Source organism: Williamsia muralis (assembly GCF_002735905.1).
Taxonomy (GTDB): domain Bacteria; phylum Actinomycetota; class Actinomycetes; order Mycobacteriales; family Mycobacteriaceae; genus Williamsia; species Williamsia muralis_A.
The window spans coordinates 230,347-345,689 of record NZ_PEBD01000005.1 but is presented as its reverse complement, the minus strand read 5'-3'; the positions used below and the strand labels follow the sequence as shown (position 1 = coordinate 345,689).

Genomic DNA, 115,343 nt, shown 5'->3' with positions numbered 1-115,343 from the left:
ATCGAGCACGTCGTCGGGGGAGCATCGACCCGACTGCCAGGCTGCACCCCACGCACCCAGAGCGCTGCTCACGCCCTGCGTGTCAGTCGGGTAGTCGAAATCCGCGTCAGTCATCGTGCTTCCTGGTTGCTGTTGTGCGAGCCACGCTCAGCCCGTTCACCCGGCCACTTTAGCGCCGAAAACGAGTACGCGGCGTGCCTGGCGGAATGCGCCCGGAACGGGCCCTAACGTGGTGGCGGTGAACAGCACTGGACCACATCGCCGAGTCCCGGATCGTTACGGTCGCGATGTACTCTCCGAGCCCCGGCGGCCCACTCGCCCGGCGGTTCCCGAGGTGACGGCCGAACGGGACCTGGTCGTCGAGGACGCCGCCAGCGGATTCTGCGGCGCGGTGGTCGGTTTCGAACGCAGTTACGACGGGGAGTTCGTGCGGTTGGAAGACCGGCGAGGATCGACCCGGATCTTTGCCTTGCGCCCCGCGGCATTCCTCATCGATGGGTCACCGGTGACCCTGGTCAAACCCGTTCGAAAAGCGCCTGGGGCGCCGGCCCGCACGGCCTCGGGTTCCGTTGCCCCGGTCAGCAGGAGAGCCCGGGTGGCCCGCGCCAGCAGATTGTTCGTCGAAGGTGTGCACGACGCTGCGTTGATGGAACGCATCTGGGGCGACGACCTGCGGGTGGAAGGTGTGGTGGTCGCCAGCCTCGACGGCCTCGACAATCTGGATGAAGCCCTCGCCGAGTTCGAGCCTGGACCGACCCGACGGGCGGGCGTCCTGGTCGACCACCTCGTCGCCGGGTCGAAGGAATCGCGGCTCACCGAACGTGTCGGTCCGCATGTGCTGGTCTGCGGGCATCCCTACATCGATGTGTGGGAGGCGGTGAAACCGGCAGCGGTCGGCATCAGTGCGTGGCCGAAGATCCCGCGCGGCATCGACTGGAAGACAGGGGTGTGCAACGAACTGGGCTGGGGTTCGCCACGTGACGGCTGGCGGAAGGTGAACAGCTCGGTGTCGAGCTTTCGGGACGTCGAGGTGCCGCTCATCCGCGCGGTGGAAGAGCTGATCGACTTCGTCACCGCCATCGAATCCTAGAGCCGCACCGACCGGTCGTGAGCATGGCAGACTGGAGAAATGGGCGCACTCCTGTGGTTGGTCGCCGGATTGATCCTGATCGGCGCCGAGACCCTCAGCGGTGATCTGATCCTGCTCATGCTCGCCGGTGGTGCGCTCTCGGCGGCGGGTGTCAGCGCGGTGCTCGACCCCCCGCTGTGGGTGGACGGGGTGGTGTTCGCAGTGGTGTCGTTGCTCCTGCTCTTCGCCGTACGCCCGGTCGCACGCAGGCACATGTTCACCCGCCCCCGCCTTGCCACCAACACCGAAGCACTCGTGGGCCGACAAGCCCTGGTGATCACACCGGTGGACGAACGTAGTGGACAGGTCAAGTTCGGCGGCGAGGTCTGGTCGGCCCGCTCAGCCACTCCCGGTGACCACTTCGCCGAGGGCGAATCGGTGACGGTACTCGAGATCGACGGTCCGACCGCCGTCGTGTGGAAAGGATGAACGCCGTGATAATCGGACTCATCATCATCGCCGTCCTCGTGCTGGTGGTCGGGGTGATCCTCGTCAAGTCCATCGCACTCATCCCTCAGGCCGAGGCGGCGGTGATCGAACGCCTTGGCCGCTACACCAAAACGGTGTCCGGTCAGCTGACATTGCTGGTGCCGTTCGTCGACCGCATCCGTGCCCGGATCGACCTGCGAGAACGCGTGGTGTCGTTTGCCCCGCAACCCGTCATCACCGAGGACAACCTGACCGTTCTGATCGACACCGTCGTGTATTTCCAGGTCACCGTGCCGCAGGCGGCGGTGTACGAGATCAACGACTACATCGTCGGCGTCGAACAGTTGGCCACCACGACGCTGCGCAACGTCGTCGGTGGGATGACGCTCGAAGAGACCCTGACCTCACGGGACTCCATCAACGCTCAGCTGCGTGGAGTGCTCGACGAGGCCACCAGTCGATGGGGCCTGCGCGTCGCCCGGGTCGAACTCAAGAGCATCCTCCCGCCGCCGTCCATCCAGGAGTCGATGGAAAAACAGATGAAGGCAGATCGTGAGAAGCGGGCAACGATCCTGACCGCGGAAGGTCAGCGGGAATCGGCGATCAAGACCGCCGAGGGCAACAAGCAGAGTCAGATCCTCTACGCCGAAGGCGCCAAGGCGGCGGCGATCCTGACCGCCGAGGGCGAACGGCAGTCACGGATCCTGCAGGCGCAAGGCGATCGCGCCGCCACGTACCTCCGTGCCGAAGGTGAAGCCAAGTCGATCCAGAAGGTCTTTGCCGCGATCAAAGCCGCAAAACCGACACCGGAACTGCTGGCCTACCAGTACCTCCAGCAACTACCGGAGATGGCCAAGGGCGAAGCCAGCAAGGTGTGGGTGGTCCCGAGTGACTTCGGCTCGGCGCTACAGGGATTCGCGAGATCATTCGGTGTCCAGTCCGATGACGGGGTGTTCCGGTACGAGCCGGCCGCCGACGACGGCAGCGCCCAGCCGGACGACACCGACATGTCCAGCTGGTTCGAAACCGCAGCCGATCCCAAGGTGGCCCAGGCCGTGGCCGAGGCTGAGGCAGTGGCCCGCAAGCCGGTCGATGACGATCCGCTGCTGGCCCGTCCGCGCACGGATCCGGGCATCGATCAGGCCGGGGCCCCGGACCAACCCGGCTGGCAGACGCCGGCAATCGACCCCGGCAGGGTTGAGCAGTAGTTCAAGATCTCAGTGCAACAGTAGATATCCGGTGCCGGCCACCGCAGCAGCCCACAGCACCGATGCCAACGTCCCGATGATGAACTGTTCGGCGGCGCCCGGTTCGCGGAGTTCCGGGTAGCGACCGAGTCCCTTGACCGCCAGCACTATTGCTATCGCCTCGGGCCATCGCAGACCCAGTGCCGCCACCACCGCGATTCGCTCCAGGTATCCGATGACGCGGCCTCCTCGCAGTGGCGTCGGCGCTGGTGGTTCCGGTGCACCTCCGGAGCCGGCCGGCTCCGGTTCCGGTGGCCGGGTGTCCAGTTGCCACGGTTCTATACCCCCGAGCAGCAAGGCGCCGCGAACCAGCAAGGTGCCGCCGGTGACCGCGGCCAGAACGGTGAGGCAGTGGGTGATCACCGCGGCCGCGCCCGAGGCCCGGTCCGCGAGCAGGGCGAGCACCGCCACCCCGCCGAGAGCCAGGGGCGTGGCCACCGCGGCGATGAGGTTCGGACCGGTCCGATGTCCGATCGGCGCTGCAGCAAGGATCAGTGGCAGCACAGCGGTGACCCCGAGCAGGACAAGCGCAGCGATGATCATGAATGTGCCGACTGCAGTAGATGTATGGCCAGCAAACGCGTCTCCTCCTCGATGTACCAGTCCGCGGCACGCAATCGCTGCGACAGCGCCTGCGGGGTGATCCCGAGTGTGGCAGCAGCCACCGACTGAGTCTGTCCCGAACGCATCTGGCGAGCCGCGGCGTGTCCGGCATCCGACCGTCCGGCGACCGTGCGGACCAGCAACCGAAGCCCGGTCTGGGCGTAGGTGCAGGGCGTCGGGTCCGGCCCCACGAGGGCGACGCTGTAAGGATTGGTCTTCGCGGCGTTGACCGCGTCCCGTGCGCGTTCGAACGCGGGCCCCCGCCCGGCGCGAGTGATGGATGGCAACGGGAGTTCCACGGTGCCGATCCCGACCCCGATACTCCACCCACCCTCTTCGGCGAGGGTGAGCACTGTGTCGATGACTGCGGCGGGGTCGTCGAGTACCGCCTGGAACTCATCTCCCGCGGTTCGATCGAATGGGCGGATGACCGGGATGTGGGTCAGCGACTGCAGCGCGTGGGGTACCCGGTCGGCTTCTCGTCGGCTGTGCCGTTGGTCGATGGTGACGACGTACATCGGGCATCCCGTCCGTTATCAAGTACATAACCTTGATCGGAGGGTATCAAGCCAGCAGCCTTTACTTCAAGGAATTCCGCTCTCAGACTTGTCGGTCGGCGGCCCTCGGTGGACTCACCCGTGACGCCGGGGCAACCTTCGCTCGACCAGCACGGTTCGAGAGTTCATCTGCAGGCTTGTCGGTGTTCTCCGCATCGCCATCGGCGGGTTCCCTCACCGACAGCCTCGTGTCGAGGATCAGACCGAAGACGCCGAGGCTGAACAGGCCCGCCGACAATGCCAGCATGACCGGATCGCCGTCTCCCGCGAGAGCATTGCCGAGGATCACCACGGCTGCTGTACCCGGTGCGACACCGATCACCGTGGCGAGCGCATAAGGCACGAACTTGATGGCAGACAGAGCTGCGACATAGTTGGTGACAGAGAACGGAAACGCGGCGATCAGTCGGAGCGATCCGACCGCAAGCCATCCCCGGCGTTCCATGCGCAGCTCCACCGACCGCGCGACCGGGTGGCGTAGGTAGGGCCGGATACGTTCTCTTCCCAAGCGCCTGACCAGTACAAAAGCCATCAAAGCCGCGAATGTGGTGGCCAGCATCGCACCGACGAAACCCACCAGCGGACCGAACAGCAAACCGGATGCTGCCGTGAACGCCGAGCGCGGTACGGGTCCGATCGCGATGACGGCATAGCCCACGAAAAAGATCCAGACGAAGTTCGGCCCAAAGGAGTCGGCCCAGTCCCGCAGCCTGCCCACCGAGGGCAAGGGGATCAGGTAGGCGCCGAGCAGGACGGCGAGCACCACCACCAGTCCGCCGAGCGCCCGGATCACCGCGGTTCGCCCGGTGAGCCGGCCACTGAATTTCACGGTCTCAAGGATACGGGCGAAAAAAGTCGCAAAGATGTGCGCGACGCCACTGTTCGGGCAACGACTCCCCGTACCGGGCCGAGCGTTCGATCGGATACTGTCGATTCACCTCAAGATGCGATAGAGATCACGACGTCACAAGCAGATCGAAGGGCTCACGCCGAATGCCGGATACCCGACCAGACCTCCACGACCTGGAGTCCAGTTACCAGCAATGGTCCGACTCCGCCGCACAGGTGCTCGCGAAGTCCAAGCGCGTCGACGTCGCCGATCTGCGCGACACCCCAGAGACGCTCTTGTCGACCACCACCCCGGATGCGTTGACCATCAAGCCGCTCTACACGCGGCGCGACGAACTCGACGAGCCCGGGTTGCCCGGGTCCTACCCCTTCGTCCGAGGAAGCGACCGAGTCCGGGACGTCAACATGGGGTGGCGTGTCACCGAGCGCTTCGGCGACCCGGTCGGCGAGCCCCAGGATCCGGCGGCCCTGAACCAGGCAATTCTGGAGGCGCTGAACAACGGGGCCAGCGGGCTGTGGCTGACGGTCGGTGACTCTGCCATCGCCCCGAAGGATCTCGCCGCCGTTCTCGACGGTGTCTACCTCGATCTGGTTCCGGTCACACTCGACGCCGGTGCCGCGGGCATCGAAGCCGCGCAGGTCCTCCAGCCACTCCTCCCGGGCTCCGCGACGGTCGGCACGGTCAGCTCCTACGGCCTGGCACCGCTGACTGCCGCGTTCTCCGGGCGTCCGGCGGTTGCACTCGCCGATGCGATCGGGGTGGCGGCATCGGCCGGCGCGGCCGTGCGGTCCATCCGCGTGGACGGCACCGACTTCGCCCTCGGCGGCGCCACCGACGTGCAGGAACTCGCCTTGGTCACCGCTGCCGGCGTCGAGTACCTGAGGGCCCTCACCGCGGCCGGACTGGCTGTCGACAAGGCCCTGAACCAACTGACGTTCGCCCTGTCGGCCACCGACGACCAGTTCGGAACGGTGGCCAAGTTCCGCGCGATCCGCCGCCTCTGGGGACGGGTCGCCGAGGTCAGCGGAGCACCTGAGGCCGGGGGAGCGGTGACCCACGGGGTGACCGCGCTGAGCATGATGAGTCAGCGTGATCCCTGGGTCAACATGCTCCGGGTGACCACGGCCACCTTCGGCGCGGGAGTCGGCGGTGCCGATCAGATCACGGTGCTGCCCTTCGACGTGGCGCTGCCACCGGCAGACCGAACCACCAGCCCGAGCTTCTCCCGCCGGATGGCACGCAACACCCAGCTGCTCCTCATCGAGGAGTCGAACGTGGCCAAGGTGCTCGACCCCGCGGGTGGTGCATGGTTCGTCGAGTCACTCACCGACGACCTCGCTGCATCGGCATGGGCACTGTTCCAGGAGATCGAGGCCAAGGGCGGGTACCAGAAGGCCCTCGACGACGGGTGGATCGGCGAGCAGGTCTCCATCTCCCTGGCCGCCCGAGACGAGGCCGTCGCCCACCGGACCACCTCGCTCACCGGCATCAACGAGTTCCCCAACCTGGCCGAGAAGCCGCTCACCACACCAGGTTCGGCCGACTTCGTCGACCTGCCCACCGCAGCGCCGAATCTGGCCCGCACCGCCCGGCCGTTCGAGCGACTGCGTGATCGTTCCGATGCGTTTCTCGCATCCCACGGAAAACGACCGATCGCCATGTTGCTCCCACTCGGGTCGGTCGCCGAACACAACGCCCGTACGACGTTCATCGCGAACCTGCTGGCGGCCGGCGGCATCGAGTCGGTCAATCCGGGACCGCTGACCGCCGACGCCATCGCTGCCGCCAGAGCGACGTCCGGAGATCCGGTTGTCGCGGTCCTGTGCGCGGCCAACCCGCGCTACGAGAGCGACGGCGCAGGCGCCCTCGCGGCCGCTCGCGAGGCCGGATTCCACACCGTCCTGCTCGCCGGGCCGGCCAAGGCGTGGACTGATGAGCAGAACGCGCCGGACGGGTACCTGCAGATCGGGATCGACGCGATCTCGACACTGACAGAACTGCTGGACACGATCGAGGCGGAGAGCTGACATGACCAGTACTCAGAACAAGGCGACCACCGCTCCGTCCGGGCAGTCGGTACCGGACAGTTTCGCCGACGTCCCCCTGACGGGAGAGGCCGCGGTCGCCGCGCCGGGCGACAGCGATCGACTCGTGGCCGATCTCGCTCAGGCACACGGCTATTCGACCGAGCAGGTCACGTGGACCACCCCAGAGCAGATCGACGTCCGCCCGTTGTACACCCGGTCGGACCGTGATGCCATCACCACCGACGGCGAGCATCCCTATCCGCTGGACACCGTGCCCGGTGCGGTTCCGTATCTTCGCGGGCCGTACCCGACGATGTATGTGAACCAGCCGTGGACCATCCGGCAGTACGCGGGATTCTCGACCGCCGCAGAGTCCAATGCCTTTTACCGCCGCAACCTCGCTGCCGGCCAGAAGGGCCTGTCGGTCGCCTTCGACCTGGCCACCCACCGCGGTTACGACTCCGACCATCCACGTGTGGCCGGTGATGTCGGGATGGCGGGCGTGGCGATCGACTCCATCCTCGACATGCGTCAGTTGTTCGACGGTATCGATCTGGGGTCGGTGTCGGTGTCGATGACCATGAACGGCGCCGTACTCCCGATCCTGGCGCTGTACGTGGTGGCCGCGGAGGAACAGGGTGTGCCCCCGGAGAAGCTGGCCGGGACCATCCAGAACGACATCCTCAAAGAGTTCATGGTGCGCAACACCTACATCTATCCGCCGAAACCGTCGATGCGCATCATCTCGAACATCTTCGAGTACACCAGCACCAAGATGCCGCGCTTCAACTCGATCTCCATTTCCGGCTACCACATCCAGGAGGCCGGGGCCACAGCCGATCTCGAGCTGGCATACACCCTCGCCGACGGTGTCGAGTACATCCGGGCGGGCATGGAAGCCGGCCTCGACGTGGACAAGTTCGCACCGCGCCTCTCCTTCTTCTGGGGCATCGGGATGAACTTCTTCATGGAGGTCGCCAAACTTCGGGCCGCCCGGCTGATCTGGAGTGAGCTGGTCGCGAAGTTCGATCCGAAGAACGCCAAATCGCTGTCGCTGCGCACACATTCGCAAACGTCGGGCTGGTCGTTGACGGCGCAGGACGCATTCAACAACGTGGCCAGGACGTGCATCGAGGCGATGGCCGCCACGCAGGGCCACACCCAGTCGCTACACACCAACGCCCTCGACGAGGCCCTTGCGCTGCCCACGGACTTCTCGGCCCGGATCGCGCGCAACACTCAGCTCCTGCTGCAGCAGGAGTCGGGTACCACCCGACCGATCGACCCATGGGCGGGCTCGAATTACGTGGAATGGCTCACGCATGAGTTGGCCAACAAGGCCCGCGCGCACATCGCCGAGGTCGAAGAGGCAGGCGGGATGGCCCAGGCCATCAACGAGGGCATCCCGAAGCTCCGGATCGAGGAGGCGGCCGCCCGCACCCAGGCACGGATCGATTCGGGTCAGCAGCCCGTCATCGGCATCAACAAATACCAGGTAGACGAGGACCAGGAGGTCGAGGTCCTCAAGGTCGAGAACTCCAAGGTGCGCGGAGAACAGCTCGAGAAGCTCAAGACGCTTCGCGCGAACCGGGATTCCGACGCGGTAGAGGCTGCGCTGGCAAACCTCACCCGCGCCGCCGCCGACGACCAGGGCGGCATGGACAACAACTTGATGGCGCTGGCGATCGAGGCGGCGCGGCATCAGGCGACCGTGGGTGAGATCTCCGAAGCGCTCGAGAAGGTCTACGGTCGCCATCAGGCAGAGATCCGCACGATCAGTGGGGTGTACCGACATGAGGCCGGACAGGTGAGCAACATCGACGCGGCGATCGACATCGTCGAGAAGTTCGCCGAGGCCGAGGGGCGTCGTCCCCGCGTGCTGGTCGCGAAGATGGGGCAGGACGGCCATGACCGCGGCCAGAAGGTCATCGCCACCGCGTTCGCCGACCTCGGATTCGACGTCGACGTGGGCCCCCTGTTCCAGACCCCCGACGAGGTCGCTCAGCAGGCGGCCGACAACGACGTTCACGTCGTGGGGGTCTCGTCGCTGGCCGCGGGCCACCTGACCCTGGTGCCGGCGCTGCGCGACGCGCTGGCCAAGGTCGGTCGAGACGACATCATGATCGTGGTCGGTGGGGTGATCCCGCCGGGGGATTTCCAGGAGCTCTATGACGCAGGCGCCGCTGCCATCTTCCCGCCGGGAACGGTCATCGCCGACTCGGCGGTCGAGCTGATCACGAAGCTGGCCGCCGAACTGGGGCACGAGCTGCCGTCTTGAGGCACTCATAGGTATGGCCAGACCACCGCTGGATCTGGCGCAGTTGGCCGACGCCATCCGCGCAGACAAACGGCCCGATCTTGCTCGAGCCATCACTCTGGTCGAGTCGACGAGGGCCGATCACCGGGCGCAGGCGCAAGAGTTGCTCCTGGCGCTGGGCCCCGACTCCGGCGATTCGTATCGTGTCGGCATCACCGGTGTGCCGGGAGTCGGCAAGTCCACCACGATCGAAGCGCTGGGCATGCACCTCATCGAGCAGGGCCACAAGGTCGCGGTGCTGGCGGTCGACCCGTCGTCGACACGCACAGGCGGGTCGATTCTCGGCGACAAGACCAGGATGGGTCGGCTGTCGGTGAACCCGAACGCCTACATCCGGCCGTCACCGACATCGGGGACGCTCGGCGGTGTCGCCAAGGCCACTCGCGAGACCATCGTGCTGCTCGAGGCCGCGGGCTTCGACGTCGTCCTGGTGGAGACCGTCGGTGTCGGCCAGTCGGAGGTGACCGTGGCGAACATGGTCGACGTCTTCTGCTTCCTCACCCTCGCCCGCACGGGAGATTCGTTGCAGGGCATCAAGAAAGGCGTGCTCGAACTCGCCGACATCGTGGTGGTGAACAAGGCCGACGGCAAGCACCAACGCGAGGCGCGCAGTGCCGCAAAAGAACTCCAGGGTGCGCTCCGACTGCTGTCGCCACATGACGCCCTCTGGCGGCCTCCGGTGCTCACCATGAGTGCGATGGAGAATGTCGGGGTCCGGGAGTTCTGGGAGACGGTCCTCAAGCACAAGGACGTGCTCGAGCAAGCGGGGGAGTTCCAGGCTCGGCGCAACAAACAGCAGGTCAACTGGATGTGGTCGATGGTCACCGACCAGTTGCTCCGCCGACTGGACTCGAGCGAGGCAGTACGGGGGATCCGCGGCCGTGTCGAGGAAGACGTACGGGCAGGCACCCTGACGCCTGCGCTGGCCGCGACCAGGATCGTCGAGGCGTTCGACGGCTAGTCGTGCAACTGCTGCACCGTCACCGCAAACGCCGCCACGCGTTCGATGAGCGCGTCGAAGAACAGTTCGGGATCGGTTGCGTCCGCGATGTCCGCGTTGTTCTCCCGACCCCAGAACTGCCGTTCGTCGGCAATGGTCGTCCCACGTGTGAGAGCACCCTCGGTCTCCACGTCCACGCACGCCGGCCGGGTACGTGCGACAGCAGGATCAAGCGCAACAGCGGCCGCGAACGGGTCGTGCATGTGGCAGATGTATCCCTCGGCGTGGGCCTCGTGGAACTCGAAGTAGAACCGGACGGCGTCGACCAGATGCCGGATGACGACATTGCTCGCAACCGACCGGACCCCCTGTTCGTCATCGGGTCCTGGCTGTTCGACGGGACTGGACTCGGCAAGCGCGGCCAAGCGGCCCAGGTGGTCCGGCGTCATCCGGATCGTCTCGGTGAGATCGAGTGGGCAGATGATCGGCCGTGGGGCACCATCGATACCGAACGCCGCGAAGACCTCCTTGGCTGCCTCCGGATCCACGGCGATGTTCCATTCGGACGTGGGCGTCGTGTTGCCGGGGTGATGGAACGTCCCGCCCATGATGACCAGCCGCCGAAGTCGGGTCGGCAGCGCCGGGTCGCGTCGGATGGCCAGCGCAAGATTGGTCAGGGGGCCGGTGACGAGTCCGACGAGCTCACCCGAATGTTCTTCGCTGAGTTCGATCCAGGCGTCGGCCGCATCGCGGTGGGAGGGGGACGACGTGGGCGCCGGCAAATGCGCGTAACCGACCCCGAGCGGTCCGTGGGTGTCCTCGGTGGTCATCAGAGAGCCGGTGAGTGGACCTGACGCGCCGAGACACACCTCGATGTCGTCCCGGCCGCACAGTTCGAGCCACGCCAGGTTGTTCCCACACACCACATCCGTCGGCACATTGCCCCCGGTCGACAGGACAGCCCGCAGGTCTGCGGCCGGATGGGCGAGCAGGTAGAGCAGGGCCAGCGAGTCGTCGATACCCGTGTCGCAATCGAAGATCAAGGGGACTGTAACCACCTGATGACCCTAGTGGATGGCCGGAATGGTCCAGAGAAAGTGCTCCGGAACTGTCACGTGTTCTCGTTTTGGTGCTAATCTGATCACGATCGTTTCCCGATGGAAGGTTTCCGATGACGATTGCCGAGTCCGTTTCGACCAACACTGCCGCGCCGGCACGTCCCCGAATCGCTGCGCCCGGCGAGGGCGAAGATTCCCTGATCAACAACATCGACGGCGACATCGAGCTGATCCCGCCGGACTCGATCACTGCAGAGTTGACCGGACACTTCACATTCCTGCCGGTCAACGGTGCGGCTTTCGTGATGCAGGTGATGCTTCCGGTGATCGGCGATGTGGTGGACAAGTATTCGGTGTTCCGCACCGACCCGGCCGGGCGTGCGATCCGGTCGGTGGATTCTGTTCTCCGCTGGATCTACGGCGGACAGGAGGCGATCGAAGAAGGCAAGAGACTGCGCCGGATGCACCAGCCGCTGCAGATGAAGAACTCGCAGGGCAAACACATCAGCGCACTCAATCCCGAGGCGTATCAATGGGTCATCGCCACCGCGTATCCCACGACGATCAAGGCCGGACCACTTCTGATCGGCCGGGAGTTCAACGCCGAGGAGAAGCAGGAGATCTTCCGCGACAATCGTCGGATAGCCAAGATCGTGCAGGTGCCGATGAAGGGCTACCCGACCACGATCGAGGAGTTCGGCGAGTACTACGAAGACTTCGTCAACAACAAGCTGGTCGCGCACAAGGTCGCGCTGGAGCTGATCGGTCAGATGCGCGAAGCGCCCCCGATTCCCGACTCCGTTCCGGCCGCGCTGCGACCGGCGGCGAAGAAGGCCGCCAAGTTCGCCATGTCACCGGTTCAGAACCTGAACTACCTGACCACGGTCGGGGTGATGGATCCACGCGTTCGCGAAATTCTCGGCCTCACGTGGAGTGACCGCGAGCAGCGTGACCTCGAGCGGATGCACACCGTGATCCGTGGTTCGTACAGGGTGCTGCCCGAGCGTCTGACCTACTTCCCGCTGGCGTACCACGCCCGCCGCCACCACGCCGCCATCCAGGCGATGAAGAAACGCGAAACCGGCGGTGCCGCATACAAAGTGGGCAAGAGTCACGCCTGACGAAGGACGTCGCGTGTGAGTTCGAGCTGGCCGAGGTGCTGGGCCAGCTCGCGCACCACGTGCGTCAACACCCACTCCGGGGTGGCGGTTGCGGCCTCCGGACGAGTGGAACCGACGACGGTCCGCTCGCGAATCCCTTCGCGTAGTGCGACATCCACCCACTCGGGCAGACGCGCACGAACATCATCGACCCGTGTGATCAGCTCATCGACCCGCCCGGTGGCAGTGAACTCGGCGGCGCGGTCCCGCGGGATCTTCAGGCCGGCGATCACCGAGCCCGCCCAGTGCTCGATCACGCCGACACAGTGGAACACGATGGCGTAGGGACTGTTGGCGCCCGGCAGATCCGGCCTGGTGTTGGACAGCTCGTCTCCCAGGCCCGTGAGGATCTCCGTCATCGATGACAGACTCTCGCCGGTGATCGCCAGAGTGGCTTCAGCCAAACGACTTTCGGCGTCGTCTTGCCGCGACGTCACCACGGGTACGGCTCGAAGTCTTTGAGAAAACAGCCGTACAGGTCGATACCGGCTTCGCCCTGCACCACCGGGTCGTACACCCGGGCCGCTCCGTCGACGAGGTCGAGGGGAGCACGGAAGCCCTCCTCCGCCAGTCGGATCTTGCTGGTGTGCGGCCGTTCGTCGGTGATCCACCCGGTGTCGACGGCGGTCACCAGGATCCCGTCCTCGTATAGGTCGCCGGCACTCGTGCGCGTCAACATGTTCAGTGCCGCCTTCGCCATGTTGGTGTGAGGATGACCGGGCCCCTTGTAGCCACGCGAGAAGATGCCTTCCATCGCCGACACGTTCACCACATACTTGCGTCGTGCCGTCGATGCACGAAGGGCCGGGGTGAGTCGTGACAGCAGGATGAATGGGGCCACGCTGTTGCACAGCTGGACTTCCAGCAACTCCAGCGGGTCCACCTGGTCGACGGTCTCCACCCAGCTGTTGCTGTCGACCAGGTCGGGCAGCAATCCGCCCGCGTCGATGGCGGTCCCGTCGGCGATGCGTGCGGGCGCTGCAGATCCCGCAGTCATGGCCAGGGAGGCGAGCGCCTTGGCCGCCGAGTCCGAATCGCCACCTGAGGCGAGCGACTGTGGATGCAGCTCACTGCTGTCGCCCATTGTCAGCACCGGTACCGCTGCCGCGGGGCCGGTGAGCGGTGCTCGTTCGGCGTCGGCGAGCGAACTGTACGCGCCGGCGGTGCGCCGGACAGTCTGTGCGGCGTTGTTGATGAGGATGTCGAGAGGCCCTTGTGCCGCAACCGAATCCGCCAACGCTGTCACCTGTGCGGGATCGCGGAGGTCGATACCGACGATGCTCAGGCGGTGCAGCCACTCGTCGGCGTCCGGCTGCCGGGCGAATCGCCGGGCGGCGTCCTTGGGGAACCGGGTGGTGATGGTGAGGTCGGCACCGTCGCGGAGCAGCATCAGCGCGATGTACATGCCGATCTTTGCCCTGCCACCGGTGAGAAGCGCGCGGCGGCCGCTCAGGTCGGCGTGCTGGTTGCGTTTGTCGCGGTTGGCGGCCGCGCATCGTGGGCAGAGTTGATGGTGGAACGCGTCGACCCGGGTGTAGTCCTGCTTGCAGATGTAGCACGGCTGGGGGCGGATGAGCGTTCCGGCGGTGCTACCGGGCGCGCCCGTCAGCGGTAGACCCGCGGTCTCGTCGTCGATGCGGTCCGGCGAACCGGTCGCGGTGGCCGCCAGCACCTTCCGGTCGGCGTCGAGTCGGGTCTGATGAGCCTGCTTCTTGCGGCGCCGTTTGGCCCGCTTGAACATCAAGGCCACGGCCCGCTGCACCGTGATCGAATCAGGATGATCTGCGTCGAGTTCGGTCACCTGGTCCAGGACACGGTGGAAGACCGCCAGGTCGGCAGGATCGATGGGGTCGGCGTGCACCCGAGTATTGTAGTGCGCCCGGTCGACCACCCTAACCGCCACGATCCGCGCTCACCATCGCGGCCTAGCGTGGCAGTCAGCGTCCGGTTGGCGCAGCTGCAGGTGAAGTGCTGCCGGTGGGGCTCGCCTCTCCAATTCGTTCGTCGGCCGCTGACACGCGCGGTGGCGTCATCGAGACGAACCAGGCCTCCTGGACACCGAGGACCACGATGATCGACAGCAGCAGTCCTTCGACCTCGATGGGGGACAGGCTCAGGTTCATCGCACCGACGACGTCGGGGAACAGTGCGACGACAAACACCAAGACATACAGCGGCACACCCGCACCCCCGAGTACCCACGGCATCACCTTCGCGTCGGTGTGGGTGCGGAACTGGACCGCAAGCATCGCGATCCCGATTGCACCGATGAGTCCGGCGATCGAGAATCCGGTGCGCCACACAGCAGTGATCTCCGGGGCCACCTGGGCAAACAACGACACCGCGGCCGCGACCACGAACTGCAGCGAGACGAGATACGCCATGTTGCTACCGCGTCCGTCTCGGCCGGTGAGATCGTCCCGGTCTTTGACCGCCACCCACCAGAGGCCCAGCAGGGTGAAATTGGTGGCCGCCACGACGCCATAAAAAGCGGATTGATCCATGCCCAGCACAGTAGGCCGTGCGCGAGTGCGCCGACAGGTGCTTTTCGATCGACAACCAGGTGCAGCATCACGCTGTACCGGCAAAGTGTGTCCGAGGGGGGACTTGAACCCCCACGCCCGTTAATAGGGCACTAGCACCTCAAGCTAGCGCGTCTGCCATTCCGCCACTCGGACCAGTCACGCCGGCAGTCAACCTGCCAGCGCCGGATAACATTAGCCGACTGCCGGCCTGCAACCCAAATCCCCAGGACACGACCATCTCGAGACGATTCTCCTCTACCGATGCGGGCAAGGTGCTAACAATCTGTCTCATGGACCTGGACACGGTGATCTGCCGTACCTGCGCCGTGGAGCACGGCAGTAGGCGACCACAGACATGCCGGATATGTGCCGACGAGCGCCAATACGTACCGCCAGGCGGACAACAGTGGGCCACTCTCGCCGAGTTGACGGCGGAAGGTCATCACGTCGAGATCAATGAACTCGAACCCGGGCTCCACGAGCTGCGCGCCGTGCCGGGAGTCGGGATCGGTCAGCGGAGCAAGTTGCTGCGCACCCAGGCCGGAAGCCTGTTGTGGGACCCCCTCGGTTTCATCGATGAGCAGTCGGTTGCCGCGGTACGCGACCGGGGAGATGTGGTGGCCATCGTGGCCAGTCATCCGCACATGTTCGGTGTCCAGGTGGAGTGGAGCCATGCACTGGGGCGGGTACCGGTACTGGTGGCCGACGCCGATCTGGAGTGGTTGGCCCGGACAGATCCGGTCATCGAATCCTGGAGCGGTGACCTCGAAATCCTGCCGGGTGTCACACTCGCGCAATCGGGCGGGCACTTTCCGGGCAGCGCCGTGGCGCATTGGGACGCCGGAGCGCAGGGTCGCGGCGTGCTCCTTTCCGGCGACACCGTTCTGCCCAATCCCGACCGGGCCACGGTGTCCTACATGCGGAGCTATCCGAACCGCATCCCGCTGTCGGCGGCGGTGGTGGACCGGTTGGCCCGAGACCTCGGGCGGTTCCGATTCGATCGCCTGTACGGAAACTTCGCCGAGTTCATCGCCGCCGACGCCGCAGCTGCCGTCCAGCACTCGGCTCAACGCCACATCGGTTGGGTGCGGGGTGATTTCGACCATCTGACCTGACGCTGGAGTCGTCGACTCCGCTGAGCGCCCGGTCCGAACGTCGTCGGGATGATAGGAATGAGCAGGTGAGCCCCGACACCGACACTCCCACCGCAACCGATGAGGTTGTCGGCCTGGTCAGCAGGCTGATCCGCTTCGACACCAGCAACACCGGTGAGCTCGAGACCACCAAGGGCGAGGAAGAATGTGCCCGCTGGGTGCAGCAACAACTCGAGGACGTGGGCTACCGGACCGAGTATGTCGAATCCGGCCAGCCCGGCCGGGGCAACGTCTTCGCCACCCTGCCGGGCAGCGACTCCACCCGAGGCAAGTTGTTGCTGCACACCCATCTTGATGTCGTACCGGCCGAGCCTGCCGATTGGAGCGTCCATCCGTTCTCCGGGTCTGTCGAGGACGGCTATATCTGGGGCAGGGGCGCGGTCGACATGAAGGACATGGTGGGAATGGCGTTGGCCCTTGCCCGGCAGTTCAAACGCGACGGCACCGTTCCTCCTCGCGACATCGTGTTCGCCTTTCTCGCCGACGAAGAGGCCGGCGGCAAGTGGGGTTCGCACTGGCTGGTGGAGCACCGGCCCGATCTCTTCGAAGGGGTCACCGAAGCCGTCGGTGAGGTCGGCGGCTTCTCTCTCACCGTCGACCGGCCCGACGGCGGACAAAAGCGCCTGTATCTCGTCGAGACTGCAGAAAAAGGAATCGCCTGGATGCGGCTGACGGCAACCGCAACAGCCGGCCACGGATCGTTTCTGCACGACGACAACGCCGTCACGATCTTGTCCGAAGCTGTTGCGAGGTTGGGCAGGCACACGTTCCCGTTGGTGATGACCGAATCGGTGTCGCAGTTCTTGGCCGCGGTGTCGGAGGAGTCCGGGCTCGAACTGCACCCGGACACACCGGATCTGGAAACCGCCCTGTTCAAGATCGGCTCGATCGCCCGGATCATCGGAGCCACCCTGCGGGACACGGCCAACCCCACGATGCTCGAAGCCGGGTACAAGGCAAACGTCATTCCGCAGAAAGCCACCGCCGTGGTGGACTGCCGGGTCTTACCTGGCCGCCAGGCTGCCTTCGAAGCTGAGGTGGACGCCCTCATCGGGCCACAGGTCACCAGGGAATGGGTCACGAAACTCGACTCGTACGAGACCACGTTCGACGGCGACCTCGTCGATGCGATGAATGACGCGATCTTGGCACACGATCCCGAAGGCCGCACCGTGCCGTACATGCTGTCCGGCGGCACCGACGCCAAAGCCTTTGCACGCCTTGGTATCCGGTGTTTCGGCTTCGCCCCGCTGAAACTGCCGACCGACCTCGATTTCGCCGCGCTGTTTCATGGGATCGACGAGCGGGTACCGGTGGAGTCGGTTCTGTTCGGTACCGATGTCCTCGAGCACTTCTTGCTCCACAGCTGATGGCCGCACGCTCCAAGGATTGACCCCTACGGAAAGGACGCGAACGACATGTCGAGTTACAACCCGTACGACGCACTACCTCACCTGCCCGGTTTCACCCTGACATCCGAGAGCATCACCGACGGCGCACCGCTCGGCAAAGCGCAGGTCTCCGGAATCATGGGAGCCGGCGGCGAGGACGTCTCGCCTCAGCTCAGCTGGTCCGGCTTCCCAGAGGACACCAAGAGCTTCGCGGTCACCGTCTACGACCCGGATGCTCCCACCGCCTCGGGATTCTGGCATTGGGCAGTCGCGGACATCCCGGCGTCGGTCACGTCGCTCGACGCCGGCGTCGGTGATGGCGCCGACGGGTCCCTCCCGTCCGGAGCCGTGACCCTCGACAACGACGCCTCGGCGCCGCGGTTCATCGGCGCCGCCCCGCCACCCGGGCACGGCCCGCACCGGTACTTCGTCGTGGTGCACGCAGTGGATGTCGAGAGCCTCGGACTGCCCGATGGTGCGACACCGGCCTACCTCGGATTCAATCTGTTCAGCCACGCGATCGGACGTGCCGTAATTCACGGCACGTACGAGCAGCCGGCCGGAGACTAGTCGGACCGGGGTGCCGCGCTGCCGACCGCCTCGGCTATCGAGGTGTACCCGGCAGCGCGCACCCTCTCGGCCAGTCCTTGATGAATGTGCTTGGCCCACAACGGACCGCCGTAGATGAAACCGGTGTAACCCTGGATCAGCGAGGCACCGGCCCGGATGCGCTCCCAGGCCTGATCCGCGGTTTCGATACCGCCGACGCTGACCAGAGTCAACCTGCCGCCCACCCGCACGTGCAGTCGGCGTAGGACCTCGAGTGACCGGTCTGCGAGCGGAGCGCCCGACAACCCGCCTGCGCCCATCGCCTCGACCTCATGCGCAGGGGTGACCAACCCGTCCCGGCTGATGGTGGTGTTGGTGCAGACGATGCCCGCCAGCCCCAACTCGACTGCCAGGTCCGCGATTTCGTCGATGTCGTCGTCGGCGAGGTCGGGAGCGATCTTCACCAGCACCGGAATGTCCACCGACTCCTGTACCGCGGCGAGCAGCGGACGCAGGGAGGCCACGGCCTGAAGATCCCTCAGCCCCGGCGTGTTTGGCGAACTGACGTTCACCACGAGGAAGTCCGCCAGCGGTCCGAGGAGACGAGCGCTGATGAGGTAGTCGTCCACAGCATCTTCGGCCGCGACAACCTTGGTCTTGCCGATGTTGGCACCGATGGGCACCATCGTCGTTGTCGTCTTACGTTGTCGGAGCAGGTTGGCGGCCGCGCCCGCCCCATGATTGTTGAACCCCATCCGGTTGATCAGCGCACGGTCGGCGGGCAGACGGAACAGCCGCGGACCCGGGTTTCCGGGCTGAGCGGCGCCGGTGACCGTACCGATCTCTGCGAATCCGAAACCGAGTGCGCCCCAGGCGTCGATCGCCTCCGCGTTCTTGTCGAATCCCGCGGCCAGTCCGAGCGGCGCGGGGAAGTCGATCCCGAAGACGCGCGACCTCAGGACCGGATCCTGGGTCGTCAAGACGCGACCGGCAAGGAGGCGGAGCGGTTTGACCCGGCCGACCAAGATGATGATCGCCGCCGCGACGCGGTGGATCCGCTCTGCCGGTACACGGAACATCAGTGTGAGGAGCAGCGGATACAGCCGCCGATAGAGCGACTCGATCACGCGCTCAACCCGGTGTCGGGCAGGTCGGTGGGCGCCAGCCGTGGCCTGCGCCTACGGAGCAGGACCTTGCGGCTACCGTCCGAATACAACCGCACCCGCGACAGCTCCCATCCCCCGAACTCCGCCTGGATCGACAACTGCATCGATGCCGTCACCCGCGTCACGTCGGGCGGGAGGCGCAGCGGGATGTATTCGTAGTCGTCTGCCGACATATCCCATTCCCGCGGGAATCCGCGGTTGCGCTTACCTGCCAATCGAAAGTCACCTCACTGCTGGTCGGGGTTGATGATCTGCAGACCCTCACCACGGGCCGAGAGCAGATACACCGTTCCCGTCTTCGGGTCCACCACCATCGAGTTCGCCTGCCCGACTGTCTGGAACTGGCGTTGCTGAACCGGTGTCCCGGTGGACAACTCGTAGGCGGCGACCTTGTTGTTTCCGGTGGTGCTCACCCACGCCAGGTTGTGGGTGTCGTCGTAGTCTACGGCGTACGGTCCGAAGGCCACCGGATAGCGGAACTTGTTGACCAACGGGTCGCCGTTGAACGCCAGCAACTCGCCTCCGCGGGTGTCGGTGGTCAGGAACCGGCCGAAGTGATCGACCGTGAGATTTGTCGCACCGTCACCCGCACGGATTGCGACCCCGAGGTCGTCATCCGCCAAGTCGAGTTCGGTCACCGACGACTGGGCACGGTCGAGAACAACCACCTGGCCGTCGTGTTCGGCGAGTGCATCCGCCCGGACGAGTCCGTCGATCGTCCCGATGACCGCGCCTCGGGCGTCCACACGGAGAATCTCACCGCCCTCGGTACCGATGAAGGTCTCCCCGGTTGAGCTCAACAACGACGACACCGGGGTGCCCGGCACGTCGGTGGTCGTGATCGCGCCGTCTGCCGAATCGACGGTCAACATCGCGTCGGCCACAAGCACCTGCAGCTTCCCGCCACTGAACATCCCGAACCCAGATGCCCTGTCGGGCAACGTGACTGTGCGAGCAGGCGCACTCCCGGGTGCCAGGCCGGCGGTGGGGTAGAAAAGAATCGTCCGCCCGTCGTCGGACAGCAGCGCGAGCTGGGAAGTGCTCGGGCAGAACGCCAGTGCAGTCCCGGCTCCGGGTACCGGTACGACAACACCTGCGGGCCGTTCGGACCCATCCGCCGCGGGTGCGGCAATCGGGGTCTGCGGGGTGATCGTCGGGACGTCCGGGGTCTCTTCCGAATCCGAGCAACCCGTCACCACGAGTGCCGCGACCACCATTGCCACGATCAGGCCTCTGCCGCGCACATTCATGGGAACCATCTTGCTCGTCGACGACCGGGGCATGGACGGCCGGGGGGAGTGCGCGTCGCTCGACAGGTGTGGGGCCGCTTGTCCCGTAGCATCGGCTGCCGTGACCGACTCGATGAGCTGGGCCCAGTCGATCGTCCTGGGTGCCGTGCAAGGCCTGACCGAATTTCTGCCCGTATCGTCCTCCGGCCACCTGCGCATCGTCTCGGAGGTGTGGTTCGGCGACGATGCCGGCGCGTCGTTCACCGCCGTGACCCAGCTCGGCACCGAGGCCGCGGTGCTGGTCTATTTCGCCCGGGACATCGTCCGCATCATCGCGGCGTGGTTCCGCGGCCTGCGCCGGCCAGAAGACCGGGGTCTCGACTATCGGATCGGCTGGTATGTGATCATCGCCACCATTCCGATCGGCGTCCTCGGCTTCTTGTTCAAAGACCAGATCCGCACTGGCGCACGCAACCTGTGGCTGATCGCCACCATGCTCATCGTCTTCTCGCTGGTGATTTTTCTGGCCGAACGGTACGGCGCCAAGAAACGACCGATCGAACAACTCACCCGGCGCGACGGTCTTGTCATGGGCTTCGCGCAGTGCCTGGCTCTGATCCCCGGTGTCTCGCGTTCCGGTGCCACCTCGAGCGCCGGACTGTTCCTGGGCCTCGAGCGGGAAGCCGCCGTGCGCTTCTCCTTCCTGCTGGCCATCCCGGCCGTGACCGCGTCGGGGCTGTTCAGCCTGCCGGATGCATTCAGCCCGAGTGGCGACGGCATGCAGGCGAGTGGACCACAGCTGCTGGTCGCCACCCTCGTAGCCTTCGCCATCGGCTTCGCCTCCATCGCCTGGCTGCTGAAGTTCGTCGCCAACCACTCGCTGAACTGGTTTGTCGCGTACCGGGTCATCCTCGGACTGGTCGTCATGGGCCTGCTTGCCGGTGGGGCGATCAGTGCCACCTGAGTCACCTGAACAGGATCCGTTCCTGTTCGGCGCTGCGTCCACAACCGGGCGCAGTGCCCTCGTCCGCCTAAGCTGATTCGTGTGACGGTCATTCTGCTTCGCCATGGTCGATCGACGGCCAACACATCCGGGGTCCTGGCCGGTCGTACCGAAGGTGTGAACCTCGACGACCACGGCCGCAGCCAGGCCGCCGCACTGATCGATCGATTGGGCGGGCTCAGCGGACTCGCCGCCGTCGTCCGATCCCCCCTGCAGCGTTGTGAGCAGACCGTGGCGCCACTCGTCGAGCACTTCGGCTGCCCCGAGATCGTCGAGGACAGGCTCGTCGAGGTCGACTACGGCCAGTGGTCGGGGCGGCCGATCAAGGAGCTGCTGTCCGAACCGCTGTGGCGTGTGGTCCAGCAACAACCGTCCGCGGCCATCTTCCCGGGCGGGGAGGGGCTCGCGCAGGTGCAGTCACGCGCGGTGGCGGCGGTTCGCGAACTGGACGCCAGATTCGCTGGAGAGGACGGCGCCGGTGTGTGGATCGCGTGCACGCACGGCGACGTCATCAAAGCGGTACTGGCCGACGCGATGGGCATGCATCTCGACGCATTCCAGCGAATCGTGGTCGAACCGGCGTCGGTGAGTGTGATCCGGTACAGCCTGGCCAGGCCGTACGTACACGCGGTGAACTGCACTTCAATGCTGCCGCCGATCCCGAGCGCGCCGAAACCGAGCGAAGCCGCGGAACAGAAATCCCCCGACTCCGGCGAAGCACAGTCCGACGAGGCGGTGGTGGGTGGCTCGACGGGCACCTGACCGCCACGGCGCGTGGGCCGCATCCTGCGGCGATCTCGTGTCGTGGGCGAACCGCCATCAAATGGGGATAATCGAACTCGGAAAAGGGAGGTGCCATGGCCAGAGCGATACACGTCTTCCGTAGTCCCGACCGTTTCATCGCCGGAACGGTGGGCCAACCGGGCGACCGGACCTTCTATCTACAAGCTGTCCACGAGACACGCGTGATCAGCGTGATGCTCGAGAAGCAGCAGGTCCAGATACTCGCCGACCGAATCGGCGCGTTGCTCGAAGAAGTGCACCGCCGCTTCGGCACGCCACTGCCCGCGGAACTGTCCCGGGTCGAAGACCTCAGCCCCCTCGTCATGCCGGTCGATGCCGAATTCCGGGTCGGCACGATGGGACTCGGCTGGGACTCTGAATCCGAGGCCGTGGTGGTAGAACTCCTGGCCATCACCGAAGGTGAGTTCGACGAGAGTGTGGTGCTCGACGACACCGAGGACGGCCCGGATGCCGTCCGCGTGTTCCTCAGCACCGGCGCCGCGCGTGAGTTCGCGACCCGCTCGAGCCGCGTCATCTCTGCCGGACGCGAACCCTGCCCGCTCTGTGGCGAACCGCTCGACAACGCCGGGCATATTTGCGTCCGCACCAACGGGTACCGCCGAGATACCGAGTTCGGCCCCTCGCTCGAGTTCATCGATCCAGATCTCCTCGAGGGCATCGAGGACGACGACCCCGGCGACGAACCCGGGCCCGCCTCCGGCGACGAGCCGAGTCGGTAGTCCACGGTGGCAGCACCCAGTGAGAATCCCGTCGATGTGGCAGAGGTGCTCACCGAGGGCGACCTCGAACTGATCGGGCAGATCCGGTCCGCCAGCAACGCCACTCTCGTGTGCGATGCAGTGGTCGGGGAGACCTCGGTCCGTTGCGTCTACAAGCCGGTGCGGGGCGAACAACCGCTGTGGGACTTTCCCGACGGAACGCTGGCCGGCCGCGAGGTCGCGTCGTATCTGGTGTCCGAGGCGTTGGGATGGTCGGTGATCCCGGTGACGCTGCTGCGCGACGGCCCCTTCGGTCCCGGGATGGTGCAGCGCTGGATCGACACCCCCGAGCCCAGCGACGGACTGCCCACGCGGCTCGACGTGGTCGACCTCTGCTCGCCGGATCTGGTGCCAGAGGGCTGGAAAGTGATCTTGTCGGCCATCGATGCCCGGGGTGAGGACGTGGTGCTCGTGCATGCCGACGACCCGCGCCTACAACGGATGGCCGTACTCGACGTGCTGATCAACAACGCCGACCGCAAGGGCGGGCACGTCCTCGAAGGCCTCGACGGTCAGGTGTACGGCGTCGATCACGGCATCTGCCTGCACAGCGACGACAAACTCCGCACGGTCCTGTGGGGCTGGGCAGGCGAGAACATCCCGGCGCACCTCCTCGAGGACGTCGGCGGCCTGCTCGACGCGCTGCGAGAGAAACCCTCACCGCTTCAGGAAAAGCTCCGCGGGCTCATCACCGCAGCCGAGATCGAGGCCCTGGCCATGCGTGCGGCCGTCATGCTCGGTGACCCGGTGATGCCGGACGCCAACAGATCCAGGCCGATTCCCTGGCCGGCGTTCTGAGCGCCGTCGCCGTGCCGAGCCCGCTCCACCCGAGCGAAAGTTCCGCCCTGAAATCAGGTTCCCCCGTCCTCGCCCTAAGGTGTTGTCATGCAGTCGTGGTCTGACACCGCCGTTCCGCCAGTACCCGGTAGAGGGCCGGCTCTACGGCTCTATGACACCTCGGACCGTCAGGTGCGGCCGGTGAGCCCCGGCCCCACGGCGACCATGTATGTGTGCGGCATCACACCTTACGACGCAACACATCTGGGTCACGCAGCCACCTACCTGACCTTCGACCTCGTCAACCGCGTGTGGCGCGACCTCGGTCACGATGTCCACTACGTCCAGAACATCACCGACGTGGACGACCCCCTGTTCGAACGAGCGAACCGCGACGGGATCGACTGGGTGGATCTCGGGCAACGCGAGATCAACCTGTTCCGAGAAGACATGGCCGCGTTGCGGGTGCTTCCTCCTCGCGATTACATCGGTGCGGTGGAGTCCGTCGGCGAGGTGGTCGAGGTGGTCGACAAGCTGTTGGCATCAGGCGCCGCCTACATCGTCGACGACCCGCAATACCCGGACATCTACTTTCGGACCGACGCCACAGAGCAATTCGGATACGAATCGGGCTACGACCACGAGACGATGCAACGGTTCTTCGCCGAACGCGGCGGTGACCCAGATCGTCCGGGCAAGCGCGACCCCCTTGACGCCCTGGTGTGGCGTGCCGCCCGCGAGTCCGAGCCGTCGTGGGACTCACCGCATGGCCGAGGCCGTCCGGGTTGGCACATCGAGTGTGCTGCAATAGCTTTGAATCGGATCGGTGCCGAGTTCGATGTGCAGGGTGGGGGCAACGACCTGATCTTCCCGCACCACGAGTTCTCCGCGGCGCACGCAGAGGCACTGACCGGTGTGCGCCGATTCGCCAAACACTATGTGCACACGGGAATGATCGGTCTCGACGGCGAGAAGATGTCGAAGTCACGGGGCAACCTCGTTTTCGTGTCCAAACTGCGGGCGGCACAAGTCGATCCGGCCGCGATCAGGCTGGGCCTGCTCGCCGGGCACTACCGCACAGACCGCGCATGGACCGACGAGGTGCTCGCGGAGGCGACATCGCGCCTGGACCGGTGGCGTCGTGCCGTGCAGCGTGGCGCTGGACCGGACGCCGCCCCGACGATCGAGCGACTGCGTCAGCACCTCGCAGACGACCTCGACACCCCCAAGGCTCTCGCGGCAATCGATGCCTGGGCGGCCGACAGTCTCGACGGTCTGGGCAGTGTCGCCTCCGCTCCTGCGGATCTCGGTGCTGCCGTCGACGCCCTACTCGGGGTCCCACTCACCGACACCGGGGCCGAAGGGTCACCAATTGTTCTCACCGACAGCGAATCCCGCTGACGGCTTGGGTATGGTTCCTCTCGTGGCCAACGTTCGAGAGATCGATCCCAGCACCGACGATGGCGTCTGGACCGTGGTGACCCGCACGTCGACCTATCTGCTGGACTTCGGTGAGATGACCCTGCTACGAGCTCCCGGCGTCGGTGGCACCGACGACGAGGACTGGGCCGTCAGTCGATTGCGCCGCGACTCCGAGGACATCCCTCTCCTGGGTGTGAAGTCGTGCCGGGTGGGGGAGTCGGCGCAGTTCTGGGTGCGCGCCGCGGACGACCCCGACGTGCGCACCTGGCGTATCACCACACCGGTCGTCTCGATCGAGCGGATCTCCTGACCACCACCCCGTTTGTGCCCTTGTTCGCGCAGGGGTCCGATCGACGACCATCAGACCCAGACGTGGATCACCCCGTCCCTGACCTCGGCTCGGTAGTGCGGTAGCGCTTCGATGTCGTCGCTGTTGGTGCATCTGCCGTCCTCGAAGGAAAAGGTGTACTGGTGCAACGGGCACATCACCTTCGTCGAGTCGGTCTGGCCGTCGGCGATCGGCCCGGCGCGGTGCGGACAGACCGCGCCCAACGCCCGCACAGTGCCGTCCGCCATCCGGAAGACGGCCACCTGGCTGCCCTCCACCACGTAGGCGCGGCCCTCTCCGACCGTGAGGTCGGTCAATGGACCCACGGCCGTGGATGCGGGCGCGCTCATCGGACCGGCACCAGGGGCAGCTTGATGAGCGGCAGGGCCGGAGTGAACTGTGCCGGCGACTTCGGTGCCAACCGCTCCTTCCACGGATCGCTGTAGGCCGCGATGGACATGCCGATACGCTCGAGCAACCCGTCGACCATGCCGTCACGATCGTCGATCAGGATCGCCCGCAGCTCCTCGATGCCGATTCGGGGCACCCAGGCATAGGTCCGTTCGAGCCACTTGGCCGTCTCGCGGTAGTACTGGATGAAGACGCCGCAGATGCGGATGACCTCGTCGGCACCGTTCGCGGTCGCGAGCAGATCACCCTTTCGGATGTGGGCACCGGCAGCCCCGCCGACATAGATCTCCCATCGGCCATCACCGACAGCCACCACGCCGAAGTCCTTACACAGAGCTTCGGCACAGTTACGTGGGCATCCCGTGACCGCCAGTTTCAGCTTGGCGGGCGACTCGAGCCCTTGGTAGCGCTCCTCGATCGCAATCCCGAGGCCGGTGGAATCATCGAGACCGAACCGGCAAAAATCGGTTCCAACACAGGTTTTCACCGTCCGGAAGCTCTTTCCGTAGGCGTATCCCGAAGGCATGTCGAGGTCTTCCCAGACCTTGGGTAGGTCTTCCTTGCGGACACCGAGCAAGTCGATCCGCTGACCACCGGTCACCTTGATCATCGGGATGTCGTACTTGTCGGCCACATCGGCGATCTTGCGCAATTGCGTGGGATTGGTGACGCCGCCCTTCATCTGGGGCACAACCGAGAAGGTGCCGTCGCGCTGGATGTTGGCATGCACGCGGTCATTGATGAACAGCGCGCCGCGTTCGTCCTCCCACTCGTTGCCCCAGATGATCCGGAGCAGAGACGCCAGTGGCATCTTGGCTGTGACGTCGTCGCCGTCGGGTGCGAGTTCGCCGAGAATCGCCGACACCGATCGCAGATCGCGTTCCCGGATCTGTTCGATCAGCTCGGGCTTGCTCAGCGGAATGGCGGGTACGTACCAGTCCGCAGACGGGTCTTCGGCCAGCGCTCCGCCCGCGGCACAGGCGACAACATCGGCGACCAGGCCTTTGCACGAGCCGCAACCCTTTCCGGCGCGTGTCTTCGCAACGACTTCGCCGACCGATTTCGCCCCGGCGTGCACGCACGCCACGATGTCGCCTTTGGTGACGCCGTTGCAGTTGCAGACCTGTACCTCGTCGGCCAGTTCGGCTGCACCTGTCGCGGCGCTGGGTGTGCCCATGTCGAAGAGCATGCTGATGCGCTCGTCGGGTAGCGGGACCTTCTCGTCGAACGCCTGGGTGAGGAAGCTGACCTTGCTGATGTCGCCGAGCAACATCGCGCCGATCAGCTTGTTGTCTCGCACCACAACGGATTTGTATGTGCCGCTGCGAGGTTCGTAGAACTGGACGAACTCGTCCGTGTCGCGTTCAGGACCCTTCACACCCATGGCCGCGACATCGACTCCGGCCACCTTCAGCTTGGTCGTCAGACGCGAACCGTGGTAAGCCGCTTTGGGATCGGCTCCGGTCAGTACGTCTGCGAGCACACCTGCCTGCTCCCACAGTGGTGCGACGAGACCGTAGACCTCGCCGCGGTGCTGACAGCATTCGCCGACCGCGTAGATGGAACCTTCGTCCTCACAACGCATCTGGTCGTCGACGACGATTCCGCGCTCGACCACCAGCCCGCCGAGGCGAGCGAACTCGACGTTGGGTCTGATACCGGCGGTCACCACGATCATGTCGGCCGGCAGCGAGGTGTCGTCGTTGAAGCCGACTCCGGTCACCCGGCCCTCGCCGTCGCGCAGCACAGCGGTGGTGCGCTTGGACGTGTAGACCCCGACACCGAGCTCTTCGATCTTGTTGCGCAGTACCCGGCCGCCGCGTTCGTCCAATTGCTGGTTCATCAGGTGACCGGGGGAATGCACCACGTCGACGTCGATGCCTTGAGTCCGCAGTCCGTAGGCCGCCTCGAGGCCGAGGAGTCCGCCACCGATCACCACTGCCCGCATGTCGTCCCTGGACAACGCCATCTGCAACATGCCGTTGGTGTCCTCGATGGTGCGGAACCCGAACACGCCGCGGGCGAGGTGCCCGTCGGGCGCGCGGAGGCCGTCCATGTTCGGGAAGAAGGTGTTGCTGCCGGTCGCGATCACCAGGGTGTCGTAGTCGATGACGCGGCCGCTCTCGCAGGTGACGGTCTTGGCGAAGCGATCAAGGGCGACCGCGCGGTCACCGGCGTAGAGCTTGACGTCGTTCTCGCGGTACCACGCCATCGGGTTGAGCATCAGATCGTCGTCGTCGATGGAACTCTCACCCGCGAGTACGTGGGAGAGCATGATGCGGTTGTAGTTGCCGTACGGTTCGTCGCCGATCATCGTGATCTCGAATCGCGTCCCGCCACCGCGCTCGAGTATCTCTTCCACGGTTCGCGCGCCGGCCATCCCGTTGCCGACCACCACCAGGCGTTCCATCAGAACTCCACGAATCCGAAGTCGACCACGATTTCGCCGCTGCACCCCTCGGGCGCGGCGAACACCAGCTCGAGCAAGCTGTCCGGATCCACGTCTTCCACTACGCGCAACGGAACGTTCACCGAGGCCCTCGCTCCCATCGGGAACCATCTCATCGGCTGCTGGTCACGGTGCAATGCCACGTAGACGAGTTCTGAACTGCTGTTCCCTCCCCGGAAATACAGCGGTTGAACGGTCATCCCGGCCGGCACCTGATACGTCAAGGAAGGATCCAACGGCGCTGCCTTGGTCAATCCGGTACCGGTGAACGAGAAGACACCCTGCAAGAACTTCGGAGTACTGGACATGCCGCCACTAAACGTGAACTCGATGAACCATTACTTGCAGCCGCGTTACATCTCGATTGTCGAGAACTCACCGCATCGCCTGGCGGGCGGTGATCAAGGTCGGTTCTGCGTCCTCAGGCGCCGAAACTGCCGCCCGGACCGCGCCTGCGGAGATAGCGCTCGAACTCGGCGGCCAGCGCATCGCCGTCGATCTTCGACAGTGTCTCGTCCACGCTGACCTCAGCGTCGCCGCGCTCTTCGAGGCCGCGCACGTAATCGGCGATCTCCTCGTCGTCCTCGGTCATCTCGGTGACTGCGCGCTCCCATTCCTCTGCCTGTTCCGGCAGTTCACCGAGTGGGACCTCGACGTCGAGCACTTCCTCGAGCTGACTGAGCAGTGCTGCCGATGCCTTGGGGTTGGGTGGGGTGGACACATAGTGCGGAACTGCGGCCCAGAAGGAGATGGCCGGGATCCCCGACTTCACACACTCGTCCTGCAGCACACCGGTGATACCGGTAGGCCCTTCATACCGACTTTCCTCGAGCTTGAACTGCTTTGCCGATTCACTGCTGTAGGCCGCGCCGGTGACCGGGACCGGACGAGTGTGCGGGGTATCTGCGAGCAGGGCCGCCAGGATGACCACGGTGTCCACCTCGAGGTTGCGGGCGATGTCGAGGATCTCGGCGCAGAACCCTCGCCAGCGCATGTTCGGCTCGATACCGCGCAGCAGAACGATGTCCCGGTCCGATCCCGGCGGCGTACAGTACGAAATCGATGTTGTCGGCCAATCGATTCGCCGGGTCACCCCGTCGATTTGTTTGATCGTCGGCCTGTTGACCTGGAAGTCGTAGTAGTCGTCGGAATCGATGTCGGCGAGCGGAACAGCATCCCAGACGAGCTCGAGATGTTCGACCGCTCCGCTGGCCGCATCACCGGCGTCATTCCACCCTTCGAAGGCAGCAACCAGCGTGGGGCGGCGCAATCGTGGAAGGTTTGCGCTCTGCTCAGCGTTCACTGATCCAGCCTACGACCGAACACCGATGGAGAGCGAACTACCCTGTTAACCATGCCTGCCGCAACTTCAGCATCATTCGATACCGAATTGCTCGCCGCGATGAACAAACGCGTCCTGATCGGTGACGGTGCCATGGGAACAATGTTGCAGGCAGCGGACCTGACATTGGCCGATTTCCTGGGGCTCGAGGGTTGCAACGAGATCCTCAACGACACCCGCCCGGACGTCCTTCGGGAGATCCACCGAGCCTATTTCGAGGCCGGCGCGGACGCGGTCGAGACCAACACCTTCGGTTGTAACCTCTCGAACCTCGGCGACTACGACATCGCCGACCGCATCCGGGAGCTGGCCTTCAAGGGCACCAAGCTCGCCCGAGAGGTCGCCGATGAGGTCGGACCGAGTGCCGACGGCATCCCTCGCTTTGTTCTCGGTTCGATCGGGCCGGGTACCAAACTTCCCACTCTGGGCCACACCACCTTCGCTGCGATCCGCGATGCGTACCAGGAATGCGCGCTGGGAATGGTCGAGGGCGGTGCCGACGCCATCCTGATCGAGACCTCGCAGGACCTGCTGCAGGTGAAGGCCGCCGTTCTCGGTTCGCAGCAGGCGATGGACGAACTCGGCCGGCGGATCCCGATCATCACCCACGTCACCGTGGAAACCACCGGCACCATGCTGCTGGGCTCGGAGATCGGGGCTGCACTCACCTCGCTGGAGCCCCTGGGCATCGACATGATCGGCCTGAACTGCGCCACGGGTCCCGCGGAGATGAGCGAACACCTCCGGTACCTCACCCGCCACGCTCGTGTGCCTGTCTCGGTGATGCCCAACGCCGGGCTGCCGACCCTGGGCAAGGACGGTGCCGAGTACCCGCTGACGCCGGAAGAGCTCGCCGAGTCTCTCAAGGGTTTCGTCCAGGAGTACGGACTGTCGTTCGTCGGTGGTTGCTGTGGCACCACACCCGAGCACATTCGTCAGGTCGCCGAGGCGGTACGGGGCGCCGACAAGGCTGAACGGCACCCGGAACACGCCGCCGAGATCTCGTCGTTGTACAGCTCGGTGCCGTTCCACCAGGACGCCAGCATCCTGATGATCGGTGAGCGCACCAACTCCAACGGGTCGAAGGCATTCCGCGACGCGATGCTCGCCGGGGACTACCAGAAGTGCCTCGACATCGCCAAGGATCAGACGCGCGACGGTGCACACATGCTCGACCTCAACGTCGACTACGTCGGCCGCGACGGCGCCGCCGACATGTCCGCGCTCGCCAGCCGACTGGCCACCTCCTCGACGCTGCCGATCATGCTCGACTCCACCGAGCCCGAGGTGCTCGAGGCCGGGCTGGAGCACCTGGGTGGACGCTGCGCGGTGAACTCGGTGAACTACGAGGACGGCGACGGCCCCGAATCGCGATTCACCCGCACGATGAAGCTGGTCAAGAAGCACGGCGCCGCCGTGGTCGCGCTGACCATCGACGAAGAGGGCCAGGCCCGAACCGCCGATTGGAAGGTGAAGGTCGCCGAACGCCTCATCACCGACATCACCGAGAACTGGGGCCTGAACGAAGAGGACATCATCATCGATGCCCTCACGTTCCCCATCTCGACAGGTCAAGAAGAGGTCCGCCGCGACGGCATCGAAACGATCGAGGCGATCCGCCGGCTGAAGGCGAGTCATCCCGACGTCCACTTCACCCTCGGCATCTCGAATGTGTCCTTCGGACTCAATGCCGCCGCCCGTCAGGTGCTCAACTCGGTGTTCCTGCACGAGTGTGTGGAGGCAGGTCTCGACACGGCCATCGTCCACGCCTCCAAGATCCTGCCGATGGCGCGGATCCCCGACGACCACCGGGAGATCGCCCTCGACCTGGTCTACGACCGGCGTCGGGAAGGCTACGACCCGCTACAGAAACTCATGCAGTTGTTCGAGGGCGTCTCCGCGGCGTCGGCTCGGGAGAGCCGCGCGCAGGAATTGGCCAAACTACCGCTCTTTGAACGTCTCGAGCGCCGGATCGTCGACGGAGAACGAGCCGGCCTCACCGATGATCTCGACGAGGCGATGACGGAGAAACCGCCGCTCGAGATCATCAACGAGACGCTGCTCTCCGGCATGAAGACGGTCGGTGAGCTCTTCGGGTCCGGGCAGATGCAGTTGCCATTTGTCCTCCAGAGCGCAGAGGTCATGAAAATGGCTGTGGCGCATCTGGAGCCACACATGGAGGCCACCGGAGAAGACGGCAAGGGCCGCATCGTGCTGGCCACGGTCAAGGGCGATGTGCACGACATCGGGAAAAATCTTGTCGACATCATCTTGTCGAACAACGGCTACGAAGTGGTCAACATCGGCATCAAACAGCCGATCGCGAACATCATCGAGGCCGCCGAGGACAAGAACGCCGACGTCATCGGGATGTCCGGCCTGCTGGTGAAGTCCACGGTGGTGATGAAGGACAACCTCAAGGAACTCAACAGCCGGGGTCTGGCCGAGAAGTACCCCGTCCTGCTCGGCGGTGCGGCACTGACCCGGTCCTATGTGGAGAACGATCTCAGCGAGACCTACGAGGGCGACGTGCATTACGCGCGAGACGCTTTCGAGGGCCTGCGGCTGATGGACGACATCATGCTGACCAAGCGTGGCGGTGCTCCGGCACCCGACAGTCCCGAGGCTCTGGCAGCGGCGGAGAAGACCGCCGAACGCAAGAAGCGCCACGACCGGTCCAAGCGCATCGCCGAAAAGCGTAAGGCCGAGGCAGAGCCGGTGGTGGTGCCCGAGCGTTCGGATGTCGCCGCGGGGCTTCCGGTACCCACGCCTCCGTTCTGGGGGTCACGCATCGTCAAGGGCGTCCCCGTGGCTCAGTATCTGTCGTTGCTCGACGAGCGCGCCCTGTTCCTGGGGCAGTGGGGGCTGCGCGGCGCCCGAGCCGGTGAGGGGCCGAGTTACGAAGATCTGGTGGAGACCGACGGACGTCCGCGGCTGCGCCACTGGATCGACCGGCTGGCGACGGAGAACATCCTGCAACACGCCGCCGTGGTCTACGGCTTCTACCCGGCCGTCAGCGAGGGCGATGTGGTGCACGTGCTCACCGAGCCGCGCCCGGACGCGCCGATCCGGCACAGCTTCGAGTTCCCGCGGCAGCAGCGCGGGCGGTTCCTCTGCATCGCCGACTTCATCCGCTCGCGTGCCGACGCGATCGAGACCGGCGAGGTGGACGTTCTACCGTTCCAACTGGTCACCATGGGGCAGCCGATCGCCGACTTCGCCAACAAGTTGTTCGCCGAGGACGCGTACCGCGACTATCTCGAGGTGCACGGCATCGGTGTGCAGCTGACCGAGGCACTTGCCGAGTTCTGGCATCAGCGGGTGCGCGAGGAACTGCGTTTTGGTGACACCGCCATGGCCGCGGAGGATCCGGACAACCCGCAGGACTTCTTCGACCTCAAGTACCGGGGCGCGCGCTTCTCGTTCGGTTACGGCGCCTGCCCGAATCTGGAGGATCGGGCCAAGATGATGGACCTCCTCGACCCGGGCCGCATCGGCGTCGAATTATCGGACGAGTTGCAGCTCCACCCGGAGCAGTCGACGGATGCCTTTGTGCTGCACCACCCCGAAGCGAAGTACTTCAACACGTAGGCGGCAGCTCGTCAGGTGGGCACCAGTTCGATTCAGCGTGAGTCGAACTGGTGCTTCTGGCGCGGTCGTGGCCAACACTTCATGCCATGACATCAACTGTTGCTGCTGCCGGAGCCTTCACCGACACCGAACTCGACGATCGTTTTCGTCCGGCCTTCGAGAGCATCGCCGCCGGTGCGACCGAGCGCGAGGTGGATCGACGGTTGGCATACGACGAGGTCGGCCGGTTACGGGAACTGGGTTTCGGAGCACTGCGGGTGCCCGTTGAGTTCGGCGGACTCGGGGCCACTGTGCGCCAACAGTTCCGACTTCTCATCGACCTCGCCGCGGCGGAATCGAACCTTCCACAAGCGTTGCGTGTCCACTTCAGTTTCGTCGAAGATCAGCGGCTCGCCGAGGTGAGCGACGCCCGTGACACCTGGCTTCGTGCGACGGCCGGTGGTGTACTCGTCGGCAACGCGATCACCGAACCCGGCGTGGGTGCCGTGGACCGCTACCAGACGCGCCTGACCCGCGACGGCGACCAGTGGGTGCTCAACGGCACGAAGTACTACAGCACCGGGTCGCTGTATTCGGACCACATCCTGGTCGCCGCGGACCAGGACGGCGAACGTGTGTCGGTGCTCGTCGACGCACACGCCGACGGCGTCACCCAGCATGACGATTGGGATGGCTTCGGACAAAGGCTGACGGCCAGCGGCACAACGGAATTCAGCAATGTCGTGGTCAGCCCAGACCGTATCCTGGGACCAGGATACGGCGGCGCTGGAAAGACCTATGCCACGTCGTATCTGCAGCTGGTGCAACTGGCCGTGCTGGCAGGTATCGCGCAGCGCGCCACCGACGACGCTGCGGCGTGGGTTCGCGACCGGACTCGCTCGTACACCCATGCCGCCGCGGATCTGCCCAGGGAGGATCCGCTGGTGCAGCAGGTCATCGGAAAGCTGTCGAGTGCCGCGTTCACTGCGCGCGCGGCGGTGCTGGCAGTTGCCGACGTCCTCGACGAGGTACTTGCCGACAGTTCGACCGCTCAGGATCCGGAGTTGCTCGATCGAGCCGAAGTCGCTGCGGCACAAGCACAATTGACCGTCATCGATCTGGTCCTGGCCGCGACGACTCAGCTCTTCGAGGTCGGCGGGGCTTCCATCACCTCCGAGAGCCTGCGACTGGATCGACACTGGCGCAATGCGCGGACGATCTCCACGCACAATCCATCGATCTTCAAGTCGCAGGCGGTCGGGGCGTACGTCCTCAACGGTACCGAGTTGCCCTATGCGTGGAGTGCCGGCAAGCGCTAGCAGAGGTGGGTCCAGCCGGGACCGGTAGCCCACGCAGGCAGCACGATTTTCTTCCTGGGCCGGCGTCGGGAAGGATGACGTGGTGAGCGATCTACCCGACGCCGTCTTCTGGGACATGGACGGCACACTGCTCGACTCGGAAAAGCTGTGGGACGTCGCAATGGCCGACCTCGCTGCCGACCTGGGCATCGAGATGGACCATGCACTCCGCCAATCGACGCTCGGTAATTCGATGACCGACGCGTTGACCAAGGTGTTCGTGGCCGCGGGCGTGCCCGACGGCGAACGCGACTACCCCGGCCGGGCCGCGTGGCTCCGCGCGCGGGTGTCGGCGTTGTTCAAGCTCGGGATTCCCTGGATGCCCGGAGCTCGCGAGGCCCTCGACCTCATCGGTGAGCAGGGCATCGCGATGGCGTTGGTGACCAACACCGAGCGCGAGTTGACCGACGAGGCGCTCGAGACGATCGGGAGACATCGGTTCGAGGCGACTGTGTGCGGCGACGAGGTACCGCTCGGCAAGCCCCAACCCGACCCCTACCTGAAAGCGGCACGGCTGCTCGGCGTCGACCCGTCGCACTGTCTGGCCGTGGAGGATTCGCCGACCGGGTCACAGGCGGCCAGCGCTGCCGGCTGCGCGGTGATCGTCATCCCGTCGGAGGCGCCGGTTTCCGGTGGTCCGCGTCGCACACTGCGGGAGAGCCTCGTCGGACTGACCCTCGACGACCTTGCTGCGGCGTCCAATGGAACACTTGAGCACCGTGAAGACCTTCGATGAGCTGTTCGCCGAGTTGACCGATCGGGCCGCCACCCGTCCCGAGGGAAGCGGAACGGTTACCGCTCTCGACAAGGGAGTGCACGCCCTCGGCAAGAAGATCATCGAGGAAGCCGGCGAGGTGTGGCTCGCTGCCGAGCACGAGAGTGCGGAGGCGACCGCCGAGGAGATATCTCAGTTGCTCTATTGGCTTCAGGTGATGATGATCAAACGCGGCCTGACTCTCGACGACGTCTACAAACACCTGTGAGACGGCCCTGCGGCCGTCTTCCCGAAATGCCCGTTCCCCGATAGGACCACCCATGCTGCGCGTTGCCGTTCCCAACAAGGGGGCGCTTTCCGAGTCCGCCGCCGAGATCCTCAGCGAGGCCGGCTACCGGCGCCGCTCGGATGCGAAAGACCTCACCGTTCTCGATCCGGCGAACGAGGTGGAGTTCTTCTTCCTGCGGCCCAAGGACATCGCGATCTACGTCGGGTCGGGCGAGCTGGACCTCGGTCTCACCGGACGGGATCTGGCACTCGACTCCGGTGCGGACGTCGAAGAACGCCTCGCTCTCGGCATCGGTTCGTCGACGTTCCGCTACGCGGCGCCGACCGAGCAGCAGTGGTCGGTCGCCGACCTTGCGGGCAAACGCATTGCCACCTCGTATCCCAACCTCGTTCGCGGTGACCTCGCGTCGAAGGGCATCGAGGCCACCATCATCCGGCTCGACGGCGCTGTAGAGATCTCGATCCAGCTGGGTGTCGCCGACGCCATCGCGGACGTGGTCGGGTCCGGTCGCACACTCCGCCAGCACGATCTGACCGCGTTCGGTGACTCACTCTGCGACTCCGAAGGAGTGCTCGTGCAACGGGCGGGCGCCGACCGCTCCAAGGCCGCCGACCGCTTCATCGCCCGCGTGCAGGGCGTCGTGTTCGGCCAGCGATACGTCATGCTCGACTACGACTGCCCGAAAAGTCTGCTCGACTCGGCGATCAAGATCACGCCTGGACTCGAATCGCCCACGGTGGCACCCATGGCCGACGACAAGTGGGTGGCCGTCCGGTCGCTGGTACCGCGCAAACAGCACCAGAACCTGATGGACGAGCTGTCCGAACTGGGCGCCAAGGCGATCCTCGCCTCCGACATCCGGTCCTGCCGCTTCTGAGCGACGCCCTACACCGGGCGGATGAGTACGGTCTGCGCGGATCGCCCCACCGGCCCAGCGGTGTCGTAGAGATCGGCGAACGTCGCGCCGTAGCCGTTCGGGCCCACAGCCATCTCGGCGGAGATACCCGTCCAGTCGCCGATCGGCTCGCGGTGGAGGTGGACCGTGGTGTCGGTGTTCATGAACGTCCAATCGCCGATCGCCAGTCGTGATCCGACGCCGTTCGCAACGTCGAGCACGGTGAAGAACTTCTCCAGGTCGGTTGTCTCCTCGCCGGCGACAAGCGGCAGGGTCGGACGGACCCAGGCGCGACTCGGGCCGTGTGCTGCTCGGTCGATCAGACGGTGTTCCAGCGTGCCCACGAACCCGACAGAACCCCAGTCCGCGGCATCGAGTGGCCCTACGCCTGCCAGGCCGATCGATCCTTCGAGCCCGTCCGGAAGCGGCGTCAGTGCCGGCGTGACGGCATGCTCCACCGTGGCGGTGTCGGCCGTGGCAAGGCGCCATCCGGTGGCTCGCGCGGCAACCCGATAGCTGCCGTCGGGTTGTTTCACCGACAGTTCTGACGCGAGCAGACTGATCTGTCTACCCGGCCGCAGCACGGTCGTCGACACCCGGTTCTCGGTCATCCCTACCGGACCGAGGATGTCGATTGCTATGCGTGTGAAGGAATGTGACGCGTCCGGCTCGTGACGCAGCAGTGCTCGAGTCAGCAATCCGGTCGGTGGGCCGCCGTGTTGCAGATCGGCACCCCACACGCTGACCGTGTGTTCGGTGGGTTCGAAATGATCGAAATCGCCGTCATGGCCCAGAGGGATGAAGTAGGCGGGTTGCGCAGACACAAGGGGTGATTCAACCACCTACTCCGACACGGCCTCCGCATGGCTCGTCTCACCCGGCGACGACGGCCATCCGGGGTACGGCAGCAGCGTCCCGCCGAACTCCGGGCAGTGGGCCTTGTGGTCGCACCACTGACACATGCGACTGCGCTTCGGTGGGAAGTCGCCCGTCGCACCGGCTTTCAGGATTGCCTTCCAGATCGCCGTGAGTGTCTTGGCGAATCGATCGAGCTCGGCCTTCTCGGGTGTGTAGATCAGGCTCTGGCCGTCGGCGAGATAGAGCAGTTGGAGGCGGGCCGGAACGATCCCGCGGAGCCGGTAGATCGCCAGCGCGTAGAACTTCATCTGGAACAGCGCGCGCGATTCGAAACTCTCGCCGGGGGAGCGCCCGGTCTTGTAGTCGACCACACGTACGCGGCCGTCGGGTGCCACGTCGATCCGGTCGACGAAGCCGCGCAACAACACTCGATCGGGGTCGTCATCGTCCTCGGTCAGGTCGACCTCCACCCGCAATTCACACGATTCCGGTGTGAAGGCGGTTGGATTCTCCAGCGTGTAGTAGGTGGAGATGAGTTTGTGGGCGTCGGCAAGGAACCGGTCGACCTGGTCATCGGGAACCAGGTCGCGTAGTTCGGGTGTCTCCTCGCACAGGGCACCCCACGCGCCGTCCACGAGTAGCTCGGCTGACTCGGGCACCCGCAGCCCAGCCGGCATGTCGAACAGGTTCTCCAGAGCCGCATGCACCACGGTGCCCTTGACCTGGGCCTGGGTCGGGCTTTCCGGAAGTCGGTCGATAGCCCGGTACCGATAGAGCAACGGACACTGCTTGTAGTCACCTGCACGACTGGGCGAGAGCGCCGGGGCCCGGACCGCCTTGCCAGTGGTGCCGGTCTGCGTGGCCACTCCTCGAGGCGGCCGGCCGGCTGCACTCGTGTCAGGGCACAATTCGGTACTGAGACTCACACCTGGCAGGGTATGCCTGACCAACGACAACAACGATCATTTCGAGTCCGTGGGTATCCGATGCCGCTCAGGTTCAGATCCGCGCATCGAGGGAAGGCTCACCGCCCCATGTCAACAACAGGTCCGTTTGCCGTCGGCGACCGCGTGCAGCTCTCCGACGCCAAGGGCCGGAAGTTCACCGTCCGGCTCGAAGCCGGCAAGAGCTTCCACACGCACAAGGGCGCCATCGCGCATGACGACCTCATCGGGTCGGACGAGGGAATCGTCGTCAAGTCGACGTCGCAGACGCCGTACCTTGCGCTGCGGCCGCTGCTCATCGACTACGTGTTGTCGATGCCTCGTGGCGCCCAGGTCATCTACCCCAAGGACGCGGCACAGATCGTGATGGAGGGCGACGTCCATCCCGGGTGCACCGTTCTCGAGGCGGGTGCAGGGTCGGGCGCCCTGACCTGCTCTCTGCTGCGCGCTGTCGGCGAGCACGGCCGGGTCCTGTCCTACGAGGTGCGCGAGGACCACGCCGAGCATGCGGTCCGGAATGTCAACGAGTTCTTCGGGGGACCACCGCCGAACTGGGATCTGACCCTGGCCGACCTGTCCGACCACCCCGGGACTGCCGACGTCGATCGCGTGGTCCTGGACATGCTGGCGCCGTGGGAAACGCTCGATACGGTGCGTCGAGCCCTGAAGCCGGGCGGGGTGCTGACCGTTTATGTGGCCACGGTGACCCAATTGTCTCGAGTGGTCGAGGCGATCCGTGAGCAACAGTGCTGGACCGAACCGCGCGCCTGGGAATCACTGGTACGAGACTGGAACGTGGTCGGTCTAGCCGTCCGTCCCGGACACAAAATGCAAGGTCACACCGCTTTTCTGGTGACCACTCGACGCCTGGCGGAGGGTACCGCACCGCCCAGGCCTCATCGGCGTCCCAGCAAGGGCTGACCTGCTTGGTGTAGCGTCGGAAAACCTTGCGGCGACACACTATTAACACATCTACAACACCACGTGCCGCGGGGCGTGAGGCAAGCCAGTCGATTCGCCGGTAACCTCGGGTAACGAGTCGATCGCTAAAACACCACGTGGTGGTGGCGCAGAGTCGACTCGGGGAGAGGAGTCAGAAATGACGGATTCCAGCAACGACGAGCCTCGGCAGCGTCGCGGTCCACAGGATTCGGCCGCGACCGATGCCGAGTGGGGATCGTCTCGCCCTGCCACCGGGGCCGGCCCCGCACCAGGAGGCGGCTCGTACGGCAAAGTCGGAGACGACGACATGCAGGCACGTGTCGACACACTCACGACGCGCAACGCCAAGCTGCTCGAGACCCTCAAAGAGGCCCGGGCACAGCTCATCGCCCTGCGCGAAGAGGTGGACCGGCTCGGCCAACCGCCCAGTGGCTACGGCGTACTCCTCGAGATCTTCGAGGACTCGACGGTGGACGTCTTCACCTCGGGCCGCAAGATGCGACTGACGTGCTCTCCCAACATCGATCTCGACACGCTTCGTCGCGGTCAGACCGTGCGTCTGAACGAGGCCCTCACGATCGTCGAGGCCGGGTCTTACGACTCCGTGGGTGAGATCAGCACCCTGCGCGAGGTCCTCGAGGACGGGCAGCGGGCGCTTGTCGTCGGTCATGCCGACGAGGAACGGGTGGTGTGGCTGGCCGAACCGCTGAGCGAGAGTGTGCTCTCGGAGGTCGAGGGCAATCGCAAACTGCGCCCCGGCGACTCCCTGCTCATCGACACCAAAGCCGGCTTCGCTTTCGAGCGGGTTCCCAAGGCCGAGGTCGAGGACCTGGTTCTGGAAGAGGTGCCCGATGTCGGGTACGAGGACATCGGTGGGCTCGGCCGCCAGATCGAGCAGATCCGCGACGCCGTCGAACTGCCGTTCCTGCACAAAGACCTGTTCCGCGAGTACTCGCTGCGGCCGCCGAAGGGCGTGCTGCTCTACGGCCCTCCCGGTTGCGGCAAGACCCTCATCGCCAAGGCTGTTGCCAACTCGCTGGCCAAGAAGATCGCGCTGGCGCGTGGTGATGATGCCAAAGAGGCGAAGTCGTACTTCCTGAACATCAAGGGTCCCGAGCTTCTCAACAAGTTCGTCGGCGAGACCGAACGCCACATCCGCCTGATCTTCCAGCGGGCTCGCGAGAAGGCGTCCGAGGGCACCCCGGTCATCGTCTTCTTCGACGAGATGGACTCGATCTTCCGTACCCGCGGTTCCGGCGTCTCCTCTGATGTCGAGACCACAGTCGTGCCTCAGCTGCTCAGTGAGATCGACGGTGTTGAGGGGCTGGAGAACGTCATCGTCATCGGTGCCTCCAACCGCGAGGACATGATCGATCCGGCCATCCTGCGTCCGGGTCGCCTCGATGTGAAGATCAAGATCGAGCGCCCCGATGCCGAATCGGCGATTGACATCTTCTCCAAGTACCTGGTCCCGACACTGCCTGTGCACCCCGACGACATCAACGAGTTCGGCGGGGACCGGGCGGCGTGCGTCAAGGCGATGATCGAGCGTGTCGTCGAGAGAATGTACGCAGAGAGTGACGACAACCGCTTCCTGGAGGTCACTTACGCCAACGGCGACAAAGAGATCATGTACTTCAAGGACTTCAACTCCGGAGCCATGATCCAGAACGTGGTGGACCGCGCCAAGAAGTACGCCATCAAGTCGCAGTTGGAGACGGGTCAGGGAGGCCTTCGGATCCAGCACTTGTTCGATTCCATCCTCGACGAGTTCGCCGAGAACGAAGACCTGCCGAACACCACCAACCCCGACGACTGGGCGAGGATCTCGGGCAAGAAGGGTGAGCGGATCGTTTACATCCGCACACTGGTCACGGGCAAGAGCTCGGGTGCGAGCCGGGCGATCGACACCGAGACCAACACCGGTCAGTACCTGTAACACCTCACGCAGAGTCAGGAGCGGTGGGGACGAGGTCGAGACTTCGTCCCCACCGCTTTTCTGTCTCCGGACGGCGGATGCCCGTTTGCCCGCACGAACCGCGGCGCCGCCGTCGGGGCCGTCTACAGTGATGCGTTAATGAACGCATCGCCTACGCCGCTCCGCATCTGGGTCGACGGCACCGAGCAGCGGCTGAGACCGGCCGGACGCGTCACCATCGGGCGCACCCCGGACAATGACATACCGATCGTCCACCCCATGGTCTCGCGCCACCATCTGGCCATCGAGTGGTCGGGCGACGCCTGGCGAATCGTCGACGTCGGCAGCACCAACGGTTTCTATGCGGACGGCGCGCGGTCGACCGGCATGATGTTGTCGGGCAACCATCGAATTCGTTTGGGCGACAACGTGGTCGGGCCGCTGGTCGACATCGCGGTGATGCAGCCGGCTACCGGCGGACATGCTGGGCCGGCCCAGTATCGATCGGCCCCGATTCCGCACCGCGGAGCCCAGCCTTCCCCTCGATCGAATCCGTCGCCCATGCGACCGGCACCTCCAGGATTCAGTGGGGCCTCAGCGGCGCCACACTTGCAGGCACTGCATCAGAACGTCTCGGCGGTATACCAGATCAGTTCGGACGGCCACATCAGCCCCCAGGCCGGCTCTGGGCAGCGAGAGGCCATCGACATCGGGGCTTCGGCGCGAATGAGTATCGGCCGCACCCCGGACAACGACATCGTCGTCAGCGACGTCCTCGCTTCGCGTCGCCATGCCCAATTGACCGCATCGCCGCAAGGGCTGGTCATCGAGGACCTCCGATCGGTGAACGGCACCTACGTCGACGGTCGGCGGATCAGCAGGCAGCTGCTCACCGAGGGCAGCGTGGTCACCATCGGCAACAGCGACTTCGTGGTCCAGGGCGGGACGCTTGTCCGGGGACAGTCACGGGCCGCCGTCGCGGACGGTCTCCACGTGCAAGCGATCGGGTTGACCATCGACGGCAAACAATTGCTCCACGAAGTCGAGTTCGCGGCCGGTCCCGGGAGCCTCACCGCCGTCATCGGACCGTCTGGGGCAGGTAAGTCGACGGTGTCGAAGATCGTCGCCGGCGGGGCGAACCCGTCCACCGGAACCGTCACCTTCGAAGGCCGCAGTGTGCACGCCGAGTACGAGGCGCTGCGCACGCGCATCGGAATGGTGCCACAGGACGATGTGCTGCATCGACGGCTCACCCTGCGGCAGGCGCTTCGCTACGCAGCTGAACTCAGATTGCCACCGGACATGAGCACGGCCGACCGCGACAACGTCATTCACGGAGTGTTGGCCGAACTGCAGCTCACCGAGCACCTCGACACCAGGGTCGACAAGCTGTCCGGCGGGCAACGGAAACGGGCGTCGGTGGCGATGGAGTTGCTCACCGGGCCTTCTCTGCTGATTCTCGACGAGCCGACCTCAGGGCTCGACCCCGCACTGGACCGTCAGGTCATGTCGACTCTTCGTCGACTGGCCGACGCCGGACGGGTCGTGATCGTGGTGACCCACTCCCTGACGTACCTGTCGATGTGTGACCAGGTGCTGTTGCTCGCTCCGGGCGGGAAGACCGCCTATTACGGCAGCCCTGGGGCAGTCGGCCCGGCGATGGGCACCGAGGACTGGGCCGAGATCTTCGCGTACGTCGCAGAGCAACCGGACGTCGCTCACGAGCGCTATCGGGCCCGGAATCGACGCCCGCCGGCCAGACCACCGAGTCGGCGGGCCGGGTCGCCGATACGCCCGCCGCAGACCAGTGTCACTCGCCAAACGTCGACGGTCTCGCGACGACAAGTTCGGCTGATCCTGGCAGACACCGGTTATCTGGTGTTCTTGGCGCTGCTGCCGATCGTGCTCGGGCTCCTGTCGCTGGTGATCCCCGGCACCGCGGGCTTCGATGTCAACAGCAGTACGAGTTTTGGTGAGACAGTTCAGATCCTGGTCGTGCTGGTGGTCGGGGCGAGCTTCATGGGTGCGGCTCTGACCGTGCGTGACCTGGTCGGGGAGCGGGCCATTTTCGTCCGGGAACGGGCAGTGGGCCTTCGCCCCGGCGCCTACCTGTTGGCCAAAGTCGTGGTTTTCTTCGTCGTCTCCGTGCTGCAGTGTGCGGTGATGGTCGCAATCACGTACGCGGGCAAGGGAACTCCGGGGTCTGGCCTGTTCACCGCCGGTGCCCTCGAATTGTTTGTCGCCATCGCCTTCTTGGGATGCGTCAGCACACTGATCGGCCTCGCCATCTCGGCGGCGGTTCGGTCGAGTGAGCAGACCATGCCACCACTCGTGGTGGTCGTGATGGTGCAACTCGTCTTCTGCGGCGGGTTGTTCCCCCTCGCGGGGCGGGTCGGCCTCGAGCAGTTGTCGTGGATCTTCCCGGCCCGGTGGGGCTACGCCGCTGCCGCGAATGCCGTTGACCTGCGCGCTGTCTCACCGTCGTCGCCGTCCACACAAAAAGAGACCATCTGGGACCAGACGATTGCCAACGCCGCCCTCGCCTACGGCGCGATGACGGTGATCGCGTTGATCCTCGCCTGGTTCACCTACCGTCGCCTGGTCTTGAAGAAGAAGTCACTGTCTTGAAGAAGAGGCCTCTCCGGCCGACGCCGGCCTTGCGGCTCAACTAGCGAAGGCCACCTTCGCCAGTTCGGCGGTGCTGGTCAGCAAGGGATGGGTGGGCATCACTCGCACGGTGTATCCCACCGGTCCGGTCATCGGAAGCGGCACGGCTACCTCGAAGATCGTCGAATCATCGGACGGATTGCCCCCGGAGCTCACCGACATCGTCGTGGTGACGACCTGCGACAGGTTCTCCTCCTCATCGACCCGACCCACGACGGCCTGGACCAGCACCTGTTCCGGACTCAGCCCGGCGAGGTCGACATGAGCGGTGATCGTCATGGTCGAGCCGAGCAGGGGAGTGTCGGGCAAACCGGCTGTGTCGACGTGGCGCACCCTCACCGAAGGCCAGGCCTCGTCCACCTGCGCCCGGAATCCGGACAGCTCGCGGGCCCCCGCGAAGTCGTTGTCCGACACCGCGTGGCCAGAGATGGCCGCAGGCGCGTAGAACTGCTCGGCGTAGTCGCGGACCATGCGCGAGGCCAGTACCTGTGGCCCGAGGGTGTGCAACGTGTGGCGAACCATCTCCACCCATCGGGTCGGAACCCCGTCTGCCCCCGCATCATAGAACTTGGGCACCACCACGTTCTCGAGCAACTCGTACAGTGCGGCTGCCTCGAGATCGTCGCGCCGGACTTCATCGGTGACGCCGTCCGCTGTCGGGATGGCCCATCCGTTCTCGTTGTCGGACATCTCATCCCACCATCCGTCGAGGATGGACAGGTTCAACCCACCGTTGAGTGCCGACTTCATGCCAGAGGTACCGCACGCCTCCATCGGCCGTAGCGGATTGTTCAGCCACACATCGCATCCGCCGTACAGGTATCGAGCCATCGACATGTCGTAGTCAGGCAAGAACACGATCCGGTGCCGCACATCGTTGGCGTCGGCGAAGCGAACGATCTTCTGGATGAGTGCCTTGCCGCCCTCGTCGGCCGGGTGGGCCTTGCCCGCCACCACGAGTTGGACGGGACGCTCTTTGTCGAGCAACAGGGCCTTGAGGCGATCGGTGTCGCGCAGCATCAGGGTGAGCCGCTTGTACGTCGCCGCGCGTCGGGCGAAACCGATGGTCAGCACTCGCGCGGAGAACACGCCTGCAGTCCAGCCCAGCTCGGCGGCCGAGTAACCGCGCTCGAGCCCCGACTTGCGCAGGCGCCTGCGGACCTCGGCGATCAACTCTGTGCGCAGTTCGTTTCTGGTCTTCCAGATCTGCTGTGCTGGAACATCTTTCATCGCGGCCAGCGCGTCGGTCTCCGTGAGGCCGCCTGACTCGCCGCCGGCGGCCAATTCCGCCCAACGCCGCGACGACCACGTGGGTGCGTGTACCCCGTTGGTCACCGATCCGATGGGTACCTGGGCCGCGTCGAAGCCTGGCCACAGCGGACCGAACATCTCGCGACTGACCGCCCCGTGCAGTTTGGACACACCGTTGGTGCGCTGACCAAGCCGTAGACCCATGTGCGCCATGTTGAACACGGTCGGGTCCTTCTCCCGGCCGAGCTCGAGGATCCTCGCCAACTCGATCCCGGGCAGCAACGTCGACTTCCCGCCGTCGTCGCCGAAGTAGCGGCGCACCATGTCGATCGGGAACCGGTCGATTCCTGCCGGAACCGGTGTGTGCGTGGTGAACACGGTCGAGGCACGCACCGCGGTGAGGGCCGTGTCGAAGTCGAGCCCAGCGCCGGCCGGAGCCACCAGCTCGCGAATCCGCTCCGCGCCCAGGAAACCCGCGTGCCCCTCGTTCATGTGGAAGACGTCGGGGTCGGGCAGAGCGTTGATCCGGGTGTACTCCCGCACTGCGCGCACCCCACCGACACCGGCGAGGATTTCCTGGTTGATCCGGTGTTCCTGATCGCCTCCGTAGAGCCGGTCGGTGATCATCCGGAGATCCGTGTCGTTGTCGGGGATGTCGGAATCCAGGAGCAGTAGGGGGATTCGGCCCACGTCGGCAATCCAGACCTTGGCGTGCAACACGCGGTTGTCGGGCATCAGAACCCGCACTGTCACCGGATTTCCCTCGGCGTCGAGCATCGCTCGCACAGGTAGGCCTTGGGGATCGAGATTCGGGTAGCGCTCGGTCTGCCACCCGTCCGACGTCAGCGACTGACGGAAATATCCGTAGCGATAGAGCAGTCCTACCCCGATCAGGGGCAAGCCCAGGTCAGAGGCCGCTTTGAGGTGGTCGCCCGCGAGGATGCCGAGACCACCGGAGTAGATCGGTAGCACTTCCGACACCCCGAACTCCATCGAGAAGTAGGCGATCGAGCGAGGGAATCGATTGCCCGAGGCCACCTGCTCCTGGAACCAGCGAGGTCGGTCCAGATAGTTCTGCAGATCGGACGCCAACTCGTCCAGGCGGCGAAGAAAGCCGTCGTCGGCGGCAAGTGCGGACAGCCGCTGCGGTCCGACATCGGCGAGCAGCCGCACGGGATCCTTGCCGGTCGCCCACAGATCCGCATCGATCGATGCGAACAGATCTTGGGTGGCCGGGTGCCACGACCATCGAAGATTGGTCGACAATTCGGCAAGGGCTGAAAGGGGCTCTGGGAGGTGGGCGCGGACGGTGAAGTGGCGCAGTGCTTTCACCGAGCAAACCCTACCCACGCAGCAGCGGGTTCGCGACCCCCGAGAACTCGTGTACATCAGCTCGTCATCAGGCGGCCGGACAATTCGACGGGAGCGCTCGGTATGGGCCCGGCGACCCCCGGCTACGCTCGGTGAATGCAGCGAATTATCGGAACCGAAGTCGAGTACGGAATCTCGGCTCCGAACGATCCCGGTGCCAACCCGATCATGACGTCGACGCAGGCGGTCCTCGCCTACGCAGCGGCCGCCGGGGTGCCCCGCGCCAAGCGCACTCGCTGGGACTACGAGGTGGAGTCGCCGCTGCGCGATGCACGCGGCTTCGACCTGGGTCGCAGTTCGGGCCCGGCACCCATCATCGACGCCGACGAGGTCGGCGCGGCGAACATGATCTTGACCAACGGCGCCCGGCTCTACGTCGACCACGCCCATCCCGAGTACTCGGCGCCCGAGGTGACCGATCCACTCGACGCCGTCATCTGGGACAAGGCGGGGGAGCGCGTGATGGAAGCGGCCGCGCGGCATGTCGCCAGCGTTCCAGGGGCGCCGAAACTACAGCTCTACAAGAACAACATCGACGGAAAGGGTGCCTCATACGGCACCCATGAGAACTACCTGATGGCCCGGTCCACGCCCTTCACCTCGGTGATCACCGGACTCACCCCGTTCTTCGCCTCCCGGCAGGTGATCACCGGATCCGGCCGCGTCGGTATTGGCCAGTCCGGTGACGATGCCGGGTTCCAGCTGAGCCAGCGTGCCGACTACATCGAGGTCGAGGTGGGTCTCGAGACGACCCTCAAGCGCGGCATCATCAACACCCGAGACGAACCACACGCCGACCCCGAGCGTTATCGCCGACTGCACGTCATAATCGGCGACGCCAACCTCGCCGAGACCGCGACGTACCTCAAGGTGGGCACTGCCTCACTCGTGCTGGATCTGATCGAGGCCGGCGTCGAACTGGGTGACCTCGAACTGGCCCGCCCCGTTCACGCCGTACACGTCATCAGTCACGACCCGACGCTGCAGACCACCGTTGCGCTGGCCGACGGGCGAGAGATGACCGCGCTTGCGATCCAGCGGATCTATCACGAGCGCTGTGTCGCGTTCCACGACAAGAACAACAGCGATGACCTCAGGGCCAAGGACGTTCTCGACACCTGGGCCGACGTCCTGGACAAGCTCGAACGCGACCCGATGGAGTGCGCGAACCTGCTCGACTGGCCGGCGAAACTGCGCTTGCTGGAGGGTTTCCGCAACCGTGAGGGCCTGGCCTGGTCGGCACCCCGGTTGCAGCTGGTCGATCTGCAGTACTCCGACGTCCGTCTCGACAAAGGCCTCTACAACCGACTGGTGGCGCGCGGTTCGATGAAGCGGCTCACCACCGAGCAACAGGTGATGGACGCCGTCGGCAATCCACCGGAGAACACCCGGGCGTACTTCCGCGGTGAATGTCTCAGGCGGTTCGGCGCCGACATAGCCGCCGCCAGCTGGGATTCGGTCATCTTCGATCTGGGTGGCGAGTCCCTGGTCCGCATCCCGACCCTCGAGCCCCTCCGAGGCAGCCGCGCACACGTCGGCGAACTGCTTGATTCGGTGAACTCGGCCGCCGAACTCGTGGATCAGCTCACGAATTGAGGATCTGGCACGGCTCGTATATCCCGAGCGGTGTCGGCTTTGAACGGTAGTGTGAATATACGGACGGCCCCGGCGGGGCCGTGTTCTGAAGGAGGCAGCGATGGCGCAGGAGCAAACCAAGCGTTCAGGCGGTAACGACGACGACAACGATGCCGGTTCGGATTCAGGCGCGGGTCAAGAGCGTCGCGAGAAGCTGGCCGACGACACCGACGACCTGCTCGACGAGATCGATGACGTGCTCGAGGAGAACGCCGAAGACTTTGTGCGCGCCTATGTCCAGAAGGGCGGCCAGTGACCGATCGAATCCAGTCACTTGGTCAGGACATCTCGTCGTTCTCCGACTACCTGCGTAATCACGCGCCAGACCTGTTGCCGGTCAACCGGTTTCCCGAGGGGGTAACTGCGAACATCCCGCACGGAACCACCATCGTCGCCATCGCGTATCCGGGTGGCGTGGTGTTGGCTGGCGACCGCCGGGCCACCGCCGGCAACATGATCGCCAGTCGCGACATGCGCAAGGTGTTCATCACCGACGACTACTCGGCAGCAGGCATCGCCGGCACAGCGGGTGTCGCCGTGGAGATGATCCGGCTCTTCGCCGTCGAACTCGAGCACTACGAGAAGATCGAGGGCGTCTCGCTCACCCTCGACGGCAAGGTGAATCGACTTGCCTCGATGGTTCGCTCCAACCTCCAGGCGGCCATGGCCGGACTCGCAGCCATCCCTCTGCTCGTCGGTTACGACTCCGATGCGATCGACCCACAGCGGCCGGGTCGAATCTTCTCGTTCGACGTCGCGGGGGACCGCCATGAGGAACACGGCGGGTTCCAGGCGATCGGGTCGGGCTCGGTGTTCGCGAAGTCGGCCATCAAGAAGCTGTATCGACATGACCTGACCGGCTCCCAAGCTCTCGAGATCGCTGTCGAATCGCTGTACGACGCGGCCGACGACGACTCCGCCACCGGTGGTCCCGACATGGTCCGCGGGCTGTACCCGACTGCCGCCGTGGTGACCGCCGAAGGAGCAGCTGAGGTGTCCGCCGCCCAGATCGAAGAGGCGGCCCGATCGGTGACCACCCGTCGCTCCGCCGTCGAAGGGACGCAGTCATGACGTTCCCGTATTACGCCAGCGCCGAACAGATCATGCGTGACCGGTCCGAACTGGCACGCAAGGGTATTGCGAGGGGCCGCAGCGTCATCGCGTTGACCTACGCCGACGGCGTGCTCTTCGTGGCCGAGAATCCATCGAACACACTGCGCAAGGTCAGCGAGATCTACGACCGCATCGGGTTTGCCGCGGTCGGCAAGTACAACGAGTTCGAGAGCCTGCGCAAGGCCGGTATCCAGCACGCCGACATGCGCGGCTACAACTACGACCGCGCCGACGTGAGTGGGCTGTCGCTGGCCAATGCCTACGCCAACACACTCGGCTCGGTCTTCACCGAGCAGCCGAAGCCGTTTGAGGTCGAGCTGTGTGTGGCGGAGGTGAGTCGGCCCGGTAAGCCGGGTCCGTCTCAGCTGTACCGGATCACCTATGACGGATCCATCGTCGACGAGACGCGGTTCCTGGTCATGGGTGGCGCCACCGAGGCGATCTCCGCGTCGATGAAGGACGCGTACGACGGGAATGCCGATCTACGAGGCGCGTTGGCCACGGCGATCAAGGCACTCGAAACCCCGCCCGCGCCCAACGGTTCGAGCGCCGGCTCGGGCTCGAACGCCACAGTCGCCGAACCGCGCAAGCTCGAACCGGGCGACCTCGAGGTGGCAATTCTGGATCACGGACGGCCTCGACGAGCGTTCCGACGGCTGACCGGCACCGCTTTGGTGGACCTGTTGCCAGAACGTCCTTCCGCCGACTCCGATGGCGCCGAGGGCGCGACCGGTGCCGGTGGCCCCAATGGAACCGAAAGCTGAATCCGTACCCACTCGGACACTCGGCGGTAGGGTTGAAATCGTGCAGCGACGAATTATGGGTATCGAAACCGAATTCGGTGTCACATGTACTTTTCATGGGCACCGCCGGCTCAGTCCCGATGAAGTCGCTCGGTATCTGTTCCGCCGGGTGGTGTCGTGGGGTCGTTCGTCGAACGTGTTCCTGCAGAACGGGGCACGGCTCTACCTCGACGTCGGTTCGCACCCCGAGTACGCCACTGCCGAGTGCGACAACCTGCAACAACTGATCGAGCACGACCGTGCGGGCGAACTCGTACTCGAAGATCTGCTCATCGACGCCGAACGTCGATTGGCCGACGAGGGTATCGGTGGGGACATCTACCTGTTCAAGAACAACACCGACTCCGCAGGCAACTCGTACGGTTGCCACGAGAACTACCTGGTGGTGCGTGCCGGTGAGTTCTCCAAGATCTCGGACGTCCTGCTCCCGTTCCTCGTCACCCGGCAATTGATCTGCGGCGCAGGCAAAGTCTTGCAAACGCCCAAGGCGGCCACGTTCTGTCTGTCGCAGCGCGCCGAGCACATCTGGGAGGGCGTGTCATCGGCCACCACCCGCAGCCGGCCGATCATCAACACCCGCGACGAACCGCACGCCGACGCCGAGAAGTATCGCCGGCTGCACGTGATCGTCGGTGATTCGAACATGGCCGAGACGACGACGATGCTCAAGGTGGGCTCGGCTGCTCTGGTTCTCGAGATGATCGAGGCCGGCGTCGCCTTCCGTGACTTCGCCCTGGACAACCCGATCCGGGCGATTCGCGAGGTGTCGCACGACCTCACGGGACGCCGTCCGGTCCGTCTGGCCGGCGGCCGTCAGGCCAGTGCCCTGGACATCCAGCGGGAGTACCACGCCAGAGCCGTCGAGCATCTGCGCACCCGTAAGCCAGATCAGCAGATGACCCAGGTCGTCGACCTGTGGGGCCGGATGCTCGATGCGGTGGAGCAGCAGGACTACGCCAAGGTTGACACCGAGGTCGACTGGGTCATCAAGCGCAAGCTGTTCCAGCGCTACCAGGACCGCTACTCGATGGATCTGTCCGATCCCAAGATCTCTCAGTTGGACTTGGCGTACCACGACATCAAACGGGGTCGCGGTGTCTTCGATCTGCTTCAGCGCAAGGGCCTGGCCGCGCGCGTCACCACCGACGAGGCCATCGCCGCGGCGGTGGACACACCACCCCAGACCACTCGCGCCAAACTCCGTGGCGACTTCATCGCGGCCGCGCAGAAGGCCGGCCGTGACTTCACCGTCGACTGGGTGCATCTGAAATTGAACGACCAAGCGCAGCGGACGGTGCTGTGCAAGGATCCGTTCCGCAATGTCGATGAGCGCGTCGATCGCCTGATTGCCTCCATGTAGCGAGGCCGACACTAAGCTGTCCGGGTGGCGATCAATAAGGTTGAACGATTGATGAACCTGGTCATCTGTCTGCTGGCCACCCGGCAATACCTCTCGGCCGACCAGATCCGCAGTAGTGTCGCCGGATACCAGGACTCCAAGTCCGATGAGGCGTTCAATCGGATGTTCGAGCGGGACAAGACCGAGTTGCGTGATCTCGGCATCCCACTGGAGACGGGGCGCAGTTCTGGGTTCTCGCCGGTCGACGGCTACCGCATCAACCGCGAATCCTACGAGCTACCCGACATCGACCTCGACACCGACGAGGCCGCCGCAGTCGCGCTGGCCGCCGCACTGTGGGACACCCCAGAGTTGGCGGCCACGAGCAACAGCGCGCTGATGAAGTTGCGTGCCGCCGGGGTGCAGATGGATTCCGAAGCCGCATTCGACGCCGGCGCCACGGCCATCCACTCGAGTGCCCCTCGCGGGATCGGGTCGCCGGAAGTCCTCGGAACGCTGCTGGCAGCTCTCGAGGAGAGTCGGCCGGTGCGCTTCGAACATCGCTCATCGCGTACCGCTCCCTACGCCACCCGCACGGTCGAACCGTGGGGAGTGGTCACCCATCAAGGTCGGTGGTACCTCGTCGGACATGACCGCGACCGCGGACAGACCCGCACGTTCCGGTTGACCCGTATCGCAACGGTCACCCCGTTCGGTAAGCCCGGCGACGTCGCCCGGCCCGGAGATGTGGACCTGCGGGCCATCGTGGGCGCGGCCGTCGACCGTTCGGGTCCTGCGGTCACCGCCCATGTGTGGGTCGCCGCGGACCGCGCCGCCGGGCTACGACGGATGGCGAAGGGCGAGGAGCCCGGTGACCACCACGGCCGACAGGGGTCCGTCCTAAAGATCGAGATGAGGTCGGTGGACGGACTGACCCGCCAAGTTCTCGGAGCGGGAACCGATGCGGTGGTGATCGATCCCCCTGAACTACGCGACACGGTGATCGACGGTCTGAAAAGCCTTGCGGGGGTGAGCTGATGACCTCGGGTACCAGTCGGCTGACCCGCCTGCTCGTGATGGTGCCGTACTTCTTGGCGAACCCTGGGGTGAGCGCGGCAGAAGCGGCTCGCGACCTCGGTACCACGCCGAAGCAGGTGATGGACGACCTCAATCAACTGTGGATGTGCGGGCTCCCGGGGTATTCGCCCGGCGACCTCATCGACCTGTCGTTCACCGAGGACAGCGTCGAGGTGACCTTCTCCGCCGGCATCGACCGACCGCTCAAGCTCACCGCAGCCGAAGCCGCGCCACTGCTGGTGGCCCTGCGCTCGCTGATCGACGCATCGGGCGTGGTGGATGCTGCTGCCGCGCGGCGGGCGATCGCCAAGATCGAGAACGCGATGGGCACCCCGATAGGGGAAGCTGTCACCGAGACACCGACCGCTGAGTCCGATCCGGCCGAGTCGCCTGCGGTGATCGCCGTGCGGGATGCAGTACGCCGGCGTCATGCCGTACGGCTGCGGTACTACTCCGCATCCCGCGACGAGGTCACCGACCGAGTTGTCGATCCCATCCGTATCCAGGCGGTGGATGGTCGCGGATACCTCGAGGGCTGGTGCCGCTCGAGCGGGGGCATCCGATTGTTCCGCTTCGACCGAATCGATGAGGCGTCGGTACTCGAGGAGGTGGCCCGACCACCGGCGACGGGGGAGTCCGATCAGACGCTTGCGCTCTTCGAATCCGATCCCACGTTGCCGCAGGCGGTGATCCAGATCGATCCGGAGGTGATCTGGGTCCTCGACTACTACCTCATCGAGCCGGTCGATCCGGACGGGATCGCGGGTTCGGATCAGCCGGTGCTGGCGACGATGACGTACGGGTCAACCGAATGGCTCACCCGATTCGTTCTCGGTTTCGGTGGCAAGATCAAGGTGCTCAATGCCGACGAGATGGCCGCGGACATCGAGGCCAGGGCAGCTGCGACGCTGGCGATGTACAGCTGAGCAACCGCCGAGCGCCGGCACTCACACGTCGACTGCCCGGTTTCCGGGTAGCATCGCAGACATACTCGATTGGGAGAGGTAACCGCACCATGAACGCATTACAGCCTTGGCACATCATCCTGGTGGTGGTCGTTTTTCTGATCCTTTTCGGATCAAAGAAGCTTCCTGACGCCGCACGCGGACTTGGCCGGTCGATGCGCATCTTCAAGAGCGAGGTCAAGGAGATGCAGAACGACGGCAAATCGGACACCGAGACACCGCCGACAACCGCCGCGACCCCGGACCCACGACAGATCACCACGGGTACGGACGCCGCCTCGGCCACCGGCACCGAGTCCGAACGCAGATCTGCCTGAGCGTTTCCACCGCCGTACGGCCGGCACAGGACGACGACCTCTTCATGGACCACACTGCGGACCGGAGAGGTCGCTTTCTGTTCGGCGCACCTCTCACTGACCTGAATAGTTCACACCGTGCGCATTCCTCTTGACCCTCGGCGCCGCAAGCGCAAGGTGAACCCCGACGGAACGATGTCGTTGGTGGAGCACCTGCGTGAATTGCGGACCCGGCTGCTGATCTCGGTGGCCGCGATAGCTCTCACCACGATCCTCGGGTTCGTGTGGTACTCCCATGGCTTCCTGGGTATCGACTCGCTCGGAGATCTCCTGCGTGAGCCCTACTGCAACCTGCCGGAATCGTCCCGCGCCAACCTCACCGGCGACGATGCCTGCCGTCTTCTGGCCACCGGCCCGTTCGACCAGTTCATGCTGCGATTGAAAGTGGCCCTGACCGCCGGGTTCGTGATGGCGTGCCCGATCTGGTTCTACCAACTGTGGGAGTTCATCACCCCGGGCATGCACGACAAGGAACGCAAGTACGCAGTCTCGTTTGTCAGCTGCGCGGCCCTGTTGTTCCTCGCCGGAACCGTGCTTGCTTACCTGGTCATGACCAAGGCGTTCGAGGTCCTGCTGACCATTGGCGACAATGTCCAGATCACAGCGCTCGCCGGTGACCAGTACTTCAACTTCCTCCTACATCTGCTGATCATCTTCGGGGTGAGTTTCGAACTCCCGTTGCTGATCGTGGCCCTGAACATGATCGGCGTGCTCAGTTACGAGCGACTCAAGGCCTGGCGTCGCGGATTGATCTTCGGCATGTTCGTGTTCGCCGCGTTCTTCACACCGGGCTCCGATCCGTTCACGATGCTCGCCTTGGCGGGTGCGTTGACGATCCTGCTCGAGATGGCCATCCAGATCGCTCATCTCCACGACTACCGCAAGGCAAAACGTCAGGAAGCCGAATGGGGAGACGTCAGCGATGACGAGGCATCCCCGATCGGCGGCCCGACAGCATCAGTACCCGCTTCCGGCCCGGTCGAGCGCCCCGCGCCGGTGTCGACGGCCCCTTCGATGAGCGGAGCCGATCACTTCGATGACACTCTCTGAGGCGCAACTCGAGCTCGACACGTTTGCGAGGCGTCAGCCATTTGCCCTCGATCCCTTCCAGCGTGACGCCTGCTCGGCGCTCGCCGACGGACACGGCGTCTTGGTATGTGCGCCCACCGGTGCAGGCAAGACCATCGTCGGCGAGTTCGCCGTACATCTCGCGCTTGCCGCCGGCACCAAGTGCTTCTACACCACCCCCATCAAGGCGTTGAGCAACCAGAAGTACGCGGATCTGGTCCGGGCGCATGGTGCGGAGTCCATCGGTTTGCTCACCGGCGACTCGTCGATCAATTCCTCCGCACCCGTGGTCGTCATGACCACCGAGGTTTTGCGAAACATGATCTACGCCAATTCGCCCGCGCTCGACCGTCTTTCGCATGTGGTGATGGATGAGGTCCACTTCTTGGCCGACCGCTTTCGCGGCGCGGTGTGGGAGGAGGTCATCCTGCATCTCGCTCCTTCGGTTCGCGTGGTGAGCCTGTCGGCGACGGTCAGCAACGCCGAAGAGTTCGGCGCGTGGATCCAGACCGTCCGTGGGGACACCACGGTGATCGTCGACGAACACCGGCCCGTGCCGCTCAGTCAGCACATGCTGGTCGGCAACCGACTCTTCGACCTGTTCGATCACCGTGATGCCGCTGCACCGAACAAGAAGCCGGCGGTCAATCCAGAACTCACCCGCTACATCCGGCATCGCGAACTCGCGGCGCGACGCGACGACGACTTTCCCCCACGAGGACGCGGTCGGCGCGGACCGCAACGGGGTGAGGGGCGCCGCGGGGGCGTTCCGAGGCCGGTTTCCCGGCCCGACCTCATCGCGCGTCTCGATCGTGAAGGTCTGCTGCCCGCAATCAGTTTCATCTTCTCGCGAGCAGGATGCGAGGGTGCACTGAGCCAGTGCCTGCGTTCAGGCCTCCGCTTGCTCGAGCCCGACCAGGCCAAGCAGGTCGACATCATCGTCGACAAATACGTCGCCGAACTCTCGGCAGCGGACCAGGACATCCTCGGCGTGCCCGCGTGGCGCGAAGGTCTCACGCGAGGGTTCGCCGCCCACCACGCCGGACTGCTGCCCGCGTTTCGTCACGCCGTCGAAGAATTGTTCGTCAAAGGTCTCGTCAAAGCCGTGTTCGCCACGGAGACACTGGCGTTGGGCATCAACATGCCGGCGCGATCGGTCGTCTTGGAACGGCTGATCAAGTTCAACGGCGAGGCGCATGTCGATCTGACGCCTGGGGAGTACACCCAGCTGACCGGTCGAGCCGGGCGTCGAGGGATCGACATCGAGGGCCACGCAGTGGTCGTGTGGACCGACGATCTCGAGCCGACGCGCGTAGCCGGCCTGGCGGGTGCCCGCACGTTCCCGTTGCGCAGTTCCTTTGCGCCTGAATACAACATGGCTGTGAACCTGATCGGGCGGCTGGGCTTGGCCGGCGCGCGAAATCTACTTGATCGGTCGTTCGCACAGTTCCAGGCGGACAAGTCGGTGGTCGGCCAGGCCCGGCAGATCGACACCGCGCGCCGTCAACTGCGCAAGATCGAGGTCGAACTGGAAGGCCGCGCCGAGGGCCGCGGCCTCGACGAGGGCATCGACGGGTTCCTGGGTTACACCAGGTTGCGCGAGCAGATCCGGTCGCGAGAGCGCTCGCTCAAGTTCGAGTCACGGATGGCCTCGCAGCAGAGCACGGTCGAAGATCTGTCCGCACTCAAGCGTGGACAGGTCATCGGCCTTCACGGTGGCCGGCACCGGGGTCTCGCAGTGGTCCTCGAGCCGGCGACCGACATCCGCGATCCCAAGCCGCTGGTGATCTGCGAGGACGCCTGGTGTGGCAGGGTCGGTCCCCGCGACTTCCTGAACCCGCCTCAGGTGCTCGGCAACATGCGGCTCGCCAAGCAGATCGACAGGCGCACGGGGCGCGGTCGACGAGACCTAGCGTCCGCGTTGCGGTCGTCGGGCATCGACATGCCCCGCGGTAAACAGGCAAAGCGCGCCCGTGCGGCAGATGATCGTGAGTTGAGTCGTTTGCGCAACGATCTGCGCAATCACCCAGCACATCAGATTCCGCAGGACGACGAACTCTTTCGGTTGGCCGAGCGACGAAACCGGGTTGCGCGTGAGATCTCGGCGCTCGAGGAATCGGTTGCCCCGCGGACGTCGACGCTGTCGATCAACTTCAATCGCATCGTGGCAGTGCTCATCGAACTCGGGTACCTCGAGAAGGCGGAGTCGGAAGGCGAACTGAACATCACGTCGGCCGGTGACACCCTGAGCCGCGTGTACAGCGAAAGTGACCTGCTGATCTGTCAGTGCATCAGGGACGGGTTGTGGGATGAGCTGGGTCCGGCCGAACTCGCGGCTGTCGCATCGTCGGTGGTCTACGAATCCCGGCGCGACTCGTACGGTGGCGCCGAGCTCGTCACCGGAGTGGTCAGTGTGCGCGACGCACTGCACCGGACCCACTCGGCCTGGCACGACCTGACCCGCCTGGAGATGAAGCATCTCGTGGAACCCACGCGGGAGCCGGACGCCGGGTTCGCCACGGCAATTTATCTGTGGGCATCGGGGCGCGGCCTCACCGAGGTGCTCGCGGCGGCCGGGGAGCGCGGCACCTCACTTCCGGCCGGAGATTTCGTCCGATGGAGCCGCCAGGTCATCGACCTGCTCGAGCAGATCAGAACCGCTGCAAGCCTGCAGTCATCAGGGCAGTCGCGTCTGACCCGTTCCGCTTCTGCGGCCATCGCCAGTATCCGAAAAGGGGTCGTGGCCGTCGAACTCGGCTGAGTTACGCGGCGCTCCGGCCGGTCTACCTCAGCGTTTGCCGGTCGCGTCTGCTGAACCCTTCGATGAGTGTGCGGTATGTTCGGGGTCGGTAATTCTGGCGCCGCGAGTTTCCACGGTGCAGACAAGCGGAGGGAACACATGAGCGGGCCCAACGACCCCAACAACCCCGGATCGCCGCAGCAGTGGCAAGAGGGTCAGCAACCGGGCCCGTGGGGTCAACCGACACAGGGCCCGCCACCGGGGCAGGGGTGGGGTCAGCAGCCGCAGCAGCAGTACCCGCCTCAGCCGAACCCCGGTCAGCAGGGGCCCGGCCAGTATCAGCCGCCCAGCTACCCGCAGCAGGGCGGCCATTACGGCCAGCCCCAGGGACAGCCGGGCAACTACGGCCAGCCTCAAGGTCAGCAACCCGGTTACGGCCAACCTCAGGGCCAGTACGGACAACCCGGTCCGTACGGGCAGCCCGGGCAGTACGGACAGCCGGGACCCGGCGGCTCGGATCAGTTCTCGGCGATGGCTCAGCCGAAGTCGCGAAAGAAGCTGCCGCTCATCATCGGGGCGTCCGTGGTGGCGTTGATCGCAGTGATCCTTGCCGTCACCGCTTTTCTCGCACCTGGATTCGCCGTCACCAAGGTCCTCAGCCAGGAGGCGGCCCAGGAGGGTGTCAAAACTGTTCTGGAGAACGACTATCAGGCAGAGGGCGTCGAAAACGTCAAGTGTCCCAAGGACAAAGAGATCAAGAAGGGCGACAGCTTCACCTGCACGGTGACGGTGAGCGGCGCCAATCAGCAGGTCAAGATCACGTTCCTCGACGATGACGGCAAGTACGAGGTGGGGCAGCCGACCGCCGGCTGATGCCCGCGGTCGCTCGCCTGTCGTCATCGATCAGGGGAACTGCCAATCCAGTGCTTTCCCGAGTCGGGAGACCGCCGAGCCGATGCCGAGCTCTTCGATCAGATCGGCCAACGCGGCCGGATCTGCCGGCTCGCTGGGCAATCGGTCGTCCCCGCTGCTGATTATCTCTGCGTCGGTTCGGACGAACACAACCGTGCGAGCGGCGGTCAGATAGTCGGCGGCAGCTTTGAGAGAGGTGCGTTGGCGGGTGGAGATCCGCTTGTCGGCGGTCGTGGCAGCGACACGCTCCAGTTCGTCCAGAGTCCCGAACGCCTGCAACAGTTTTGACGCCGTTTTCTCCCCGATTCCGGCCACCCCTGGTAGTCCGTCGGATGGGTCGCCCCGGAGGATCGCCATCTCGGCATACGCCGAACCCGGATCGGAAGTCGGCACGTCATATCGTTCGGCGACTTCGGCAGGTCCGTACATTTCGGCCTTCGCGAGCCCGCGTCCCACATACAGAACCCGGACCGGAACCGGGTCGTCTGCCACCACTTGCAGGAGGTCTCGGTCTCCACTGACCACCACCACCGGGTCTACGGCCTCGGTGTGGGCGAGGGTCCCGATCACGTCATCGGCCTCGCAGCCTTCTGCACCGGCGGTCGAGATCCCGGCTGCGGCGAGAACGTTCATGATCATGTCGACCTGAGGTGTCAGCGTGTCGGGCACCTCTTCCGATCCGTCTCCCGCGGCGTCGGCGACACGGTGCGCCTTGTACGAAGGAATGAGGTCCGTGCGAAATGTGGGTCGCCAGGAGAGGTCCAGACACACAACCAATCGATGGGGATGCTCGCGGGTGACCAGGGCGGCGATCATGTCGAGGAATCCGCGGACGGCGTTTACCGGACGTCCGTCAGGAGCGGTCATCTTCTCCGGCAGAGCGTGAAAAGCCCGGAACCACAGACTCGCACCGTCTAGCAGCATCACTGGTTGGTTCATGGCGTAAACCATGCCAGATCCACCGACAGGTGAATGCTTGTCCCGGTGATCCGAGTCGATCCGAACGATGTCTGCGGACGACTGTCGGCGGCAGTTCTACGTCGCGCTTCGTTCGTCGCTGTCTATCGCGTCGAGAACTGCGATTTGCGTATGAGGATCGCCCGTCAGCGGTCTGGGCGGGGGACCCTGTCGCAGGGCCACTTTCACGTCGTTGCGAGTGATCGACGCAGGCTTTGTGGCAGAGACGAATCGGAGGAAGAGATCGACGAACCGGTCGGGCTCGTCGCGGAACGGAAAATGGCCTGACTTCTCGAATATCTCGAGCTGCGAGTCTGGCATCGCACTGTGCAGCATATGGGCATGACTCACCGGGATCACCTGGTCGTCGGAACCCCACACGATCAGAGTCGGGATGGCGGCGCTCAGGTAACAGCGGTCGAGCATGGTGACCACTTGGCCGCGCCAGTCGACAGCCGATCGCAGAGTCCGCGCGAACACCTCGGCCGAACCCTTCTCCGGCATGCGCTCGAGGACACGGACCACCTCGGTGTTGTCGCGGAACATCGCCATGGGCAACAGGTTCTGCATCATCCGGGCGACGGTCGAGAAAGTCGGGAACACTCCGGGTACAGAGATCACGCCCAAGGCGAGTTCGGACAGGGGCAGCGACAGCGCTCGGAGAGCTGGGTTGACACCCTTGGTGACGCCACCGGTGCCGATGAGAACCAGCCGTTCCACCATCTCGGGGTATTGATAGGCGAACTGGCCGGCCACGCCCCCGCCCAGCGAGTGTCCGACCACGGTGACGCGTTCGATATCGAGGTACGTGAGCAGATCACGCATGCCGTTCGCGAATGCAGAGACCGAGTAGTCGGCTCGGGGCCGGTCAGACAGTCCATGACCCAAAAGATCGGGAGCTATCACCGTGTATTTCTCGCTCAGCTGCTCGAACACCGGCTCCCAGGCGAGCGAGTTGTCACCGATTCCGTGCAGCAACAAGACGGCCGGACCGCTCCCTGCCATACGAAATGCGCGCTTGTAACCATGCAGGGTCGCGAACTGCGGGTCGTTTTGCGTACTCGGGACCGCACGGAGTCTGCGCGGCTCGCGTCCACGGTTCACGCTGCCGTCTTTCGATCCCATCTGTACATCATCCGTCTAACCGTCCGTTTTCGCCCGTTCAGCGACCGCTCACCGGGAAGGACCGCCTCTTCGAGGGCCGGTTAGCCTGATGGACATGGCTCACGAGCGATTCTCAGCAGAGGTGTATCGGTCCCGACTGCAACGTGCGCAGCAGTTGACGGGCTCAGCCGGATTGTCTGCGCTGTTCATCACGCCCGGGCCCGATCTGCGCTACCTGACCGGTTCCCGCGCCAGTACGTTCGAACGTCTGACTGCACTGGTGATCAGTCCCGATAGGGATCCGCAGGTCGTGGTTCCGAGGTTGGAACTCGCGGCCCTGCGGGAGTCTGCGGTCGGCGAGCTGGGCCTGGTTGTCCACGATTGGGTAGACGGTCAGGACCCGTATGCCATCGCAGTTGACGCAGCAGGTGTGAGCGCAGGTCGTTATGCCGTCTCTGATGCGGCACCGGCACTTCACACTGTTCCGTTGGCCGCCAGGTTCGGTTCGAGCCCCGAATTGGCCACCGGCGTTCTACGTCAGTTACGGATGACCAAAGACGACGCGGAAATCGACGCGTTGCGCCGGGCGGGTGCAGCGATTGATCGTGTTCATGCTCGTGTCGGCGAATGGCTCTCGGCGGGAAGGACAGAACGCGAGGTCGCCACCGACATCGAGGCCGCGATCGTCGCCGAGGGTCATACCGGCGCCGAGTTCATCATCGTCGGCTCCGGCCCCAACGGCGCCGACCCCCACCACGAGGTGTCTGATCGGGTGATCGAAGACGGCGATGTGGTGGTCGTCGACATCGGCGGTCCTGTCGAGCCCGGGTACAACTCGGATTGCACTCGAACTTATTGTGTAGGAGAACCTTCCGGGGAGATAGCCCGTCGGTACCGGGTACTGGAAGAAGCCCAGCGCGCCGCGGTGGCGGCAGTACGGCCGGGCGTCAGCGCTCAGGAGATCGATGCAGCGGCCCGCAATGTGCTGGCCGAGGCCGGACTGGCCGACAAGTTCGTCCATCGGACCGGCCACGGAATCGGTCTGTCAGTCCACGAAGAGCCCTACATCGTTGAGGGAAACGACACCGAGCTGCAGGTCGGAATGGCCTTCAGCGTCGAACCCGGGATCTACTTCCCAGGTGGATGGGGTGCACGAATCGAAGACATCGTCGTGGTCACAGCCGACGGATGCGAATCACTCAATCAGCGGCCTCATGAGCTGAAGTCGGTCTGACGGCGCACTTTCTACCCACTGTGCAGGCTCAGGCTGCAGAAGCGACGACGCCGATCAGTAGGGCCGCGGCCGGCGGCGCCAGCGACTGCCCCATCGCTGCGGAGTAGCCGTACCGAACCGGCTCCGGTCTCCGTCCGGCCTGATCCATCGACGATGACCCGAACCCGGGAACCTCTGCGGCGAGGCGGTCCGCATCGAGGCCGCCTACCCCTTTGGTCGCGTGTATGTGAATCATGTTTTGCCGCAATCTGATCGCGCACTGTCGTTCCTTCCCCAGGCCGCTGAGGCCTCGTTCGATCGGTGTAGGTGCCCGACTCGTAGAAGTCGAATACCTGTTCGACAATATCGGATTCTGTTGGTAGACTTGATGAAAGGGGTTCGAGGGCTGGGGGGCTTGTCGATGAGTGATTCGGTGACGGTGGATCCACCGCCAATGCCGGTGTTGGTGGGGTTGTATCGCGATCTTGATGCGGTGTTGCAGCGGATTGCTGGTGCGTCGTCAGCTGATGTTGATGATGTGCAGGTTGCTGAGTTGGTGCGGGTGAACGAGAGAGTTGTTCGGGCACTGTCGTTTCAGGGCCTCAAGCGGTTGCAGGAGGTGAATGATCGGGGTTTGTTTCGTAAGGCTGGTCATTCGACGTTGCACCGGTTTGTGATGAGTGAGCTGCGCGTGTCTCGTGGTGATGCCTCCTCGCGGTTGAAAGCACTCGATGCTGCCGGTGTGTTGGTGTCGATGCAGGGTGAGGCGTTGCCCCCTAAGTGTCCGGCTGCTGCGGAAGCGTTGGCCGAGGGTGTTATTGGGTTGGCGCACATGGATGTGATGCTCAAAGTCCGCGACAAGATTCCGCACAAGTCAGCGCCGGAAGTGTATGACGTGGTCGATGCCTGGATGACCGACAACGCCCGCACGTTGACTCCGACTGAGCTTGAGGTGTGTGGTCGAGAAGTACTAGCGCGGGTGGACCCGGACGGGACACTTACCGACGACGTCGACCGCAAACGCAACCGCGGCCTATCGGACGGTGCACAAGGGTTGGACATGATGAGCAAGCTCACCGGAAATCTGGATCCGGCGACGTTGGCGTTGTTTCGGACGGTGATGGATGTGTGGGCAGCACCCGGGATGAACAATCCTGACGACCCGAACTCACCTACCGGGGCCGTCGATGACCCGAGCATGGATCCAGCGGTCATCGAGGCCGCGGCCGGGCGTGACACCCGTTCCCGTGCCCAACGTCAACACGACGCATTCAAAGCAATCCTCAAAACCATCCTCGAGTACAAACTGCTCGGCACCTCCCACCGTGGCCTGCCGGTGCAGGTGATCATCACGATGACCAAGCAGCAGCTTGATGAGGCCGCCGGTATCGCCCACACCGCCTCCGGTGTCGACCTGCCAGCCAAGGATGCCTTGGAGTTGGCGACGCGGGCGGATTGGTCGCTGGCAGTGTTCGCCAACCACTCCGCCGACGTCCTCTACTTCGCCCGGGCAAAACGCACCGCCCAGCAAGGTCAACGGATGGCGCTGTTCGCCAAAGACCGAGGCTGCACCAGCCCAGGCTGTCGCAACCCCATCTCCTGGACCGAGATCCACCACACCACCGCCTGGGCCGACGGCGGTTTCACCGACATCGACGAACTGGCCCCGGCGTGCATCCCGCACCACAAGATGATCGGACCTGGCGAAGACCAATGGCAAACCATCATGCTCACCGACGGCCCCGACGCCGGCCGAGTCGCGTGGATTCCACCCAGATACATCGACCCGGACCAACAACCGCGAGTCAACCGAGCCCACCACACCGACCACACCATCGAAGCGGCATGGCAGAACATCATCGCCGAACGCCAACAGGCACTCGACGAACGCGAACAACGCATGCAGCTCCAGCAACACAACCCGGCCGAGGCAATGGCCACCGGGGACGACGACGTCAGGCAACCCGGGCCGTCAGACTGATACTTGTTGGCAGCCAATGCGTTCTGGCTGGTGCGTTACGAACTAGTCAGTGGTTCCGAGGAGAGTTCGTGAGCCGAGTACGCGCTTGACTTCGATCTGAATGACTACGCGTCGCGGGTTGACCTTTGGTTGCTTGTAGCGGTTCGCGTAGCGACGTTCACCTTCGGCGACAGCGCCGGGGTCGCGGTGCACCGACGCCGGGCCCTCGAGGGTCAGCCAGCGCGGGCCATCCACCTGGAAGACCGCCGCATACCCCGCACGCTCCACGTTGAGTACCTTCTGGCTTCCTTCGAAGGTGATCACCCGGACGAGCTCGGCTTCTTCGTCGTAGGTGAAGCCGACCGCAACAACGTGGGGCGTCCCGGCCTGCCGCACGGTGGTCAGGCTTCCCAGATGGCGGACGCTCAGAAACTCGAGCGCATCAGGGGTGAGGTCGGCTGCTGTTTTGGACATCTACAGAGAATAGTCAACTTGGCCAGCATGCCTCTGGCCACCCACTCGGACAGGACTCTGGCTGATTGAACGCAAACGACGGCTGCGGTCGCACGTCCGTGGAATAGTTCAACGATGGCCAGCCCTACCCTGGAACTTGTTCGTGGACAGAACGTTTCCCTCGAAGACATTAACAATGGTAACGACCGCCTGGCGATTACGGTCCGCAGCCGTTTTCCGACCGAGTCAGGTGTGCGCCCTGATGTGAGCATCCTGCTACTCGGTGCTGACGGGAAGGTCAGGAGCAATTCTGACTTCGTGTTCTACAACCAGCGGGAAGCGGCGGGAGGTTCCGTCCGTATCTCCGAAGCGTCTGCGCAAGAGGGCGAGGCAACGGAAGCCGCCTCCAGTGACGTGCTTCTTGTAGATCTCGCGGCCCTTCCTGAAGACATCGCGCGCGTTGTCGTGAGCGCGAGTCTCGACCAGGACGCCGCTACCACCTTCGCGGCGGCCGAGGAACTCGAAATCGTCGTCACGCAGAGTGATACTGCGGCGCCCTCAGCCCTGTTCCGCATAGCCATAGACGAGCCAGTTCTGGCTCTGTTGTTCGGCGAGGTGTACCGGCGCGGGTTGGAGTGGAAATTCCGCGCAATCGGTCAGGGCTTTGCAGATGGGTTGGGCGTTCTGGCGACAGAATTTGGCGTGGAGGTCGATCCGCAAGACGACGAAGTGTCAAGCGATGAGGTCGTGGACGTGCAACCTGAATCGGCTCCGACGCCCCAGAACGACAACCCAGTCGGCGCCGTGGCATCCGGCAAACAGATGACTATTAAAAAAGTCCTACGACCGCCGAAGTTGCCGGATTGGTCGATCTCCGAGCCAGTCGACAAGGGCGAGTGGGACCGCGCTCGCCTTTTCTCTGTTTCCGCCATCGGCTCTGGCGATGAGCGAGAGCGCCGAGCAGTGTCTGCGGTTCTGTCGGTGATGAGTGGAGTGCGTGAGCTCGGAAGAGAGATGGTACGGCGAAGCGGTGGCCCAGTAGGAGCCGTAGAAACCTTCATCGAGCCGGAGTTCGACTGGCAAGACAAGAGATACAGACCAGACGGGCTGCTACGCGTCACTCGTGGGCTGAAGACCTGGACAGCTCTGATCGAAGCGAAGTCATCGACAGCGAAGTTGACGGCAGAACAAGTTCAGATCTATGTCGACATTGCGCGGTCGCTCGGCTTCGACGCGGTCATCACAATCAGCAATCAACTCCCAGGTGCCGACGATGAGCACCCGGTCAAGGTCGACCGGAGAAAGCTCAAGAAAGTTGCCCTGCATCACCTCTCGTGGGACGAAATCCGTTCGGTGGCGATCTCGATGTCAATGCACAAGCAGGTCGAGGATTCGTCGCAGGGGTGGGTGCTGAGAGAATTCGTCAGATACCTTCAGCACCCGAAGTCGGGTCTACACGGCTTCACCGACATGGGGCCTCAATGGGGACAGATCCGCGAGGCTGTGAAGACAAAGACCCTCAATGCCGACAGCAAGGGCGCAGCCGAGGTCTGCCATATGTTCGATCAGCTGGTTCGCCATATCGGACATGACCTGTCGTGCTTACTCAGTGTCGATGTCCGACCTATTTTTCCCCGCAATCGCGCGGACAGCACGAGCCGGGCACAGCAACTCGCTGACTCAGGCGTCATGTTCGGCTCACTGCGAGTACCCGGCGCTGCTGGGCCCCTCACCCTGTCGGTTGACCTCCGATCTGAGCGCGTCGAGTGTTCAATGACCGTGGATGCGCCCAGAGAGGGGAGGCCGATGACCCGGGTGAACTGGCTGACCAAACAACTCGCCGCGGCTCACAAGGACACTCTGGTCGAGGCGGTGTTTGCTGGACGAAATGCGGCGCCTGTCGGAGCATTGCTGGGGACGGTGCGAGAGAAACCGGAAGCGCTACTCCCCGCTGACGGCAAACCTCCAAAGCAGTTCAAGATAACGCGCGGCAACAGCTTGGAACGAAACCGCGGAAACGTTGTCGCTTCAGCCAACAAGCTCGTCGAGGAGTTCTACCGCAACGTCGTCCAGGTGACGCGCCCGCCCAGGATATCCAAGCCCTCAGAGGCCTGACCCACAAGAGTCCGCGTCCGGTTTGGGATACTCGACCGGTGAGCAATCGTCGAGTGGTGGTTCTGTTCGGAGGACGTAGCGAGATCGGTGTCGAGGTCGCTGCCCGTCTCGCCGGGGGAGCGACAGTGGTTCTGGCCGCGCGTCGGTCCGACGACCTGGCTGATCAGCGCGAACGGATGCTCGGCGAGAACGCCGCTGAGGTGTACACCATCGAGTTCGATGCGAATGACACGGCGCATCACGACGAGCTGATCAGGAAAATAGTCGCCGAGTTCGGCAGGATCGATGTGGCGATCATCGCCTTCGGCATCCTCGGCGACCAGGCCCGCGCCGAGGTGGACACCCAGCACGCCCTGCAGATCGCCCACACCGACTACCTGGCTCACATCAGTGTGATGACCCCCTTGGCCGCAGCGCTGAAGACGCAGGGAAGCGGCGACCTCATCGTCTTCTCCTCGGTGGCCGGTGTCCGGGTCCGTCGCGCGAACTACGTCTACGGATCGACCAAGGCAGGACTGGACGGGTTCGCTTCCGGTCTCTCGGATGCGTTGCACGGCACCGGTGTTCGTCTACTGCTGGCACGCCCCGGATTCGTCATCGGGAACATGACCAAAGAACTGATGGCATCGGGCGTCAAACCCGCACCGATGTCAAAGACAGCTCCTCAGGTGGCTGACGCCGTGGTCAAGGCTCTGCATGCAGGCAAAACGGAGGTATGGATACCGGCTGCACTACGCCCCATGTTCTTCATCATGCGATTGCTGCCTCGGGCCATCTGGCGTCGGATGCCACGATGACCGACCCGCGGTTTGTCGTGGTGGGGATCGGAGCCGATGGCTGGGACGGTCTCACCGTGGCAGCCCAACGGGAACTGCAGTCCGCCCGCGTCATCTATGGATCAGCCCGCCAGATCGACCTTCTCGCACCCGTCCAGGCTGAATTGCGTCCGTGGACCAGTCCCATGTCCAGGCATCTTCGCGATGTCCTGGCCCGTACAGAACCGAAAGCGGTCCACATCCTCGCTTCAGGCGACCCGATGTTTCACGGCGTCGGCTCATCCATCGTCAAACAAGTTGGCACGCAACATGTCCGAATCATCCCGGCGGTGTCCAGCGTCAGTCTCGCCGCCGCAAGACTGGGCTGGGACCTGTCCACCACGTCGATCCGCAGCATCGTCGACCGCCCATTGGACTCGATCCTCTCGGCGGTCACCGACAACGTACGTTTGCTCATCCTGAGTCGCGACGAGACATCGCCGACACACATCGCAGAACTGCTGACCACACACGGATTCGGCTGGTCGCAGATCACGGTGCTCGAACAACTCGGTTCACACCGCGAACGGCATGTCACCGGGATCGCCCGAACGTGGGAAGCACCGGTCGTCGACCGACTCAACCTTGTCGCCGTGCACTGTGTGGGACCTGCGGTGAGCAGTCAGGCAGGACTTCCCGACACCGATTTCTCCAACGATGGACAGCTCACCAAACAGGCCGTTCGCGCCCTGACAGTCACCGCACTACGCCCGGCCCCACACCAGCTGATGTGGGATGTGGGCGCAGGTGCGGGCAGCATCGCCATCGAGTGGTTGCGCACCGATCCCAGTTGCACAGCGATAGCGTTCGAATCCGACCCACTGCGGCGGGAGCGAATCGCCCGGAACGCGGCAGACATGGGGGTCAGCGGCAATCTCACCGTACTCGGCAGAGCGCCCGACGATTTCGAACATGCGCCCGACCCGGACACGATCTTCATCGGCGGAGGAGTCACGGCACCAGGCATCATCGATGGCTGCTGGGAAGCCCTTCTCGACGGCGGTCGCATGGTCGTCAACGCCGTGACCATCGAGTCAGAGGCAGTGCTCGTGAAACAGCGATCTCTGGTGGGCGGAACGTTACGACGTTTCCACATCGACCATGCCGAAGCACTCGGCACGATGACAACATGGCGTCCCACTTTGCCTGTGACGCAGTGGATCGCAGACAAGCCCAGGAGCATTGAGTGACCGTCTACTTCATCGGCGCGGGACCAGGAGCCGCCGATCTCATCACCCTGCGTGGTGCGACACTCCTATCGCGATGCGACACATGCCTTTACGCCGGCTCTCTCGTCCCGGCCGAGATGCTGGAGCACTGCCCACCAGACGCCACCATGATCAACACCGCGAAAATGCCGTTGTCCCAGATCATCGAGCACATCGTGTCGGCCGACAGGTCCGGTCACGATGTAGCGCGCTTGCACAGCGGCGACCCGAGCTTGTATTCGGCTGTTGCAGAACAGGTGCGGCTCCTCGAGCAACACGGTGTGGCGTACCAGATCGTTCCCGGCGTACCGGCGTTCTCCGCGGCGGCCGCCGCACTGGGCCAGGAACTGACGGTGCCAGGCGTCGGACAGTCTTTGTTGATCACACGCGTGTCGACACTCTCGACGGACATGCCGAAGGGCGAACAACTGGCGGGATTGGCGCGAACAGGTGTCACGATGGCCCTTCACCTGGCGGCGCATCAAGCCGAACAGATCACGGATGCCCTCGGGCCGCACTACGGTTTCGACTGCCCCGTCGCAGTGGTTGCTTTTGCCAGCCGCGACAACCAGCAGATCATCCGATGCGCTCTACGCGACCTCCCTGGCCGCCTCACACAGGCGGACGTTCGGCGTACCGCGGTGATCTTTGTGGGCAGAGTACTTGCTGCTGAACACTTTCCGGATAGCTACCTGTACTCGTCGGCTCGCATGACCAAGCTCCGTGACGACGACGTGTCGTCGTGAGCGGCCCCGTTCTCATCCTCGGGGGCACCGCGGAGGCACGTGCTCTGGCCGAGATACTCGATCGGGACGGCATCCCGATCATCACCTCGCTGGCCGGCCGCGTCCAGAACCCCGCGCTGCCCAGTGGTGAGGTTCGAATCGGCGGCTTCGGGGGAGTGAACGGGCTACTGACCTGGCTGCGCGAACAACAGTGCATAGGGGTGGTCGACGCCACGCACCCATTTGCCCGGAAGATCTCCGCCAGCGCAGCGGCAGCGACGATGTCGGCGGGACTGCCGTTGCTGTCGCTTCGTCGGCCCCCATGGCAACCGCAGGCCGGGGACCATTGGCTGGACGTTCCGGACATCGTTGGTGCGGCCGCGAAAGTCGCCGAGCACGCCGACCGCAAGCCGGATCTCCGGGTCTTCCTCACCACAGGTCGCCAGGATGTTGATGTGTTCGCCCACATCGAGAACGCCTGGTTCTTGATCCGTCTTGTCGACCCACCCGAGCGCGAGACTCCGCCGCAGAACTTGATCCTGCGCAACCGTGGGCCGTACACACTCGAAGGCGAGCGCAAGCTTCTGCGCGAGCACCGAATCGATGTGGTCGTCACCAAGAACAGCGGCGGAGATCTGGTTCGAGCGAAACTGGATGCAGCTCGAGAGCTCGAACTGCCGGTCATCATGGTGCAGCGACCGGTCACCCTGACCGGCACGGCTGTGGAAAGGCCTGAGGACGCGGCCCGCTGGGTCCGTCAGCGGGTGCTGTCGTAACGGCGGTTGGTGAACACGGCCGGACCACCGGCCCGCTGGATCACCGTGGTGGTGGACGACCCGACGATGAGCAGCGTTCGCATGTCGACAGCTGCCGGATCGAAATCGGCGACCGTGCTGATGACAACAGATTGCTCGGGTCCGCCCACGTCTCGCCCCAGAATGACGGGCGTCGAGGGCGCTTTGTGTTCCAGCAGAATGCCTTTGAGCTCGGCTGCTTGCCAGTTCCGGCTGGCCGACCCGGGGTTGTAGATGGCGATCACCAGATCAGCACGTAGCGCTGCCCGCACTCGCTCGACGATGACGTCCCACCCTTTGAGCCTGTCCGACAGTGAGATCACCGCGTAGTCATGGCCCAGCGGTGCGCCGGCGAGACTCGCCACGGCATTGGCTGCGGTGACCCCTGGAACCACCCGGACCGGCACATCGCGCCACTGGTCGTCGGCCGACTCCTCGACAACCGCAGCCGCCATGGCGAACACACCGGGATCGCCCGAGGACACCACGACGACGCGCGCGCCGTTTTTTGCGAGATCCAGTGCCAGGCAGGCTCGCTCGGATTCGACCCGGTTGTCGCTGGCATGCATTCGCTGGCCAGGCCGAGGGTTGATGCGGTTCAGGTACGTCTTGTACCCCACCAGATCGGTGGCTCTTGCGAGCTCAGCCCGAACCTCTGGCGTGGTCCAGCGCGCCGCGCCGGGCCCGAGACCGACAACCACCACCTCACCGTGGACGGCCGGTTCTGCCAGGGGTGGGCTGTTGAGCCGCCCTGGTATCACCACCATGGAGAAGTAGGGGACAGAGGTGATGTCCACATCAGATATGGGCAGGACCTTCTGTGCGCCCGTCGAAGCACGTTCCACATACCAGGCGTGATCGATACGTCCAGACTCTTCTAGGGCCGCAACGACATCTGGGAAGGTGCGGCCGAGTTTCATGATCGCGACGGCGTCGCTGTCCTCGAGGCGGCGCACCAATTCGTCCTTCGGCAGCGTCCCGGGCAACACCGTCAACGTCTCGTCGGCCTCCACGAGCGGCAATCCGGTGGCCGCCGCCGATGCGCTGACCGACGTCACACCGGGGATGATCTCGGTCTCGAACCGACTCGCCAACCGTTTGTGCATGTGCATGTACGAGCTGTAGAAGAGCGGGTCTCCTTCGGCCAGCAGTGCCACCGAGCGACCGGCCGAAAGGTGCTGCGCGAGAACATCGGCCGCTTCGGTGTAGAAGTCGTCGAGTGCACCTCGGTACCCACCGGGATGATCGGTCGTCTCCGTGGTCACCGGATACATCAGCTTTTCTTCGAGCTGGGCGGAGCGCAGATACGGTTCGGCCACTGATCGTGCGATCGACCTGCCGTGTCGAGCGCAATGGTAGGCGACGACGTCTGCTTCACCGATGATGCGGGCTGCTTTCACCGTGACGAGTTCGCTGTCACCCGGGCCGATCCCGACGCCCCAGAGTTTTCCCTGTACTGCCATGTCACTCCACCGTCGATGCCAACGCGTTGATGGCCGCAGCGGTGATGGCGGAGCCGCCGCGGCGGCCGAGGACGGTCAAGAACTCGATGTCGTCGCGCTCGGCCAGCGCTGCACACGACTCGGCGGCGCCGATGAAACCCACCGGGGCCCCGATCACGGCGGCAGGTCGAGGCCCGCCGGCATCGATCAATTCGAGCAGGGCGAACAAGGCCGTGGGCGCGTTCCCGATGGCCACAACCGCCCCTTCCAAGCAAGGCCGCCACAATTCCACCGCCGCAGCGGTTCTGGTGGTCTGCAGGTCCGCCGCCAACTGCGGCGTGGCCGGATCGGTCAACAGGCAGAGCACTTCGTTGTCTGCAGGCAGGCGTTTGCGAGTGACCCCGGACGCAACCATGTTCGCGTCGCACAGCACGGGAGCTCCTCGATTCAGCGCGCCGCGCGCCGCCGTGACGAGCCCCGGAGATGCGCGCACATCGTCGGTGAGGTCCACCTGACCGCAAGCGTGGATCATCCGCACGACGACCTGGGACAGATCGTCGTCGAACTCGGCCAGATCGGCCTCGGCGCGGATGGTCGCAAACGACTGACGGTAGATCTCCGCGCCGTCACGGATGTAGGTGTACATGGTGAAAGCCACCATAGTTGGTCGATCAGAACGCTCGGCGTTCGTACCCCATCGGGGTCGCCTGCACCCGGGTGTGAGCAGCGTGCGGCGATCCACAGCCGCGTTCGCAGCCCACCCAGTGCTCGCGGCTGTCAACGGGCTGGTCGCCGATCGCCAGAAATCGCTCGAGATCCCCACGCACATCGGCATGCGATCTGTCGCATCCCGGCAATCCAGAGCAGGCGCTCACCCGCGTCCACGGCGACGTTGCATCGAAGATCAGACCCATGGGGGCCAGCACCCGCACCACCGTGTCCGCCATTCCGTCCGTCAGATCACAGATGAGGATTTCCTTGCGCGGCGTGAAATAGATGTCGCGCTCGATGGCAGCGAGGAACTCGGCGATACGCGCAGACAATCGTCCGTGAGGCACCACCGAACCCAGCGAGATGAGGTCGTCGTCCTGCGCGAGCCAGCCCACCAGCGGCTCCGACGGCGGGGCAGGCGGGGTGTGCGGTCGAGCTCGGGGGAGACCTTCGAGCAACCCTGTGATCGTCGGCGAAGCATCCAGGTCCTGTACTCGCCACTCGTCCGTACGGTCGGTGAGGAACGCGTGAGCCACATCGAGCATCGTCGCGGCTGCGCGATCGGCTGTGACCTGCCGCCCGGTGGGGTTTCCGGCAACCACGAGGTCGAAATGCCCGCTGTCGACCGCCACGACGCCTGCGTCGGGTGCCTCGGCCAGCACGTCGCCGCGCCCGTCGTCGACCCCGAAGAGGAAACGAGCCGGCAGTGCAGCCAACACGTCGTCCCCGCGAAGGGCGAGGTCGAGTCGATCGAGGACCGGTCGGCCGTCGAGCAGCCCGCCGCGGCGACCACTCAATGCCGACAGTTGCACATTGCGCACCCGTTCGTGACTCGGGGTCGGGATGAGATTCGCGTCGACGATCATGTCGCCGGCGCCCCCCACGTCCGCTATTCCGCGTAGCTGCAGGTTGCCGCGCGAGGTCAGTTCCATGTGTCCGTCCCCGAACTGCTCCGCCACCACGACGAGAGCTTGCAACTGGGCGGGGGTTATCCGGCCGCCGGGAAGGCGGATACGCGCCAGATGACCGTCGGCTGCGGGATGCGCCGAGAACACTCCCGGACAACGATCGGCGGGACGGGACATGGGGACCACGGTACTGGCCGTGCGTGGGGTGATGCCGGATCGGCATGTCACCGGCGGCCGGCCCATCGACGACCAGACGTGGTCAGTTGATTGCCGGCTTCTATAGGCTGAGCCCGACCCGCAACGGGGAAGCCGGTGGAAATCCGGCGCGGTCGCGCCACTGTGTCGGGGAGACCCGGAGTCAGACCCCCGTTGCCGTACCGCCACACCAACCCGCTGGGCGCGAGATCCCGGCAAGGAGGAACCCCGTGATCCTGCTGCTGTCCACCTCGGACACCGATCTGCTGACGGCCAAGGCCAGCGGCGCGGACTTCCGATTGGCCAACCCATCGCGTCTACTGGTCAGCGAGGATCTGCCGGTCCTGCTCGACGGCGCCGATCTCGTCGTGGTTCGGATCCTCGGTGGCCGACGGATGTGGGAGGAAGGCCTCGACGCCGTCCTGGCCGCGGGGCTGCCCACCGTGGTGCTCTCGGGCGAACAGCTACCTGATCCTGACCTGATGTCGTTGTCCACGGTTGCACCCGGTGTTGCCGCCGACGCGCACAACTACCTCGCCCAGGGCGGGCCGGACAACCTCGCCAACCTCCACGCGTTCCTGTCCGACACCGTCCTGCTGACCGGCCACGGATTCCAGGGTCCCGTCGCGACGGCGCAATGGGGACTGCTCGAGCGTTCGGTGCAATCCGACACCGACGGGCGGCCGACCATCGCGGTGCTGTACTACCGGGCTCAGCACCTTGCGGGGAACACGGCGTATATCCACGCCTTGTGTGACGCCATCGAGGACAAGGGTGGCCGGGCTCTGCCTATCTTCTGCGCGTCGCTACGCACTGCTCCCGACGATCTGCTGGCACAACTAGCGGTCGCCGACGCGCTGGTGGTCACCGTCCTCGCGGCCGGCGGCGCCACACCCGCAACGGCGTCCGCCGGTGGCGACGACGACAATTGGAACATCGAGCAGCTCGCGCGTCTCGACGTGCCGATCCTGCAGGGCCTGTGCCTGACCTCGTCTCGGGAGAGCTGGGCCGCCAACGACGACGGGATGTCACCCCTCGACGTGGCGACGCAGGTGGCGGTCCCGGAATTCGACGGTCGGATCATCACGGTCCCGTTCTCCTTCAAGGAGATCGGCGACGACGGACTGCCCTGGTACCGACCCGACGCCGAGCGTTGCGCGCGGGTGGCAGGAATTGCAGTGCGGCACGGACGGCTACGGCATATTCCTTCAGCACAACGACGTATCGCAGTGATGCTCTCCGCCTATCCCACCAAGCATGCCCGCATCGGCAATGCCGTCGGCCTTGACACGCCCCAGAGTCTGCTGCGGCTTCTCGAGGCCATGCGTGCCGCCGGGTACGACATCGGTCCCGAGGTCGGCGACAGCGCCGTACCCGGTCTGGCGGAGAACGATTCGGACAAGCTGATCCACACGCTGATCGCGGCCGGGGGACAAGACCCCGATTGGCTCACCGAGGAAGCATTGGCGGCCAATCCCATTCGTCTGTCGGCAAAGGACTACCGCGATTGGTTCGCGACGTTGCCCGACGACCTACAAGAATCGATGATCGAACACTGGGGGCCTGCCCCCGGCGAGTTGTTCGTCGACCGATCGGTCAATCCCGAAGGCGATATCGTCATCGCGGCAATGCAATTCGGCAACATCGTCCTGATGGTTCAACCGCCACGCGGATTCGGCGAGAATCCCGTTGCCATCTATCACGATCCCGACCTGCCACCGAGCCACCACTACCTGGCCTGCTATCGATGGGTTGCCGCAGAGAACGGGTTCGGTGCCGACGCAGTGGTGCACGTCGGCAAACACGGCAACCTCGAGTGGCTGCCCGGCAAGACGCTCGGGATGTCAGCATCATGTGGGACCGACGCGGCACTGGGCGACCTCCCGATGATCTACCCGTTCCTCGTGAACGACCCCGGCGAGGGCACCCAGGCCAAGCGTCGTGCCCATGCGACGCTGGTCGACCACCTGATCCCGCCGATGGCCCGAGCCGAGAGCTACGGAGACATCGCCCGTCTGGAGCAGTTGCTTGACGAGCACGCCAACATCTCAGCGCTCGACCCGGGCAAGCTGCCTGCGATTCGACAGCAGATCTGGACGCTGCTGCAGGCGGCGAAGATGGATCACGACCTGGGGCTGTCCGAACGACCACAGGAAGACGTCTTCGACGACATGCTGCTGCATGTCGATGGCTGGTTGTGCGAGATCAAGGACGTGCAGATCCGCGACGGCCTGCACATTCTCGGCCAGCCGCCGGCCGATGACGTCGAAGTGGATCTGGTGCTGGCGATGCTGCGCGCACGTCAACTCTGGGGCGGGAAACAGAGCCTGCCCGGGCTACGGGAGGCACTCGGTCTGGTCGAGGACGGCACCGCAGGCCGCGGTGCCACCGACGACATCGAAGCCCAGGCACGCGAACTCGTGGCCGCATGCGCGAAGAGCAACTGGGACATGTCAACCATCGCGGAGGTGGCTGCCGGGCACCCCAGCGAGGTGGCCCAGATCCTCGAGTTCGCCGGAACGGAGATCGTTCCACGGCTGCGGCAGACCGACCAGGAGATACCGCGAATACTGCACGCTCTCGACGGCGGTTTCATCCCCGCCGGGCCCAGTGGATCGCCATTGCGCGGCTTGATCAACGTACTTCCCACCGGCCGCAACTTCTATTCCGTCGACCCCAAAGCTGTCCCGTCCAAGCTCGCATGGGAGACGGGCCGCGCGATGGCCGACTCACTGCTCGAGCGCTACCTCAAAGACCATGGCGAGTACCCGAAGTCGGTCGGATTGTCGGTGTGGGGGACCAGTGCCATGCGCACATCGGGCGACGACATCGCCGAGGTACTCGCCCTCCTCGGAGTGGTGCCGATCTGGGACGAGGCCTCGAGACGGGTCACCTCCCTCGACCTGATTGAGCCCGCCGAACTCGGCCGACCGCGTATCGACGTCACCGTGCGAATCTCCGGATTCTTCCGCGACGCCTTCCCCCATGTGGTGACCATCCTCGACGACGCGGTCCGGATGGTGGCCGCGCTTGATGAACCCGATGATGTGAACTTCGTTGCCGCACACGCCCGGGCCGACATCGCAGAACACGGTGATGCCGACCGGGCCACCACCCGGATCTTCGGCTCCAAGCCTGGTACCTACGGCGCGGGATTGCTGCAGTTGATCGATTCCAAGGATTGGCGCACCGACCAAGACCTGGCGCAGGTGTACACGGCATGGGGAGGTTACGCGTACGGGCGTGGTCGTGACGGTGTCGCAGCCGTCGAGGACATGCGGTCGGCGTATCGGCGAATTGCGGTGGCTGCCAAGAACACCGACACCCGCGAGCACGATATCGCCGATTCGGACGACTACTTCCAGTATCACGGCGGCATGGTCGCAACCGTTCGCGCTCTGACCGGACGGGACCCGGAGGCGTACATCGGCGACAGCACCACGCCCGACAATGTGCGCACGCGCACTCTGTCCGAGGAGACGACACGCGTCTTTCGTGCGCGAGTCGTCAACCCACGGTGGATCGGTGCGATGCAGCGGCACGGGTACAAGGGCGCCTTCGAGATGGCCGCCACCGTGGACTACCTCTTCGGTTACGACGCCACCACCAACGTGATGGCCGACTGGATGTACGAGCAACTCACGGAGTCCTATGTCCTCGACGAGGCCAACAAGGACTTCATGACCAAGTCCAACCCCTGGGCGCTGCACGGCATCGCCGAGCGACTGCTGGAAGCGGCCCAACGTCAGATGTGGTCCTCACCGCCACCGGAGATGCTCGACGAACTGCGCCGCGTGTACCTGGAAACCGAGGGTGACATCGAAGGGGCCTGACCTCATCGGCTTCGATTCGCCCTGGTGGACACCGTTAAAAGCGTTGATCCCACGGGTCGGGAGAAAATCGGGCATCTCGTTCGTTGTCCCCGTGTACGCACATGCCGATAGTCGGGACGGTTGACACCATGAAGTTCGCACTCTTCTTGCTCTATGTGGCGATCGAGATCGCCGCGTTCGTCGGACTCTGTTACGCCATCGGCTTCGGCTGGACACTGCTGTTGGTGGTCGCAACGGTCGTCGGCGGGTTCTGGTTGCTGCGTCGTCAGGGCGCCAAGACCTTCGCCAATCTGCGCGACGCCGGACGCAGCGCAGCAGGTGGCAGCCCCGTCGATCCGGCCGACTCAGCAGCACCCGTTGCCGACACCGCACTGCTGGCCGCGGCGACAATACTCATGATCATCCCCGGCCTGGTGTCGAGTGCGGTCGGTATTCTCTTGCTACTCAAGCCCATTCGGGTTCTGTTGCGGCCCATGGTCATCGCCGTCGGCACACGCAAGGTGGTCAGCGCCATGGAGAAGAACTACGCACGGTATGGACGCGGCATGGCAAGAGTCACCGTCGTGGACGGCCAGGTCATCGATACCTCCGGTGCGGGAACCACGGGAACCACCGGCTTCGACTCGGGACGTCCTCAACTCCGCAAGCCCTACACCGAGCTCTGATGCGCTTGCCCATCGGAACGGATCCGGCCGCGGCGGCAGCTTGTTCACGGACCTGCAGCGACTGACGATCGGTTCGACAGGCAGACTGGACGCTCGTGGAGAGTCAATTGCTGATCGGTGGCCATATCTATACCCCGAGTGCCCCCGACGCGACGGCCATGGCAGTTGCGAACGGCACCATCGTCTGGGTGGGTTCGGATCACGTCGGCCGTACCTTGCATCCCGACGCGCAGGTGATCGATCTCGACGGGGCACTGGTGGCGCCCGCCTTCGTCGACTCGCACGTGCACCTGACCTCGGCCGGTCTGGCTCTACGTGGCCTGGACCTCAGTGACGCCGTGAGCCGGGACGACTGCATCGAACAGATCCGCCGATACGCTGCCGAACACACCGACACCGACATGATCTGGGGCCTGGGTTGGGATGAATCGACGTGGCCGGATCTGACCTGCCCTTCAACTGCCGAAGTGGATGCCGTGGTTGGCAACCGACCGGTGTATCTGGCACGCATCGACGAACACTCGGCCGTGGTGTCCACTGCGCTGCGGGCTCGGGCCGACGGTCTGGTGGGAAGTCACGGCTACGACGAGCAGGGGCCGCTGACCGCCGACGCCCACCACCGGGTCCGTGCCGCGGCCCGGATGTTGTTGAGCGCCAATGGGCGACATCGCGCCCAGCGTGCTGCTCTCGACGATGCAGCCGCACACGGCATCGTGGCGGTCCACGAGAACGGCGGCCCGGACATCAGCGGCCGCGACGACTTCCTGTCACTGGCCCACCTCGACCACCCCGTCGAGATCCGTCGATACTGGGGCGAACCCGTCACCGACTCCGAGCACGCCCGCGCTCTGCAGGCCGAGACGGCCGCACACGGCCTCGGTGGCGACCTCTTCATCGACGGGGCCATCGGGTCGCACACCGCGCTGCTCCGAGAGCCCTACAGCGACGCCGACACCCACGGCGTCTGCTACCTCGACGAAGACACCGTCACCACTCATCTACGCGCCTGCACCGCTGCCGGTATCCAGTCGGGCTTCCACGTGATCGGCGATGGCGCGATGGACGTCGTGGTGAATGCATTCCGCGAAGTGGCGGCGGAGTTCGGCGGTCCGGCGATGGCCCGATTGGGACACCGCATCGAGCACGCGGAGATGATCACCGGTGACCAGGCCACCACTCTTGCTGCCTGCGGCGTCATCGCCAGTATGCAGCCGTTGTTCGACGCCCTCTGGGGCGGCCCGGGCCAGTTGTACGAGCAGCGGCTCGGTCCCGAACGTGGCCGCTCACTCAACAACTTCGCCCAGTTGGCCAAAGCAGGCGTCGGCCTGGCCTTCAGCTCGGATGCACCGGTGACCTCGATGCGTCCGTGGGAGGCAATCGCTGCGGCCGCGCATCACAACAACCCTGCCAGCGCCATCTCCGTTCGAGCAGCTTTCGCAGCGGTCACCCGGGGGGCGTGGCGGGCCGGTGGTCACCGCGACGGTGTGGCCGGAACCCTCGTTCCCGGCGCGCCCGCCGACTACGCCGTCTGGGATGTGGACAACCTGGTGGTTGCCGGATCGGCTGATCCGGCAGTGGCCCGCTGGTCCACCGACCCGCGGTCGCGGGTACCTGCACTACCCGACCTCAGTTCAGGCAGCCGGCTTCCGGAGTGCATTCGTACCGTGAGGGCAGGCGTGACGATCTATGACCGGGCGGGGCTGTGACGGCGGCAATCGCTCCAGGTGAGTCCGAAGGCGGAACGATCGCCCGGCTCCGAGACGCGACGCAGCGACCATGGGTGATTCGCACCGCGGTCAGTGCGCTTGGAGGAGTGCTCATGTGGGCCGCATTCCCGCCACGCGATCTCTGGTTCCTGGGCATCTTGTCGCTGGCGTTGCTCGCAGCCGCGCTCAGAGACGTTGTTCGATTCCGCGAGGGATTCTGGTACGGATTCGTCTTCGGCCTCGGGTTCTTTCTCCCGCTGCTGCCCTGGATCGGGGTGTATGTGGGGCCGCTCCCGTGGGTGGCGTTGGCAGTGGTGATGTCGCTCTACACCGGGTTGTTCGGCGTGATCGCCTGCCGTACTACCACCTGGCCCGCGGCACCGTTGTGGTTCGCGATCATGTGGGTAACCGTCGAGTGGGCGCGTTCATCATTCCCGTTCGGCGGGTTTCCCTGGGGCCGCACAGCTTTCGGTCAAGTCGGTGGGCCGATGCTGTCACTCGCCTCGATCGGGGGTGCACCTCTGGTGTCGTTCTCGGTGGCCTTGACGGGGGCAGCGCTGACCGCAGTGATCGGGGCGGCGATCCGACGGCCGGTCAGATGGCAGGCCGTGGTGCCGGTTGTGGTGCTCGCGCTCGTCACACCGATTGTCGCGGTCGCCCTGTGGCCCTCTGTAGACGGCAGGAACAGTTCCGACGATGAGATCACCGTGGCCGCGATTCAGGGCAACGTCCCCCGGCTGGGCCTCGACTTCAACGATCAGCGTCGGGCGGTCCTGGACAACCACGTACGCGAGACCCTCCGTCTGGCTGCCGCGATCGACGCCGGTGACGCCGTCCGTCCCGACATCGTGGTGTGGCCCGAGAACGCCTCCGACATCGACCCCACCGCGAATGAGGATGCAGCCGAAGAAATCACGGCGGCCTCAGCAGCTGTCGGCGCCCCGATCCTGGTGGGCACGCTCGTCCGGAACGCTGACGGACGCCCGACGAACACCGTGCTGGTGTGGGACGGACGGCGCGATTCCGGAGACCAGATACGTGGCCGGTACGACAAGCAGATCATCCAGCCGTTCGGCGAGTACCTGCCGTGGCGAAGCTTCTTCACCCTCTTCTCCTCATATGCCGAGCAGGCAGGCAATTTCCGCGCCGGCACCGGCCCAGGTGTTGTCGACGTCGAGACCACCGGTGGACAGAGCGTGACCGTGGGGGTGTCGACGTGTTGGGAGATCGCGTTCGACCGTTCGGCACGTAAGGCCGTGCAATCGGGGGCCCAGTTCCTCTCGGTGCCCACGAACAACGCCACCTTCGGACGCACGCAGATGACCTACCAGCAGTTGGCGATGTCACAGCTACGGGCGGTCGAGCACGGGCGCGCCGTGGTGGTGGCAGCAACGAGTGGTGTGAGCGCGATCATCGCGCCCGACGGCCACACCAGCTCACGCAGCGGGTTCTTCGAACCCGCGACCCTGCAGGGCACGATTCCGTTGCACACAGGCGAGACCGTCGCCACGAAAATTGGACCGTGGCCCGAACGATTGGCCGTACTCTTGGGCGTCTGCGCCTTTTTGTTCCTGCTGGCGCCAGGCATTAGGTTCAGGGGATGGTCAAAGGAGGAGCATGGTGACGGAGCCTGAGCACAACTCGCAGGCTGCGCGGCCGGTCGGGGCCGACGGGGCGGGCACCCTGGTGATCATCCCGACGTTCAACGAGATCGAAAACCTGCCGTTGATCGTCAAGCGTGTGCACGCAGCGCAGCCCGCGGTGCACATTCTGATCGTCGACGACAGCAGTCCCGACGGCACCGGCGAACTCGCCGACAAGCTGGCGGCAACCGACGGCGCTGACCGCATCCATGTGATGCACCGCACCGTGAAAGACGGTCTCGGCGCCGCTTACATTGCCGGCTTCAAGTGGGGCCTGGCTCGCGACTACACCGTCTTGGTGGAGATGGATGCCGATGGCAGTCATGCTCCGGAGCAGTTGCATCGACTGCTCGACCGCCTCAACGAGGGTGCCGACCTGGTGATCGGGTCTCGGTACGTTCCGGGAGGAACGGTGGTCAATTGGCCGCGGCGACGCGAAATTCTCTCGCGGGGTGGCAATGTCTACTCGAGGCTGGCGCTCGGGGTCAAGATCAAAGACATCACCGGAGGGTTCCGCGCGTATCGCCGCCATGTGCTGGAAACACTCGACCTGTCGTCTATCGAGTCGCACGGCTACTGCTTCCAGGTGGACCTCGGGTGGCGGACGGTCCAGGCCGGGTTCGATGTCGCTGAAGTCCCCATCACGTTCACCGAGCGCGAGCTGGGGGAGTCGAAGATGAGCGGGAGCATCGTCCGCGAGGCGGCCTTCAAGGTCCCTCGCTGGGGACTGACCCACCGGATGGCCAAGCTCCGCCGGAAATGACAAACGCCGCGGCACCGTTAGGTGCCGCGGCGATGTCGTGAACTGACCGGACTAGCTGGCGCCCCGGCGACGAGCTTTGAGCAGGTCCAGGCGCTCGGCGAGCAACACCTCGAGCTCCTCTTCGCTTCGACGTTCGAGCAGCATGTCCCAGTGGGTACGCGGCGGCTTGACCTTCTTCTCCTCCGGCTCGGCACCTTCCAGAATGGTGCCTTCCATACCGTTCTTGCACGGCCACGTCGACGGGATCTCGGCGTCATCCGCAAACGGGACGTCGAAGATCTCACCATTGTCGGTGCGGTACTGGACGATGCGCCGGGGAGCAAGGTCATGATCGCGATCGGTCTCGTAGCTCACCGCTCCGAGACGGCTGCCGCGTAGGACTCGATCTGCCATAACTACTGTCCTCTCGTTGGATTACCTATCCATCTTACGCGCGTTGCGGGACCACGTGCGAAATACGTCCTCGAGACGCCGCGGTCGCTCCGCGAGTTCGGGTCTGCAGCCCGGTACCGTCATCGTCTATGGATCATTCGTCCACCACGGCGAGACGAAGCCGGACCCGCAATTCCTGCTCATGGTGCGGCCGCGAGGTCATCGAGTCGGAGATGGGCCGTCGTCGCAAGTACTGCAAGCAGTCCTGCCGCCAACGCGCATACGAGCAACGCAGTCTGGTCGCCGGTTCTTCCATCCCGGCCGATGCAGTGGTTCTGAGCGCGGGCGAAGCCGATGAACTGATCGAGCGGTTGTTCCGGTTGCGGTGCGCCGCCGAGGACATTGCTACGGCAGTTGCCGAGGAAGCCGACAGATCCGAACTCGCCGAGCTCGGCGCCGAGTTGGTGGCTCTGGCCAAGGAAGCCGAGCGGTGGCGCTGACGGATCCGACGGGTCTCGCTACAGCTGTCGCCGTGCCCCGGGCTGCGGCGCCGGGTCGGCGAGGCGGGCGACGATCTGACGCGCTTGCGGTGATTGGGGCTCGATCTGTTCGGGCCTCACCGACCATTGCAGACCCACCCAGGGGTCGTGCGCCGTGGCGTCCGCGGACATCGGGAACATCAGCGTGCGGTCGGCGATCATGCTGACCAGCGGGTCGGCGTCATGCTCATCGACCGCGCCTGACAATACAAACGACCAGCCCAGCCGGCCGCCTCTGTCGATGATGCGCAACAACCGTGCCATCGTTGCGGCATCCCATCCGAACGGCAGGTCCGCGATGACAACAACCCTGTTGTAGACGTCGGCGACGTCCCCGGCTTCCAACGCCATCTGCGCCAGTTCCAGAGACGATTCCAGCGCGCCCAGCCGGTCGACCATCACGTCGGCGGACGTCACTGCCGCGGAGCCGAGCAGCGGGGCGAGTAGATCCGACAGTGGGGCAAGCGAACCGGTGAGGTCGAACACATCCACTGCCACGGACCTGGCCGCGGTTGTCGAGGAGTTCGGTACGGTCCGCGCGGCGACGAACAGTCGCAACACCAAGGACGTGACTGCGGACAGGGCAGGCAGATCGCCGTCCAGCACCCAGATCGGGCGAGCGATGGGTGTCGGTACGCAGAAGGGCAGTCGTAGCTCGCCACGTTCAGGAGCTGCGAACTCGCCGATGCGCACACCGCTCGCGGGTGGTCCGTTCAATCGTGTCCAGGCCGGCGATGTCCACGACGCCATCGCCGGCGGCAATTGGGGATCGAGGGCTGCCAGCTCTGCGATCAGGATTTGTGAATCGGCATCGAATCGCTGTCGCGCAGCGGCGATCAGCTCGTCGCAGCGACGTTGCGCCCGTTCGCGCTGGTGCGAGGCTGCGGGTGAATTACGTTGTGCCGGATCAGAGATCGCGTCGCTCAGCTCCTGATCGAGACGATTGATCGCAAATGCCTCCGCTTGAACGTATCCCGCTGCCGACCGGGCCGCATCTTCGAAGACCACCTGAGCGCGGGCAATGGCAGCGGTGTAGTCCGATCCCAAGACCACCGATGCCGGATCCAGTTCGCCACGTGAATCGGGTTGTGCTGCAGCAGTCCCGGGAACCTTTACTGGCGCACTCGATTTCGGTTCCGGCGGGTCGTCGACGTCCACGCCGTGACTCGTGAGCAACTGGGCGAGCCCGCCACTATAGCCCTGACCCAGAGCACGAACCCGCCAGCGCCCGGCGCGTTGGTAGAGCTCGAAACACAGCAACGCCGTCTCGCCGTGCGCCGGTCGGACATCGAAGCCGAACAGGACCTCGCCGTCCGGTAACCCGGTCAGTTCCGCGAGCACCCCCGAGCCCGGGGCCGGCTCCGAGCTGACGGCGCACAGTACGGTTGCGCCGCTCCGGATGCCGTCCAAGTCGACCGTGAGCTGCGGGCCGTCCAGCCGTACCCCGCCTGTCGCGGATTGGTTGTAGAACACCACATCAGCGGAATCACGGACCCGGAGGTCGGAATCCACGACAAGACCCACCAGGTCGGCGTCCGCGCCGGTGGCCGCCACCCGAAAGCTGATGTGCGACAACTCGATCGGCGCATTTTGGCCGGCGACCAGCTTCGTCATCTCGCCTCGATCCTCCCCGGGCTACTTCATGTAGTCGTTGGAGAGGAATCGCTGCAGCTGCGGAAGCGCTTCACCGGCATGCCGGGCCGTGATGCCCTCGCCGATCGCCTGCAGCTTCCACGTGCCACCCTCGCGGAACACCTTGGCCATCACCACACCGGTATAGGGCATCCCACCGGCCAGCGTGTACCTGGCCAATTCGGCCGTGTTGGTCTGGTCGACCAGACGACAGAAAGCGTTCTGCACCTGCTCGAAGGTCTGCCCCTGGTAAGAGGTGACGATGAAGATCAAGGCGTTCACGTGGATCGGCACCCGCGTCAGATCCACCGTGATCACCTCGTCGTCGCCTTCGCCCTCGCCGGTGAGGTTGTCCCCGAGATGGCGGATTGAGCCGTCCTTGGATGTGAGCTGACCGTAGTAGGCGACGTCGGCCACCTGTGTGTCGGCGAACATGACCACCGACGCATCCAGATCGATGTCGGCGCTGCGATTGCCGAACATCTTCTTGACGGTCACCGGGTCCCAGCCCAGCCCCATCTGGATGTTCGTCAGTGCCACGCCGCCGTCTTTGTTCAGCGACACCCGCTGGCCCTTGGCGAGACTGACCGGGCGGTCTTTGCTCAGACTCACCTCTGGCCTGCCGGCGGGCGCTGCCGGCGCTGCGGGCGCGGCATACCCAGGTTGCTGGTTGTATGCCGGCTGCTGCTGGGGGGCGGCCTGCTGGGGCGGTGGGAAGTTCTGTTGCGGCGGGGTCTGCGGGGCCGAGGTCGGTTGGCGGGTATAGCTCGGGGGTGCGGTGTTCTGCACCGGCTGAGAAGGCGGGGGAGGAGGCGGCGCTGCAGCGGGCGACGGGGCATCGTCCACCGACACACCGTGATCGGTCACGAGTGCGGCAAATCCTCCCGCGTAACCCTGTCCGACCGCGCGAACCTTCCAGTCACCGCCCCGGCGGTACACCTCGAGCGCGATGACGATGGACTCACTCGACAGGCCGTCGATGCGGTATTCGTACAGCGACTGTCCACCCGCGGAAACCCGGGCGACCGGCGGCGCGACCGCGCCGAATGTGCCGTTCTCCAGCGTGATCACCGCTCGGACCTGGCTGATGTCGGCAGGCACCGCAGCCAGCGAGATCGACAAGGTGCCGACGCCGGCCCCCGGCTGCAAAGTGACACCCGGTCCCGACGGCTGGTTGAAGAACACGAAGTCTGCGTCTGTCCGGACCTTGCCGCTGTCGGTGACGAGCAGAGCGGACAGGTCGCCGGCGGTGGCAAGGTCGACCGTGATCTCCACCGTCGGTGCGGACAGCGGACCGTTTTGTCCTTTGACCAGATTTGTTGTCATCGCCTGAGCCCTTCGTTGGGTGTGGATTGTTTCGCGATACCGGGGGCCGGGAGCGCGCTCGCGCGAATGTCCGATTCGCCAATGCCCCCCATTGTGCCTGTCTGCTCCAGCATCCAGACCAACATCTCTTCTGAGGCGGCCAGACCGCGCCCTGCGGTGACGGCGACATTGGGATGAACCCAGCCGAGTTCTTCCAGTTCGCCGTGACGTGGGCGGATCGCCGCATCCGCTGCGACGAGCATCGGTTGATCGAGCACCCCGTCGCCCGCGGCAAACGTCACGTCGGGGGGCGAGTCGAGTCTCGTCCTAACCTCGTCGATGGCCAGTTGCTTGGTCACGGGGTCAGGCATCACGTACACCTTGCGGCCCTGGCGGGACACGTTCCAACCCAGTTCTGCAGCCCAGCTCGCCCAAGCCGGAACAACGTGCGGCGGAAGGAGATCGAGCTCCACCACCACGTAACAGAACAGACCGTCGGCGATCCGCATGGTCCGCAGCCACGGGGCGTCGGTCGCATCCTTCGCGAGGCGGGCGAACACCTCGTCCACACCCACTGCGAGCCGGTCCAGCAAAGAGGCAACCCGCCTGCTCCATTCCGGGTCGGGGTGGCCGTCGACGAGGATGTTGCCGCCGTTACTGGTGATGGCGAAGCGGGGAACGCCGATCGGCAGTCGGATGCGCCGATACTGCTCGACCGTGCGGGTGGTGGTCGGTACCACATCCGAGGCGGCGTGCAGGTCGCAGAGGAGGGTCATCGACATCGTCGACATGAATGACTGCGGGCGGCCCTGGTACATCTCCACGCACTGCGCTGCAGACAGCACCGCATCGGCGTCTTCGCCCGGGCCGGCACCCTCGGCGATCGCATGGGCCGAGTAGATCAGGGTGCGGTCGAGATCCAGCGTCACCAGAGCACGTCGAGACGCGGTGGTCGATGGCGTGGTGCTTGTGGATGTCACCGGAGTTCTTTCACCAATCCCATGCAGCTGTACGCGAGGTCAGGCACCACTTCGACGGGTACGTCGCGTGCGTCGGCGAGAACTCGGATGTGTTCGTGTTCGGGGTCGTCCGGGGTCCGGACGAGAACACGCCACGGTACCCGGCGGAGAAGGACCCTCGTTGTCTCACCCACCCCTGGTTTGACGAAATTGACCGACGATATTCCGTAGTGCGCGCGTACGGCCTCCACCGATTGCCAGCCCGACCAGGTCGGCGTTCGATCAGATGCCTCGATCGCCGCCCGACGGATCGCCGCTTCGTCGGCGGCGGCATCGAACTCGCGGGCAACCGCGTCGAGCAGCACCCCTGAGACATCCTGATCGGCGAGTTCGGCATAGAACTTCGCCCCGTGGAAGTCGGCGGGACCGATGAGCTCTTCGTTCAGAACGGTGCGCGAAACCAGCCCGGAGACAGTGGAATTGAGGCACGCCGAGGCGATGAGGAAGTCGTCCCGCGTCCCGAATGTGCGCACGCAGGAGCCGGGGTCGGCGAGTACGGCGAGCTCCGGGTCGAACACCGGGCCACCTTCGGCGGCCAACTGCGCCAGCGCTTCATCGAGTTCACGTGCGATCGCCCCTTTCCCTGTCCACCCGTCGACGAACACCACGGACGCAGGTTCATGGTGGGTTGCCAGGTATCTCATGGCGTTCGCGTCGATCCCCCGGTCGCGCACGATCGAGACCGCATAGTGGGGGAGCTGCAAACCATGGCGTTGCGCCCAGCGCCGCATGAGAATTCCCACCGGGGTTCCGGCTCTGGCCAACGACACCAGCACGATGTCAGAGCCTCGCTCGGCCAGCACGAGATCGGTCACCGCACCGACTGCTACCGCCAATCGTCGCGCGCTGCCGGCCAGGACTCGATGGAACAACTCCTGGTATGCCGCGTCCGGCTGGAACTCAACCGGGAGAGACTCCGCGTAGTGAGCCACGCCCGCTTGAATCCTCTTCTCGCGGAGGGCGACGTCGCCCTCGAGCGGAACGTGCGAGAGGTCCTTGAGCAGCCACCGAACCTCGTCGGCGGCATAACTGCCGAAATCGGGCCCGACGAGGGGCTGTTGGTACGTCACGGCGCTCTGCTCTGTCATCCGTCCGTCCTCTCCGCACGCAGCGACCGGTAGTCGGTCGCAGGGACGACGACGAGGAGCAGGTCGTCGCCGCGTGCGCTCATCGCATCCACCAGCCCACCGGGCCCGCTCAATGCCGTTGTGTCCGCTGGAGAATCGACGATCATCACGACTCGGGCGCCGTCGTGGTCTTGAGTTGCGTTGTACAGGTACCTGTCTCGAGCGTCATCGGGCTCCGGAGCTTGGAAGTGGTATCCCCGACGCAGTGGGTAGGTGGGGTCGTCGATGACGTGGGCCGGTGAACGGGTTGTGGTTTGACTCAAGACCGGGGCGTCACTCCACACAGACAACTCGGCCGCGATCCGCTGGGGAAGGTACATCAGCTCCTCATGCCCGATGACCACTGTCGGCCGGGTGGCGTCGAGGCGGCCGACAACTCGTTGCGCCACATCCGTGACCGCACGATCGAAGTGCGGCCAGTCGGACCTCGAGAATCCGTACCGTCCGCCGTCGGGAACGTGAGATGGCCATGCCACGTCCAGTCGCTCGACGTGGCCCCGCTCGCGCGCAGCGGGCGGCGAGGGTGCCGGGAGTTGCAATACCCGATCGGTCAGGTCGGGCGGGATCGATGTCGTCCCTTGCGCAAGGCTGATGAAGTGGACGGACGTCCCGAGCGCGTCAGCGCGCTGCTCACATCGCACCATGTCGTCACTCGTTCGCATGTCGACCAGCGACGCGACGACATACAGCGACCGCGGATGGATTTCTTGCATCGAACGGATCGCATCCAAAGCAGTTGCACCGGTGGAGATCTCGTCGTCGACGAGCACAACGGGCAGATCGGTGGAGAGAACCGCAGGATCGGTGGGGACGATGAGATGGTCGGTCGCGTGCGAGTGCCCTTCCTCGAAACGCGCTGTCACCGGCACATCGGCCGCGTTACGTCGCGTCGATTGCAGGTACATCGTCGCGCCGATTCGCCGAGCGACTGCGTGACCGAGCCCGGTGGCCGTCTCCGCGAATCCGAAGACCAGCCCGTCGCGTTGCCCTCGATCCGCGAGTGCGCGTACGGCCAGATCGCCGAGATCGTCTGCCGCGGCGAAGATGTTCGACGGGGCGACCGGTATGTGCTTGCCGAGGACGGTGGACACCCAGAGATGTGCCCGCCGGGGATTGCGCCGGAGGCCGGGCCGGATCAGATCCTCGACCCGCCACGATCGGTACCCGGACCCGTGGGTGGCGGACAGGCCGAATCTGGTTGTGGCGTAAGGGGTTGCAATCGTTGTCGAGTTGTCGCCGATTGTCGGGACGTTCATCGGTCGACCACCGAGGTGAGCAGATCCACGACGCCGATCTCCGGTTGCAGCACCCCGAAGACCTGCGCTCTGATCAAAGTCTTGACCGCCCAGTTCCGATGGGGCCGACGTTCGTTCATCTTGTTCCGGTACGCCGACGGCTCGACCCCGCCCGCGTCGTCGACCCCGAGCACCGCCACCGCATCGACGTACTCCTCGTGCGGTACCGCACTCATCGAGTGGACGACGTTCACATGCGATGGATGGATCACCGTCTTTCCCTGCAACCCGTTCGCCCGATCGAGGACCAGCTCACGCAGCAGCCCGTCGAGGTCTCGGCTGACGAGGTGCGTGCGGAATCGGACTGCGTCGATCTGCTCGAAAGGCGTGTGGCGCAACAGGGGCCGGAACATCCTGTCGTGGGTGTTGTAGTACTCCCAGACCGGTCCGGTGATGGTGAACCCGGTGCCATCGGCTCGCCCGAGCACGTTCACGATCGAGCCGATGACCTCGGCGACCGGATGAACGTCATAGATGGTCAGGTCCGGGTCACGGCGGATCCCGAGCGCACCACACATGTCGGTGCCACCGATCCTCACCGCGAGCACCTTGTCACGGTGCTGGGCCAGTACCTGGCGGATCGTCTCCAGAGCGTATGCACGCGACTCGAGATGCAGGACCGAGGTGGACTCGATGATCGGCATCGCGTACAGCACCCGTCCGATCCGTGTGCTCGCGGCACCGATCCGGTCCAGGTGGTCACCACCATCGGTCGCGGTGAACTTGGGCAGCACAAAACCGGAGAGCACACCGACCCCTGCAGCGAGTCTGGCGACGAGTTCATCGATCTGCTCGGCGCGGCGCACCCGGACGAACAGCATCGGTACCCGCTCGGCGCGAAGGGCCAGGTCGTCCAGCACCATTGCGAGATTGCTCATCGCGAGTTCCACGTCGTGGTCGGCGATCGCGTCCTCGAGATCGATCACCATGGACGTGGATCCACTTCGTGCCTGGCGGAGGATCAGCTCGGCCAGACGCTCCCGATTCGCCGGGATGTACAAGGTTGCACCGAGGGCCACGCTGAGGAGTTCGGGGGTCGCATCCACATCGATTCGATCCGGTAACCGGTGAAAAAGGCGTTCTCGCTCTTTCGGGTCGAGATCGGCGAAATGCTCGATGTGATTGGTCGGACCACCATGGGCCTGCGCCCCGTCACCACGGCTACCTTCTGTGCCGTCGGTGAGTGTTCTCTCGATCATGAACGCCGCGCCTCGTCCTTCATCTTGTTCACGACTCCGGTCACGAAGTCGGAGATGGCCCGAAGGTCCACCAGATAGCCCCAGTAGTCGGGGTGCCGCCCGGTCAGTGTGGCAACGGCCCGGTCCACGCGCAAGACCTGGGCGTCGAGGACCGAGCCCCACTGTTCGACCAGTCCGAGATTCACCGCCAGGAGTTGGGCGTCTCGGATCTGGAAGCGAACCCTACCGGCCGCAGCCGGCGGATCCTTCTGGACCACACGAAGTTCATTCAATCGATCGGTGACGCCATCCACCAGTTGCTCGGCGTTTGCCAGAGCCGAACGGGCGCGAGTGATCGCCGCCAATGCAGCTTCCGGATCGGACTTCATTTCCTCTGCGGCGGTATCGATTTCAGCGGCTGCCGCGTCGATGTCCCGAGCGCTGCGCTGATCGTGGCCGATCAGGTCCTTCGAACACGCCGCACTGAACTCCCGCAGCAGTGCCGAGTACGCCTCAGGCATGCGTGCGCTACGGTTTCGTACCGCCGACAACCTCGTCCGGACCGAGGCGAGCGCAGCGGTGGCCTCCCCGACCCTCGTCGGCGCACGGTCGACCGCCTGACTCAACTTCTCGGTGGCGGCAACAAGAGCGGCAGCCCTGTTCCTCAAGCCGGCCCGGTCGCCGCCCCCGCCCGACACCTCGAGTTGAGCCGCCTCCAGCTGCAATCGTGCTTGATCGTGTTGTTCGCGAGCTGTTTTGACCGACGTATACGAGAGTTGGTCGGCGGGGAGCGTGCTCAGCCGGGTGAGCAACTGATCCGACTGTGTTCGGGCCCTGGCAGCTTCATCGGGGACCGCTGCGTAGGAGGTCCGGGCGTGTTCGATCTGGGTGGAGTTACGTTCGTAGAACCGGTCGAGAAGCTGGATCGCTTCGACGATCCGGGTCATCGTGCGCTGCACATCGCCGAGTGTGGTGGTGGCCGCATCCTGGCCGCTCACTGTCAGATAGTCGTTGATGGTCGCGTAGCAGGCCTCGCGAACCGGAGCGAATGCCCGGATCAGTTCGGCCGACATGCCGAGTGCCGCCGCGGCTTCGACCCCGTCGGTGATGATGGACAAGCGTTGATCGAGTTGGAGAAACGCACTGACCATGTCGCTGCGCGCGCGGTCGATGGCGTCAGTGGGCCTGCCACCGACGCTTCGGTCCTCTCGTCGAAACCAGCCCCGGGCCACAGCCGCATCCTACTGGGACCAGGGCCCGGTACCCGGTGAGCTGAACGCGATCCCAGGACAGTTGTGCTCACCGGCGTGTCATTCGAACAGCTCCGGTGAATGGTCCTCACACTCCCGCCGATGTCCACTTTCACGTACGGTTACTCACAAGGAGCGGCTCCGGAGGGACCCGCTCATCGTGGTCTGCTTCTACGAAGTTTTGGAACAACCTCACGAAAGGGTTACTGACATGGGCGTCAGCTTGAGCAAGGGTGGAAACGTCTCGTTGACCAAGGAGGCTCCGAACCTGACTGCAGTCGCGGTCGGACTCGGCTGGGACATCCGTTCCACCACCGGCACGGACTTCGACCTCGATGCCAGCGCCATCGGCGCCGGTGGCGACAAGAAGGTCGTCTCGGACCAGCACTTCGTGTTCTTCAACAACCTGCGCTCGCCCGACGGTGCGATCGAGCACACCGGAGACAACACCACCGGTGAGGGTGAGGGTGACGACGAGGTCATCAACGTCGATCTGGCTGCGATGCCCCCGAACATCGAGTCCGTGATCTTCCCCGTCTCTATCTACGATGCCGACGCTCGCTCGCAGTCGTTCGGTCAGGTTCGCAACGCCTACATCCGCGTCCTCGACCGTGCCAACGGAAACGAACTCGCCCGCTACGACCTCTCCGAGGACGCGTCCACCGAGACGGCCATGGTCTTCGGCGAGCTGTACCGCAACGGGGCCGAGTGGAAGTTCCGCGCAATCGGTCAGGGGTACGCCTCCGGTCTGGCCGGAATCGCACGCGACTACGGTGTCAACGTCTAGTTCGACTGGCCAGAACGACGCCAGAACCTGCACGCCAGCGCTATCGCGGAACCCCACGGTTCCGCGATAGCGCTGTTCATACGTAACAAAAGAAGGAGTCCGCGTGGTCATCCGCGTATTCGGGATATCGATCGTGGTCACGCTCGTCTCGCTTGTCGTGGCGTTCCTGTACGGCGGCTGGACGGCGCTCGCACTGTGCGCGATCCTCGGCATCCTCGAGGTCTCGTTGTCCTTCGACAACGCGGTCATCAACGCCACCGTGCTGGAACGGATGAGCGACTTCTGGCAGAAGATCTTCCTGACCATCGGCATCCTCATCGCCGTTTTCGGTATGCGGCTGGCATTCCCGCTGGTGATCGTCTGGATAACCGCCGGACTGAACCCGGTCGACGCTTTTGATCTGGCGATGAACGTTCCTGAGGAAGGCTCGGGGCAGCAAAGCTACGAGGAGATACTCACGGCCGCGCATCCGCAGATCGCAGCCTTCGGCGGCATGTTCCTCTTCATGCTCTTCCTCAACTTCATCCTCGCCGACCGCGAGATCACCTGGCTGTCCTGGCTCGAGAAGCCGCTGGCCACGCTCGGTAAGCTCGACCAACTGGCAGTTGTCATCGCCGGAGGCACCCTGGTGCTGGTCGCGGAGGTCTTGGCCGATGACGCGCACCGGTCCACGATCATGGTTGCCGGCGTGCTCGGCATGATCACCTACATCGCGGTCGACGGCCTGGGATCGCTGTTCCACACCGAGCAGTTCGATGAGGAACATCAGGCGGCAGCAGATGGCGGCCCGTCCCAGCTGGTGAAGGCGACCGGCAAGGCCGGCTTCTTCCTGTTCCTCTACCTCGAGGTCCTCGACGCCTCGTTCTCCTTCGACGGCGTCATCGGTGCGTTCGCGATCACGGCGGATCCGATCATCATCGCCCTCGGCCTCGGTTTCATCGGTGCGATGTTCGTCCGCTCCATCACCGTCTACCTGGTGCGAGCGGGAACACTCTCCGAATACCGTTACCTCGAACACGGCGCGCACTGGGCAATCGGTGCACTGGCGGTTATCTTGTTCGTCAGCATCGAGTACCACATCAACGAGGTCATCACCGGTCTCGTCGGTGTCGCATTCATCGGTGCTGCCGCCATCTCCAGCATTCTCGCGAACAGGCGTGAAGGCGGCGGCGACGGGGGAGCGTCCACGGACGCAGCTGAGAAGAACGCAGTCACCACCACGTAATCCCGTACACGGCCGTCTCGGATATCTGCCCGATATCCGAGACGGCCGTTTGCACGGTGTACACGTGTACACTCGAACCACATTGCACCGTCGCGGCCAATCTCGCTCTCAGCCTCCGCCACGACACCGTGCCTGCGAACGGAGTGCATGTGGATCTGCTGAAGTGGAGTAAGCGACCGGCGGCCGAGGTCGATGCAACCAAGCCCCAGGTGAATGTTTTGCGGGGTTTGGTCGCGCGTGCCACCACACCGCTGTTGCCCGACGACTACCTGCATCTGCTCAATCCGTTGTGGTCGGCTCGGGAACTGCGCGGTCGAATCGTGGCCGTACGCAAGGAAACCGACGACACAGCCACCGTCGACATAGAGACCGGCTGGGGTTTCAGTCACCGATACAGTCCCGGGCAGTATGTCGGCATCGGATTGCAGGTCGAGGGCCGTTGGCACTGGCGTTCCTACTCGCTGACCTCGATCGCCGGTGACGCCAAGGTGATCTCGGTGACCATCAAGGCCAATCCCGATGGCTTCCTGTCCAGCCATCTGGTCGATGGTGTCTCGCCTGGCACCGTGATTCGCCTGGCAGCACCCAAAGGTGACTTCTCGCTACCCAGTCCGCCGCCGCCGAAGATCCTCTTCGTCACCGCCGGCTCCGGCGTCACACCCGTGATGGCGATGTTGCGGGCGCTTCAGCACAGAGGGGACATGCCGGACGTCGTCCACGTTCACTCGGCACCGGACCGCGAGAGTGTCATCTTCCATGACGAACTCGTTGCGCTGCACGAGAATTCGCTGACCTACAAACTGACGATGCAGTTCACGAGGGAGAACGGCAAGGTTGACCTCGCCGACCTCACTCCGCTGGTTCCCGACTGGCGTGACCGCGAGGTCTGGGCCTGCGGTCCCGTTGCAATGCTCGACGTTGCCGAACAGGTCTGGGAAGAAGCCGGCCGCTCAGACCATCTCCATATCGAACGCTTTGCGATCGCCCGTACCGACAAGGGTGGCGAGGGCGGCACGGTCACCTTCGCCAAATCCGGTAAGACCGCCGAAATCGACGGCGCAACAACTCTTCTCGAAGCGGGAGAGGGGCTGGACATCCAGATGCCGTTCGGCTGCCGAATGGGCATCTGCCAGTCGTGCGTGGTCCCGCTCAGCGGCGGCTACGTACGGGATCTGCGCTCAGGAGATGAGCGTCGAGAAGGAGACCGGATCCAGACGTGCATCAGCACGGTCTCCGGTGAATGCACGCTCGACCTCTGACCTGCACATCCAGACCAACAGGAGGTATCCCACCAGTGGCGATCACCGATATCGACCGATACGCACACCTGACAGAAGCCGACGTCGACGCGCTGGGCGCGGAGTTGGACGCCATCCGGCGAGACATCGAGGAGTCTCGCGGGGAGGCCGACGCTCGGTACATCCGTCGCGCAATCACCATCCAGCGTGGACTGGCCGTCGGTGGGCGGGCGATGCTCTTTGCGAGCAACAAGAAGCCGGCCTGGGCCGCGGGCACCGTGATGCTCGGTTTGGCGAAGATCATCGAGAACATGGAACTCGGGCACAACGTGATGCACGGGCAGTGGGACTGGATGAACGACCCGGAAATCCACTCGTCATCGTGGGAATGGGACACCACGTGCCCGAGCAGTCAGTGGAAGCACTCACACAACTTCATCCATCACAAGTACACGAACATCGTAGGGATGGACGACGACGTGGGCTACGGCATCCTGCGGGTCACCCGCGACCAACCGTGGGAGTGGTGGAACATCGGAAACCCGGTGTACAACCTCGTTCTCGGCACATTCTTCGAATACGGTGTCGCGCTTCATCATGTCGAGACCGAAAAGGTTCGCAAACGCGAGAAGAGCCTGCGCGAGGTGGGTCGTGACCTCCGGGTGATCGGACGCAAGGTCGGGAAACAAGCGGCCAAGGACTATCTGATCTTCCCGGCGTTGAGCGGACCCAACTGGAAACACACGATCACGGCCAACATCACCGCGAACTTCATTCGCAACTACTGGACCTACGCGGTCATCTTCTGCGGGCACTTCCCTGACGGCGCCGAGAAGTTCACCGTGCAGGAGTACGAAAACGAGGACCAGTCGCGGTGGTACCTGCGTCAGATGCTCGGGTCCGCCAACTTCAGGGCCGGAACCTTGATGCGATTCATGAGTGGCAATCTCAGTCACCAGATCGAGCACCACCTGTTCCCCGACCTCCCCAGCAATCGGTACGAAGAGATCGGCGTCCGGGTCCGCGAGCTCTGTGACAAGTACGACCTGCCGTACACCACCGGGACCTTGTGGCACCAGTACATGCTGACCTTCCGGACCATCGCGAAACTTGCGCTGCCCAATGCTCTGCTGTCTGCCAGCGCGGACGACGCACCGGAAACGGCCTCGGAACTCCGCTTCAACATCCGCGAAGGCATGCAATCCGGGTTCGGCTCCGATGCCCAGACGGGCACTCGGCGCGGTCTGAGAACCGCTCTGCGTGAATTGCGCGAGTCAAAGGTGAAGGTGGCCTAGGACTCCGGTGCACATAGACTTCGAGCTGTGAGTAAGGCCAACAACCGCGGCAGCGACCGCCCTGAAGGGCAGCGACCGTCCATAGGGCGGGTTGCTGACTTCCTGTCTCGCGCGGACAGGAACGACAACGTCCTCCGCGTCGCCCGTGCCGCACGCCGGGCGGTACCCGGTGCCAGTCCCGATGTGGACCCTGATCGGCTCAGGCACTCGGAACGAGTTGCCAGTTTGATCGCGCAGGCGCGCGGAGAGCGGGCCAGTGCAACCCGCGAGTTGGCACTGGCAGCCGTCGAGTCGTGGCAGGCCATCATGACCCGCCGCCGCAGCGGGAAGCCACGATCCGATGGCCCGGTCACCATCCTGTTCACCGACCTTGTCGGATTCTCGACGTGGGCGCTGGGTGCGGGTGACGATGCGGTGCTCGAACTCCTTCGTCAGGTCAATGACGCCAGCGCGGCGGTCATCAAGCGGCGGGGTGGCATCGTCACAAAACACCTCGGCGACGGACTGATGGCGGTGTTCGCCGACGGCGCCGAGGCGATCGAAGCCGCACATGAGGCGGGCCTTGCCGTCAGTGCCATCACATTGGACGGATATCGCCCGGCGTTGCGCGCCGGTCTGCACACCGGCGAGCCACGCCACGTGGGAGACGACTACCTGGGCGTCGACGTGAACATCGCGGCCCGCGTCGCCGACGCGGCGTCCGGCGGCGAGGTGCTCGCCACAGAGGCAACACTCGCAGCAACCGACGAGTCCAAGTACATCAAGCGCCGCAGACGGTTTCGGGCAAAGGGAACACCAAAAGATCTGGTGGTGTACGAAGTCCTGCCAAGGTACGACGACTAGGCCGACCTGTCGCCTGACCGCCTGAATACGCAACCGGCGAAAACATTGCGGTTGCCCGACAGCGCCATAGACTCCGAGGGTGCTCTCACCCAAAGACGCAAAGCGCACGGTGACCGGCCCGGGTTGGTCTGACACCGCTCTACGACAACTGACCCTGGCGGCCAACCACGGCAAGTTGTGGATGACCATCGCGGTGGTGATGTCGCTGATCGGAAAACGACAGAGGCGCGCCGGTCTGCGCGGCCTCGGCTCACTTGCCGGCGCCAGTCTGGTGTCCAACACCGTCCTCAAACCGCTGATCGGGCGAAAAAGGCCGACGTTGGACCCCGCCCATCCCCATCCGCTGGTTCGGATGCCGTGGACGTCGTCGTTTCCCAGCGGACACAGCGCGTCGGCCGCGGCGTTCGCCGTCGGCGCAGCACTCGAGCGCCCCCGGACCGCTGCCGTGCTGTTCCCGCTGGCAGCCGCGGTCGGATACTCACGTGTACATGTCGGCGTCCACTACCCGAGTGACGTCATCGCCGGGGCGGCCATCGGTGGCGGTGTCGCCCTGGCCGGGCAGCGCTTGTGGCCGGCGGTCCCCACCACAGCTGCGCAGACGGGTCCGGGGTCGGCTCCTGCGCTCCCGCGGGGTGCGGGCCTGACCGTCGTTCTCAACTCGGAATCCGGGTCATCGGCAGGCGCCGACACTCGCATCCTCGCTCTCTTACCTGATGCGAAAATCGTGCACTGGGATCCCGATTATCCACTTGACGAACAGATTTCAGACGACTCCCGGGCGCTGGGAGTGGCCGGGGGAGACGGAACGGCCGCTACCGTGGCGCAGATCGCCATCGACAGAGATCTCCCTCTCGCGGTCTTTCCGGCCGGCACCCTGAATCATTTTGCTCGCGCGCTGAGCCTTGAGACCTACGCCGATACCGCAAGGGCGGTGGTCGCCGGCTCGGCAGGCACCGTTGATGTCGGACGAATCAATGGCTGCCTGTTCCTGAACACCGCGGGCTTGGGCGGATACCCGGAGATGGTGCGGCTTCGCGAGCGGTTGGAGCACCGGATCGGCAAATGGCCCGCGGCCGCCGTGGCCTTGTTTCGGGCGTTACGCGGCCACAAACCGCTCGATCTTGTCATCAACGGCAGGCGCCGCTCGGTCTGGGCGATCTTCATCGGGAACGGGGAATACCGACCCCGCGGGCTCACCCCGTCGAACCGATCGAGCCTTGCCGACGGCGTGCTCGACGTCCAATACCTTCGGGCCGACCGCCGTCTCGGGCGGACGACTGCCATCGCCGCCTCGCTGTTCGGCACGGTCGAGCGCGCTCGGGTGCTCGGCGCGATCCAAGCCGATCATCTGGTGATCGAGTCTCATTCGGGACCGATCCTCACCGCCCACGACGGCGAGGTCACCGGACCGGTCGACCACATCGATCTGGATCTGGATCCGCTGGCGCTCACCGTCTACCACTGACTCGGCTCAACGCACGGACTTCGACGGTCCGAGCTGCCGTTCAGATGATTGTCGGACCCGGGGAAGGATCGGGATTCGGGGGCTGCGGCGAGGGCGACGGCACCGGGTCCGGTGTCGGGAGCGGGGGTTCTGGCGACGGCACCGGGGGTGTGGGCGGCTCGGTCCCCGGTTCGGGAATCGGTCGGTCCGGGGCGGGAATCGGTTGTCCCATGGTCGGACTCCTCAGGGTTGTTCGATCAGGTCGGACGAACACAACGTCGCTTCGCCCGTTTGTCTCACCCCTCCATCAATACCAGCCCCGTCCATCGCCATCGGGGCATGCACCATTCGGTGGACCGGTACGGTCCGGTAGACATGACCCATGGAGGTACTCAGTGGTCGAGTCATCGTGCAGCCGTCCGACCCCGAAGCGACTGTCCGCTTCTACCGGGATCAGCTGGGTCTGGCGATCGCACGTGAGTACCCCGGCGGCGTCGTCTTCCACGCGGGTAGCGCTCTCATCGAAGTCGCGGCACACATGGCCGGAGGCGACAATCCGTCACCGGGCTGCGTCCTGTGGTTGCAGGTCCGCGACATGGCGGGCGCGAGGTCGGAGTTGGAAGGTCGGGGCGTCGCGATCCTCCGCGAAGCCCGCACCGAGCCGTGGGGACTGGTGGAAATGCACATTGCCGACCCGGACGGACTGAAGATCATCATTGTCGAGGTACCCGCGGATCACCCGTTGAGACGGGATACGCGCGCCGACAGATGAGGTGGCCGGCGCCGTTCGACAACTGTTTATGCCAAGATGCGCGTGGGTAGACCACCCCAATGGACGACCAGCCCTCATCGTGCCATCATTCCTCCGACACCTTGCTCGAAACGATCACCCTGAACGTCAACGGACGCGATCTCGACGTGCAATGCGATTCGCGCTCAACACTTTTGGATGCACTACGCGACAACCTGTCCCTGACGGGCTCGAAGAAGGGTTGCGATCGTGGTCAATGCGGAGCCTGCACGGTTCTGATCGATGAGCGCCGGGTGGTGAGCTGCCTGATCTTTGCCGTGGCGGCACAGAACCGTCGCATCACCACCATCGAGGGCATCGCCGACCTCGAGTCCGGAACCGATCTGCAGCAAGCGTTTGTCGACCACGATGGCTTCCAGTGCGGCTACTGCACTCCCGGGCAGATCTGCTCGGCCGTCGGCATGCTCGACGAAGCCAAACGCGGGTGGCCCAGCGCGGTGACACCGGCGTCCGGCGTGGACGACGGGGTGCTCGACGACGACGAGATCCGCGAGCGTTTGAGCGGCAACATCTGCCGGTGTGGCGCCTACGTCAACATCCTGGCCGCTGTGCGCTCCGTCGCCGGAGACGTTCTCGCCGAGCAGGACGCATCATGAAGACCTTTGAGTACACGACGCCTCAGAACACAGAGGAGGCGATGCTGCGTCTCGGGTCCGATCCCGGGGCACGAATACTCGCCGGTGGCACCAACCTCGTCGACCTCATGAAATTGGGTGTTGTCGCGCCCACCACCTTGGTCGACATCGGGGGACTCCCACTCGACGACGTGACCATCACCGAGACCGGAGCGCTCCGCATCGGCGCCAACGTTCCCAACAGTGATCTCGCTGCCCACCCGCTTGTACGGTCGCGGTATCCGGTGCTGTCGCAAGCGCTGCTGGCCGGCGCGTCGGGACAACTCCGCAACATGGCGACCACCGGGGGAAACCTGTTCCAGCGCACCCGGTGCCCCTATTTCATGGACCCGGGAAAGGCGTGTAACAAACGCGAACCGGGTACGGGCTGTTCGGCCGTCAACGGCCTCAACCGCGACATGGCGATCCTGGGTGCGTCCGACAAGTGCGTTGCGACGCATCCCTCGGACATGGCCGTGGCAATGGCCGTCCTGGAGCCGGATCTCGATGTCCTCGGACCGGCCGGACCGCGCTCGGTTCCCTTCGACGACCTATACCGGCTGCCGGGCGAGCAGCCACAGCTGGACACGACCCTGGACCGAGACGACCTCGTCACCTCGCTGACCATCCCGGACAACCCGGCTGCGCAATTCTCGACCTATCGCAAAGTCCGCGATCGCGCCTCGTTCGCGTTCGCGCTCGTGTCGGTTGCCGCAATTCTCGACGTCGAGGACGGGGTTGTCGCCGACGTGCGGATCGCGCTGGGCGGAGTGGCGCACAAGCCCTGGCGCGCTCGGCGAGCGGAGGAGGCGCTGCGGGGGCAGGCCGTCGGCCGCGCCGAGTTCGCCCGCGCTGTGGATTCCGAGCTCGCCGACGCTGAACCGTTGTCCTCCAACGGCTTCAAGATCCCGCTGGTGCGCTCTGTGGTGACGCAGGCCTTGATGGGTCTGGTCGATGAGCAGGAGGCATCGCGATGACCTCACTCGGAACCGCGCACGCCCGGATAGAAGCCCAGGACAAGGTGGGGGGCACGGCGCACTACACCGCCGACCGCGTGCCCCCTGGTCAGCAGGTCGTCCACTGTGTGCACGTCGGCGCGCAGATCAACGTCGGCCGGGTGACAGGCGTCGACGATGGCACCGCCATGCAGATGCCGGGGGTGTTGGGCGTGATGTGGCATGGGAACGCTCCTCGGCTGGGTGAATCGGAGGACGCCGAGCTCCATGTACTGCAGGGTCCGGACGTGCACTACCGAGGGCAGATCGTGGCGGCAGTCATCGCGATTTCCGTCGAACAGGCGCGCGCTGCCGCCGAGTCGCTCGACGTCGACTACGAGCGGGCCGAGGCTTTCGACAACGTCCTGCACGCCACTCACCCGGCTCGGTACACACCCGAAGAGGTCAATGCGGGATTCCCCGCCGAGGCACGCCGCGGGGATCCCGAGGCGGCCATCTCCGATGCCGCCCACGTGGTCGACCACTGGTACTCGACCCCCGCGATGCACAACGCACCGATGGAGCCTCACGCCACCATTGCGAGCTGGGAACAGACCGACGACGGAGAGACCCTGACCGTCTGGGACTCGACGCAGGCACCGTCGGGTGTGCAGGGCGATCTGGCGACCTTGTTCGATGTCGAGCCCGACAACGTTCGCGTGATCGCCGAGCATGTCGGGGGAGGGTTCGGCGGCAAAGGGAGCACTCGGCCCAACGCCGTCCTCGCCACCATGGCCGCCAGGTTCGTCGGCCGTCCCGTCCGGGTTGTGCTTCCGCGATCGGCAACGTTCACTTTTGTCGGCTACCGGACGCCCACGTTCTCCCGGGTGGCCCTCGGCGCCGACGGGGAAGGCAACCTCGAGGTCGTTTGTCACGACACCGTGCAACAGACATCGAAGATCGTTGAATTCGTCGAACAGACCGCCGAGGCGACGCGACACATCTACGACACCGAGCACATCAGGACAACCCACGAAGTGGCTGCACTGGACGTGTCGACCCCACGATGGATGCGCGCTCCCGGCGAATCTCCCGGTATCTACGCGCTCGAGTCGGCGGTCGACGAACTTGCGTACGAACTAGGGCTTGATCCGATCGAGCTGCGTACCCGCAACGAACCCGACGTCGATCCGGCGTCGGGGTCTGCCTTCAGTTCTCGGAACGTGGTGTCGGTGTTGCGCAAGGGCGCGGACCAATTCGGCTGGGAGCGGCGTGATCCCACACCCGGCAGCAATCGGCGGGGGCGCACACTGATAGGGATGGGCGTGGCACTGGCGTCGTATCCGACGATGACCTCACCGAGTACAGCACTCGCGGTCGCTCAACCGGACGGCACCTTCGACGTGTCGGTGGCCGCGTCGGACATCGGAACCGGCGCTCGCACCGTACTGACCCAGATTGCTGCCGACGCACTGCAGGTGCAGGCGGACAGGGTGCGACTTCACCTGGGAGACAGTGCACTTCCCAAGGCGCCGGGCGCCGGCGGGTCAGCGGGAACGTCTTCTTGGGGATTTGCTGTCCACAAGGCGTGTGAAGGGCTGCGCGAGAACATCGGGAGCGGGCCGGTCGATCGCCCCGTCGAGCAGTTCGCCGATACCACCGCCGACGTCGAAGCCGCCTCGGATCTCCATCGTGAAGCGTTCGGTGCGCACTTCGCGGAGGTCGCGGTCGACGTGGACACCGGCGAGGTGACGGTTGATCGCATGCTCGGCGTGTTCGCGGTTGGCAAGGTGCTCAACCCACGTCTTGCCCGCTCTCAACTCATCGGCGGAATGACCTTCGGCCTGGGAATGGCGCTGATGGAAGAAGGACATCCGGACGCGCAATACGGCGGATTCGGGAACGAGAACCTCGCGGACTACCACGTGCCGTCGCACGCAGATGTGCGAGACATCGAGGCCGTCTGGATCGAGGAGGTGGACGACAACATCAATCCCATGGGCAGCAAGGGCATCGGCGAGATCGGCAACGTCGGTTCGGCGGCCGCCATCGCCAACGCCGTCTTCAATGCAACAGGAGTGCGCGTGCGGGACCTGCCCGTGCGCCCGGACAAGATTGTGGAGCAACTTGACCCGCGATACCGCGACTGAAGCGAACACCGTCGGCAGCGACCAGGACAAGACTGCTGAGGGCACCCCGGTGGGCGAGCGGGGACCTGTGAAACCTGGCAGCATCGGCGCGGTGGGTTACGCCGAGCAGTTGAGAACTCTGGCCGATCGGTGTGGTGTTGCCACGTCGTATGAGGGCTGGGACAAAGAACGCCGGGCCGTCAGCGACGACACGCTGCGTCACATCTTGACCGCCCTGGGTGTGGCGGCGGGCTCGGAGAGCGAGATCCGTCGATCCCTCCAGGATCTCGATGAAGCACCGTGGCGTCTGGTCCTGCCGCCTGTGGTGGTCATGGTCGAAGACGCGGTTGTCGCTGTTCCCGTCCACGTGCCCCATGGAGAGCCGGTCTCGGTGTGGGTGATCAGCGAGGATGGCGAGCGGCTCGACGCTCCGCAGCTGGACATCTGGGTGGATCCGAGGGAAGTCGACGGCGAAATGGTCGGGCGCGCAACGTTCGCCACGCCGCACGGGTTGCCCACCGGGTGGCACACCCTGCACGCAGAGGTGGGCACCGGCACCCTTGCGCAGACCACACTCGCAGTGACGCCCAAGCGTCTGACAACGGCCGACAAGCTGGGGCCCAAGCAACGGTGGGGCCTGACAACGCAGCTGTACTCGGTGAGGTCCGAACGGTCGTGGGGGATCGGGGATCTGTCCGATCTGGCCGACATCGCCTACATCGCAGGTACTGTGCACGGCGCGGACTTCGTCTTGGCCAATCCCCTGCACGCAGCACAACCGCAGCCCCCGCTCGAGACGTCCCCGTATCTGCCGACGACCCGGCGGTTCGTCAATCCCATCTACGTCAGGGTCGAGGACATCCCGGAAGCAGGACGTCTTCCCAGCGCCGAGTTTCAAGCCATGCGGCAGTTCGCCGACAAGTACTCCCGGTGGAACCGAGACGCGAGCAAGATTCGCCGCAATTCTGTGTACCGATCCAAACTCGAAGTGCTGGAGACCATTCACGCGGTGCCGCTGAGCCCACGCAGACGTGGCGAGTTCGAGCGCTACCTCGCGGAGGAAGGCGAAGGTCTACTCGAGTTCGCCACATGGTGCGCCCTCGTCGAGAAGTTCGGAGCCGACAGTCCGAAATGGCGTAAGTCGCTGAGGGATCCGGCACGGGTCGCCGAGCTGCGAGGAAAACTGGCCGACCGGATCGCGTTCTACAGCTGGCTGCAATGGATCTGTGACGAACAGCTCGCCACCGCGCAAGCAACGGCGGTCGCGGCAGGAATGGGCATCGGCATCATCCACGACCTCGCGGTGGGAGTTCAGCACGGCGGCGCCGATGTTTGGGCACTCGGAGATGCACTGACGCCCCGTGTGTCGGTCGGCGCCCCACCCGACGCGTTCAACCAGCAGGGCCAGTTGTGGAACCAACCGCCTTGGCACCCATGGAAGTTGGCGGAACAAGGCTACATCCCGTTTCGCGACATGCTCCGGACGGTCCTGCGACGTGCGGGAGGTTTGCGCATCGACCACATCCTGGGATTGTTCCGGTTGTGGTGGATTCCCGAAGGCGAGTCGCCCGCAGCGGGTGCGTACGTCCACTACGACTACGAGGCCCTCATCGGAGTTCTCGTTCTGGAGGCCGAACGGGCCGGAGCAGTGGTGATCGGCGAGGACCTGGGCGTGTTCGAACCGATCGTGCAGGACTACCTCAGTGAACGTGGGGTCCTCGGCACATCTATTCTCTGGTTCGAACACGGACCGGATGCGCCCGTTCCTCCTGAGGAGTACCGGCGTCTGTGCCTGACCACGGTCACCACTCACGATCTGCCGCCGACTGCCGGTTATCTCGCGGCAGAACACATCAGGCTGCGGTCCGAACTCGGCCTGCTGGAGCAGGACGAGGCGATCGAGCGAGCGAACGATGCCCGTGACCGTGAGGCCATCCTCGACGTCGCCAGAGAGCGGGGATTGCTGCCAGCCGATGCAGACGAGGAGCAGACGGTGGCTGCCCTGCACTCGCTCATCACACGCAGCCCATCTCTGCTGCTCGGTGTCGCACTGACCGATGCGGTCGGTGAGCGACGCATCCAGAACCAGCCGGGCACCGACTCGAGCCAGTACGCGAACTGGTCGGTTCCGCTGGCCGACGGGAACGGCAAGGCGGTACTGGTGGATGACTTGGCAGAGCACCCGCGTTTTACCCGTCTCGTGCGGTCCCTGCGCCACACTGCGGCCGACTGAACAGGCTGCGGCCACCGACTCGTCGGTCGGTGGCCGCAGCCTCTGGCGCGTTACTTGATGACGGCGTCGATCGTCTTCTTGAGAGCCGAAGGCTGCGCCGGGCTACGGGGCGCCTTTTTCTTCAACTCGAGCAGGTGCTCACCGAGCTCCTGGAGTTCCTTGCGTCCCAACGCCTCTCGCACCTTGGGAAACCACTCTGATTCCTCCTCGTCGATGTGGTGCTCGACGTTCTCGATCAGCACGGTTGTCTTGGCGTCGAACCGCTCATTGTCGGGGCTCAGCGCGGCGAGTTCCATCACCAACACGTCCGCCACGTGGTGCTCCTCGTAGGACTCGAGGATGTCGTCTTCGACATCGGGTACGCGTTTGCGCACATCGGGGTACATGCCCTCGTTCTCGATGTAGGTGTGCACGGTGAGGGCCTCGATGATCTTGTTGACAATGTCACCCTTCTTTTTTGTCGCGCCTTCACCGGCGGCGCGGAATTCCCGGAAGAGCTTCTTGATGTCCTTGTGGTCCTGCTTGAGAATGACGATCGCGTCTGTGGACATGATCACTCCAGTCGTGGGTCGACGTGGCACGTCGTCCACGGGGCTGCGTGGACGACGCAACGATGAGCGCCCGAAAGCGCTTACTGCACTGGGTCTACCACGGCACAGCCGAGTCTTCTCCCCGGCGTCCGCCGCCTGAGCTTAACTGTCGACGGGCACCGTTTGAGCGGGCTTCGCGATCACGCACCCGATGAATTCACGCGAACGGAACAAGTCACCGCCGAGGTGCGGCAACGGCAACCGTCACGGTTCCGTGGATACCAGCCACGTGGCTTCTGGAAGACCCTTGTGTGGCGAGGGTCAGTCGTCGTTGTCTTCGCCGTCGCGATGAACCAGTTCGGGAGTCACCTCACGCGTTGCCATGCCGCCCGAGCCACCCTCGTCGACAGGCCCGGGACGCCCACCCTTGGGCTCCTCGACCTTGCTGTCTTCTGACTTCTTCTTGTTGTCGGTCATTTCTCGATTCTATGTGTGGGCGTCGTCTTCATTGCTTCGGCGGATGGTCTTTGTGGACCAGATCGGCTGCCAATCGGGCGAGGGGAGTATTGGTGTCCTGCGACAGTTTGCGGAGCAACTCGAAAGCTTGTACCGCATCGATGTCGAAACGCTCCATGATCATGCCCTTGGCCTGTCCGATGATGTCGCGACTGGCCAGAGCGCTCATGAACTGTGAACCCCGTTCGGTGGCGGCCCATGCCACCGCGGCATGTGCCGCGTAGACCTGGCCGATCTCCTCGGATTCTTCGGTGAATGCGAGTGGGGCGCGCGAGTAGAGCGTCAACGAACCCAGCGTCTCGCTGTGCGTGTACAGCCGGAAAGACATGAGCGAACGAAAGGGAGTGAGCGCGACCGCGTCTGCCGCGTAAGCCGGCCATCGAGTCTCGGAAGTGAGGTCGTTGACTCGGACAACGGGCTGGTCCCAGGCGGCGACCAGGCATGGTCCCTGCCCGTGCTTGATTTGAATATCGTTGTGCAACTCGGCAATCGGATCCGTGGCCACCTGAGTTGTCATCGTATCCCGATTGGTTGTGACGGTGATGCCGGCATACTCCGCACCAGGCACGTTCGACACCGCACCCTCGGCGACGTTTGCCAGCACACCCTGCAGATCACGTTGTTCGCTGGCGTGAAGTTGCCGGGCCAACTCCGCAATGGCCGCATGGACGCTTCGTGCGTCATCAGTTTGGTTGGTCATGGTCGCCTCCTAGGGCCATCTGGCCGTCGAGCAGGATTTTGTTGTACGTCGATCTCTGTCGCCCTACGGAGATGGCCCGGTCTGCAGATGCGACGCCGAGCCATCGTCGCCGCGATCGCAAAATTGCAGATGCTTAGTCTGCGTTGACGTTTCACTCGAAACAGGCATCCGCACCATTCCTGGCACCGTGTGCGGGCAAGCAACGCCGGGTTTAGACCATGCTCACGATCACCTCACCGTACCGCCGCCGAGTCGAAGTGGCCGCATTCTCGGTGTAAGGGCATCGGCTGGTTTGGCTGCCTTTGTTGCCGGGTAACGCGATGGAAGCGGTTGTTCATGTTCGGTTGGACAACAGGCGACCGCTAGGTGGTGTTCGACGCAACCCGCAGTCGAGAAACGAGCATGGCCGGGCATCGCCGCAAGGTCGGGTTCATCAGACGCCTCGCGTGTCTTAGGGGGCGACACCTCGGTATCGACCTGTGAACCTGTGCCTTGCAATCAGGAACCCTAAATTCCGATTGAAAGAGGAACCATGTTCAAGCACACCGACTACCTGCAATTCGACGTCAAGCCAGAAAAGCCGGACCCTGTCTATGCGCACAAACTGCAAGAGCTCATCGGCGGCGCGTTCGGCGAGATGACAGTGACCATGCAGTACCTGTTCCAGGGCTGGAATTGCCGCATGGAGGGCAAGTACAAGGACCTGATCATGGACATCGCGACCGAGGAGATCGGCCACGTGGAGATGCTGGCGGTCATGGTCGCGCGCCTTCTCGAGGGCGCGCCGGCAACCGAGTCCAGCAAGGCTGCCGGTGGCGACCCCGTGGTTGCCGCGGTGATGGGCGGGATGGACCCGCAGCAGGCAATCGTGGCCGGTGGCGGCGCACTTCCCGCCGACAGCAACGGTTACCCCTGGAACGGACGGTATGTCATCGCGAGCGGAAACCTGCTGGCCGACTTCCGTGCGAATGTCACCGCGGAGTCGCAGGGTCGTCTGCAGACGGCACGCCTCTACAACATGACTGACGACCCGGGCGTGAAGGCCATGCTCAAGTTCAACCTGGCCCGCGACACACACCATCAGAACCTCTGGCTGGCGGCGATCGAGGAGTTGCAGGCTGATGGTCTGGCCAGTGTGGTCGCCCCTGATGCGCTCCTCGATGAAGAGCACGCAGAGCACGCCACCGACATCTGGCATCTGTCGGACGGAGAGTTCTCGTCGACCGGGGGATGGGCTAATCGCACTGCCCCCGACGGCATTCACCAGATGGGGTTCCTCGCCGATCCCCAGCCACTCGGAAACAAGGCGTCCGCCCCGCCGCCGGATCCGAAACTGTATTCCACCTACGACGGTTCGAAAGGCACGCCGCAGAATGCTCAACTCGGTACCGAAAAAGGCGTCATGGGCAAGCTGAAGGACGCAATCCCGGACTGATCACGCAATCGTCTTGTCGACAGCTGCCGGCCGGTTCATCCGGTCGGCAGCTGTCTGCGTTGTGGCGACCGATGCAGAATCGCGTCGCGCACCACCGCTCGATCATCGAAGGGTTCACTTCGCTCACCAGAGATGAGGGTGGGCGAGTGACCACGTCCGGCTACCACCACAACGTCGCCCTTCTCCGCGAGGCCGATGGCGAGGTCGATTGCACTGGCGCGGCCCGGTTGTTCGATGACATGGGCTGCCCGGGCTGACCTGGCTCCGGCGACCACAGACGCGCGCAGCGTAGCGGGGTCTTCGGAGTATGGACTCTCGTCGGTGACTATCACGATGTCCGCCATGCCTGCGGCGTTGAAGCCGAGTGGGACCCGTTTGCCGGGGTCTCGGTCGCCGGTTGCTCCGATCACTGCGATGACCCGCCGGGACGTCAGGGACCGAAGGAATGGAAGCACCGTCCGCTGGCCTGCGCCGTTGTGCATGTAGTCGACGAACGCCAGGAACGGCTGGCCCGCGTCGACGGACTCGAGCCGGCCCGGTATGCCGCTGAGCACCTCGACACCGCCAATAGCGGAGACGATGTCATTCCCGGTGGCGGCGACCGCCGCAATCGCAGCCGATGCATTGACCGCCTGCGCAGATCCGAGCAATTGCAGATGAACAGGGAAGCGGCCGTAAGGGCTGCGCAAGGTGAATGAGGTTCCGCGCGCGTGTGCTCGTACATGCTCGACGTAGAAGTCGGCTGCCGGATCGGCAGCGGACACGCTCACCATCTCGGTATCGATCTGGGCGGCGAGCCGTCTGCCGTACTCGTCGTCGACGTTGATCACACCCAACCGGCACCGCTCGGCGCGGAAGAGGGAAGCCTTGACCCTGAAGTACTCGTCCATGTTCGGGTGGAAATCGAGATGGTCCGGGGAAAGATTCGTGAAGACGCCCGCACGCAGGTACGTGCCATCGACCCTGCCGTACGCCAAACCGTGACTTGATGCCTCGAATGCCACCGCGTCGACGCCTTGGTCGCGGAACGACGCCAGAGTCTCTTGCAGTAGCGGCGCTTCGGGAGTGGTCCGTACCCCGGGATAGCTCGTTCGCGGGCCTCGGACGTCAACGCCCGTGATCAGACCGGTGGTCCGGCTGTTTGCTGTGAGTGCGGCATCGAGCAGGTAGGCAACGGACGTCTTCCCGTTTGTGCCGGTCACGCCGTAGACGTCCATATCGCGTGAGGGACTCCCATAGACGGCCGAGGCCAGCGGACCGAGCACCGCCCGCGGTCTGGCCACCACCAGCGCAGGCAATATCGCTGTGGGCAGATCACTGACCACCGCGACGGCCCCCCGTCTCGCGGCTTCGCCGACAAAGTCCATTCCGTGGAATCGATTGCCAGGCAACGCCACATAGATGTCGCCCGGCCGAACCTGCCTCGAATCGACGCTGACGCCAGAGGCGAGGTGCTCTGGCGTCAGGGGGTCGTCGTCGATGTTCACGGGCGCACGCAGGAATTCAGCCACGTCGCCGATCGTCATGTAGTTGTGACTGTGCCGTCCGATCCGGCCGGATTCGGGCTCACGCGCCTGGGTCATCTACTTGTAGACCTGCCTGTGAGCCCGACCCACTCTCAGTTCTTGTTGTTGTTGGCGCGCTCGGCCTGCCGCTTCGACTTCTCGGCGTCGGCCAATTTCTCCACACGATCGGCCTGTGCACGCTTGCTCTCGGCGTCGTCACGCTTGGCGGCGGCGTCCTGCGCCTTCGCCTTCGCAGCTGCGGTCGCCTTGTCTTCGGCGGCCTTGATCTTCGCCTGCTCGTCGCGCTTTGCCGCCTCGGCTGCCTGCTTGCGTTTGGCGGCCAGCTCGTCTGCCTGTTGTTTCGCCTTGGCAGTTCTTTGCTCAGCGGCCTCCTCTGCGGCCTGCTTGCGCTCGGCGGCTGACTGCTCCGCTTCTTTGATCTCGCGCTGCTTGTTCTCGCGGGCCTGCTTCTGCTCGTTGATCGCGTTGTCACGCTTGGCCTTCAGCTCAGCGTCGGCCTGCTGGCGCTTGCGTGTCGCCTCTTCTTCGAGCTGCGCCGCACGGCCCAGCTTCTCGCTGCGCTCGGTCAGAGCCGAACCGCGCTTCTCGATCGCCGGGTCACCTAACAGGCCGCCGACCGTGGAATCGAGCACTCCGAGCGAACGCTCGTAGAGAAGGCGTGCCGGTGCCTCGGAGTCGAGCCGCGACACGACTCGGTCCTCGATCAACTGCAACGGGAATCGCGCGATCTTATACTGCACGCGTAGTACTGCGAACGGAACTTGGATGACGTTCATGGGGGTACTCCTGGGTCTGATGAGCACGTTGCTCTAGGAAAGGTCTGCCTGATCGGTGAGGCCGTCAGCCTGGCGGCGAATACGGTCGGCCTCCGCCTGCGCGTCTGAAGCCTCCTTCACCGACTCCTGATGCTCATCGGCGGCCTCGACCACATCGTCGGCAGCATCGGCGAGCTCAGCACGCTCCTCGGCTCTTGCCTGCTGCTCCTTGGCACGGGCGTCGAGCTCGGCCTGGGTCTGCTCGACCGCCACCTTCTTCTGTTCCTGCTGCTCTGCGGCACGTTTCTGAGCTTGCTGCGCCTCATGAGCAGCGCGCTCCGCTGCCGCTGTCTCCGCGCTCACCTCGATGCGCTCTTCGGCGCTCTCGGCGCGGGCTTTCTGGGCCTGGGCCCGTGCCTGCTCGGCCTCGGCATCCGCGACCGCCTCGACGCTGTTGGCTTCTTTGCGTTGCTGGGCCTGGGTCTGCTCGAGTTGGCCTTCGGCGGTCAGCGAATCGTTGCCGGTCACGGCGCCGGCGACTTCTTTGGCCTTGCCTTTGACCGAGTCGAAGAGGCCCTTGCGGGCCTGGTCGGCCTTGCTGTCCTCGTTCATCTGAAAAGACTCCTTCTGATGACATCGATTCGAGTACTCGGTGTGAGTCTCGGTGGGTGTCTGCGGACAAGTGGTTCCCCGCGGCGAGCCGTTTGAACCGGATATGGCCCGCCAATGTGACCGGGACCACAGAATGGTTCGCTGGTCAGGGCTTCTCTTCGTGATGGCGTCGGCCGTGGGTGCGCCGACGCTGCTTCATCTCTGCCTCGAACACATGTCGGACACCGCCTTGGAGTTCATCCCTGATCTGTCGGTCGTGCTCTCGAAACTGCGACCAGTAGTTGTCGTCGAAGACTTCGACGATCTGGAAGGTCCACCTGTCTTCGATCACGTTCCGACCGACCATGTCTTCCTCCAGCCGGTCGGCCTGCTCATGGTGGCCAGCATCACGTAGTGCCTCGACCGCCTCACCGAGCAGGAGGTCGGCGTGACCCACGAGCTGGTGGAAGGAGTAGAGGTGCCCACGCGCACGATCGGCGCATTCGAGAGCTTCAGATACCTTCCCGACGGCCGATACGGTTGCGTCGGTCACCCCTTCGGGCCGGCGCTGATCAAGGGGCGCGGATTCATGATTATTCGACACGTGCGATCTGTACCCAAGTGCGGACAAAATATCCCACCCCGCACAGTCCCGACTGCTGTCGCAGGTGACGGGACACACACGCATGTCGATTCCGGTATGGGGCTTGGTTCCTTCGACACCGAGGGGGCACCTGACGTTTCACCGTGGGTCACCCGGCCTCGCTAGTCTTCCGAGCGAGTCCAGGTAAGGGGGCGCAATGGATTTTCGACATCTCAAGTCATTCATCACCCTCGCTGAAGAATTGCATTTCGGCCGGGCCGCCGCACGTCTGCATCTGTCACAGCCGTCGCTCAGTGCACAACTGCAGAAGCTGGAGAAGTCACTGGGTGTCACGCTCGTGGTCCGCACGTCACACGAAGTCCAATTGACCTCGTCTGGTGTCGAGTTCGCCAAACAGGCCAGAGTGGTGGTCGCACAGATGGAAAAGGCTGTCGATGTCGCGAAGTCGACAGCCGCCGGCCAGGTCGGATCCCTGAACATCGGATACAACTTCCCGGCGAGCAGACACGTCCTGCCCGCGGCGTTGACCAGGCTCAACGAGCGGCACCCCAGGATGGCGGTGTCGCTGTGGGAGAAGCGCACGGGTCCACAACTCGGCGGGCTCCAGGACGGTTCGCTCGACGTCGCCCTGGTTTATGGTCGGCCGCAGCTGCCGGGATTGCGGGCCAGGTTGCTGTTGTCCAAGGTTCCCATCGTGGCCGTGGTCGGTCGCTCGCATCCGTGGGCCGGCCGGTCGAGCGTGCAATGCGCGGAGCTGGCCGCCGAACGATGCGTGCTGTTCGCCCGCGAACAGTGCCCCGCGATGTATGACGTGATCGTCGCGGCAGCGACCGAGGCAGGGGTCTCACTGACGATCGCGCAGACCTCGGACGACCCGAGTGGAACAGCGCACATGGTTGCGGTGAAACCGTATGTCGCATTCGCATCGCTGTCGCGGGCGGCGGCAGTGGGTATGGGCACCGCGGGTGCGTCCTCCGTGGCGGTCAAACTCATCGACCCGATTCCCACCATCGACCTGTACATGGTGTGGTCGGCTTCCACGGTGAACAGCGCGGTGGATGCCTTCGTCGAATGCGTCGACGAGATATGTGACGAAGACGAAACAGCCAGGCGCGCCGGTACGTTGGCATCTCAGTCACAGAACAATCCTCCAGATGCGAAGTCTCAGAATGTGTTGTCCAGGACCTCGTCGTCGCGGGTTCCGGCACAATCTCCGGCCGGCCCGGGCCACCGGATTGCTATCGCTCACTGACTGCCATAGGCAAAACCTCTGGCACGGTCGGAAAGTGACGCTCGTACTGCCCTGCCGGAAGGCCACGAACAACCATGGTTCTCATGAAGCAGATATCGCACGGCGGTACTGGCCTTGACCTCCTGGCCGACGAGAACCTGTACGACCGGGTTCGAAAAGTATTCGGAAGCAATTCTTTACGGCAAATACTTGTCGCGGGTGCAGATGGTCCCGCGCTGTCCGGCGCTCAGGCCGACGACGAGGTTCGCCAGCGTGCTGGGATCCTCTCCGAGCGTGGTGTACGCCGGGGTGATCGGGTCGCGATCCTGTCGACAACCAGCCTCGACTGGGTGCTGACCGACCTTGCTGTTCTCGCGCTCGGAGCCGTGGTGGTTCCGGTGTACCCGACCTCGTCCGCCCAGCAGATCGCGCACATTCTGGCCGATTCAGGGGCGGTACTGGGCATTGCCGACACGGACACGGACAGTCATCGACTCGTCGAAGGGGGAGTACCGGCGATCACATTCGACGATCTGATCGACGCGTCGGCGGCCGCGCTCGACATCGAGGACACCTTGGCAGCGTGTGTGGCCGACGACGTCGCGATGATCGTATACACCAGCGGCACAACGGGTCCCGCAAAGGGATGTGTCATCTCCCACCGCAACATGTTCGCAGCGGCGTCGAACACAGTGCTGCGAACCGGTGACATGTTCGTCGATCCAACCGCGGTGACAGCTCTGGCTTTGCCTCTGTCGCACGTGTTCGGTCAGACGATCTTGTTCGCCGGTTTGCTGGGCGGCACCAAGACCCACTTCATCAGCAGCATCCCGGAGCTGATCCCGCAACTTCCGTCGATCTCGCCGAGCTTTCTCGCCCTGGTGCCCTACGCACTGGAGAAGATCCGCAAGATCGCCCGGCAAGGCCTCACCCCGGCAGACGAGGCCGGAGCGATCGCGCGTGGTCACACGGCGTTGACGTCGACCGAACTCGACGCCGCCGAACCCGTTGCCGGATTGCTCGGCGGTCGCCTGACCAACGTGATCTCGGGTGGTGCATCGCTCGATGCGACGACAGTTGCGTTCTATGCGGGGTTCGGTGTGCGACTCCTCAACTGCTACGGCATGACCGAGACCGCCACCGCAGTGACGGTCAACGAGCCCATGACCAACCGGGTCGGCACTGTGGGACGCCCTATTCCGGGGACGACGGTCGCGATCGCCGACGACGGCGAAGTGCTTGTGGGAGGAGCCAACGTCAGCCGTGGGTACTGGGGCGCCGCCGCGGACAAGACCGCCGTGGACGCGGAGGGATGGCTCCACACCGGCGACATCGGCGAGCTGGACGCCGACGGGTATCTCGTCATCACGGGCCGCAAGAAGGAGATCCTGGTGACCAGCGGGGGAAAGAACGTCGCCCCCACGCCACTCGAGGACAGGATCCGCCTGCACCCGTTGGTGAGCAATTGCATCGTCATCGCCGACGGCCGACCATTTGTCACCGCACTGGTGACGCTGGATCAGGCCCAGTACGCCCGATGGCGAAAAGAAACGACCGACGCCACCGACGACCTCACGGATACACGGTTGACCCGCGCTGTGCAGCAGGCGATCGACGATGCCAACAGCCTGGTGTCGCGTGCCGAGTCCATTCGCGAGTTCCGAATCGTCGAAGGTGACTTCACGGTGCAAGAAGGCCTCCTGACCTCATCGCTGAAACTCAGGCGCACCAACATCATCGACACACATCGGCACCTTGTCGATGAGCTGTACGCAATCCGGGTGTAACCAGTCTGTAGCAGCATGAACGCAGGATGAATTCTGAAACCTGTTAGCTGGCAATAGCTTACGTCGATAGACCGATGAGACTACGCATGACGGCCTGGAGCCCTCATCCGTTCCGCAGAAGACTGAAGTCATCACACATCAGATCGCACTGATCGCAGGGAGAATCGCATGTACGACGTAATCGTGGTCGGCACCCGGGTTTCGGGATCGTCGGTGGCAATGCTGTTGGCACGCAGTGGACTCAAGGTACTCGCGGTCGACGGGGCAACATTCCCGAGCGACACGGTCTCCACCCATTACATCCACCAGGCCGGGCTGTCCCGACTGCAGGATTGGGGATTGCTCGACCGGGTGATCGCCAGCGGCTGCCCGCCCATTCGGCACCTGAACTTCTCTTACACCGACATCGCACTGAGCGGAATGGCAGACCCGATCGACGGAATCGATGCCGTGTACTGCCCTCGCCGGACTGTGCTCGACTCCATTCTCGTCGACGCCGCACGCGAAGCCGGCGCCGAGATGATCGAGGGATTCACTGTGCGCGACCTGATCTTCGAAGGTGATCAGGTGGTGGGTATCCGCGGCAGCCGCGCCGGTGGATCCGCCGAAGAGTTCAGAGCTGCCTTCGTGGTCGGAGCCGACGGCGCGAACTCCACTGTGGCCAAGCGTGTCGACGCCCAGAAGTACGACCAATCGGCCGGCGCATGCTTCGTCTACTACTCGTACTACTCCGGCCTCGACTGGGGCATGCAACATCGCACCGGTTTCGGGGAACA

General features: G+C 64.6%; 103 protein-coding genes, 1 tRNA gene and 1 riboswitch (2 of these 105 only partly in view). Of the genes, 63 read left to right on the top strand and 41 right to left on the bottom strand.

The annotated features are described in order from the left end of the window. Nucleotides 1-114, bottom strand: partial view of a hypothetical protein gene (locus tag CSW57_RS08380; protein ID WP_099382341.1) — the beginning only. It extends 714 nt beyond the left edge of the window; the window shows 114 of its 828 coding nt (coding positions 1-114); the start codon lies at nucleotides 112-114; its stop codon lies off the left edge, out of view. A 118-nt stretch (nucleotides 115-232) separates the two neighbouring features. Between CSW57_RS08380 and CSW57_RS08375 the strand changes: the two genes are divergently transcribed. The 3 genes from CSW57_RS08375 to CSW57_RS08365 are packed head-to-tail and all read left to right on the top strand — an operon-like array spanning nucleotide 233 to nucleotide 2,766. Then, nucleotides 233-1,090, top strand: coding sequence for a DUF3097 domain-containing protein (locus CSW57_RS08375; protein ID WP_370623924.1), 858 nt, complete (start codon nucleotides 233-235; stop codon nucleotides 1,088-1,090). A 39-nt stretch (nucleotides 1,091-1,129) separates the two neighbouring features. Next, nucleotides 1,130-1,558, top strand: a complete 429-nt coding sequence (locus tag CSW57_RS08370) for an NfeD family protein (protein ID WP_099382340.1) — start codon at nucleotides 1,130-1,132, stop codon at nucleotides 1,556-1,558. After that, nucleotides 1,555-2,766 carry an SPFH domain-containing protein gene (locus CSW57_RS08365; RefSeq protein ID WP_099382339.1) on the top strand — a complete coding sequence of 404 codons (1,212 nt, stop codon included), beginning with the start codon at nucleotides 1,555-1,557 and terminating at the stop codon, nucleotides 2,764-2,766. The genes CSW57_RS08370 and CSW57_RS08365 overlap by 4 nt, the downstream gene beginning before the upstream one ends. Before the next feature lie 9 nt (nucleotides 2,767-2,775). On the opposite strand, the gene CSW57_RS08360 is transcribed toward CSW57_RS08365, so the two are convergent. The 3 genes from CSW57_RS08360 to CSW57_RS08350 all read right to left on the bottom strand — a co-directional run bounded on the left by CSW57_RS08360 (nucleotide 2,776) and on the right by CSW57_RS08350 (nucleotide 4,794). Further along, nucleotides 2,776-3,348, bottom strand: coding sequence for a hypothetical protein (locus tag CSW57_RS08360; protein WP_099382338.1), 573 nt, complete (start codon nucleotides 3,346-3,348; stop codon nucleotides 2,776-2,778). Then, nucleotides 3,345-3,926: a hypothetical protein gene (locus tag CSW57_RS08355; protein ID WP_062798094.1), complete on the bottom strand. Its 582-nt coding sequence runs from the start codon at nucleotides 3,924-3,926 to the stop codon at nucleotides 3,345-3,347. Before CSW57_RS08355 ends, CSW57_RS08360 begins: the two co-directional genes overlap by 4 nt. Before the next feature lie 82 nt (nucleotides 3,927-4,008). Beyond that, on the bottom strand, nucleotides 4,009-4,794 hold the full coding sequence (locus tag CSW57_RS08350; protein ID WP_223249123.1) for a TVP38/TMEM64 family protein: 786 nt from the start codon (nucleotides 4,792-4,794) through the stop codon (nucleotides 4,009-4,011). Between the two features lie 164 nt (nucleotides 4,795-4,958). On the opposite strand from CSW57_RS08350, the gene CSW57_RS08345 reads away from it, so the two are divergent. Genes CSW57_RS08345 through meaB form a run of 3 tightly spaced genes read left to right on the top strand, consistent with a single transcriptional unit; the run spans nucleotide 4,959 to nucleotide 10,120 of the window. After that, nucleotides 4,959-6,842: a methylmalonyl-CoA mutase subunit beta gene (locus tag CSW57_RS08345; RefSeq protein ID WP_099382336.1), complete on the top strand. Its 1,884-nt coding sequence runs from the start codon at nucleotides 4,959-4,961 to the stop codon at nucleotides 6,840-6,842. 1 nt (nucleotide 6,843) lies between these two features. Continuing rightward, nucleotides 6,844-9,120 carry a methylmalonyl-CoA mutase gene (scpA, locus tag CSW57_RS08340; protein WP_099382335.1) on the top strand — a complete coding sequence of 759 codons (2,277 nt, stop codon included), beginning with the start codon at nucleotides 6,844-6,846 and terminating at the stop codon, nucleotides 9,118-9,120. 13 nt (nucleotides 9,121-9,133) lie between these two features. Continuing rightward, nucleotides 9,134-10,120: a methylmalonyl Co-A mutase-associated GTPase MeaB gene (gene meaB, locus CSW57_RS08335; RefSeq protein WP_099382334.1), complete on the top strand. Its 987-nt coding sequence runs from the start codon at nucleotides 9,134-9,136 to the stop codon at nucleotides 10,118-10,120. Here the strand turns inward: meaB and CSW57_RS08330 are convergent. Further along, complete coding sequence (locus CSW57_RS08330; protein WP_099382333.1) at nucleotides 10,117-11,157, bottom strand: nucleoside hydrolase; 1,041 nt, start codon at nucleotides 11,155-11,157, stop codon at nucleotides 10,117-10,119. The two genes, meaB and CSW57_RS08330, sit on opposite strands and share 4 nt — an antisense overlap. A 113-nt stretch (nucleotides 11,158-11,270) precedes the next feature. Between CSW57_RS08330 and CSW57_RS08325 the strand changes: the two genes are divergently transcribed. After that, nucleotides 11,271-12,278, top strand: a complete 1,008-nt coding sequence (locus CSW57_RS08325) for an oxygenase MpaB family protein (protein ID WP_099382332.1) — start codon at nucleotides 11,271-11,273, stop codon at nucleotides 12,276-12,278. On the opposite strand, the gene CSW57_RS08320 is transcribed toward CSW57_RS08325, so the two are convergent. From CSW57_RS08320 to CSW57_RS08305, 4 genes are all read right to left on the bottom strand, one after another. After that, nucleotides 12,269-12,676, bottom strand: a complete 408-nt coding sequence (locus CSW57_RS08320; RefSeq protein WP_099382484.1) for a DinB family protein — start codon at nucleotides 12,674-12,676, stop codon at nucleotides 12,269-12,271. The two genes, CSW57_RS08325 and CSW57_RS08320, sit on opposite strands and share 10 nt — an antisense overlap. Nucleotides 12,677-12,750: 74 nt before the next feature. Continuing rightward, nucleotides 12,751-14,178: an SDR family oxidoreductase gene (locus tag CSW57_RS08315; protein ID WP_099382331.1), complete on the bottom strand. Its 1,428-nt coding sequence runs from the start codon at nucleotides 14,176-14,178 to the stop codon at nucleotides 12,751-12,753. A gap of 76 nt (nucleotides 14,179-14,254) precedes the next feature. Next, nucleotides 14,255-14,821 (bottom strand): hypothetical protein, encoded by a 567-nt coding sequence (locus CSW57_RS08310; protein ID WP_189339176.1) that lies wholly within the window; start codon nucleotides 14,819-14,821, stop codon nucleotides 14,255-14,257. Nucleotides 14,822-14,909: 88 nt separating this feature from the next. After that, nucleotides 14,910-14,995 (bottom strand) — tRNA-Leu (locus CSW57_RS08305). Nucleotides 14,996-15,132: 137 nt separating this feature from the next. On the opposite strand from CSW57_RS08305, the gene CSW57_RS08300 reads away from it, so the two are divergent. The 3 genes from CSW57_RS08300 to CSW57_RS08290 all read left to right on the top strand — a co-directional run bounded on the left by CSW57_RS08300 (nucleotide 15,133) and on the right by CSW57_RS08290 (nucleotide 17,957). Continuing rightward, nucleotides 15,133-15,957 (top strand): MBL fold metallo-hydrolase, encoded by an 825-nt coding sequence (locus tag CSW57_RS08300; protein WP_099382330.1) that lies wholly within the window; start codon nucleotides 15,133-15,135, stop codon nucleotides 15,955-15,957. 65 nt (nucleotides 15,958-16,022) lie between these two features. Further along, a complete protein-coding gene (locus CSW57_RS08295; RefSeq protein WP_099382329.1) occupies nucleotides 16,023-17,366 on the top strand; it encodes a M20/M25/M40 family metallo-hydrolase in 1,344 nt (447 codons plus the stop codon). Nucleotides 17,367-17,414: 48 nt separating this feature from the next. Further along, entirely contained in the window at nucleotides 17,415-17,957 is a 543-nt protein-coding gene (locus CSW57_RS08290; RefSeq protein WP_023959291.1) for a YbhB/YbcL family Raf kinase inhibitor-like protein, read from the top strand. On the opposite strand, the gene CSW57_RS08285 is transcribed toward CSW57_RS08290, so the two are convergent. Genes CSW57_RS08285 through CSW57_RS08275 form a run of 3 tightly spaced genes read right to left on the bottom strand, consistent with a single transcriptional unit; the run spans nucleotide 17,954 to nucleotide 20,352 of the window. Further along, the gene (locus tag CSW57_RS08285) at nucleotides 17,954-19,039 is read right to left on the bottom strand and encodes a quinone-dependent dihydroorotate dehydrogenase (protein ID WP_099382483.1); all 1,086 of its coding nucleotides are present in this window, start codon (nucleotides 19,037-19,039) and stop codon (nucleotides 17,954-17,956) included. The two genes, CSW57_RS08290 and CSW57_RS08285, sit on opposite strands and share 4 nt — an antisense overlap. Before the next feature lie 20 nt (nucleotides 19,040-19,059). Continuing rightward, complete coding sequence (locus tag CSW57_RS08280) at nucleotides 19,060-19,275, bottom strand: DUF5703 family protein (protein ID WP_099382328.1); 216 nt, start codon at nucleotides 19,273-19,275, stop codon at nucleotides 19,060-19,062. A gap of 54 nt (nucleotides 19,276-19,329) precedes the next feature. Next, nucleotides 19,330-20,352, bottom strand: coding sequence for a YncE family protein (locus CSW57_RS08275; protein WP_099382327.1), 1,023 nt, complete (start codon nucleotides 20,350-20,352; stop codon nucleotides 19,330-19,332). Nucleotides 20,353-20,452: 100 nt separating this feature from the next. Between CSW57_RS08275 and CSW57_RS08270 the strand changes: the two genes are divergently transcribed. From CSW57_RS08270 to CSW57_RS08245, 6 genes are all read left to right on the top strand, one after another. Continuing rightward, a complete protein-coding gene (locus CSW57_RS08270; protein ID WP_099382482.1) occupies nucleotides 20,453-21,295 on the top strand; it encodes an undecaprenyl-diphosphate phosphatase in 843 nt (280 codons plus the stop codon). Nucleotides 21,296-21,376: 81 nt separating this feature from the next. Further along, nucleotides 21,377-22,096: a histidine phosphatase family protein gene (locus CSW57_RS08265; protein ID WP_099382326.1), complete on the top strand. Its 720-nt coding sequence runs from the start codon at nucleotides 21,377-21,379 to the stop codon at nucleotides 22,094-22,096. Between the two features lie 95 nt (nucleotides 22,097-22,191). Further along, nucleotides 22,192-22,857, top strand: coding sequence for a DUF3090 domain-containing protein (locus CSW57_RS08260; protein ID WP_099382325.1), 666 nt, complete (start codon nucleotides 22,192-22,194; stop codon nucleotides 22,855-22,857). A gap of 6 nt (nucleotides 22,858-22,863) precedes the next feature. Continuing rightward, complete coding sequence (locus CSW57_RS08255) at nucleotides 22,864-23,694, top strand: SCO1664 family protein (RefSeq protein ID WP_099382324.1); 831 nt, start codon at nucleotides 22,864-22,866, stop codon at nucleotides 23,692-23,694. 87 nt (nucleotides 23,695-23,781) lie between these two features. Next, a complete protein-coding gene (gene mshC, locus CSW57_RS08250; protein WP_099382323.1) occupies nucleotides 23,782-25,074 on the top strand; it encodes a cysteine--1-D-myo-inosityl 2-amino-2-deoxy-alpha-D-glucopyranoside ligase in 1,293 nt (430 codons plus the stop codon). A gap of 22 nt (nucleotides 25,075-25,096) precedes the next feature. Further along, a complete protein-coding gene (locus tag CSW57_RS08245) occupies nucleotides 25,097-25,405 on the top strand; it encodes a hypothetical protein (RefSeq protein WP_030162983.1) in 309 nt (102 codons plus the stop codon). Between the two features lie 50 nt (nucleotides 25,406-25,455). Here the strand turns inward: CSW57_RS08245 and CSW57_RS08240 are convergent, their stop codons facing one another. From CSW57_RS08240 to CSW57_RS08225, 4 genes are all read right to left on the bottom strand, one after another. Further along, nucleotides 25,456-25,773 carry a Rieske (2Fe-2S) protein gene (locus CSW57_RS08240; RefSeq protein WP_099382322.1) on the bottom strand — a complete coding sequence of 106 codons (318 nt, stop codon included), beginning with the start codon at nucleotides 25,771-25,773 and terminating at the stop codon, nucleotides 25,456-25,458. Continuing rightward, nucleotides 25,770-28,244, bottom strand: coding sequence for a nitrite reductase large subunit NirB (gene nirB, locus CSW57_RS08235; RefSeq protein ID WP_099382321.1), 2,475 nt, complete (start codon nucleotides 28,242-28,244; stop codon nucleotides 25,770-25,772). The genes CSW57_RS08240 and nirB overlap by 4 nt, the downstream gene beginning before the upstream one ends. Beyond that, nucleotides 28,244-28,591 (bottom strand): hypothetical protein, encoded by a 348-nt coding sequence (locus tag CSW57_RS08230; protein WP_030162977.1) that lies wholly within the window; start codon nucleotides 28,589-28,591, stop codon nucleotides 28,244-28,246. Before CSW57_RS08230 ends, nirB begins: the two co-directional genes overlap by 1 nt. A gap of 113 nt (nucleotides 28,592-28,704) precedes the next feature. Continuing rightward, nucleotides 28,705-29,586, bottom strand: a complete 882-nt coding sequence (locus CSW57_RS08225; protein ID WP_099382320.1) for a PAC2 family protein — start codon at nucleotides 29,584-29,586, stop codon at nucleotides 28,705-28,707. Between the two features lie 51 nt (nucleotides 29,587-29,637). On the opposite strand from CSW57_RS08225, the gene metH reads away from it, so the two are divergent. The 5 genes from metH to hisG all read left to right on the top strand — a co-directional run bounded on the left by metH (nucleotide 29,638) and on the right by hisG (nucleotide 36,434). Further along, nucleotides 29,638-33,216: a methionine synthase gene (gene metH, locus CSW57_RS08220; protein WP_099382319.1), complete on the top strand. Its 3,579-nt coding sequence runs from the start codon at nucleotides 29,638-29,640 to the stop codon at nucleotides 33,214-33,216. A gap of 86 nt (nucleotides 33,217-33,302) precedes the next feature. Next, nucleotides 33,303-34,514, top strand: coding sequence for an acyl-CoA dehydrogenase family protein (locus CSW57_RS08215; RefSeq protein ID WP_099382481.1), 1,212 nt, complete (start codon nucleotides 33,303-33,305; stop codon nucleotides 34,512-34,514). 82 nt (nucleotides 34,515-34,596) lie between these two features. Beyond that, complete coding sequence (locus tag CSW57_RS08210; RefSeq protein ID WP_223249122.1) at nucleotides 34,597-35,289, top strand: HAD family hydrolase; 693 nt, start codon at nucleotides 34,597-34,599, stop codon at nucleotides 35,287-35,289. After that, nucleotides 35,273-35,536 (top strand): phosphoribosyl-ATP diphosphatase, encoded by a 264-nt coding sequence (locus CSW57_RS08205; RefSeq protein WP_099382479.1) that lies wholly within the window; start codon nucleotides 35,273-35,275, stop codon nucleotides 35,534-35,536. The genes CSW57_RS08210 and CSW57_RS08205 overlap by 17 nt, the downstream gene beginning before the upstream one ends. Nucleotides 35,537-35,588: 52 nt before the next feature. Next, nucleotides 35,589-36,434 (top strand): ATP phosphoribosyltransferase, encoded by an 846-nt coding sequence (hisG, locus tag CSW57_RS08200; RefSeq protein WP_062798138.1) that lies wholly within the window; start codon nucleotides 35,589-35,591, stop codon nucleotides 36,432-36,434. A gap of 8 nt (nucleotides 36,435-36,442) precedes the next feature. Here hisG and CSW57_RS08195 read toward each other — a convergent pair whose 3' ends face one another. After that, the gene (locus CSW57_RS08195; RefSeq protein ID WP_223249121.1) at nucleotides 36,443-37,276 is read right to left on the bottom strand and encodes a thioesterase family protein; all 834 of its coding nucleotides are present in this window, start codon (nucleotides 37,274-37,276) and stop codon (nucleotides 36,443-36,445) included. An 18-nt stretch (nucleotides 37,277-37,294) separates the two neighbouring features. Beyond that, nucleotides 37,295-38,236 carry a RecB family exonuclease gene (locus tag CSW57_RS08190; protein ID WP_370623923.1) on the bottom strand — a complete coding sequence of 314 codons (942 nt, stop codon included), beginning with the start codon at nucleotides 38,234-38,236 and terminating at the stop codon, nucleotides 37,295-37,297. Between the two features lie 108 nt (nucleotides 38,237-38,344). Here CSW57_RS08190 and CSW57_RS08185 point away from each other — a divergent pair, with 108 nt between their 5' ends. The 3 genes from CSW57_RS08185 to CSW57_RS08175 all read left to right on the top strand — a co-directional run bounded on the left by CSW57_RS08185 (nucleotide 38,345) and on the right by CSW57_RS08175 (nucleotide 43,742). After that, nucleotides 38,345-39,175 carry a tRNA (adenine-N1)-methyltransferase gene (locus CSW57_RS08185; protein WP_030162962.1) on the top strand — a complete coding sequence of 277 codons (831 nt, stop codon included), beginning with the start codon at nucleotides 38,345-38,347 and terminating at the stop codon, nucleotides 39,173-39,175. Between the two features lie 178 nt (nucleotides 39,176-39,353). After that, on the top strand, nucleotides 39,354-41,135 hold the full coding sequence (arc, locus tag CSW57_RS08180) for a proteasome ATPase (RefSeq protein ID WP_099382317.1): 1,782 nt from the start codon (nucleotides 39,354-39,356) through the stop codon (nucleotides 41,133-41,135). 138 nt (nucleotides 41,136-41,273) lie between these two features. Then, on the top strand, nucleotides 41,274-43,742 hold the full coding sequence (locus CSW57_RS08175; RefSeq protein ID WP_099382316.1) for an FHA domain-containing protein: 2,469 nt from the start codon (nucleotides 41,274-41,276) through the stop codon (nucleotides 43,740-43,742). Between the two features lie 36 nt (nucleotides 43,743-43,778). Here CSW57_RS08175 and glgP read toward each other — a convergent pair whose 3' ends face one another. Beyond that, on the bottom strand, nucleotides 43,779-46,364 hold the full coding sequence (gene glgP / locus CSW57_RS08170) for an alpha-glucan family phosphorylase (RefSeq protein WP_099382315.1): 2,586 nt from the start codon (nucleotides 46,362-46,364) through the stop codon (nucleotides 43,779-43,781). A gap of 135 nt (nucleotides 46,365-46,499) precedes the next feature. On the opposite strand from glgP, the gene dop reads away from it, so the two are divergent. From dop to CSW57_RS08115, 11 genes are all read left to right on the top strand, one after another. Continuing rightward, nucleotides 46,500-47,999 carry a depupylase/deamidase Dop gene (gene dop, locus CSW57_RS08165; RefSeq protein WP_099382314.1) on the top strand — a complete coding sequence of 500 codons (1,500 nt, stop codon included), beginning with the start codon at nucleotides 46,500-46,502 and terminating at the stop codon, nucleotides 47,997-47,999. 100 nt (nucleotides 48,000-48,099) lie between these two features. After that, entirely contained in the window at nucleotides 48,100-48,294 is a 195-nt protein-coding gene (locus CSW57_RS08160; protein WP_023959236.1) for a ubiquitin-like protein Pup, read from the top strand. After that, nucleotides 48,291-49,109 carry a proteasome subunit beta gene (prcB, locus tag CSW57_RS08155; protein ID WP_099382313.1) on the top strand — a complete coding sequence of 273 codons (819 nt, stop codon included), beginning with the start codon at nucleotides 48,291-48,293 and terminating at the stop codon, nucleotides 49,107-49,109. Before CSW57_RS08160 ends, prcB begins: the two co-directional genes overlap by 4 nt. Then, nucleotides 49,106-49,915, top strand: coding sequence for a proteasome subunit alpha (gene prcA / locus CSW57_RS08150; protein ID WP_099382312.1), 810 nt, complete (start codon nucleotides 49,106-49,108; stop codon nucleotides 49,913-49,915). Before prcB ends, prcA begins: the two co-directional genes overlap by 4 nt. Before the next feature lie 40 nt (nucleotides 49,916-49,955). Beyond that, nucleotides 49,956-51,314, top strand: coding sequence for a Pup--protein ligase (gene pafA / locus CSW57_RS08145; protein WP_081729813.1), 1,359 nt, complete (start codon nucleotides 49,956-49,958; stop codon nucleotides 51,312-51,314). A gap of 24 nt (nucleotides 51,315-51,338) precedes the next feature. Then, the gene (locus CSW57_RS08140; protein ID WP_099382311.1) at nucleotides 51,339-52,331 is read left to right on the top strand and encodes a helix-turn-helix transcriptional regulator; all 993 of its coding nucleotides are present in this window, start codon (nucleotides 51,339-51,341) and stop codon (nucleotides 52,329-52,331) included. After that, nucleotides 52,331-53,296 (top strand): helix-turn-helix transcriptional regulator, encoded by a 966-nt coding sequence (locus CSW57_RS08135; RefSeq protein WP_099382310.1) that lies wholly within the window; start codon nucleotides 52,331-52,333, stop codon nucleotides 53,294-53,296. The genes CSW57_RS08140 and CSW57_RS08135 overlap by 1 nt, the downstream gene beginning before the upstream one ends. An 89-nt stretch (nucleotides 53,297-53,385) precedes the next feature. Further along, a complete protein-coding gene (gene tatA, locus CSW57_RS08130; RefSeq protein WP_099382309.1) occupies nucleotides 53,386-53,652 on the top strand; it encodes a Sec-independent protein translocase subunit TatA in 267 nt (88 codons plus the stop codon). A 117-nt stretch (nucleotides 53,653-53,769) separates the two neighbouring features. Next, nucleotides 53,770-54,741, top strand: coding sequence for a twin-arginine translocase subunit TatC (tatC, locus tag CSW57_RS08125; protein ID WP_099382308.1), 972 nt, complete (start codon nucleotides 53,770-53,772; stop codon nucleotides 54,739-54,741). Continuing rightward, entirely contained in the window at nucleotides 54,728-57,520 is a 2,793-nt protein-coding gene (locus CSW57_RS08120; RefSeq protein ID WP_099382307.1) for a DEAD/DEAH box helicase, read from the top strand. Before tatC ends, CSW57_RS08120 begins: the two co-directional genes overlap by 14 nt. Nucleotides 57,521-57,658: 138 nt before the next feature. Further along, nucleotides 57,659-58,372 (top strand): DUF4333 domain-containing protein, encoded by a 714-nt coding sequence (locus CSW57_RS08115; protein ID WP_099382477.1) that lies wholly within the window; start codon nucleotides 57,659-57,661, stop codon nucleotides 58,370-58,372. Nucleotides 58,373-58,402: 30 nt separating this feature from the next. On the opposite strand, the gene CSW57_RS08110 is transcribed toward CSW57_RS08115, so the two are convergent. Both CSW57_RS08110 and CSW57_RS08105 read right to left on the bottom strand, forming a co-directional pair. Beyond that, the gene (locus CSW57_RS08110) at nucleotides 58,403-59,335 is read right to left on the bottom strand and encodes a 5'-3' exonuclease (protein ID WP_099382476.1); all 933 of its coding nucleotides are present in this window, start codon (nucleotides 59,333-59,335) and stop codon (nucleotides 58,403-58,405) included. 111 nt (nucleotides 59,336-59,446) lie between these two features. Further along, nucleotides 59,447-60,493, bottom strand: coding sequence for an alpha/beta fold hydrolase (locus CSW57_RS08105; RefSeq protein ID WP_099382306.1), 1,047 nt, complete (start codon nucleotides 60,491-60,493; stop codon nucleotides 59,447-59,449). Nucleotides 60,494-60,587: 94 nt separating this feature from the next. Here CSW57_RS08105 and CSW57_RS08100 point away from each other — a divergent pair, with 94 nt between their 5' ends. Further along, a complete protein-coding gene (locus tag CSW57_RS08100; protein WP_099382475.1) occupies nucleotides 60,588-61,706 on the top strand; it encodes a M24 family metallopeptidase in 1,119 nt (372 codons plus the stop codon). Between the two features lie 28 nt (nucleotides 61,707-61,734). Here CSW57_RS08100 and CSW57_RS08095 read toward each other — a convergent pair whose 3' ends face one another. Then, a complete protein-coding gene (locus CSW57_RS08095) occupies nucleotides 61,735-61,941 on the bottom strand; it encodes a hypothetical protein (protein ID WP_099382305.1) in 207 nt (68 codons plus the stop codon). Nucleotides 61,942-62,106: 165 nt separating this feature from the next. Here CSW57_RS08095 and CSW57_RS08090 point away from each other — a divergent pair, with 165 nt between their 5' ends. Beyond that, on the top strand, nucleotides 62,107-63,666 hold the full coding sequence (locus tag CSW57_RS08090; RefSeq protein ID WP_189339175.1) for an HNH endonuclease signature motif containing protein: 1,560 nt from the start codon (nucleotides 62,107-62,109) through the stop codon (nucleotides 63,664-63,666). Between the two features lie 42 nt (nucleotides 63,667-63,708). Here CSW57_RS08090 and CSW57_RS08085 read toward each other — a convergent pair whose 3' ends face one another. Continuing rightward, the gene (locus CSW57_RS08085) at nucleotides 63,709-64,119 is read right to left on the bottom strand and encodes a TIGR03618 family F420-dependent PPOX class oxidoreductase (protein WP_099382303.1); all 411 of its coding nucleotides are present in this window, start codon (nucleotides 64,117-64,119) and stop codon (nucleotides 63,709-63,711) included. A gap of 114 nt (nucleotides 64,120-64,233) precedes the next feature. Between CSW57_RS08085 and CSW57_RS08080 the strand changes: the two genes are divergently transcribed. From CSW57_RS08080 to CSW57_RS08060, 5 genes are read left to right on the top strand one after another with little or no spacing between them, the layout of a single operon-like run. Continuing rightward, nucleotides 64,234-66,213, top strand: coding sequence for a TerD family protein (locus CSW57_RS08080; protein WP_099382302.1), 1,980 nt, complete (start codon nucleotides 64,234-64,236; stop codon nucleotides 66,211-66,213). Nucleotides 66,214-66,251: 38 nt separating this feature from the next. Further along, nucleotides 66,252-67,010, top strand: coding sequence for an SDR family NAD(P)-dependent oxidoreductase (locus CSW57_RS08075; RefSeq protein WP_099382301.1), 759 nt, complete (start codon nucleotides 66,252-66,254; stop codon nucleotides 67,008-67,010). Further along, on the top strand, nucleotides 67,007-68,218 hold the full coding sequence (gene cbiE, locus CSW57_RS08070) for a precorrin-6y C5,15-methyltransferase (decarboxylating) subunit CbiE (protein ID WP_099382300.1): 1,212 nt from the start codon (nucleotides 67,007-67,009) through the stop codon (nucleotides 68,216-68,218). Before CSW57_RS08075 ends, cbiE begins: the two co-directional genes overlap by 4 nt. Then, nucleotides 68,215-68,982 (top strand): precorrin-4 C(11)-methyltransferase, encoded by a 768-nt coding sequence (gene cobM / locus CSW57_RS08065; RefSeq protein ID WP_099382299.1) that lies wholly within the window; start codon nucleotides 68,215-68,217, stop codon nucleotides 68,980-68,982. Before cbiE ends, cobM begins: the two co-directional genes overlap by 4 nt. Beyond that, nucleotides 68,979-69,737 (top strand): cobalt-precorrin-6A reductase, encoded by a 759-nt coding sequence (locus CSW57_RS08060; protein WP_099382298.1) that lies wholly within the window; start codon nucleotides 68,979-68,981, stop codon nucleotides 69,735-69,737. Before cobM ends, CSW57_RS08060 begins: the two co-directional genes overlap by 4 nt. On the opposite strand, the gene CSW57_RS08055 is transcribed toward CSW57_RS08060, so the two are convergent. Genes CSW57_RS08055 through cobG form a run of 3 tightly spaced genes read right to left on the bottom strand, consistent with a single transcriptional unit; the run spans nucleotide 69,719 to nucleotide 72,993 of the window. Continuing rightward, the gene (locus CSW57_RS08055; RefSeq protein WP_099382297.1) at nucleotides 69,719-71,218 is read right to left on the bottom strand and encodes a precorrin-2 C(20)-methyltransferase; all 1,500 of its coding nucleotides are present in this window, start codon (nucleotides 71,216-71,218) and stop codon (nucleotides 69,719-69,721) included. The genes CSW57_RS08060 and CSW57_RS08055 overlap by 19 nt on opposite strands. 1 nt (nucleotide 71,219) lies before the next feature. After that, entirely contained in the window at nucleotides 71,220-71,843 is a 624-nt protein-coding gene (locus tag CSW57_RS08050; RefSeq protein WP_099382474.1) for a precorrin-8X methylmutase, read from the bottom strand. A gap of 25 nt (nucleotides 71,844-71,868) precedes the next feature. Beyond that, the gene (cobG, locus tag CSW57_RS08045) at nucleotides 71,869-72,993 is read right to left on the bottom strand and encodes a precorrin-3B synthase (RefSeq protein ID WP_099382473.1); all 1,125 of its coding nucleotides are present in this window, start codon (nucleotides 72,991-72,993) and stop codon (nucleotides 71,869-71,871) included. A gap of 83 nt (nucleotides 72,994-73,076) precedes the next feature. Continuing rightward, nucleotides 73,077-73,188, top strand: a riboswitch (cobalamin riboswitch). A gap of 53 nt (nucleotides 73,189-73,241) precedes the next feature. Between cobG and cobN the strand changes: the two genes are divergently transcribed. From cobN to CSW57_RS08020, 5 genes are all read left to right on the top strand, one after another. Then, on the top strand, nucleotides 73,242-76,844 hold the full coding sequence (gene cobN, locus CSW57_RS08040) for a cobaltochelatase subunit CobN (RefSeq protein WP_099382296.1): 3,603 nt from the start codon (nucleotides 73,242-73,244) through the stop codon (nucleotides 76,842-76,844). Nucleotides 76,845-76,972: 128 nt separating this feature from the next. Then, entirely contained in the window at nucleotides 76,973-77,509 is a 537-nt protein-coding gene (locus tag CSW57_RS08035) for an FxsA family protein (RefSeq protein ID WP_099382472.1), read from the top strand. A gap of 95 nt (nucleotides 77,510-77,604) precedes the next feature. Then, nucleotides 77,605-79,215: an amidohydrolase gene (locus CSW57_RS08030; RefSeq protein ID WP_099382295.1), complete on the top strand. Its 1,611-nt coding sequence runs from the start codon at nucleotides 77,605-77,607 to the stop codon at nucleotides 79,213-79,215. Between the two features lie 113 nt (nucleotides 79,216-79,328). Beyond that, entirely contained in the window at nucleotides 79,329-80,849 is a 1,521-nt protein-coding gene (lnt, locus tag CSW57_RS08025) for an apolipoprotein N-acyltransferase (protein WP_099382471.1), read from the top strand. Continuing rightward, nucleotides 80,833-81,621, top strand: coding sequence for a polyprenol monophosphomannose synthase (locus CSW57_RS08020; RefSeq protein ID WP_099382294.1), 789 nt, complete (start codon nucleotides 80,833-80,835; stop codon nucleotides 81,619-81,621). Before lnt ends, CSW57_RS08020 begins: the two co-directional genes overlap by 17 nt. 51 nt (nucleotides 81,622-81,672) lie before the next feature. On the opposite strand, the gene CSW57_RS08015 is transcribed toward CSW57_RS08020, so the two are convergent. Beyond that, complete coding sequence (locus CSW57_RS08015) at nucleotides 81,673-82,014, bottom strand: RNA polymerase-binding protein RbpA (RefSeq protein WP_023959187.1); 342 nt, start codon at nucleotides 82,012-82,014, stop codon at nucleotides 81,673-81,675. 128 nt (nucleotides 82,015-82,142) lie between these two features. Between CSW57_RS08015 and CSW57_RS08010 the strand changes: the two genes are divergently transcribed. Further along, nucleotides 82,143-82,493, top strand: coding sequence for a hypothetical protein (locus tag CSW57_RS08010; RefSeq protein ID WP_023959185.1), 351 nt, complete (start codon nucleotides 82,143-82,145; stop codon nucleotides 82,491-82,493). An 18-nt stretch (nucleotides 82,494-82,511) separates the two neighbouring features. Here CSW57_RS08010 and CSW57_RS08005 read toward each other — a convergent pair whose 3' ends face one another. Genes CSW57_RS08005 through CSW57_RS07975 form a run of 7 tightly spaced genes read right to left on the bottom strand, consistent with a single transcriptional unit; the run spans nucleotide 82,512 to nucleotide 91,320 of the window. After that, nucleotides 82,512-84,146 carry a TerD family protein gene (locus CSW57_RS08005; RefSeq protein ID WP_099382293.1) on the bottom strand — a complete coding sequence of 545 codons (1,635 nt, stop codon included), beginning with the start codon at nucleotides 84,144-84,146 and terminating at the stop codon, nucleotides 82,512-82,514. A 21-nt stretch (nucleotides 84,147-84,167) separates the two neighbouring features. Then, the gene (locus tag CSW57_RS08000) at nucleotides 84,168-85,490 is read right to left on the bottom strand and encodes a TerD family protein (RefSeq protein ID WP_099382292.1); all 1,323 of its coding nucleotides are present in this window, start codon (nucleotides 85,488-85,490) and stop codon (nucleotides 84,168-84,170) included. After that, complete coding sequence (locus CSW57_RS07995) at nucleotides 85,487-86,449, bottom strand: HAD family hydrolase (protein ID WP_223249120.1); 963 nt, start codon at nucleotides 86,447-86,449, stop codon at nucleotides 85,487-85,489. The genes CSW57_RS08000 and CSW57_RS07995 overlap by 4 nt, the downstream gene beginning before the upstream one ends. Then, the gene (locus tag CSW57_RS07990) at nucleotides 86,446-87,576 is read right to left on the bottom strand and encodes a cysteine protease StiP family protein (protein WP_099382291.1); all 1,131 of its coding nucleotides are present in this window, start codon (nucleotides 87,574-87,576) and stop codon (nucleotides 86,446-86,448) included. The genes CSW57_RS07995 and CSW57_RS07990 overlap by 4 nt, the downstream gene beginning before the upstream one ends. Beyond that, complete coding sequence (locus tag CSW57_RS07985) at nucleotides 87,573-88,871, bottom strand: phosphoribosyltransferase family protein (protein ID WP_099382290.1); 1,299 nt, start codon at nucleotides 88,869-88,871, stop codon at nucleotides 87,573-87,575. Before CSW57_RS07985 ends, CSW57_RS07990 begins: the two co-directional genes overlap by 4 nt. Then, complete coding sequence (locus CSW57_RS07980; protein ID WP_099382289.1) at nucleotides 88,868-90,109, bottom strand: HpcH/HpaI aldolase/citrate lyase family protein; 1,242 nt, start codon at nucleotides 90,107-90,109, stop codon at nucleotides 88,868-88,870. The genes CSW57_RS07985 and CSW57_RS07980 overlap by 4 nt, the downstream gene beginning before the upstream one ends. Then, nucleotides 90,106-91,320 carry a hypothetical protein gene (locus CSW57_RS07975; protein ID WP_143696499.1) on the bottom strand — a complete coding sequence of 405 codons (1,215 nt, stop codon included), beginning with the start codon at nucleotides 91,318-91,320 and terminating at the stop codon, nucleotides 90,106-90,108. The genes CSW57_RS07980 and CSW57_RS07975 overlap by 4 nt, the downstream gene beginning before the upstream one ends. A gap of 229 nt (nucleotides 91,321-91,549) precedes the next feature. Here CSW57_RS07975 and CSW57_RS07970 point away from each other — a divergent pair, with 229 nt between their 5' ends. The 11 genes from CSW57_RS07970 to malQ all read left to right on the top strand — a co-directional run bounded on the left by CSW57_RS07970 (nucleotide 91,550) and on the right by malQ (nucleotide 104,892). Beyond that, nucleotides 91,550-92,125, top strand: a complete 576-nt coding sequence (locus CSW57_RS07970) for a TerD family protein (RefSeq protein ID WP_099382287.1) — start codon at nucleotides 91,550-91,552, stop codon at nucleotides 92,123-92,125. A 103-nt stretch (nucleotides 92,126-92,228) separates the two neighbouring features. After that, entirely contained in the window at nucleotides 92,229-93,350 is a 1,122-nt protein-coding gene (locus CSW57_RS07965) for a DUF475 domain-containing protein (RefSeq protein WP_099382286.1), read from the top strand. 149 nt (nucleotides 93,351-93,499) lie between these two features. Beyond that, on the top strand, nucleotides 93,500-94,609 hold the full coding sequence (locus CSW57_RS07960) for a ferredoxin reductase (RefSeq protein ID WP_099382470.1): 1,110 nt from the start codon (nucleotides 93,500-93,502) through the stop codon (nucleotides 94,607-94,609). Nucleotides 94,610-94,644: 35 nt separating this feature from the next. Then, nucleotides 94,645-95,883: a fatty acid desaturase family protein gene (locus CSW57_RS07955; protein ID WP_099382285.1), complete on the top strand. Its 1,239-nt coding sequence runs from the start codon at nucleotides 94,645-94,647 to the stop codon at nucleotides 95,881-95,883. 27 nt (nucleotides 95,884-95,910) lie between these two features. After that, the gene (locus tag CSW57_RS07950; protein ID WP_099382284.1) at nucleotides 95,911-96,726 is read left to right on the top strand and encodes an adenylate/guanylate cyclase domain-containing protein; all 816 of its coding nucleotides are present in this window, start codon (nucleotides 95,911-95,913) and stop codon (nucleotides 96,724-96,726) included. 79 nt (nucleotides 96,727-96,805) lie between these two features. Then, nucleotides 96,806-98,191 carry a bifunctional phosphatase PAP2/diacylglycerol kinase family protein gene (locus CSW57_RS07945; RefSeq protein ID WP_223249119.1) on the top strand — a complete coding sequence of 462 codons (1,386 nt, stop codon included), beginning with the start codon at nucleotides 96,806-96,808 and terminating at the stop codon, nucleotides 98,189-98,191. 361 nt (nucleotides 98,192-98,552) lie between these two features. After that, on the top strand, nucleotides 98,553-98,942 hold the full coding sequence (locus CSW57_RS07940; RefSeq protein ID WP_099382283.1) for a VOC family protein: 390 nt from the start codon (nucleotides 98,553-98,555) through the stop codon (nucleotides 98,940-98,942). Between the two features lie 59 nt (nucleotides 98,943-99,001). After that, nucleotides 99,002-99,577 (top strand): (2Fe-2S)-binding protein, encoded by a 576-nt coding sequence (locus CSW57_RS07935; RefSeq protein ID WP_099382282.1) that lies wholly within the window; start codon nucleotides 99,002-99,004, stop codon nucleotides 99,575-99,577. Further along, nucleotides 99,574-100,572, top strand: coding sequence for an FAD binding domain-containing protein (locus CSW57_RS07930; protein WP_099382281.1), 999 nt, complete (start codon nucleotides 99,574-99,576; stop codon nucleotides 100,570-100,572). The genes CSW57_RS07935 and CSW57_RS07930 overlap by 4 nt, the downstream gene beginning before the upstream one ends. After that, the gene (locus tag CSW57_RS07925) at nucleotides 100,569-102,680 is read left to right on the top strand and encodes a xanthine dehydrogenase family protein molybdopterin-binding subunit (RefSeq protein ID WP_189339174.1); all 2,112 of its coding nucleotides are present in this window, start codon (nucleotides 100,569-100,571) and stop codon (nucleotides 102,678-102,680) included. Before CSW57_RS07930 ends, CSW57_RS07925 begins: the two co-directional genes overlap by 4 nt. 91 nt (nucleotides 102,681-102,771) lie before the next feature. After that, the gene (gene malQ, locus CSW57_RS07920) at nucleotides 102,772-104,892 is read left to right on the top strand and encodes a 4-alpha-glucanotransferase (protein ID WP_099382468.1); all 2,121 of its coding nucleotides are present in this window, start codon (nucleotides 102,772-102,774) and stop codon (nucleotides 104,890-104,892) included. 50 nt (nucleotides 104,893-104,942) lie between these two features. On the opposite strand, the gene CSW57_RS07915 is transcribed toward malQ, so the two are convergent. The 3 genes from CSW57_RS07915 to CSW57_RS07910 form a co-directional block, all read right to left on the bottom strand. Further along, entirely contained in the window at nucleotides 104,943-105,443 is a 501-nt protein-coding gene (locus tag CSW57_RS07915) for a hemerythrin domain-containing protein (RefSeq protein ID WP_099382467.1), read from the bottom strand. 300 nt (nucleotides 105,444-105,743) lie between these two features. Beyond that, entirely contained in the window at nucleotides 105,744-105,899 is a 156-nt protein-coding gene (locus CSW57_RS24420) for a hypothetical protein (protein ID WP_189339173.1), read from the bottom strand. Between the two features lie 28 nt (nucleotides 105,900-105,927). Then, on the bottom strand, nucleotides 105,928-106,638 hold the full coding sequence (locus CSW57_RS07910; protein ID WP_099382279.1) for a GAF and ANTAR domain-containing protein: 711 nt from the start codon (nucleotides 106,636-106,638) through the stop codon (nucleotides 105,928-105,930). Between the two features lie 532 nt (nucleotides 106,639-107,170). On the opposite strand from CSW57_RS07910, the gene CSW57_RS07905 reads away from it, so the two are divergent. Further along, entirely contained in the window at nucleotides 107,171-108,073 is a 903-nt protein-coding gene (locus CSW57_RS07905; RefSeq protein ID WP_099382278.1) for a manganese catalase family protein, read from the top strand. A gap of 35 nt (nucleotides 108,074-108,108) precedes the next feature. Here CSW57_RS07905 and CSW57_RS07900 read toward each other — a convergent pair whose 3' ends face one another. The 4 genes from CSW57_RS07900 to CSW57_RS07885 form a co-directional block, all read right to left on the bottom strand. Beyond that, on the bottom strand, nucleotides 108,109-109,656 hold the full coding sequence (locus tag CSW57_RS07900) for a Mur ligase family protein (protein ID WP_223249118.1): 1,548 nt from the start codon (nucleotides 109,654-109,656) through the stop codon (nucleotides 108,109-108,111). Between the two features lie 35 nt (nucleotides 109,657-109,691). Beyond that, nucleotides 109,692-110,375 (bottom strand): IF2 family translation initiation factor, encoded by a 684-nt coding sequence (locus CSW57_RS07895; protein WP_099382277.1) that lies wholly within the window; start codon nucleotides 110,373-110,375, stop codon nucleotides 109,692-109,694. A gap of 33 nt (nucleotides 110,376-110,408) precedes the next feature. Continuing rightward, a complete protein-coding gene (locus CSW57_RS07890; RefSeq protein ID WP_099382276.1) occupies nucleotides 110,409-110,966 on the bottom strand; it encodes a CsbD family protein in 558 nt (185 codons plus the stop codon). A gap of 145 nt (nucleotides 110,967-111,111) precedes the next feature. Beyond that, nucleotides 111,112-111,549: a hypothetical protein gene (locus CSW57_RS07885; RefSeq protein ID WP_099382275.1), complete on the bottom strand. Its 438-nt coding sequence runs from the start codon at nucleotides 111,547-111,549 to the stop codon at nucleotides 111,112-111,114. A gap of 196 nt (nucleotides 111,550-111,745) precedes the next feature. Between CSW57_RS07885 and CSW57_RS07880 the strand changes: the two genes are divergently transcribed. From CSW57_RS07880 to CSW57_RS07870, 3 genes are all read left to right on the top strand, one after another. Next, the gene (locus tag CSW57_RS07880) at nucleotides 111,746-112,801 is read left to right on the top strand and encodes a LysR family transcriptional regulator (protein ID WP_099382274.1); all 1,056 of its coding nucleotides are present in this window, start codon (nucleotides 111,746-111,748) and stop codon (nucleotides 112,799-112,801) included. Nucleotides 112,802-112,884: 83 nt separating this feature from the next. Next, nucleotides 112,885-114,567: an AMP-dependent synthetase/ligase gene (locus tag CSW57_RS07875; protein WP_099382465.1), complete on the top strand. Its 1,683-nt coding sequence runs from the start codon at nucleotides 112,885-112,887 to the stop codon at nucleotides 114,565-114,567. A gap of 168 nt (nucleotides 114,568-114,735) precedes the next feature. Beyond that, a protein-coding gene (locus CSW57_RS07870) for an NAD(P)/FAD-dependent oxidoreductase (protein ID WP_099382273.1) crosses the window boundary here: on the top strand, nucleotides 114,736-115,343 show its beginning. The gene runs 628 nt beyond the window's last position; 608 of the gene's 1,236 nt are visible here — the first part of the coding sequence; its start codon is at nucleotides 114,736-114,738; its stop codon lies beyond the right edge, outside the window.

What these genes read in the sequence shown, in the direction of transcription:
- CSW57_RS08230 (WP_030162977.1), bottom strand. Translation starts at nt 28,591, where the DNA reads ATGTCCAGTACTCCGAAGTTCTTGCAGGGTGTCTTCTCGTTCACCGGT.
- CSW57_RS08300 (WP_099382330.1), top strand. Translation starts at nt 15,133, where the DNA reads ATGGACCTGGACACGGTGATCTGCCGTACCTGCGCCGTGGAGCACGGC.
- CSW57_RS07990 (WP_099382291.1), bottom strand. Translation starts at nt 87,576, where the DNA reads ATGACAGAGCAGAGCGCCGTGACGTACCAACAGCCCCTCGTCGGGCCC.
- CSW57_RS08310 (WP_189339176.1), bottom strand. Translation starts at nt 14,821, where the DNA reads ATGGATCAATCCGCTTTTTATGGCGTCGTGGCGGCCACCAATTTCACC.
- CSW57_RS08090 (WP_189339175.1), top strand. Translation starts at nt 62,107, where the DNA reads ATGAGTGATTCGGTGACGGTGGATCCACCGCCAATGCCGGTGTTGGTG.
- CSW57_RS08085 (WP_099382303.1), bottom strand. Translation starts at nt 64,119, where the DNA reads ATGTCCAAAACAGCAGCCGACCTCACCCCTGATGCGCTCGAGTTTCTG.
- CSW57_RS08320 (WP_099382484.1), bottom strand. Translation starts at nt 12,676, where the DNA reads ATGACGGAGATCCTCACGGGCCTGGGAGACGAGCTGTCCAACACCAGG.
- CSW57_RS08160 (WP_023959236.1), top strand. Translation starts at nt 48,100, where the DNA reads ATGGCGCAGGAGCAAACCAAGCGTTCAGGCGGTAACGACGACGACAAC.
- CSW57_RS24420 (WP_189339173.1), bottom strand. Translation starts at nt 105,899, where the DNA reads ATGACCGACAACAAGAAGAAGTCAGAAGACAGCAAGGTCGAGGAGCCC.
- prcA (WP_099382312.1), top strand. Translation starts at nt 49,106, where the DNA reads ATGACGTTCCCGTATTACGCCAGCGCCGAACAGATCATGCGTGACCGG.
- metH (WP_099382319.1), top strand. Translation starts at nt 29,638, where the DNA reads ATGCCTGCCGCAACTTCAGCATCATTCGATACCGAATTGCTCGCCGCG.
- meaB (WP_099382334.1), top strand. Translation starts at nt 9,134, where the DNA reads ATGGCCAGACCACCGCTGGATCTGGCGCAGTTGGCCGACGCCATCCGC.
- CSW57_RS08055 (WP_099382297.1), bottom strand. Translation starts at nt 71,218, where the DNA reads ATGGCAGTACAGGGAAAACTCTGGGGCGTCGGGATCGGCCCGGGTGAC.
- CSW57_RS07875 (WP_099382465.1), top strand. Translation starts at nt 112,885, where the DNA reads ATGAAGCAGATATCGCACGGCGGTACTGGCCTTGACCTCCTGGCCGAC.
- CSW57_RS08135 (WP_099382310.1), top strand. Translation starts at nt 52,331, where the DNA reads ATGACCTCGGGTACCAGTCGGCTGACCCGCCTGCTCGTGATGGTGCCG.
- CSW57_RS07940 (WP_099382283.1), top strand. Translation starts at nt 98,553, where the DNA reads ATGGAGGTACTCAGTGGTCGAGTCATCGTGCAGCCGTCCGACCCCGAA.
- cobG (WP_099382473.1), bottom strand. Translation starts at nt 72,993, where the DNA reads ATGTCCCGTCCCGCCGATCGTTGTCCGGGAGTGTTCTCGGCGCATCCC.
- CSW57_RS08290 (WP_023959291.1), top strand. Translation starts at nt 17,415, where the DNA reads ATGTCGAGTTACAACCCGTACGACGCACTACCTCACCTGCCCGGTTTC.
- CSW57_RS07915 (WP_099382467.1), bottom strand. Translation starts at nt 105,443, where the DNA reads ATGTCCACAGACGCGATCGTCATTCTCAAGCAGGACCACAAGGACATC.
- mshC (WP_099382323.1), top strand. Translation starts at nt 23,782, where the DNA reads ATGCAGTCGTGGTCTGACACCGCCGTTCCGCCAGTACCCGGTAGAGGG.
- CSW57_RS08355 (WP_062798094.1), bottom strand. Translation starts at nt 3,926, where the DNA reads ATGTACGTCGTCACCATCGACCAACGGCACAGCCGACGAGAAGCCGAC.
- tatA (WP_099382309.1), top strand. Translation starts at nt 53,386, where the DNA reads ATGAACGCATTACAGCCTTGGCACATCATCCTGGTGGTGGTCGTTTTT.
- CSW57_RS08020 (WP_099382294.1), top strand. Translation starts at nt 80,833, where the DNA reads ATGGTGACGGAGCCTGAGCACAACTCGCAGGCTGCGCGGCCGGTCGGG.
- CSW57_RS07985 (WP_099382290.1), bottom strand. Translation starts at nt 88,871, where the DNA reads ATGAACGTCCCGACAATCGGCGACAACTCGACAACGATTGCAACCCCT.
- CSW57_RS08215 (WP_099382481.1), top strand. Translation starts at nt 33,303, where the DNA reads ATGACATCAACTGTTGCTGCTGCCGGAGCCTTCACCGACACCGAACTC.
- CSW57_RS08185 (WP_030162962.1), top strand. Translation starts at nt 38,345, where the DNA reads ATGTCAACAACAGGTCCGTTTGCCGTCGGCGACCGCGTGCAGCTCTCC.
- CSW57_RS07890 (WP_099382276.1), bottom strand. Translation starts at nt 110,966, where the DNA reads ATGAACGAGGACAGCAAGGCCGACCAGGCCCGCAAGGGCCTCTTCGAC.
- CSW57_RS08370 (WP_099382340.1), top strand. Translation starts at nt 1,130, where the DNA reads ATGGGCGCACTCCTGTGGTTGGTCGCCGGATTGATCCTGATCGGCGCC.
- CSW57_RS07895 (WP_099382277.1), bottom strand. Translation starts at nt 110,375, where the DNA reads ATGAACGTCATCCAAGTTCCGTTCGCAGTACTACGCGTGCAGTATAAG.
- CSW57_RS07880 (WP_099382274.1), top strand. Translation starts at nt 111,746, where the DNA reads ATGGATTTTCGACATCTCAAGTCATTCATCACCCTCGCTGAAGAATTG.
- CSW57_RS08095 (WP_099382305.1), bottom strand. Translation starts at nt 61,941, where the DNA reads ATGATTCACATACACGCGACCAAAGGGGTAGGCGGCCTCGATGCGGAC.
- scpA (WP_099382335.1), top strand. Translation starts at nt 6,844, where the DNA reads ATGACCAGTACTCAGAACAAGGCGACCACCGCTCCGTCCGGGCAGTCG.
- CSW57_RS08345 (WP_099382336.1), top strand. Translation starts at nt 4,959, where the DNA reads ATGCCGGATACCCGACCAGACCTCCACGACCTGGAGTCCAGTTACCAG.
- lnt (WP_099382471.1), top strand. Translation starts at nt 79,329, where the DNA reads ATGTGGGCCGCATTCCCGCCACGCGATCTCTGGTTCCTGGGCATCTTG.
- CSW57_RS08365 (WP_099382339.1), top strand. Translation starts at nt 1,555, where the DNA reads ATGAACGCCGTGATAATCGGACTCATCATCATCGCCGTCCTCGTGCTG.
- nirB (WP_099382321.1), bottom strand. Translation starts at nt 28,244, where the DNA reads ATGGAACGCCTGGTGGTGGTCGGCAACGGGATGGCCGGCGCGCGAACC.
- CSW57_RS08240 (WP_099382322.1), bottom strand. Translation starts at nt 25,773, where the DNA reads ATGAGCGCGCCCGCATCCACGGCCGTGGGTCCATTGACCGACCTCACG.
- cbiE (WP_099382300.1), top strand. Translation starts at nt 67,007, where the DNA reads ATGACCGACCCGCGGTTTGTCGTGGTGGGGATCGGAGCCGATGGCTGG.
- CSW57_RS08010 (WP_023959185.1), top strand. Translation starts at nt 82,143, where the DNA reads ATGGATCATTCGTCCACCACGGCGAGACGAAGCCGGACCCGCAATTCC.
- CSW57_RS07970 (WP_099382287.1), top strand. Translation starts at nt 91,550, where the DNA reads ATGGGCGTCAGCTTGAGCAAGGGTGGAAACGTCTCGTTGACCAAGGAG.
- CSW57_RS07930 (WP_099382281.1), top strand. Translation starts at nt 99,574, where the DNA reads ATGAAGACCTTTGAGTACACGACGCCTCAGAACACAGAGGAGGCGATG.
- CSW57_RS08275 (WP_099382327.1), bottom strand. Translation starts at nt 20,352, where the DNA reads ATGAATGTGCGCGGCAGAGGCCTGATCGTGGCAATGGTGGTCGCGGCA.
- CSW57_RS08360 (WP_099382338.1), bottom strand. Translation starts at nt 3,348, where the DNA reads ATGATCATCGCTGCGCTTGTCCTGCTCGGGGTCACCGCTGTGCTGCCA.
- CSW57_RS07905 (WP_099382278.1), top strand. Translation starts at nt 107,171, where the DNA reads ATGTTCAAGCACACCGACTACCTGCAATTCGACGTCAAGCCAGAAAAG.
- CSW57_RS08110 (WP_099382476.1), bottom strand. Translation starts at nt 59,335, where the DNA reads ATGCTGCTAGACGGTGCGAGTCTGTGGTTCCGGGCTTTTCACGCTCTG.
- CSW57_RS08000 (WP_099382292.1), bottom strand. Translation starts at nt 85,490, where the DNA reads ATGACAACAAATCTGGTCAAAGGACAAAACGGTCCGCTGTCCGCACCG.
- CSW57_RS08035 (WP_099382472.1), top strand. Translation starts at nt 76,973, where the DNA reads ATGAAGTTCGCACTCTTCTTGCTCTATGTGGCGATCGAGATCGCCGCG.
- CSW57_RS08015 (WP_023959187.1), bottom strand. Translation starts at nt 82,014, where the DNA reads ATGGCAGATCGAGTCCTACGCGGCAGCCGTCTCGGAGCGGTGAGCTAC.
- CSW57_RS07935 (WP_099382282.1), top strand. Translation starts at nt 99,002, where the DNA reads ATGGACGACCAGCCCTCATCGTGCCATCATTCCTCCGACACCTTGCTC.
- CSW57_RS07910 (WP_099382279.1), bottom strand. Translation starts at nt 106,638, where the DNA reads ATGACCAACCAAACTGATGACGCACGAAGCGTCCATGCGGCCATTGCG.
- CSW57_RS08100 (WP_099382475.1), top strand. Translation starts at nt 60,588, where the DNA reads ATGGCTCACGAGCGATTCTCAGCAGAGGTGTATCGGTCCCGACTGCAA.
- CSW57_RS08120 (WP_099382307.1), top strand. Translation starts at nt 54,728, where the DNA reads ATGACACTCTCTGAGGCGCAACTCGAGCTCGACACGTTTGCGAGGCGT.
- dop (WP_099382314.1), top strand. Translation starts at nt 46,500, where the DNA reads ATGCAGCGAATTATCGGAACCGAAGTCGAGTACGGAATCTCGGCTCCG.
- CSW57_RS08280 (WP_099382328.1), bottom strand. Translation starts at nt 19,275, where the DNA reads ATGTCGGCAGACGACTACGAATACATCCCGCTGCGCCTCCCGCCCGAC.
- CSW57_RS08325 (WP_099382332.1), top strand. Translation starts at nt 11,271, where the DNA reads ATGACGATTGCCGAGTCCGTTTCGACCAACACTGCCGCGCCGGCACGT.
- arc (WP_099382317.1), top strand. Translation starts at nt 39,354, where the DNA reads ATGACGGATTCCAGCAACGACGAGCCTCGGCAGCGTCGCGGTCCACAG.
- CSW57_RS07900 (WP_223249118.1), bottom strand. Translation starts at nt 109,656, where the DNA reads ATGACCCAGGCGCGTGAGCCCGAATCCGGCCGGATCGGACGGCACAGT.
- CSW57_RS08080 (WP_099382302.1), top strand. Translation starts at nt 64,234, where the DNA reads ATGGCCAGCCCTACCCTGGAACTTGTTCGTGGACAGAACGTTTCCCTC.
- CSW57_RS08050 (WP_099382474.1), bottom strand. Translation starts at nt 71,843, where the DNA reads ATGTACACCTACATCCGTGACGGCGCGGAGATCTACCGTCAGTCGTTT.
- CSW57_RS08115 (WP_099382477.1), top strand. Translation starts at nt 57,659, where the DNA reads ATGAGCGGGCCCAACGACCCCAACAACCCCGGATCGCCGCAGCAGTGG.
- CSW57_RS08105 (WP_099382306.1), bottom strand. Translation starts at nt 60,493, where the DNA reads ATGGGATCGAAAGACGGCAGCGTGAACCGTGGACGCGAGCCGCGCAGA.
- CSW57_RS08260 (WP_099382325.1), top strand. Translation starts at nt 22,192, where the DNA reads ATGGCCAGAGCGATACACGTCTTCCGTAGTCCCGACCGTTTCATCGCC.
- CSW57_RS07980 (WP_099382289.1), bottom strand. Translation starts at nt 90,109, where the DNA reads ATGATCGAGAGAACACTCACCGACGGCACAGAAGGTAGCCGTGGTGAC.
- CSW57_RS08005 (WP_099382293.1), bottom strand. Translation starts at nt 84,146, where the DNA reads ATGACGAAGCTGGTCGCCGGCCAAAATGCGCCGATCGAGTTGTCGCAC.
- CSW57_RS08175 (WP_099382316.1), top strand. Translation starts at nt 41,274, where the DNA reads ATGAACGCATCGCCTACGCCGCTCCGCATCTGGGTCGACGGCACCGAG.
- CSW57_RS07925 (WP_189339174.1), top strand. Translation starts at nt 100,569, where the DNA reads ATGACCTCACTCGGAACCGCGCACGCCCGGATAGAAGCCCAGGACAAG.
- hisG (WP_062798138.1), top strand. Translation starts at nt 35,589, where the DNA reads ATGCTGCGCGTTGCCGTTCCCAACAAGGGGGCGCTTTCCGAGTCCGCC.